This window comes from Bartonella numerosa (assembly GCF_037070845.1).
Classification (GTDB): Bacteria; Pseudomonadota; Alphaproteobacteria; order Rhizobiales; family Rhizobiaceae; genus Bartonella.
On sequence record NZ_JAYMZI010000002.1, the window covers coordinates 115344 to 204282 of the forward strand.

The window sequence follows — 88939 nt, forward strand, 5'->3', positions numbered from 1 at the left end:
AAGTTATTGACCACGTCAGGCAGGTGGGCCGTCGTGCATTAACAGTTGGACGTAAAGGGCGATTTATCACGGTAAATCGTGTGGAGCACCAGCGTACTAAGCAATGTGTTGAATGTCGTATGGGAGGCAGTATTTACGCCTTTAATTTGCCTTTAGCTGGAGATTTTCAGGTTAGTAATGCGCTCATGGCTGCGGGATTGGCGATTGTGACGGGTGCGTCTCCTGATAAAGTTTTTCTCTTCCTTGAAAAATTGAAAGGAGCTCCTGGGCGATTAGAATTAGTTGGAAAAACAGAAAATAATGCCCCTGTTTATGTAGATTACGCGCATAAACCCGAAGCCTTAGAGCAGGTTCTACTTTCTGTTCGCCCTTTTACTCAAGGGCGTTTGATTCTTGTTTTTGGCTGCGGCGGCGATCGTGACAAAGGGAAAAGGCCTTTAATGGGAAAAATTGCTGTCGATAAGGCTGATGTTGTTATTGTAACTGATGATAATCCTCGGACCGAGATGCCGGAAAAAATTCGAAAAGATATTTTGCAGGCAGCTGAAGGTGCAATAGAGATAGCAGACCGGGGGGAGGCAATTTCTTATGCGGTGGGGCTTCTTGAAGCTGGAGATACATTGATTATAGCTGGAAAAGGGCATGAAGATGGTCAGATTATAGGGGAAAAGAATTACCCATTTTCAGATCGCTTGCATGCACTTTCCGCTTTAGAGGAAAGACATTCATGACTGTTTTGTGGGATAAACGGGAGCTTCTTGCTGCAGTGAATGGTTTTGCGATTGGACCTTTGCCGGAGGCATTTTCGGGGGTGTCTATCGACAGCCGAACACTCGCAAAAGGCGATATCTTTTTTTGTATAAAAGGCAATCGTTTTGATGGCCATGATTTTGCTACGAAAGCTCATACGCAAGGCGCTGGAGCTATTGTAATTGCACGAGAGCACCTGCCTGAAATGAAAAAATTGGCTCTTCCGTTAGTTGTTGTTCCTGACGTTTTACAGGCATTAGAAAATCTTGCGCAAGCGGCACGTAAGCGCTCAAAGGCTAAAATTATAGCTATAACGGGTTCTGTCGGGAAAACGACGACAAAAGAAATTTTGAAACAGGCTCTTGAGACTGTTGGAAAGGTCCATGCTAATCTCGCTTCTTTAAATAATTGTTGGGGGGTGCCTCTGACTTTGGCGCGGATGTCCGCAGATAGTGATTATGGTATCTTTGAAATCGGCATGAATCACAAAGACGAGATACGTCCTTTAGTTAAATTAGTTCGTCCACATGTCGCTTTGATTACTTGCATTGCTGCTGTGCATATGGGTTTTTTTAAAAATCTTGAGGAAATTTCAGATGCAAAGGCCGAAATTTTTGAGGGACTGGATGAGGATGGTACTGCTATTTTAAACGCAGATGATGACTTTTTCTCTCATTTGGTTCACAAAGCAAAACGATGCGGTGTGAAGAAAATTTTAAGCTTTGGTAAAAAACAACATGCCGATTATAGAGCTAAAGAACTTTTCCTTTCAAAAGATTCTTCTCATTTTGTTGCATGTGTTTCTGACCGCGACGTAACGATTAAAATTTGTGCGCCAGGAAAACATATAGCACAAAATAGTTTGGGAGTTTTTGCTGTTTGTGGGGCAATTAATGCTGATTTAACGCGCATTATACCTGCTTTAAGCCAATTTTCTTTGCAAGAAGGTCGCGGTATTTGCTATCGACTGTCTTTACCAAGTGGCGGTGTATTTCATTTGATCGACGAAAGTTATAACGCCAATCCTGCTTCTATGCGGGCTGCCCTCGATCTTTTGGCCGCGGGACCAGTGGGAGAAAAAGGGCGACGGATTGCCGTTTTGGGTGATATGCTTGAATTGGGAGCTTACAGTGAAAGACTTCATCGTGATTTAGTAGAGCCGGTATGTGCCTCCGGTGCCGATCCGGTTTTTTTGTTTGGTAAGGAAATGGGGTTTTTAGCGGCTGACTTGTCCGCGCATGTTAGGACCCGTTATGCTGAAAATATTAAGGAAATTTTGTCACTTATTTTTTCAGAAATTTCAGATGGAGATCTGATAATGGTCAAATCATCCCGTAGTATTTATTCGTCAAATATTGTAGTTGCGCTTTTGGACCGTTATAAAGTGGCATCCCAATAATTTTGTTTAGGTTTTTACACTATGATGCTGTTTCTTTATTCACTTAATGATTGGCTCCCGGGTGTTAATGTTTTCCATTATATCACTTTTCGTACCGTGGCAGCTACACTTACATCAGGTCTCATTGTGTTTTTATTTGGTCCCAGCATTATTGCTGCTCTTAAGCTTCGGCAGGGAAAAGGACAGCCAATCAGAGCTGATGGTCCTCAGACGCATTTTAAAAAGGCTGGAACACCTACTATGGGTGGATTCATGATTTTAATTGGCGTTGTGGTATCGGCGCTTTTGTGGTGTAATTTGTCCAATATCTACTTTTGGATATCGTTGTCTGTTATGCTTCTTTTTGGAGCAATTGGTTTTTATGATGACTATCTTAAGGTAACGAAGCAAACGGAAAAAGGATTTTCCGGTAAAGCGCGATTAAGTTTGGAGTTTGTAATTGCAGCTGTCGCTGCTTTTTTTATTTCACAAATTCAACCACCTGGGTTAGCATTGCCTTTTGTGAAAGATTATTTCATAAATTTGGGTTGGTTTTTCCTTCCTTTTTCTGCTGTTGTCGTTGTGGCTACAGGAAATGCTGTCAATGTAACCGATGGTCTTGATGGGCTTGCTATCGTTCCTGTAATGGTTGCTGCTTTTTCTTTTGCTTTAATTGCTTATCTTTCTGGCAATATAAATTTTTCTGATTATTTACAGATCCGCTATGTGCCAGGAACGGGCGAATTGACCGTTTTGCTGGGAGCTGTCGTCGGTGCTGGTCTTGGTTTTTTGTGGTTTAATGCGCCCCCAGCGGCTATTTTTATGGGGGATACTGGTTCACTAGCACTTGGAGGGCTTTTGGGTGTTGTTGCCGTTGCCACTAAGCACGAAATTGTTTCGGTTTTTATCTGTGGGATCTTTGTTTTAGAGGCGTTTTCGGTTGTTATTCAGGTTGGTTACTTCAAACTAACAAAAAAACGTGTATTTCTTATGGCGCCAATTCATCATCACTTTGAGAAAAAAGGTTGGACTGAAAGCCAAATTGTGGTACGTTTCTGGATCATTTCGATCGTTTTGGCTTTGATTGGTCTTTCGACACTTAAGTTACGGTGAGATTTGATTTCTGTTCCTTGTTATGAAAACAAAAAGGTTGCTCTATTTGGGTTGGGGCAGTCGGGGTTGGCGGCGGCTCAGGCGTTGATGAGTGGTCACGCGGATGTTTTTGCGTGGGATGACGATTCTTCGCGCGTCGAGATGGCCCGTGAGGAAAATATTCCAACAAGAGATCTCCGGTCCGAGGATTGGTCGGAGTTTTCTGCGCTAGTTTTAGCACCCGGGGTTCCTTTGATTTATCCTAAGCCTCATTGGGTTGTCGATAAAGCACGTCAAGCAAATATAGAAATTATCGGCGACATCGAATTATTTATCCGCGCGCGCAATCACTTTCTGCAGCACCACGGGTTCCACGAAAAGGACGTCCCGTTCGTTGCTATCACAGGCACAAATGGGAAGTCAACGACGACAGCTTTGCTCACCCACCTACTGGAAAAAATGGGCTACGATGTACAAATGGGGGGCAATATTGGAGTCCCGATATTGACTCTAAAGCCGTTTACTAAGAAGTGTATTTATGTGGTAGAATGTTCATCGTTTCAGATTGATCTTACACCATCTCTTCGTCCAACTATTGGTCTCTTACTGAATTTGACTTTCGATCACATCGATCGTCATGGCAGCTTTTCCCGTTATGTCCAAGCGAAGAAGAGTCTGGTTTCTAGAGCAGCTCGCGCCTTTATTTCAATTGATGATGCAGTTTGTCGGGATTTGTACCAACAGTTGGTCCAAGACGGTTGTCAAGTTGAGGCAATTTCTAAGGAAAATTTTGTTGAAAACGGTTTTTACGCAGAAGGAACAAAGCTTTTTTCTGTTCGCCATGGACAGCGACACATGCTTGCAGATATTGCTTATATGAATGCGTTGCGAGGCGATCATAACGTACAAAATACTCTCATGGTACTGGCAGCGTTGCGGGCTTTAGAAATTACTGATTTGCGCGTAGAAGAGCATTTAGCGAGTTATAAAGGGTTGGCGCATCGCATGCAGCAGGTGCGTAAAATTGGGTCAGTTTTGTTTGTTAACGACAGCAAAGCCACGAATGCAGATGCGTCAGCTTCTGCGCTTTCTGCGTTCGATGACATTTTTTGGATTGTTGGGGGACAAGAAAAGAGAGGTGGAATTGAGGCTCTTAGGAGATTTTTTCACAAAATTCGCAAGGTTTATTTAATTGGAAGTTCGGCGAAAGGATTTTCTGACGTCATTGGGTCCGCTTGTCCTTTTTCCATGAGTTTAACTTTAGAGAATGCGGTGCACGAAGCAGCCATTGATGCAGCTCGCTGCGGTGCAAAAGAGGCAGTCGTCCTTCTTTCACCAGCTTGCGCGAGTTATGATCAGTTCAAAAATTATGAAATGCGCGGAGATGCATTCATTTCTTTTGTCATGCAGTTAAAAGAAGCCCAGATCGTAAAATTATAAAAAAATGATTTTATGTTAACATTCCAGAATCTTTTTTCATATAACTCAATTTTTGAGATGTTTGCTAAAATCAAGTGAGCCACACTACTTTTAGTAATTTTTGGCAAAAGTGTGAAAAGGGTAGAATAAATATGATGGTTACTCGTGCAGACCGAGATCCGGTTGCCAATTGGTGGTGGACAATTGACCGTTCTATTTTTGCTGCTTGTTTGATGTTAATAGGGATTGGGATTATGTTGTCCTTTGCAGCTAGCCCTACCGTTGCAAAAAAAATTGGGATTGACGATGGTTTTTACTTTGTACGTTGGCATATTACTTTCAGCGTTTTGGCATTCTTTGTTCTGACCACTATTTCTTTTTTTTCACCTCGCAATATTCGCCGTTTATGCGTCTTGTTGTTGGTTGTAGCACTCGTTCTTATGGTTGCGACTTTATTTTGGGGTCCAGAATTAAAAGGAGCGAGGCGATGGATTCCCGTATTTGGTGTTTCTGTGCAAGCCTCTGAGTTTATGAAGCCAGCTTTTGTCATTACATCAGCTTGGATTTTTTCGGAACAGGTGCGGAAGAAAGGAATGTTCAATTACGTCCTTGCTATCGCACTTTACGCCATTTTTTGTGTACTTCTCGTGTTACAGCCGGACATCGGTCAAACGCTCTTAGTGAGCGCAGCGTGGGGTGGCCTGTTTTTTGTTACGGGCGTGCCCTTGATTGTTATTTTGTTATTTCTCATTCTTGGTCTCGTAGGAGGAATTTCTGCGTATATCTCTCTTTACCATGTCCGCGAACGTATCGACGGTTTTTTCACAGGTAAAGGTGACACCTTCCAAGTGGATGTAGGGCGTGAAGCTATTTTGAATGGTGGTTGGTTTGGGCAGGGGCCGGGTGAGGGAGTGGTTAAACGCATCATTCCCGATAGCCATACGGATTTTGTATTTTCTGTTGCTGCCGAAGAATACGGTATTATCCTCTGCTTGTTAATTCTGATGCTTTTTGGCTTTATCGTTATGCGCTCGCTTTATATAGCGATGAACACGCGTGACATGTTTACACGCTTTGGTATTACCGGCATAGCAATGATGATTGGTTTTCAATCAAGTATTAACATGGCTGTCAATTTGCATTTGATGCCTCCAAAAGGCATGACGCTGCCGTTTATTTCTTATGGTGGCTCGTCTATGATAGCGATCGCTATTTCAATGGGAATTTTGCTTAGTTTGACGCGCCGCTGGCCAGAAGCACGTCTTTCAGCTTTTTCTTCACCTGTTGTTTCGGATTTTGCTTATGACAAATAAAAAAGTCATCGTTTTGGTTGCTGGTGGTACCGGTGGACATCTTTTTCCCGCGGAAGCGCTTGCGGTTGAATTGAAGCAGCGTGGATATGATGTTCATTTGGCAACGGATGAAAGAGCAAAGGGCTTCGTGCGCTGCTTTGAGGAAGATCATGTTCACATAATTTCATCGGCGACATTTGCACGACGTCATCCTCTTACATTTATAAAAACATTTTGGTATTTGTTGAAGGGTGTGGGGCAGTCATTAGCCCTTTTTTATAAATTGCGTCCTGTTCTCGTAGGTGGGTTTGGTGGTTATCCCACCGTTCCTCCTCTTTTTGCCGCCTTTTTAACGAGGCGCTTGACGTTTATTCACGAACAAAATGCTGTTATGGGACGTGCCAATCGGGTATTAGCAACCATGGTTCAGGCGATAGCGGGTGGTTTGTTGTCTCTAAAAAGTGTCTATGCTCACAAAATTTTCTTGACTGGTAATCCCGTGCGTGAGACCGTTCTTCGGGCGGCAGAGGTTCCTTATTGTCGCTCTGCCGATAAAGAGCCATTTTCGTTTTTAATTTTTGGTGGGAGTCAGGGAGCTTCTTTTTTTTCACGAGTTGTGCCAGGTGCAATCGTCTTGCTTGACGATGAGATACGTAAGCGTTTACGGATTACTCAGCAGGTTCGGGGTGAGGTTGCAGAGTTAGAAAAGGTTTACAACGATATGGGCGTACCGGCAGAAATTGCCTTGTTTTTTGATGATATAGCTGAGCGGATGGCGCGATCTCATTTCATTCTATCACGTGCTGGCGCATCGTCCGTTTGTGAAATAGCCGTAATTGGTAGACCTGCTTTACTTGTTCCATATCCTCATGCTTTAGATCATGATCAGGCTGCAAATGCGGCATTACTCGCTGCATCCGGGGGAGCCCATATTGTATCGGAAAATGATCTAAGTGCAAAAAAGCTTGCTTCTTTTTTAACGCAGGCTTGTCGTGAACCACATTTGTTAGAAAAACGAGCATTAGCCGCAAAAAAGGCTGGGAAGCCCTATGCAACTGGTCGTCTCGCGGATATGGCGGAAGCATTGATTGCAAAGCGGCCGCTTTCAGATATTAGAGAGGAGTTTTTTGATGAAAATGCCGCTTAATGTCGGACTTATCTATTTTATTGGAATTGGTGGGATTGGCATGAGTGGAATTGCTGAGGTCTTACATGGTCTTGGCTATAAAGTTCAAGGATCCGACCAAGCTGATAATGCAAATGTCAAACGCCTGCGGGAGAAGGGGATCGGCGTTCACATAGGTCATGATGCCAAAAACTTGAAGGATGCGGAGGTTGTTGTTATTTCTACTGCTGTAAAGAAAACAAATCCTGAATACATCGCTGCGAAAGAAAGGCATTTGCCAATTGTGAGGCGTGCTGAAATGCTTGCTGAGCTGATGCGGTTTCGTCGGGCAATTGCTGTTGGTGGTACGCATGGTAAGACAACGACTACATCAATGGTTGCTGCGCTTCTTGATGCTGGACATTTTGACCCCATGGTGATTAATGGTGGTATTATCAATGCTTATGGTACCAATGCCCGTATGGGGGAGGGTGATTGGATGGTGGTTGAAGCTGACGAAAGTGATGGCACATTTTTAAAACTTCCCGCTGATATCGTTGTTGTTACAAATATTGATTCTGAACATTTAGATCATTACGGTAGCTTCAATGCTGTTCGTGATGCTTTTCGTCAATTTGTACAGAACGTTCCTTTTTACGGTTTCGCCGTTTTATGCCTTGATCATCCAGAAGTTCAAACATTGGCTAGCCGCATTGATGATCGTTGGATAATCACTTATGGTGCGAATCCACAAGCAGATGTTCGTTTTCTTAATCTTACCGTAGATGGTAAAAAGACACACTTTGATGTTTTTATCCGCTCGAAAAAGACGGGGAAAGAGACTGAATTGAAAGACATCGTTCTACCGATGTCTGGGCAACACAATGTTGCCAACGCGACTGCCGCGATTGCTATTGCTCATGAACTTGGCGTTTCGAGTGAAACTATAAAAAGGGGGTTAGCGGAATTTGGTGGGGTAAGACGGCGTTTTACGCAAACAGGGAGTTGGCGTAGTGTTGAAATATTTGATGATTATGGGCATCATCCCGTCGAAATAAAAGCTGTTTTACGTGCAGCTCGTGAGAGTGCAAAAGGGCGGGTTATAGCGGTTGTACAGCCGCATCGTTATTCACGCTTGCATAATCTATTTGACGATTTTTCCACTTGTTTTAATGATGCAGATACAGTGGTAATTGCACCAGTTTACGCTGCTGGTGAAGAACCGATCGCTGGTTTTGGTGTTGAAGAATTGGCAGAGCATGTTAAAACGGCCGGCCATCGCGATGTACGTCTAATTAAAACTCTGGAAGACGTTGTTTCGATTGTATATACGTGTGCTAAGTCCGGTGATTATGTTATTTTTCTCGGTGCTGGCAATATCACACAATGGGCTTGTGCGTTGCCTCAATTGTTGGCAGCACTTGATGATGGCGATGAGTTTTCAAATCATTAATGGTGAGGCGCTGTTGGCACGGTTAGGGCCTGCGTTGAGCGGCATAAGAGGGAAGCTCGTGCCCAACGCTGATATGCGGAAGGTTACGTGGTTTCGCACTGGTGGAGTGGCTGAGCTTTTTTATCAGCCTGTTGATGAAGCAGATTTAGCTCTTTTTCTCAAAGTCTTACCTAAGTGCATTCCTGTGAAAATTGTTGGAATTGGTTCTAATCTTTTGATTCGTGACGGAGGTATTCCCGGAGTTGTTATTCGTCTTTCAGCAAAGGGTTTCGGACAAGTGCAGAAAGTTTCTCTGACACGTCTCCTCGTTGGCGCTGCGGCGGCAGATAAGCATTTAGCTTCTGCTGCCCTGGAGGCTGAAATTGCAGGCTTTCACTTTTTTCACGGTATCCCTGGTAGTCTCGGTGGAGCATTAAAAATGAATGCAGGGGCTAATGGTATTGAAACAGCTGAGCGCGTCGTTGAGGTTTATGCGCTTGATCGTGAAGGGCGGCGCCACGTCTTGAGTTTGGCAGACATGCATTATTCTTATCGCCATTGTAGTATCCCTGAAGGTATTATTTTTATTGCTGCTTTATTAGAAGGGCAGCGGGGGAGTAGAGATAGTATTCGTTCTGCCATGAACGCAGTTTCTCTTCACCGAGAAACAGTGCAGCCTATTCGTGAAAAAACAGGTGGTTCAACTTTCCGCAATCCTGAAGGTGCATCTGCGTGGCGCGTTATTGATGAGGCGGGGTGTCGTGGCTTGCAGATTGGTGGCGCTCAAATGAGTGAAATGCACTGTAATTTTATGATTAATATAGGGCATGCTACGGGCTATGATTTAGAAGCATTGGGCGAAGTAGTGCGCGCTCGCGTATTCGCTCATTCATCTCACTTATTAGAGTGGGAAATACAGCGCATTGGTCAATTCGAACAGGGTCGTACAGTTCTTTCTTTTGAACGACTTTGTTGATTAAAATTTGTTGATTAAAAAAATAGCGAAAAAAAACTGAGTCATTTCAAAGAGATAATAAAAAAATCCATTAAGAATCAATAAATTAACAGAGAAACTCTTGCGTCATCTGCTTGAGTCTGATTCATTAGAGGAAATGCTAGATTGTTGATTCGCAAAGATAAATCTTAGTCTTTCCTGTATATGGTGTTGGTGATTTCTATGTGGTCTATATGTAGTGTGCGAGGAGGGGGAAGTGGTCATGAAAGGTAGGCATATAGCTGTATTGATGGGGGGGCTTTCCTCTGAACGGTCTGTAAGTTTGTCTTCAGGTGCTGCTTGTGCCGATGTCCTTGAAGCACAGGGATATCGTGTGAGTCGCGTGGATGTTGATGGTCGTGTTGCATCCGTTCTTGAGCGGTTACAACCCGATGTCGCTTTTAATGCATTGCATGGATCATTTGGTGAGGATGGTCGTATCCAAGGTGTTCTTGAGTACTTGAAAATCCCTTATACACATTCTGGAGTGATGGCATCTGCATTAGCGATGGACAAGGCGCGCGCAAAAATTATTGCTTCCAGCGTTGGTGTCCCTGTCGCTCCTTCTCATGTAATGAGTCGCTTTGCTATTGGACAGTCGCATCCTATGGAGCCTCCTTACGTAATTAAGCCTGTGCGTGAAGGGTCTAGTGTCGGTGTTGTAATTGTTGGGGAACATGAAATTTCACCTCCGCACAACATTGTGGGAGCTGAGTGGGATTACTCGGACGAAGTAATGGTTGAAAAATATATTCCCGGGCGTGAACTTACCTGTGCTGTTTTGGGAAATGAAGTTTTAGATGTTTGTGAGATTTTGCTCGATCAGTGTTCTAAATTTTATGATTACGAATCAAAATACGAGCTTGGTGGTTCCCTTCATATTTGTCCTGCACAACTTTCACCAAATATTTACCAAAAGGTGCAACAAATATCCTTGGCGGCACACCAGGCAATAGGTTGTCGGGGTGTTAGTCGTTCTGATTTTCGTTTTAATGAGGAAGCAGAAGAGTTGGTTTGGCTTGAGATTAATACGCAGCCCGGTATGACGTCGACGTCTCTTTTACCTGATATTGCGAAGGCAAGTGATCGTACTTACAGTGACGTCGTTCAATGGATGGTGGGGGACGCGTCATGTGTGCGCTGAGTGTTGATCAAACGAATGCTCGGGTGGAGTCGTCTGTATTCGCCTTCCCGCGTCTCTATCGTCGTTTTTTTCGGTTGTTTGCATTTGTATTTTTTAACGTTCATGTGCCTCGCCATCTTGGCTCTTTTGCTGTTGTGTTTTTTTTCTTTATAACTGCACTTTATGGAGTTTTATCGAGTGGTCGTGCGGAAACAATTGTGGCGGCCGCAATATCGAACGTCGGTTTTGCAGTTACCAGTGTTGATGTACGTGGCAATAAGCGTGTCGCAAGGCAGGAAATTTTGGAACTTTTGGAACTCGATGTTTCTCAGTCAATGTTTACCTTTGATGTTGGTAAAGCGCGTTCTGCTTTGGAGCAGCACGTTTGGGTTGAATCTGCTAATGTTCAGAAGGTTTATCCTAATCGCCTATGCGTTACGATTGTGGAACGTAAACCGTACGCAATTTGGCAGCATGATGGTGTGCTGGATGTCATTGATAGTACGGGACGCGTGATTGTTCCTTTTCAGGGGGGGCGGATTCGAGATTTGCCTCTTGTGGTTGGTCAGGGTGCGCAAATCTCTGCCAAGGCGTTTATTCAGGCGCTTTCGGTGTATCCAGAGGTATATGATCGTGTTCGCGCTTATGTGCGTATAGGTGATCGGCGTTGGGATCTCATTTTGAATAATGGAGTACGGGTTATGTTGCCCGAAGATGATGTACTTGGAGGGCTTACATCTCTCATTAAGACGGGGCGGGCGCAGTACCTTTTTTCACGTGATGTTTTGAGTGTTGATTTGCGCCTTCTTGATAGGATTACAGTTTCCTTGTCAGATGATGCGTTGGCGCGCCGTGATGCTGCTGTGGCAGAAGAAGAGCGCGTTTTAAAGGCTTATAAAGCAGGGGATCTGTAATGTTTCTAGGATCACATCATGTAAGGGGGCGTAAAGCGCGTTTCTTGACGGTTCTCGATGTAGGATCAAGTAAGGTCGTTTGTCTTATTGCTTGTTTGCGTCCTTTAAAGCATGCGCAGCATTTACACGGTCGTACGCACTCCATGGAAGTCCTCGGTTTTGGAGTGCAGCGTTCGCGTGGTATTAAATCTGGCATCGTGATGGATATGTCTGCAGCGGAGCAGTCAATACGGTTGGCTGTTGATGCAGCCGAAAAAATGGCTGGCTTAGTCGTGGATTCAGTGATTGTAAGTTTTTCTTCCAGTCGGCTGAAAAGTGCTCTGGTTAATGGAATGATCAGTTTAAATGGCCGTGAGGTGACGACACGTGATGTACGTATGGCATTGGCAGATGTTTCGCGCAAAGTTTTTGATGCTGAGCGCCATGTTGTGCATTCGGTTCCAATGTCCTATGTGCTGGATGGTGATAAAGGAATCTCTAGTCCTATTGGGATGGTTGGGGAATTGTTTGGCGTTGATGTGCATGTCGTGACAGCTGAGACAGCGTCTTTGCGTAATTTGGAGGCCTGTATTAATCGCGCGCATTTGAGTGTTGAGGCGATGGTTGCAACTCCTTTAGCGAGCGGTCTTTCTGTTTTAATCAATGATGAGGCACGTTTAGGGGCAGCTTGCATTGATTTTGGTGGTGGAACGACAACATTTTCAGTGTTTTCTGAAGGAAAATTTGTTCATGCGGATGCGCTGGCAGTTGGTGGGCGTCATGTGACTCTTGACGTAGCGCGTGGCTTCTCTACGTCTATTGAGGAGGCAGAGCGTTTGAAGGTTGTGTATGGCTCTGCGCTTTTGGCGAGTGCTGATGATCGGCATATGATTGATGTAGCGGAGCTTGGGAGCGAATATCGTGAGACTCAGTATCCGCGCGCTGTTCTTTGCCGTATTATTCGTGTGCGTGTCGAAGAAATATTGGAAATGGTGCGTGATTGTCTTAATCGGTCTGGTTTCGGTCACATAGTTGGGAAACGTGTTATTTTGACTGGGGGGGCAAGCCAGTTAATAGGGTTGCCAGAGATGGCGCGTACTATATTGGGAAGAAATGTTCGTATAGGGCGGCCTTTAGGTGTTTCGAGGCTTCCTTCTTTTGCAAAAGGGGCGGCGTTCTCGTCTGCTGTCGGGCTGTTGATTTATCCGCAGTTAGTGGGTTTTGAGGAAAAAACGGTACAGGCTACGGTAAATCGTCTATCGGTGGGCACGCGTGGGTATTTTCGGCGTGTCGGTCAGTGGTTGCGTGAGAGTTTTTGAGTAAGTTTATTCAGGTAAGTTAATGTTCATCGCTTTGGCTTGCGATGTCTTATGAAAAGGAAAAGGAAATGACGATTAATCTGCATCGGCCAGATATCGCGGAATTGAAGCCACGTATCACTGTTTTCGGTGTTGGCGGTGGTGGCGGGAATGCCGTGAACAATATGATTAATGCTGGTCTTCAAGGAGTTGATTTTGTTGTTGCTAATACGGATGCACAGGCTTTAGCGATGTCAAAAGCCGAGCGTGTGATCCAGCTTGGCGCAGCAGTGACAGAAGGTTTAGGCGCTGGTGCTTTACCAGAAGTTGGGCGAGCAGCTGCAGAAGAATGTATTGATGAGATTATCGATCATCTTGCAGATTCTCATATGGTTTTTATTACCGCAGGTATGGGAGGGGGTACCGGGACGGGAGCGGCGCCTGTTGTGGCTCTTGCGGCGCGCGAGAAAGGAATTTTGACCGTTGGTGTTGTGACGAAACCATTTCAGTTTGAAGGTGCTCGCCGTATGAAAACAGCAGAAGCTGGAATTGAGGAGTTGCAAAAATCTGTTGATACATTGATTGTAATTCCCAATCAGAATCTTTTTCGTATTGCAGATGAGAAGACGACGTTTTCTGATGCCTTTGCAATGGCCGACCAGGTGCTTTACTCTGGTGTTGCTTCCATTACAGATTTGATGATCAAAGAAGGGCTTATCAACCTTGATTTTGCCGATGTCCGCTCTGTCATGCACGAAATGGGTCGTGCAATGATGGGAACTGGTGAGGCATCTGGTGAGGGGCGTGCTTTAGCCGCTGCCGAGGCTGCTATCGCAAATCCGCTTTTAGATGATACTTCTATGCGTGGTGCTCGTGGTCTTTTGATTTCTATCACTGGCGGTCGCGATATGACTTTATTTGAAGTAGATGAGGCTGCTAATCGTATTCGCGAAGAGGTCGATGCTGATGCGAATGTTATTTTTGGTGCTATTGATGATGAGTCGCTGGAAGGTGTCATTCGTGTATCTGTTGTTGCGACCGGTATCGACCGTGAGTCTAACGAAGTGGTTCAACCCCCCCATCCCAAAATGCAGAGACCTGCAGCTCCAGTTCGCAGAGGCGATCCTGGAATGGCACAGGCTTCTCTTCATATTCACGCTTCCCCTCAATCGTGTTCTGAGTCGATGGAAGAGGTTATGGAAACGCTTGAAACAGAGACAGGCAGGTCGACAGAAGAAAAATTTCAGCCGAAAAGTCAGATTTTTGCGCAGCCTGCGGATACGGGCCCTGCACGAAATGTAAATGCTTCACCTTATGGATCAGGTGTTGTACAAGGGAAAATATCGAATGCGCAGCGTGCGCAAATTTATCGTGCTTCTCATCAGCCGATGGCTGCAGCAGTGAGTGTAGAAGCAACGGCGCATGCTCTAGATGAGATGAGAGGCACTGTGAGGAAAAGTGAAAGGCAAGTTCAGCCTCGTCCAGTACCAGTGCGTATGCCTGAGTTGAAGGATTTTCCTCCTGTTGCTAATAGTCAAAATGACAGATCATCTGTTACTGAGCATGGTCCTCGCAATCTTTGGCAACGTTTAAAGCAGAGCATAACATCTCGCGAAGAAGCTGAACCAGAAGCTCGGTTAGAGCCTGCTGTGAGATCTCAGCAAAAAGAGGCTCATGCTTACGGTAAAAATTCTCAGGCTTTTTCTCAGGATTCTTCTGTTTATGTTCCACGTCGCTCTGGGGAATTGCATCCGCATGCACTGCAGGAGCAGCGTACTATGAGTGAAGAGGATCAACTGGAAATACCGGCGTTCTTACGCCGCCAAGTCCACTAATCGAAAAAAGGAAGAAGAAAAAATTTTTTTACTTCTTCCATAGTGGTAAAAAGCTTTGTATTGTGCCCTAGTATTTTTTAGACCCGCTTATGAAAAAGTAAGGGGGTTTATTGTGGGTTGTCGTTTTTTACGAATTTTTAATATCAAAAAAAGTCGTGAAAAATTGGCGGGTTAGCGCTGTTAAAATTGATGCAAAAATATCAGGTAACTCTCAAAAAAGCCGTAACGTTTCGAGGGCATGGTGTCCATAGCGGGCGTTCGTCTACGATAAAAATTCTCCCGGCAGATGTTGGGTGTGGTATTGTTTTCAAACGTCGTGGGATGGATGGGGAAGAGCGAGTATTTCGAGCGCATGCATCACAAGTAGGGGCCGTTAAACTGTCAACAACTCTCGGGTTTGGGGATACGAGAATCGACACAATCGAACACCTTATGGCTGCAGTTTCCGCTTATGACTTGGATAATCTCGTCATTGAAGTATCGGGTAGTGAGATTCCTATTTTGGATGGCTCTTCATGGCAATATTGTAGAGGTTTTGAGGAAGTTGGCTTTGTGCAGCAAGGCGCGTTGCGTTCCTATTTTGTTATAAAAAAATCTTTGCGCGTTGAAATGAACAAGAGCAGCGCGGAATTTTTGCCGTTTGATGGTCGTCGATTTGATGTAGAGATTTCTTTTTCTTCTCCCGCTATAGGTAAGCAAGGTTTAATTTTCGACCTTACTTCACGGGGATTTCGGGATGAGTTATCACGTGCACGTACTTTTGGTTTCGTTAAAGATGCAGAACAATTACAAGCTTCTGAAAAAGGATTAGGCACCTCTTTGGATAATTCCATCGTTATTGGTCTTGACGATAAAGTTATGAACCCGAATGGTCTTTATTGGAAGAATGAATATGTCCGCCACAAAATGCTTGATTCAATTGGTGATACTGCTCTGCTTGGAGCGCCTTTCATTGGATTATTTCGTTCTCGTTGTGGCGGACATAAAATAAATTTACAACTGGTTAAAGCTGTGTTGGAAGATGAATCGTATTATGAAAAAATTCACTTATAGCTAAGATGAAAAATTTGAAAAAGCTTAATCAAACTTCATCTGGCTTTTAGGAAGGATGATTGATCTAACTCTATAAATGAGTTAGGGGGTTTTGAAGTGGTGTGGTATAAACTCTTTTACCAAATGATTTTTGCTGCAAGATAATGTTCTTTGGAGGCCGAAAAAGGTTATGATAAAATCTCACATACATATTGAGAATGTGGCGCATGAAAAATTTAGTGTTGTACGTAAAGTGTTGAGTGGGGTTCTTTTGGGGGGGGCTTTCTTATTGGCGGGTTGTTTACTTAAGAATAAGGACACCCTTCCTTCATCTGCGTACGTTTTAAAAATCGATCCACCAGATGTTTTGTACAGTCAAGCAATGGCTAATCTTAACAGTAAACGGTTTGATGAGGCAGCAAAAAAGTTTCTCGCAATTGAAAAACAGTACGCCTACACGGAGTGGGGTCGTAAGTCCTTAGTGATGGGCGCTTTCACAAATTATAGGCTTGCCAAGTATGATGATGCAGTTGGTATGGCTCAACGTTATATTACCCTTTATCCGGGAGCTAACGATGCGGATTATGCTTATTATATAATCGGTCTTTCTTCATTTCATCGGATCCCCGATGTTACGCGCGATCAACGAGATACCAAACGTGCTATTGCTGCTATGCAGCTTCTCATAGAGCGTTATCCAAATTCTAAGTATGTTAAGGATGCCAGAGCAAGAATACGTTTTGGGCGTGAACAGCTCGCTGCTAAGGAGATGCAGATTGGCCGCTACTACGAAGAGGGCCGACAGTACCTCGCTGCAAGCAGAAGATTTCGTACTGTAGTTGAAGAATATCCAGATACAAATCAAATTGAAGAGGCACTTTTCCGCTTGACAGAGGTTAACCTCTCCCTTGGTTTGACTATGGAAGCTCAGACCGCTGCGGCCATCTTGGGGCGTAATTATCCAAAAAGCCAGTGGTATAAATTGTCCTATAATTTACTACAAAAAAATAGTGTATTGCCGCAGGAGCATAAATCTTCTTGGATATCGCACGCTTTGAGTGGTGATAAAGATAGGATACGTTGAATTTATATGCTGGTACAGCTTTCGATTCACAATATTGTTTTGATCGAAACGCTCGATATTCATTTTACGGCGGGTTTGTCGGTTTTTACCGGGGAAACGGGCGCGGGAAAGTCTATTCTGCTTGATGCTTTGTCGCTAGCGCTTGGTGGGCGTGGGGATGCCTCGCTCGTGCGTCATGGTGCGACACAGGGGCAAGTGACAGCCGTTTTTGATGTACCCGCCGAGCATCCTGCACGAAAAATTGTCCGTGAAAGCGGATTCGATGATACTGGAGATATCATTTTGCGGCGTGTCCAATCAAGCGATGGTCGCAGTCGTGTATTTATTAATGACCATGTGGCCAGTGTTGCGTTGATGCGAAGCGTTGGGCGCATGTTGGTCGAGATTCATGGACAACACGATGATCGTGCGCTTGTTGATGTAGCTATACACCGTGAGTTACTAGATGCTTTTGGTGGACTTGAAGGCGAAACGGAAAATTTGCGTCGATGTTATCGAGTATGGCGTGAATTTGAAGAGCTGTTGCAACGACAGCGTATCAAGGTAGAAGATGCCGTACGTGAAGCTGATTATCTCCGTGCGTGTGTGGAAGAGCTTGATACACTTGGTTTTCAGGTTGGTGAAGAAGAGAAGTTATCTCTTCGTCGCGCGGACATGCTCAAATTTGAGAAAATAGCGACGGATATTAAGGAAGCTGATGATCTTTTAAGCAGTTCAAAATCGCCAATTCCTGTTCTTGCTAATTTAGTGAGACGTTTAGAACGAAAAAGTTCTGAGGCACAAACTATAATTGAACCTATCGTGAAATCTATTGATGATGCGTTGCACGCACTTGCAACAGCACAAGAGGGTATAGAAGCTGCGATACAGGAATTAGATTTCGATACTTATGAATTGGAGCGGGTAGAGGAGCGTCTTTTCACTCTTCGGGGGATTGCTCGTAAATATCACGTTCCTGCTGATGAATTGGCTGAGCTGCGTGATAAAATGGAGGCTAAGCTTGCTGACTTTGAAGAAGCTCAAACTACATTGATACATTTTGAAGAAGAAGTGCGGGAAGCTAAAAAAAACTATGATGTGTTGGCGCAATCGTTATCGATGAAGCGTCGAGAAGCAGCAAACCGTTTGTCTAAAAGTGTTATGGCTGAGCTGCCTGCATTGAAATTAGAAAAGGCAGAATTTATCGTTGAAATGCAAAGTGACGCTGAAAAGTGCACTTCAGAGGGTATAGATCGTGTTGAATATTGGGTGCGGACAAACCCTGGAACACGAGCTGGGCCGATGTTCAGTGTCGCTTCTGGTGGTGAGCTGTCTCGCTTTTTGTTGGCATTAAAGGTTGTTTTATCTGATCGTGCGTCAGCTCCTACATTGATTTTCGATGAAATTGATACGGGAGTTGGCGGAGCTGTAGCTGCTGCTATCGGACAAAGATTACAGTGTTTATCAAAAAATGTTCAGGTCTTTTCTGTAACGCATGCACCGCAGATAGCGTCCAAGGCACACAGCCATTTTCTTATTTCAAAAACTGAACGCGGTGTTAAAGGGCATTTTGCTACAGCCGTTTATAAAATGGAAGAGCATGAGCGTATAGAAGAAATTGCGCGCATGTTAGCAGGGGAGAATATTACTGAAGAAGCGCGCGCGGCAGCTCAAAAGCTGCTTGCTCAGGGATAATTGACAGGCAATTAATATTTAATGAAAACGCGTTTATTTTTGCTACGTTTATAATACAAAGTTGGTAGCTGTTGCTCATGACTGGGATAGATTTATGAAAAAGGATGCAATTAAAAAATTAACAGCTCTTGAAGCAGAACATGAGTTAGAATGGTTGGCAAAAGAGATTTCGCGTCATGACGTGCTTTATAATGATAAGAACTGCCCTGAAATTTCTGATGCGGAATACGACGCTCTTCGTCGCCGTAACACAGAGATTGAAGCTCTGTTTCCTGAGTTAATTCGTCCAGACTCTCCTTCGCATAAAATTGGGGCACCAGTTTCTGAAAAATTTGAAAAAGCTATTCATACACAAGCTATGCTCTCGCTTGATAATGCATTTAGTCCCGAAGATGTCAGTGACTTCATCGAGCGGATTCGTCGCTTTTTACGTCTTCCAGAAACTCAAGTTTTAGCAATGACGGCTGAGCCAAAGATCGACGGCTTATCTTTATCTTTGCGCTATGAAAAAGGAAAGCTCATACGTGCTGTAACCCGTGGTGATGGGCATGTCGGTGAAAATGTAACTGCGAATGCACGAAAAATTTTTGATATTCCACATACTTTGCAGGGCGAGTTTCCCGACGTCGTTGAAGTTCGGGGAGAAATTTACATGAATAAGGAGGATTTTCAGGCGCTCAACGTAAGTCAACGGGAGAATGGTAGACTAACTTTTTCTAATCCCAGAAATGCAGCGGCTGGTTCTTTACGTCAGCTTGATTCACGGGTAACTGCCAGTAGAAAGCTCAAATTTTTCGCCTATGCTTGTGGTGAAGTGAGTGAAGTATTTGCAGAAAGCCAAATGGGTATGATGGAAAAGTTTCAAAACTATGGCTTTGTCATTAATCCGTTAACAAAAGTTTTTAATACAGTAGAAGAGCTAATTTTGTACTATCATGATATCGAAACGCGTCGTCATTTTTTGAGCTACGATATTGACGGAATTGTCTATAAGGTTGACGATCTGAAGCTACAAATGCGCTTGGGGTCTGTATCCCGTTCACCTCGTTGGGCGATTGCGCACAAGTTTCCAGCAGAAAAAGCTACGACAATTTTAGAAGGAATTGATATTCAGGTTGGTCGAACCGGCGCATTAACGCCTGTCGCACGCCTTATGCCTATTACTGTTGGTGGTGTGGTAATCACTAATGCAAGTTTGCATAACGAGGATTATATCAAGGGAATCGGTCATAAAAATGAGAAAATTCGTGAAGGACGCGATATTCGTATCGGGGATACAGTCGTTGTGCAGCGTGCTGGAGATGTAATTCCTCAAATTGTTGATGTTGTTGCCGAAAATCGTCCGAAGAACGCTTCTGCTTTTGTCTTTCCCCACTTATGTCCAGTTTGTGGGAGTCGTACTGTTCGTGAAGACGGAGAGGCTGTGCGTCGGTGCACAGGTGGGCTTATTTGTTCAGCACAAGCGATTGAGCGCATTCGTCATTTTGTTTCGCGTGATGCTTTTGATATTGAGGGGCTCGGTAGAAAGCAGGTAGAATTCTTTTTTTACGCGCAAGATAAAACGTTGTGTATTCATACACCAGCCGATATTTTTACTTTGCAACGGCGTCAGGAAAGATCTCTGACGCGTTTGGAGAATATGGAAGGTTTCGGTACTGTTTCAGTTCGTAAGCTATATGATGCCATTAACGCTCGCCGAAAAATTCCTCTGAGCCGTTTCTTATTTGCATTGGGCATTCGCTACGTTGGAGAGGTCAATGCGCGGCGTCTTGCACATGCTTATCAAAATTACGCGGCATTTGAGGCTGTGGTAACAGCAGCCATTGCTCCACACGACGAAGTGGGGGAAGAGGGCAATGATGTCTGGAAGGAGTTAACCAATATCGAAGGAATTGGGCCGAGAGTAGGTAGAGCAATTGTTGATTTTTATCAAGAAACACATAATCGCGAAATTTTATCCACCTTGCTTGAGGAAGTATCGCCTCTCGACGAGGAATCCCCGGTAACATTTTATTCGCCAGTAGCAGGAAAAACAATCGTTTTTACGGGAACTTTAGAGTACATGTCACGCGATGAAGCAAAGGCATTGGCAGAGAGATTAGGAGCAAAGACATCAAATTCTGTTTCCAAGAAAACGGACTTTCTTGTTGTAGGATCAGAAGCAGGGTCAAAATTGGCTAAAGCAAAAGAATTAGATATTAAGGTCATGGACGAGGAGATGTGGCTGCAATTGATCAAGGGACAATATGCCTGAGATTTTCTTACGCAAGGATGGCGAAGAGCAGACCAGTAACGCCTAATTATTTACATTGATACTAGGCTAGAATACCATTATCCCCTTTATGTATAAGTTTCAAAAAAACATTGGCAAACTCCAACTCCAAGGAACTCTGTGTGTCACCAAATAATACGATCACACAGCCCATCATTGAAAAAGAAACGCTCCATAAAAAACATTGTTCGTTTATCTGCTTAAATTGGCATTGTCGCTTCTTTTATCCATTTTCTGTCTTCTTCATTTAAATAAGGTGCGTTGGTCCGATAAACATGGGTATGGTACTCATTGATCCATTCTCGTTCTTCCAATGTCAAAAGTTCTGGTAAAATTAGCCGTCGATCGATGGGGCAATTTGTAAGCGTTTCAAACGACAGCATTTCTACGTCTCCATCGTTAATTTTTTGTGCAGGTCTCACAATCATTAAATTTTCAATACGAATACCAAAAGCACCTTCACGGTAGTATCCAGGCTCGTTAGAAACAATCATTCCAGGGATCAGTTCTTGGCTCCCCCGGCGCGAAAGATTTTGTGGTCCTTCGTGAACAGAGAGGTACGATCCAACGCCATGACCAGTTCCATGGGCGTAATCAAAGCCGGCTTTCCACAATGCAATGCGCGCCAAAACATCAATATCTTGCCCACGTGTCCCTCTCGGAAATCGTGCAGTTGAAATAGCAATCATGCCCTTAAGAACAAGAGTAAAACAGTACTTTTCTCCTTCACCAATTTTGCCAATCGCTACCGTGCGTGTAACATCTGTAGTGCCATCACGATATTGTCCACCTGAATCGACAAGATAAAGCTCACCTGCATTTAGTTTCTTATTTGTTTCGGTCGTCACACGATAATGAATGATCGCACCGTTTGCACCTGCTCCTGAGATTGTATCAAAGGATAAATCCTCGAGTTTTTCTCCCATTTCGTTCCCTGTAATTACACGGAATTGCTCTAATTTTTTAGCAGAAGAAATCTCACTCACCGTACCCGGTGCCTGTCTATCTAGCCAAGAAAGAAAACGGGTTAATGCCACACCATCACGTAAATGCGCTTTGCGTGCACCATCCAGTTCCGTATCGTTTTTAATAGCACGCGGTAGGGCAGCAGGATCAGTGAGTGAAACGAAAGATTTTCCATATTTTGAAATAACAGTGCGCAATTTTTCACAAGTTAGTCGTGGGTCCAACGCAAAAACTGTTTCTTTTTGAAGATAATCTTGAATTTTTGAAATAAATTGCTCAGGTTGGTACAACTCTACATAATTTTCTAGATATTGCTTCTGCTTTACACCAAGTTTATTGCTATCAATGAATAAAGACGGCATTTCCTGGGTTGAAACAATAGCAAAACAAAGGGGCAAAGGTGTATTGGAAACATCGTTCCCACGTATGTTGAATGTCCACGCAATGGAAGAAGGATCCGTAAAAATAAAAGCGTTTGCATTAGCCTGTCGTATGTTTTTACGAATCAATTTTAGTTTCTCATCAGCATCACATCCCGCATATTTGAGGGGATGAATCGATAAATTAGACTGCGGTAATTGTGGCTGATCGTACCAAATAAGGTCGACGAGATTTTTTTGAACTGCAACGAGTCTTCCACCCGTTTCAGATTCTAATGTTTTTTTCAATAGTTCAGTAGCTGAAATTGTATGAAGCCAGGGATCGAAGCCAATGGATAAACTTTGCTTATTTTGCCTGAACCATTGCGACGGTGGGCAAGTTATCAGATCTTCATAATCAAAAAGGCATGGATCTGTTTGTTTACGAACTTGGAGTTTATAGCGCCCATCTGTGAATATTATAGCCTTATTTTTCAAAATGAGTGCGATTCCAGATGATCCGGTAAAGCCCGTTAACCAGCCAAGGCGTTGAGCATGTGGGGGAACATACTCTCCTTGATGTTCATCTGCACGTGGAACAAGAAAACCATCCAGCCCGAGACGAACGAGCTCTCTACGAAGTAAAGAAATACGTTCTGCAGTATTTGGATTTGTTGCCGTCTCGAAAGATTGATACATAAGGATCTCCCCTTTTTTATCTTAAATGTATAGTAACCCACCCTTGACGGCAGTATGTTTCAACATGCTCAAGCCCCTGCTTTTCATAAGCTTCTAAGACATGAGAGTGCTGTTCTTCAAGCACACCAGACAATATAATGGATCCACTTTTTTTAAGCGCTTGTACCATTTCTTGCGCAAGACCAATGAGAGGACGAGCAAGAATATTAGCAACGATGAGATCAAAAGGTGCGCGCGATGCAATATCGTTATGGTTGAAGCCAACAGCCGTAACGGCTGTGATATATTTTTTTACACCATTGAGTTCAATATTATGCTGTGCAACTTGAATGGCAACAGGGTCAATATCAGACGCAAGTACTTTGATGGGTTTGAGCATTGCTATGCCAATGGCAAGAACACCACTACCAGTACCAAGATCAAGGGCATTTTGTGGATTCTCATTGTTCATCACTTTAGCAATCATTTCCAAACAGCCAGCCGTCGTTCCATGATGTCCAGTACCAAAGGCTTGATTAGCTTCAATTTCAATGGGAAAAACACCGGGTGGAATCTGATCTCTGTTATGACTCCCATGCAAAAAGAACGGACCCGAACGCACAGGCGTCAACCCTTCTAGACTTCGTTGAACCCAATCAATGTCGGGTACAACTTCTATACTGATTTTACTAGGATCCACAGAAAGAATACTTGCAAACTGATTCAAAACATTCACGTGATGTTCCTTGTCCACATAAAGCGAAAGTTCGTAGATGGAATTTTTTTCGTCTATCTCTGTGAGTCCAAGAGGATATCCTTTTTCGTCAAAAGCTGTTTCCATGAAAGCATAAAACCTCTCCGCTTCGCTTTTGAAAGCGGCATAACATAAACGAACTTGCTGAGACATATCACACTTTCTTCTAATCCTGGTTAGAGACGAGTTTTCTCAATTGCTTAATAGCAATTTCGTCTTTTACATCATAATCAATATCCCCAGTTTCATAAGGAATGACACCAGACAGCTTCCCACCCTTTTTTAGCAGAAAAATCGCTGCTGTGTGGTTAAAAGTGTAGTTTCCGTTCATCCCAGGTACTTTCTCAGCGACGATATTAAAAGAGTCTACCATCGCATGGACCTTTTCAGGTTCTCCACTGATACCAGTAATTTTACTGGTAAAATTACTGAGATAATCATGGAGCACCTCTGGTGTATCACGTTCAGGATCAACAGTGACAAACCATACCCCTAATTTATCGGCTTTTTTACCAAGTTCTGTGAGCCAACGATCAAGATTGGCCAACGTAACGGGACAGCTTTCAGGACACATAGTAAATCCAAAGAAAATCGCCGAAGGTCTGCTACGAATGTCTGCTTGTGTTACGGTTCGCCCATCAGAATCTATAAGCACAAAATCACCGCCTAGAGGCTTATTTTTGAACGAATCGTAAACAAAAACTCCAACAAAGAAAACGACCGTTATTCCCAGTATATACATTACATTTTTCATAACTCGACTCTTAACAAAATAAAAAAATACGGCACCAATAAATCCACTCCGCATCCTCCCATAATCGGCTTCGTTCGTTTGACAGCTGCAGTTTCTCACATTATTCTCGAAAAAACAATCGACGTAAAGTTAATAAACATCCCAAAAATATCCGTTTTGTAAGGCAGAATCTTTGATCTCGAACGGCTCCCTACACTATGGGAGCGTTTATGTCGTATAAAGATAGAGGGAAAGCTAGATTTCGTTTTATGACATTTCGTTGCGCGTGCGTCAGTGCGCTTTAAAAAGGGCGGATCTTAATACACAGATACACCGTTACAGTGTGCGGCTGCTGTTGTGGGGGTGCGCGCCGTGTGCGGAGGTGTCGCGTGCACTCTCGTGAGGTGGATTCGGATACCGACGGCGCATTTCTTAGGTAACACAACGCACACACCACGATGCGGTTCTGTGAGGTTGCTGTTTCGGCGGAAACTACGATGCATAATCCAATACGAAGCACCACATCCTCGTGGAGAAAAATAATTTCCAAAATGGCCCCTTATCCCTTATTTATTTAGATTCTTATCCAGGAAATATCTCGGGAAGAAACCTCATTATATGTCCATTAGGTTTTGCTTACAAAATTATCCAATACACGCTTCTCGCCAGCCTTATCAAACATAATGGTTAGTTTATTGCCGTCCACTGCCGAGACACGTCCGTAACCGAATTTTATGTGGAAAATTCGATCATTAATCGCAAAATTTGGTTGTGCATCAGATATTGATTGATCAATTTCCTCTTTGACATCTTTCTGTGGAGTATGCCTCCATTTTTGTGTCGGGTACTTGTAAGGGGAATTCTTATGCCTAGAGCCTGATTTTCCATAACCCCCATAGGATATTTCTCTTTCCATGAATTCTACGTGTTCTTCCGGCAATTCATCAAGGAAACGAGAAGGGATTGCGGTCTGCCAAAGTCCATGAACTCTTCGATTAGATACGAACCATATATGCAGATACTTTTTTGCCCTCGTTAATCCCACATAAGCCAGCCGCCGCTCCTCTTCCAATCCCGAGCGTCCGCCGTCATCTAGTGAGCGCTGGTGAGGAAAGAGTCCTTCTTCCCAGCCAGGAAGGAAAACTGTTTCAAATTCAAGCCCCTTCGCGGAGTGAAGTGTCATAATATTAACCGCATCCACATTTTCATTATTTTCAGAGTCGATCACCAGTGCAACGTGCTCCAAAAAGCCGTGGAGGCTTTCGAATTGCTCCATGGAACGGACCATTTCTTTTAAGTTTTCTAGTCGTGTCGGTGCTTCTGGTGAGCGATCCTCTAGCCACATAGCTGTATATCCTGACTCATCGAGTATGATTTCGGTGAGTTCTCTATGAGGTGTATACCGCAGCATATTTTGCCAACGATGAAAATCTTCAACAACCTTTCGTAAAGCACTGCGTACTTTTGGTTTTAGTTCATCCGTTTCAATTATTTCGGCGGCTGCGGTGAATAAAGGAACGGCTCGTGTACGTGCGCTCTCGTAAAGATAGCGTAAGGTTGCGTCTCCCAATCCGCGTTTTGGTGTATTTATTATACGTTCAAAAGCCAAATCATCTGCTGGTTGAGTGACAACGCGCAGGTAAGCCATAGCATCACGAATTTCCATTCGTTCATAGAAGCGCGGACCACCAACAACTCGGTAATTAAGGCCGATCGTAACAAAGCGATCTTCAAATTCACGCATTTGGAATGATGCGCGCACCAGTATAGCCACACTATTTAATGGATGACCAGCTCGTTGTGCTCGTTCAATTTCCTCTCCAATTGCACGCGCTTCTTCTCCTGAATCCCACGCAGAATGAATTTTTACTTTTTCTTCTTCGGCATTTATTTTGTCGGAAAAAAGTGCCTTCCCAAATCTGCCTTGATTATGGGAAATCAAATGAGAAGCTGTTTTGAGAATATGCGGCGTCGAGCGATAATTACGTTCTAAACGAATGATTTTCGCGGAAGGAAAATCTTTTTCAAAGCGCAATATATTGTCAACTTTGGCGCCACGCCACCCATAAATAGATTGATCATCATCGCCAACACAACAAAGGTTGACATGTTCCCCCTTGGGTCGCTGTGCTAGAAGGCGAAGCCAAAGATATTGTGCTGTATTCGTATCTTGATATTCATCTACAAGAATATAATTAAATTTCGCGTGATATTCACGAAGAATGTCCGGATTATGCTGGAAGATAGAAATAGGATGAAGCAGAAGATCGCCAAAATCACAGGCATTGAGAACCTGCAGCCGATTTTGATAATTACGATAAAGCTTTCGTCCCATGCTATTTCCAAAGGAGTGAGCATCGCTCTCTGAAATACGCTCTGGCAGGAGGCCCTGATTTTTCCAAGAACTGATCATCATTGCAAAATTACGCGCTGGCCAGCGTTTATCGTCTAGTCCTTCAGCTTGAATCAGCTGTTTCACAAGGCGAACGACATCGTCACTATCAAGAATTGTGAAGTTATTCTTTAAATTAATGACTTCTGCGTGTCGGCGCAAAATTTTTGCACCGGTGGAATGGAATGTTCCAAGCCAGGGCATGCCTTCAACGATTTCACCAATGAGCTCACCAATACGTGTTTTCATTTCATTTGCTGCTTTGTTGGTGAAAGTGACAGCGAGTATCTGTTTAGGGGAGGCTAACTTATGGCGCAAAATATGAGAAATGCGGGTGGTCAAAACGCGTGTTTTCCCGGTTCCTGCACCGGCAAGAACTAAAAGAGGTCCCTCTGTATTCAGTACGGCTTGCCTTTGTTCAGGATTGAGTTTTTCTAAATAATCAGGGCCACGTTGCAATTTTTTTCTTTCTGCCACAGCGTGATGAATCACCCCAGAGCTACCCTCATCATCCTGAGAAGAGGATCCACCTTCGAAAAATGACATAGGATCGGGAAAATTATTCATCACACTCCGCTGTGTAATACTTTTTTTATCTGAGCGCTAGGTCTAAAAGAGCCTTTTCTTAAGAAAATTGAGGAGTATCTTTCCATTATTGAAGAAAAGGTAAAAATTGCAAAAAAATGAAAATAAATGCAAAATATCAAAGACGCTGCCTAAGGACGCTCTGGAGCGCATAAATGCGCAACGAGGCTGAAAGGTTTATCTGCGGTGGTCTTTTGCTGTCGATATCACTGATGACAAAAGCTAAAGTCTGTCCTTTTCCATCTGCTATGGCTTTGAGAATGTCTATAAATGGCTGTTCTAAAGACACACTGGTTGAGTGTCCATCAATGCGAACGGACACCTTTTTTGGAATCGCCTCGGACCAGTTAATAAGATCATTCGTGTGCATTTTCTACTCTCATTCATCATCACGCAAACGATTCCGGTCCAAAAAATTCTCAGTTTTAAGGGATTCTCTTCGGCAAAATAGCTTCTCAGCTTTTGTTCTTCCGAAACGATGACGGTTCTCTTCCGCGCGAATTTCCCCTTCTATACGCTTCTTTTGTTTTCTGAAGCGACGAAGATTAATCAGTTCGGTCATAAGAAAACTCGCTTACTTTTTTCGAAAAGAATCTAAGGAAACCACGTCAGCGCTTTGTTTAGAATCAGCGTTCTGTTTAGAATCACCGTCTGAAAGTTCTTTATTTACTTCAAAGCTTTGTTCTTTTACCGAAGCACTTTTCGGCTTTTGTTTGCTTGACGGAACAGCGGGAGTACTCGCGGAAGTCCTTGAATCCTCATCTGCTCTGGAAGCTGGGCTCGAAGGCAAATCAAATGCTGCTTCGAATGCGGCCACAGGATCATAAAATACCTGAATAGCGGCAAAAGGAATAACTAATTTTTCACTGATTTCTTTAAAAGAGAGGGTCACTTCAAAAGCAGTTTCCAATACACTCAGGTCTCTAAATTGGTGCTGCAGCACAATTGTCATCTGCTCAGGATAGCGATTTTTCAATCGACTAGAAATTCTCACTCCCGGCGCATTTGTCAAAAAGGTGATGAAAAAATGATGGTGGCCCGGAAGACCTGCTTTGGCGACTTCCAATAAAACTTTTCGTATAACCCCACGCAGTGCGTCCTGGACGAGAACATCGTAACGGATTTGATCTTGAACCATAGAAGTTTATCCCTTTTGTTTCACAAAACTACCGAGCACGAACAATAACTGCGCAACGAAATATTTCTCCGGGTTAGCAACATTTTACCCACTATGCACCCAATTAATCGACTAATCGACGAAAACGAAAAAAACGACAAACAATGTCTGAAAGACCAATCAATGACGTCGAAAAAGTGAAGGCTTCTGTTGCCAGGTGCCTCCGGACCCCGCTTAAATCTGCGACGATTTAAGGCTCAATTCGAAACATCCACACCGCATTAAGCAGCGAGGCGTGCTTCCGCATAGTTGTCATTTGCAACTACTAATTTAGTCCGATAACGGTGGTACCATGCCGAGTAAAAAAGCAATCTTTACGCCCTTGTCGATCCTATTTCGCCCCCGCAAAAACGCAATTTTTATGCATTACACTTTGGTGGAGGCGCCGGGTACCGCCCCCGGGTCCAACGAGTTTATTCCATTGTTCATTTATTACCATAGCCAGCAAGCCAGCACCTTAAATATAGATGAAGAGTGACCTTTGGAAAAGAGGGGAGTGTTAATATTTTAACTTTCCTGGTTAATTATCGACTGTATGATGCGGCTGAAACAGCAATTACCAATTTTTTAAGAGATTTTTTTAAGAGATTATAGAGTGTAGATAGCGGGGCGATAGACAATTTCGCGGACGTTAAATCATATGGCCCGGGGCCTATTAAGCCGCAATGACGATTCAGTCTCCATGCTGGCTTTTAATGCGAGAGATCGGAATATATCGAAACTTTCTGCATCGTACTTAAAAAATTTTGAGCTGTTGAAAAATAATTTCAAACACTCTAGATGCTGACGAGTAAAAGGTCAAATATTTCAAGGGTTGAAAAACATGATACCTAAAAACCAAGAAAAAGCTACGTAGTTTTCCTTATGGCACATAAATAGTCACCACAGCCCATAAATTACATGTGATACTCGCATTGTATTTTATGTAAAGATTACAAAAATACAAAATTTATAAGCTGTGATGATAAGATATTAACGTTAAATTTCAGTACATGTCGTCATCCGTAAGATACCCTTCTGTTTTGACGTTTGGTGCAAAAAGAAGTGCAGCAAATGCAACCAGCATCATACCGGTTATATAGTAGTAGAAGATGGGTTCATATCCAATATCTTTCAGTTTCAGTGCGACATACTCCGCAGAACCGCCAAGCAGTGCATTGCCGATGGCATGAGACATTCCAACGCCTATCGCTCTTACCGAAGAAGGAAACATTGCTGACTTTACGATTCCAGAGATAGATGTATAAAAACTCATAATGAAGAACAACCCAACAATCACCAACAGAGCAATCCACGCGCTGTCAGTGCTTCTGATGATCTTCATTCCAGGTAGTGTAAAAATAGCGGCTAATACACTCCAAATAAGAATTACAGTTTTTACTCCAATTTTGTCAGCCAGGGCACCACATACGGGCTGCATTAGCATGAAAATGAAGAGAGCAGCAGTCATTATCGTTGTAGCGGTGTGTTTATCAAATCCAGCCGTAGTAACCAGATATTTCTGCATATAAGTCGTGTATGTGTAAAATGCTAGTGATCCTCCAGCTGAAAACACAACTATCAGAAAGAAAGACTTTGTATGATTGCATAAAAGTTCTTTTATACTCCCTGAACGTTGTTTTGTGCGCTCTTCTTTAGTGGTTGTTTCATGAAGAGAACGGCGGAGATAAACTGCGACAATTGCTGCTAATCCACCAATCGCGAAAGGAATGCGCCATCCCCATGCCCTTAATTGATCTTCTGTCAGATACAGTGCTAGGATGAATATAACGAGACTAGCGAGAAGCTGACCGCCGATGAGCGTAGCAGATTGAAAAGAGGCAATAAAACCACGGCGGTTTTTAAGAGCGATTTCACTCATGTAAGTTGCGGCCGTACCATATTCTCCACCTGCTGAGAGCCCTTGGAGCATACGAAGTAGAAGGAGCAAAACTGCCGCGGCTGTTCCGATAGTTTCGTAAGTGGGAAGTATAGCAACTAAGAATGAACCGCTGCACATCATGGCAACGGAGATGAGCATCGAGCGTTTTCGTCCATAACGATCAGCAATAAACCCAAAGAGCCAACCACCGATTGGACGCATAAGAAAGCCGATAAAAAAGACAGCGGAGGCTTTCAAAAGCTCAACGACAACATCGCCGTCCGATGGAAAAAACTGTGATGAAAAATAAATAGATGCAAAAGCATAGACGTAGAAATCATACCATTCTACCAAATTCCCCGATGCGCTCGATACAACGGACAAAATACGCTTCTCCACGTCATGCGACACCGACACTGCTTGATTTTTCACAAGAATACCCCCCTTTGTGCACTTTTTCTTTACCGTTAGTTAAGTTCTTCATTTTATCTCAGAACTCTTATTATTATATTCTTTAGCGGTTGTTTACAGTATTTTATCTTTTGCGTCAAAACTTAATGACCATAATTCTTTATTCAGGCTATTTTAGCGAGAGAACTCGAGCTGTGTTTTTACGACTCTTGTTGTTTTTTCTGTACAATTGGTGAAACTGAATATCAAAAATACTTTTATATTTTACTAAGACGTTGATATTTTTAATAAAATATATTTGCGGCGCAATTATATCAGACTTATTTTATTAACAGGTTTGTTGCTCTTATCTGACGATAAATAACTTATTTTTTTCCTGATTGTTTTTTGTATTTTAGTTGATGTTCAGGGACGACATAAAGTTTCATATTATAAAAAAGGAAGGGCATTATTGATTAATGATGGGGAAAGAAGTGGAAGCCTTGAGTCTTATATAAGATTAGCGGTAATGCTCTCAGTTAGTTTTAGTTTGCGTCGCTACATTGACCAACTACTTTCCCTTTAATGACAATTACCTGTCAAAGAATCCTCCCCACCAATTTTTACAAACGATACGGTAAAAGCTTAATATCCTGGACGTTTTTATCTAAAATATGGGAAATTGGTGCATATTACCTCCTCAAAGATATCCTCTTTTCCGAGAATCTGGCATCAGGAAGATAGAGATAAACGCGATGATCATCATGCTGACTATGTAATAATAAAAAACGGATTCACGTCCAATGTCTTTTAATCCAAGCGCGATGTATTCAGCAGAACCGCCAAATAGTGCGTTGGCAATTGCGTAAGATAATCCAACACCTATTGCTCTTATTGAAGAAGGAAACATTTCTGCTTTTATAATACCAGAGATGGATGTGTAAAAACTCATAATGCAGAGCATTCCAATGATAATTGACAGAGCAACCCACGTGTTGTCAGTGCTGCCAATTACTCTGAGTCCCGGTATTGTGCAGATCATAGATAAGGCGCTCCAGATAAGTAATGACGATTTGGTCCCAATTTTATCAGCTAAAGAACCAAATACGGGTTGCAGCAACATAAAGACGAAAAGAGCGGCAGTCATTATCGTTGTGGCAGTATGCTTGTCGAATCCGGTCGTTGTTATCAAATATTTTTGCATATAAGTCGTGTATGTATAAAATGTGAGGGATCCCCCAGCCGTAAAACCGATGACAAGAAAAAAAGCTTTTTTATGATTGCGTAAGAGCTCCCTAATGCTTCCAGCTTGTTTTTTTGCACGCTCTTCTTCGGTGGTTGTTTCGTGAAGAGAACTGCGGAGATAAACTGCAACAATTGCTGCTAATCCACCAATCGCGAAAGGAATACGCCATCCCCAGGCCTTTAATTGGTCTTCTGTAAGATATAGTGCTAAAACAAACATAACGAGGCTAGCGAGAAGCTGACCACCGATGAGTGTAGCATATTGAAAAGAGCTAAAGAAACCTCGGTGATTTTTGAGAGCAATTTCGCTCATATAGGTTGCTGTTGTGCCATATTCACCACCAACTGAGAGTCCCTGGAGCATACGGAGTAAAAGGAGCAAAATTGCCGCAGCTGTTCCGATAGTTTCGTAAGTGGGAAGTATAGCAATCAAGAACGAACCGCTGCACATCATGGCAACGGAGATGAGCATCGAGCGTTTTCGTCCATAACGATCAGCAATAAACCCAAAGAGCCAACCACCGATTGGACGCATAAGAAAGCCGATAAAAAAGACAGCGGAGGCTTTCAAAAGCTCAACGACAACATCGCCGTCCGATGGAAAAAACTGTGACGAAAAATAAATAGATGTAAAAGCATAGACATAGAAATCATACCATTCTACCAGATTCCCCGATGCGCTCGATACGATAGACAAAATACGCTTTTTCGTATCATAGGGCTCCAACACCGCTTCATTTTTCATAAGGCCACCCCCCCTAACCGTTTACGGATTCTTATTTTCTCGGGCATCCTATATTAATTTATCCTTTGCGTCAAAAGTTTATTGAGGGGGATAATTTCTTGTACAAAAGACTTAGTAAGCGAGAAAGAGGGTTTAATTATCAAGAAAGAAGGTTTAATTAGGCTCTGGAATAATTTATATTTATAAGGTCCTGTACTCTAATAATCGGATGAATTGGTTGTGATATTTACATGAAAGCTTACCTAAATCTCTTATCGCATGTTTTAAATCAGGGGATTAATCGTGTGGATCGGACGGGTGTGGGAACACGATCGATTTTTGGACATCAAATGCGGTTTGATTTGCGAGTTGGGTTTCCTTTATTGACAACAAAGAGATTGCATTTGCGCTCGATCATTTATGAACTTTTATGGTTTCTTCGGGGTGATACGAATATTGCATGGTTGAAAGAAAACGGCGTATCAATTTGGGATGAGTGGGCGGACGAAGAGGGAAATCTCGGCCCTGTTTATGGTTATCAATGGCGTTCTTGGCCGACTCTTGATGGGCATTACATTGACCAGATTAGTAATCTCTTAGCCGCGATTAAAAGAACGCCAAGCTCCCGCCGTTTGATTGTATCTGCATGGAATCCTGCGCTGATAGAAGAAATGGCTTTACCGCCTTGTCATTGTCTTTTTCAGTTTTACGTTGCTGATGGTGAGTTATCTTGCCAACTTTATCAGCGTTCAGCAGATATTTTTTTGGGTCTTCCATTCAATATTGCTTCCTATGCGTTGCTAACAATGATGGTTGCACAAGTAAGTGGCCTCGTAGCAGGTGATTTTATTCATACTATTGGTGATGCCCATCTTTATTTCAACCATTTTGAACAGGCTAAGTGCCAATTGTTGCGTAAGCCAAACTCTTTACCGTTGATGCATATAAATCCAGCAGTGAGGGACCTTTTTTCTTTTAAATTTGAGGATTTTGAGTTGCTTAATTATGACGCTCAGCCACATATAAAAGCGCCGGTGGCAGTATGAATTTTCCGATTTATTTAATTGCTGCCGTTGCACAAAATGGCGTCATCGGTCGTGGGGGGGCGATGCCTTGGCGCTTGTCGACGGATTTGCAACGCTTTAAGGCTTTGACTTTCGGTAACCCCATAATCATGGGTCGAAAGACATGGGATTCTATTGGATGCCCTCTGCCGGGGCGAACGAATCTCGTGGTTACCCGCAATCGCCAATTCATTGCTGAGGGCGCTGTTGTTTCTCATTCTTTGTCTCAAGCTCTTTTTACTGCAAAAAAAGTAGCTTCTCAAAGCGGTGCTGATGCGATTTTTATTATCGGTGGGGGTGAGATTTTTCAGCAAGGATTGGACATTGCTGATAAGATATTTATCACAGAGGTTTTAGATTTCATTGAAGGGGATAGCTTTTTTCCAGTTTTTGACAAGGGGAAGTGGACTATAGTGCAGACACAGTATATTCCAAACGGAGATAAAGACAGCCATTCGACGCGCTTTGTTGTTTATGAGCGGAGATAGTCGTTTGTGATACAAGTGGAAAGAGCCGGCAAATCGTATTGTAATCAGATGAAAGGCATCCTATAAGGTTAGACGAGTGGTTGTGTGCAATTAGTGTTACTAAGTTAAAGAGGTGATGATGCCCTGGACAAATCAAAATGGTGGTGGGCCATGGAGTGGCGATAAAAGCAAGCTTGGTGGTGATAAAAAAACCCCAACTAAGAATCTCTTTGGTTCGGGTGGCGCTAATGGTGGGGATAAGAATCCCAATCTCGATGATATTTTACGTAAAGGACAAAATCAGCTTAAACAGTTTGGTGATGGTGGGCTTTTTGTTCTATTATTTTTGCTTGCTGTATTTTTTTGGTTGTACCAATCTATTTATATTGTTCAGCAAAATGAGCAGGCGGTGGAATTGCGTTTCGGAGTTCCTAAAGAAAAAGTTATCGGTGATGGTTTGCATTTTCACTTTTGGCCAATTGAGACTTATACGAAAGTACCTTTAACGGAAAAAACAATAGCGATCGGTAGTCAACCTGGTCAGGCGCAACAAAGCGAAGGTTTGATGCTTTCCAGCGATCAAAATATCGTCAATGTCAATTTTTCCGTTTATTATAGAATATCACATCCTAGTCAGTTTCTATTCAACGTGAATGATCAGGAAGGGACGGTTCGCCAGGTCGCTGAGAGTGCGATGCGTGAAGTCATTGGTTCTCGGCCAGTCGATGATGTTCTACGCGATAAAAAGGAAGAAGTTGCTGAGGACGTCAGAAAAATTATTCAGGTGACCGTAGATAAATATCAGCTCGGTGTTGAAATAGGTCGTGTGTCAATTAGCGAAGCTGCTCCCCCTACAAAGGTTGCTGCTGCATTTAATTCTGTTCAACAGGCAGAGCAAGAACGTGGGAGAATGATTGAGGAAGGGAACCGTGTACGTTTTACGAAGATCGGTTTGGCTAATGGTGAGGCTTCGCGTACGCGGGAAATTGCAAAAGGTGAGAGGGCTAGAATGGTTGAAGAAGCAACAGGGCGGGCCGAGCGTTTCCGAGCTATCGCTCGCGAAGCTGAAATTGCACCGGATGCGGTTCGTTATCGTCTCTATATGGAGATGATGGGACGTATCCTTTCTTCTCCGGGGAAATTAGTTTTAGATCAATCTCATTCTCCTGCGGTTCCTTATTTGCCGTTAAATGAGCTGCTGCGCAGTAACCAGCCAGAAAGAGTAAAGACAACATCAGCCTATTCCACCGCGTTACCCGATCTTGGAATTTCTAGAGGACACTAAATTATGCAGCAATCTCGTTTTTTGTTTATCTGTGGTGCCGTGGCGTTTGTTTTTGTGTCTTTATGGATGTCAATTTTTGTTGTCTATCCCCGTCAGCAAATAGCAATTAAGCGCTTCGGACAAATTGTAAAAGTAGAACCTGATCCTGGTATTTATTTCAAAATTCCTTTTTTGGATAAGGTGGTCATTATAGATAACCGATTGTTGCGCTACGATGTACCTACGCAATCTGTACAGGTTCGCGGTGGTGCTTATTATGAAGTGGACGCATTCTTTATCTACCGTATCACGGATCCAAAATTGTTTTTGCAGCGCATTGCATCAGGGCGACCGCAAGTCGCCGCGCGCGAAAATCTTGCACCGCGTTTTATTGATGCTCTTCGTGCTGTTTATGGTAGGCGAGAATTTAAAGCGGCTTTATCGGATGAACGGGGCGCTATGATGGCTGAGGTGCAGAGACAGTTTTCTGTAGATGCGGGTTCTTTGGGTATAACTATCGTTGATGTGCGTATTCGTAAAACCGATTTGACCGATGCTGTTTCGGAAGATGTTTACCGACAAATGGCAGCTGAGCGTGAGGCGGCAGCAGAAAATATTCGTGCTCGTGGTCAGCAAGAGCGAGATCGTATCGTGGCAGAAGCTAATCGTGAATATGAAGAAATTGTAGCAGCTGCTAAGCGTGATGCAGAAATTACTCGTGGTGAAGGGCAAGCTGAAAGTATTCGTATCTTATTGAATGTGCGGGGAATTAATCCGCCCTTTTACGATTTTTGGCTAGCGATGGAACAGTACAGGAACTTGGAGAGAACTCCGATGGTGATTTCGCCTGACGAGGCTTTCTTTTTTTATTTTCGTAACTTGTCACAGGCAAATAAAGCATCTTCTTCGAAAGTAAACGCTAGTCAGATGTCCGAAAAGAATAGATAAGGCGATTGATTGTTACAGCTGAGCTTTTCATGAGAGGTTTGCTTGGTGTTTTCTTTCTTTTACGGTCAGTATGATATAGTATTGCTGCGGGTTGCACTGATTTTGCATGAATGAATGCATTGGTGCTACGTGCAGCACTTGTTGAAGGTATGTTGTGGGTAAAAATATGTCTCTAAAGCACTTTGCCACAAAAATTATTGTTGTCTACGTTATTTTATTTTTATCAGGATTGATAAGTTTCCCTGGTTTTGCTTCTCCGCAAAGTACATCACTTTCTGTTCCTGATTTGGCTGCTGAGCTTTTAAAGACGGTTGTAAATATTTCTACAGTACAGACTGTTGAAGGGACTGAGCAGGATGAAAATACTTCTGTGCCTGTTATCCCGGAGGATTCTTTACTGCAGGAGTATTTCAGTGATTTTTTTACGTCTAAGGGTGGCCAGAACGGCAGCCAGTTCCAAAAGGTACGTTCTCTGGGCTCCGGTTTCGTGATTGATGCAGAAAAAGGGCTCATTGTCACCAATTACCACGTCATTGTTGAGGCTGACGATATCGAGGTTAATTTCACGGATGGTACGAAGCTAAAAGCAGAATTACTTGGAAAAGATAGCAAAACTGATTTAGCGTTGCTTCAAGTGAAAGCGGGGGAGAAAAAATTAGCAGCTGTGCGTTTTGGCGATTCGGAAAAGGTGCGTATCGGTGATTGGGTTATGGCTATCGGTAATCCTTATGGTTTTGGCGGGAGTGTGACAGTTGGCATCATTTCTGCACGCAATCGTGATCTCAACGCTGGTCCTTACGACAATTTTATTCAAACGGATGCGGCAATTAATAGGGGAAATTCAGGGGGGCCATTGTTTGATAGAAAGGGTGAGGTAATTGGGATTAATACGGCGATTATTTCGCCTTCTGGAGGGTCGATCGGTATTGGTTTTGCCATACCATCTGATATGGCACTTTCCGTAATTAATCAGTTGCGCGATTTTGGAGAAATAAGACGTGGTTGGTTGGCTGTTCGTATTCAACCAGTGACGGAGGATATTGCAAAGATTTTGAAATTAGATAGCGCGGCTGGGGCATTAATCGCGGGAAAAATGGAACACGCAGAAGTAGATAATAGCCAGCTGCATGTAGGAGATGTAATTATCCGCTTTGGAAATGCCGATATTAAGAACGCGCGTGATTTGCCACGTTTAGTGGCAGAGAGCCCCGCAGGAAAGGTGGTAGATGTTACGGTTCTCCGTGATGGAAGAACAAAAACAGTAGAGGTTAAGCTCGGCCGTTTAGTCGAGACAGATGCAGATGAAAACGCAGAAGAAGAATCTGATGATGCAAAGGGCGGAGCTGTATCAGAAAATATGACGATGCAGTTTATGGGCATGACGTTATCTGAACTGACAGCTGATTTACGCGAAAACTATTCAATCACTGATAAGCTTAGTGGGCTGGTTGTGACATCTGTTACACAAAATAGTGTAGCTGATAAAAGGAGTATTCGCATCGGTGAAGTGATTGTTGATATTAATCAAAGTGCGGTCACAACGATTGATGAAGCAAAAAAACGGCTTCACAAATTACGCGAAGCCGGACGTAAAAGTGCTTCTCTCGTTATCGCTCGTCCGAACGGGGAGCTAAGATTCGTGACGATCCAAATGGATTAATATTATCAGTTTTGGGAATAGTTTATTCGCACAGATACGGCTACGTATGATGATCAGCTGACTGCGGTTCGTGTGCCTTTTCCTTTTTTATTAATGGAAGAAGAGGTTTGCAAAGAAGGACAAAGTATCTTCGCAGGGTTCTCGCGTTTTTTGAACATTTTTTGATAAACAAGATATACGACTCTCGAATGCTGTTTTTTGTGATTAAAATAATTTACGTGGTATCGTGTGGGAGCATCCCCGGTCTTTGTGTTGAAGGAGTCATCTGACAGAGAGATGGTTTATGCTATCTATTGCGGACTGCGGTGAGGATTTTTATGGAAGATGTTTTCACAAAGATTCGGCATCAAGGAGAATTTTTTGACGATTTTGAAAAGTTTATATCGCGGCAGCTCTCCATTGCTGAGAAGGAGGGGGGCTTTCTTAGAATATCCTTCCTTGCTATTTAGGTGAATAAATGTTTCATCATCACTTTAAGGATTTATTTTTTTTGTTTATAGCAAAACGCTGAATTGAGAGTGAGCTGCAGGCGTTTCGCACTAGTTTGTAGGCATAAAAGTTTCCGATTTATGACAGAAAGAACGATTACTCTGATAGCGGGTCCCACTGCAAGCGGTAAGTCGGCTTTGGCGTTAAAAATAGCAAAAGAAAAGAATGCTGCTATTGTAAATGCTGATTCTATGCAGGTTTATGATGTTTTGAATATTTTGACGGCTCGACCGACAGAAGCAGATACTGCAATTGTTCCACATTACCTTTATGGTTATGTGAATCCCGCCCGTCACTATTCAGTAGGGCAGTGGTTGTGCGATGTGAAAAAGCTTTTAGATACATATGCGTCAAAATCGTTCATTTTTGTTGGTGGGACGGGGCTTTATTTTCGCGCTCTTTTGGATGGAATTTCAGAGGTACCCGATGTTCCAGATGTTGTACGAAAAAAATGGCGATCTCGTCTCAATGAAGAAGGGGCAGAAAGTCTTTATCGCCAATTATTGCGTGTTGATAATTTTCTCTGTGAAAAAATTTCCTCGCAAGATGGTCAACGTATTACACGCGCCCTAGAAGTATACGAAACAACCGGAAGAAGATTGAGTTGGTGGCAGGCGCAACAAACAGAGCCCTTAATTGCGTCAAATCGTTCAGAAAAGATCCTTCTCATTCCTCCACGCCAATTGCTTTATGAGCGCATTAATGAGAGATTTGATCACATGCTCGAGAAAGGAGCTTTAGAAGAAGTCATTATTATGAAAAACTTTATGCTTTCTCCTCTGTTACCAGCAATGAAAGCTATTGGTCTTCGTGAATTGATAGCTTATTTAGATGGATATGGAAGCTTTAACAGTGCTATTGAAGCAGCAAAGACACGAACAAGAAGGTATGCAAAGAGGCAGATGACATGGTTTCGCAATCAATTTGATGGAGAGTGGACCTCCATTTCTTCGTGCGATTAGCTGAAAAAGATTTCAGGATAGATAAAGTGGGTAATGCAAACAGGAAGTATTCGAAACTTTAATGAAGGTCTTTTAAAGGGAGTTTTTTGTTGACGAACAGAATTGATGTAATTAGGGTCCTCTCCTTACTGTAAGAGATGATTGTATTATGCTGCGTTGTACACCACGCGGTGTTGCGCACTCGAAATGGCAGGGGGGGGTGTGGTGTGCACTAAATGAGCTCCTTTGTGGGGCTTTTTTATTGCGCCACAAAATAAAATGGTGAAAAGAATAATGGGTTATCCAAGAATGAGAGAGAGCGCAGACGGGACGTTGATGTCAGGAGCTGAAATAGTGGTTCAAGCTCTTATTGATCAAGGGAGTAAGCATATATTTGGTTATCCTGGTGGGGCTGTTCTGCCTATTTTTGATGCTATTTACCAACAGGATTTACTCCAGAATATTTTGGTTCGTCATGAACAGGCTGCGGGGCATGCTGCTGAGGGTTATGCACGAAGCACAGGAAAGGTTGGTGTTATGCTTGTGACTTCCGGTCCGGGTGCCACTAATGCTGTGACACCTCTGCAAGATGCATTGATGGATTCTCTACCTATTGTTTGTTTATCTGGCCAAGTTCCAACAACAATTATTGGAACAAATGGTTTTCAAGAAGCTGATATAGTGGGTATTACAAAGCCATGTACGAAACATAATTGTCTCGTGAAGGATGTGAATGGTCTTGCTGCGGCTATACACGAGGCTTTTCACATTGCACAATCGGGACGTCCAGGTCCGGTTTTAGTCGATATTCCTAAAGATATTCAACTTTCTTCTGGTATTTATAGAGCGCCTGAAGTGCCGGCGTGTGCGCATTCTCATCCAAAGCTGATACGGGATATGGGGGCTGTTGAATCTGCTACTTCCCTACTTATGGAGGCAAAGCGCCCTGTTGTTTATTCTGGTGGCGGTGTTATTTTATCAGGTTTAAAAGCCGTGCAGCTTTTACGTGATTTGGTTCAATTGGGGAATTTTCCGATTACTTCGACGTTAATGGGGCTTGGCGCTTACCCTGCTTCTGGTAAAAACTGGCTTGGGATGCTGGGGATGCACGGAACATATGAAGCTAACATGGCGATGCATGACTGCGATGTCATGTTGGCTGTCGGTGCGCGGTTTGATGACCGTATCACTGGGCGGCTCGATGCGTTCGCACCTCACGCGCGTATTATCCATATTGATATTGATCCTTTTTCCATTAATAAAATAGTCAAAGTAGAAGTTCCTATTGTTGGAGATGTTGACTATGTTTTGGGAGACATTATACGGCGTTTACGCGCAAACCAGCCAATATTTAAGAGCGAAGATCGTGGAGCATGGTGGGATAAAATTAATCGCTGGAGAAGTTGTAATTCATTAGCGTATGCCAAGAAAAAAGATGTCATTATGCCACAATATGCCATTGAACGGCTTTATGCTCTTACCAAAGATGTGGACGCTTATGTGACAACTGACGTCGGACAGCACCAAATGTGGGCTGCACAGCGCTATCACTTTAATGAACCAAATCGCTGGATGACTTCTGGAGGACTTGGGACTATGGGGTATGGCCTCCCTGCTGCTATTGGTGCACAAATCGCACATCCTAACGCGCTTGTTTTATGTATTTCCGGCGATGCTTCAATTCAGATGAACATTCAAGAATTCGCAACTGCGGTTCAACACAAAGCACCTGTGAAAATTTTTGTTTTAAACAATCAGTATATGGGCATGGTCCGCCAGTGGCAGCAATTACTGCATGGAAATCGTCTTTCTCATTCTTACACAGAAACTTTGCCTGATTTTGTGAAATTGGCAGAATCTTACGGAGTTGTTGGTATTCGTTGTTCCAAACCAGATGAGCTTGATGGAAAAATACGGCAAATGGTTGATTGTGATAGGCCAGTTCTCTTTGATTGTCGTGTGGATGATTTAGAAAATTGTCTTCCAATGATCCCGTCTGGATGTGCACATAATCAGATGTTATTGCCTGATGAAGCCAGTGATGAATCTTTCGCGAATGCCGTTTCTACCGAAGGAAAAATATTTGTGTAAGGAGCTTATTCAGTGTATCGGGCTATTTGTATTTTTACTGTTGTAGAAATGGTACGCTATGTTTGATGAGAATGGAATTTGATCTGGGCAATCAGTATAAATTTTGTTCGGACACAATTTTTTGGTTATGATGGCATTTTGCGTAAAAATTGGTACAGAGGTTGAAAATAATTCTGTGAGAGAGTGGTTGGATAGCTTATAGGAGGCTTTAATGGAAAAGATTTTTTTTCGTGACTGTTCTATTTTAAAAATGTCCTCCCTTTTTATACACACCTCATTTTGACAGATTATGCAGTTTTCACCAGAACAGGATAATGCGCTGCGGGCCGTTTCTGAGTGGTTGAAGGGTGGGCGCTCTCCCATTTTTCGTCTTTTTGGCTACGCCGGAACGGGAAAAACGACACTCGCTCGTTATTTTGCGGACACAGTTGATGGCTCTGTCCAGTTCGCTGCTTTCACGGGGAAGGCAGCACAGGTTTTACGCTCTAAAGGTGCAAGCAACGCTTGTACCATTCATTCATTGATTTATCATCATCGTGGAGACGAAGAGATTTCCGATGAAGTTACGGGAAAAAAGTCTGTTACCCCGACATTTACGCTGAATCGTAGAAGTTTGGCTGCACAAGCTAAGCTTATTATTATCGATGAGTGTTCAATGGTGGATGAGCAATTGGCGCGTGATTTAATGAGCTTTGGAACTCCAATCCTTGTCCTCGGTGATCCGGGGCAGTTGCCTCCCATATCAGGTGGTGGTTTTTTTTCCAATGGCGCGCCAGATTTTCTTCTTTCAGAAATTCACAGACAAGCACGCGACAACCCTATTATTCGTTTAGCTATGGATGTACGCGAGGGACGGGGTATTTCTTACGGACACTATGGGACAGCTAATGTTATTCCACGCAAAGAGGTAAATCAACAGTTGGTGTTAGATGCTAACCAGCTTTTGGTGGGAATAAATCGTACACGCCACCTTTATAATAGACGTTTACGTGAATTAAAGGGATTTACCGCAGATTATCCACAAGCGGGGGATAAACTTGTATGCTTACGTAATGATCCTGCTAAAAGTGTGTTAAATGGTTCTTTGTGGAAAGTTCTGACTTCACAAAAACAAACGGTTAAGCCGGGCATTAATCTCCTCGTTAAGCCAGAGGAAAGCGACCGTGGTGTGGTGAAGATCAAGCTTTTAAAAGCAGTTTTTGAAAATCCTGATAATGATGTTTCTTGGCAATTAAGAAAAAGATACGATGATTTTGATTATGGTTATGCGTTGACTGTACATAAAGCACAAGGCTCTCAATGGGACAACGTGGTCTTATTTGATGAGAGCTTTGCCTTCCGTGATATGCATGCGCGTTGGCTTTATACTGGAATTACGCGTGCAGCAGAGCGTTTAACGATTGTTCGATAAAGAAAAAATGCTTTGTTATCTGGCGTTATGTTAGCAAGTGTGCTTTTTTATTTTAAAAATATTGAGTAGGGAATAAGGGCGTACGATGGCGATAAAACTTTCAGTTAATCTCAACGCTGTTGCTGTTTTGCGCAATCGGCGTAATCTCCCGTGGCCGGATATAAAAAATATTGGGCGTATAGCGCTTATGGCTGGTGCAGCGGGTTTGACGGTTCATCCTCGACCAGATGAACGACATATCCGTTTTTCTGATCTTCCGGAAATACATCATTTAATCAGTAGCACTTCGCCTGCTGCTGAGTTTAATATTGAGGGTTATCCAAGTGATGCATTTTTAAGTCTTGCGGAAAAATACGCCGACCAGATCACCCTCGTTCCTGATGATCCAGCCCAATCAACGTCTGATCATGGCTGGGATTTTTTTCACGATTCCGAGTTTTTGATTCCCATCGTTAAACGCCTAAAAGAGAAAAAAATCCGAGTATCCCTATTTGCTAATCCCGTCGTGGACGGTCTTGACATTGCTAAAGCTACTGGTGCTGACCGAGTCGAATTTTATACTGGGCCTTACGGTAGTACGCTCAATGATAGAACGAAGCAGCGTCAGGAATTGGATAAACTAGTTTTAGCAGCAAAGAAGGCTAAAGAGCTGCAATTAGGAGTCAATGCAGGCCATGATTTAACGATTGATAACCTCTCTGCCCTCGTCAATCGTATTCCTTGGATTAACGAAGTTTCCATTGGCCACGGGCTCATTGCGGATACGCTGGAGTATGGGATGTACGAAACCGTTCGGCGTTTCGTCCGATTATTGTCATAACCTCTTCATATTCTTGTATCCTGACAGTACAGCTATTGCACTTGTACGGGGTGAAAAGCAAAAAGACCCCAGGACGCCTATTTTCGGAAGCGTTATTATCCTGTCGTGCGGCATCTTTCGCAGAACAGAGGCTGAGCGTCCTTTTTCGAGAAGATCGATGAAATACGCGATTTTTGTGTACAATACGCGAATTTTAGATATTATTTGATCGCTATGTTATCGTTGAGCAGCGCCTTGGTGGCTTGTGGGGCATCCACATCCAGGGGCGGCTTTTGTTTTTTATTGAATAAGAAATTCTAAATTCGGTCTTTATTATAGTTTTAACGCAAATATAAGGAAATATTTTCATGCTTGTTTATTATGACGGTGACGCGAACGCTGATTTAATTAAAGGAAAAAAAGTAGCTGTTGTCGGTTATGGTTCGCAGGGGCGCGCGCATGCTCTGAATCTGAGAGACTTTGGCGTTCAAAATGTGAGGGTCGCTTTATACTCAGGGTCAGAGACAGCTAAAAAAGCTATCACAGACGGTTTTGATGTTGTCAGTGTTGCTGAAGCTGCGGGATGGGCTGATCTCATTATGATGGCGACACCCGATGAATTGCAGGCTGATATTTATAAAGAACATATTCATGATTATTTACGTGATGGGGCCGCGATTGCATTTGCTCACGGTTTGAATGTTCATTTTGGTTTGATCGAAGCTAAGAAAACAGTTGATGTTGTAATGATTGCTCCCAAAGGACCAGGCCACATAGTGCGCAACGAATATCAACATGGCGGTGGTGTGCCTTGTTTAATCGCTGTCGCGCAGGATGCTTCGGGGCATGCTCATGATATAGCATTATCTTATGCATGTGGTCTTGGTGGTGGGCGTGCTGGCATTCTTGGAACAACTTTTAAAGAAGAATGTGAGACAGATCTTTTTGGTGAGCAAGCTGTCCTTTGTGGTGGCCTTGTCGGGCTCATCCGTGCAGGTTTTGAGACATTGACGGAAGCAGGATATGCACCAGAAATGGCTTATTTTGAGTGTCTACATGAGGTTAAAATGGTTGTTGATCTCATTTATGAAGGTGGTATTGCGAACATGAATTATTCGATTTCCAATACAGCTGAATGGGGCGAATATATATCCGGTCCGCGCGTGGTTACTGATGAAACTAAGGCGGAAATGAAACGTATTTTAAAAGATATTCAAACTGGTAAATTTACATCAAACTGGTTTCAAGAATACAAAGGTGGTGCTGCTCATTTTAAAACTATGCGGCGCTTAAATGATTCTCACCGCATTGAAGAAGTTGGCAAGAAACTTCGCGCGATGATGCCTTGGATCAAGTCTAATGCTCTGGTCGATAAGAAGCGCAATTAAATTTTGTAAAACACTGCGCGTGAAATATATTTTTTTATACTTCGAACAAAAAAGGGCAACAAAAGTCGCCCTTTTTTGATGTATTATTTTATGTACAGATTCTATTTTTTGCTTTCTAAAAGACTATTCCTTCTAAATATAAAATACATGACTCCCAAGAAAATAAACCACAGTGGAGTATACTTTAGAGCCACTAATGTGTCAGGTTCTAGTGTCAACAAAAAGATAATGAAAGCAAAGAAAACCAAGAGAATCCAACACATTACAGAACCACCCGGCATCTTATATATGGATACAACGTGCTGCATAGGGCGATCACGGCGGTAAACAATATAACTAATCAAAATTATGGACCACACGAATATAAACAAGATTGCTGCGATGGTGGTCACGACCGTAAAAGCGTATATGACGTTCGGAGATAGAGATGAAATTGTGTATCCTAATAAGATGCATAAGCAAGAAAATAATAGTGCATTGGCCGGGACATGGTTAGCTGAGAGTTTTCCCAAAAAGCGAGGAGCTCCTCGCTTAGTTGCAAGCCCATATACCATGCGGCTGGTGGAAAAAATGCCGCTATTTGCGGAAGATGCTGCCGATGTTAGAACAACGAAATTTACTAAGCTAGCGGCTATAGGAACGCCGGCGAGCAAAAACATAGAAACAAACGGGCTTTTGTCCGGACTAATTTGATTCCAAGGTGTAACTGACATAATCACAACAAGAGAAAGTATGTAAAATAGTACAATGCGAATGGGTATTGAATTAATTACTTTTGGGAGGATTCTTTTAGGTTCTTTGACCTCAGCCGCAGCAGTTCCAGCAAGTTCGACACCGACAAAAGCAAAAATAGAAATTTGAAACCCAGCGAAAAAACCTGTTATACCTCGAGGGAAGAGGTTTCCATCATTCCAGACGTATTCAAAAGAAGCAACGGTTCCATTTGGAGAGGTAAAGCCGGTAAATATCATAGACAATCCAACGATAATTAGAGCTAAAATTGCTACAATTTTTATGAGGCCAAACCAGAATTCAAGCTCACCGAACAGCTTTACGGCGAGAAGATTAAACATCAAAAAGAAAATAATAAAAATGAAAGCGATGATCCAGGGATTAAATGAAGGCCACCAAAACTGTGTGTAATTGATGATGGCAATAATCTCTGCGGTTCCGGTTACAATCCAGCATAGCCAATAGGTCCAGCCTATACAAAATCCTATTCCTGGTCCCAGCAAATCAGAGGAAAAGTCAATGAATGATCGGTATTGCATGTCGGAGAGCAATAATTCGCCCATAGCACGCATAACAAAATAGAGGACGCAGCCAATAATAGCATAGACCAACAGGATCGACGGGCCAGCAACACTAATTACTTTTCCTGATCCCATGAAAAGACCCGTTCCGATAGCACCCCCAAGAGCTATGAGTTGCACGTGACGAGTTTCTAATCCGCGGTGTAATTTTTTGCGTCGGCGTTCATTTGATTTTTTTTTATAATCCATTCTTTGGAGGGTCCCTTTATTATTTTAAGACACAATTATGCTAAAAAATGCAATTCTGCACATGGAAGCATGAATAGGACTAGGTTGTAAAGGAGAAAAACATTTTTAACGGCGTTCGTGATCTTGCGTAAAATGCATAAAAGATGTCAAAAATGTGGTGAATCCTGCGGTAAGATAGCGATATTAACGGGGTAGATACGAGGAGATGTTGTTCGCATATTAGACTGTTCACGCGGTTTTCTCATCCAGTACAACAGACGTTAGAATGGAAGATTGATTCTGTGATCTGGAATCCAAGGGGGGGGTGATTCTTATATAAGGGAGTTCGCTACAGTTTTGCTAATTGTACAGCTCAGGTGTGAACTTTAGAAGATGTTTTGCGTGTGGGGGAAACAGAGCACAGAAGTATCTGATTTGGTATTTTGATTAGAAAATGGGAGAGTATGCTTAGGTAAGAGGCAAGTAAAGATATTACAGTTGAAATTGTTTGGACTTAGTGCAGAAACAGTGGTTGGGTTTGTAGTTGGTAAGATGACATGTGCTAATAATATCAGTTAGTTATTAAATAACTTTCATATAAACAATTAGGTTATCTTCTACCTTAAAGTATATTTTCAAATGTGGAACGAAAGAGCTGCATGATTGCCTTTTTAGATATGAAATGGATCATTACAAATTTCTTTTCAGACGTTAAGGGTTATGAAATTTAATTTAAAAAATGAGCTAAAAGCCAAATTTTTTGTAAGAAATTTTTTAAGATATATGTTTTTATTATAATATGTTATGTTAAATTGATCATGTTCTAAGTTAGATGCAGTCGTAAAGACTTTAATCGAAAAATACCCCTTCCAGAACACCCTAACCATCTTCATTGAAGCTGTTTTTAGATTTCTTGACAAAATCAGCACACAACCATTCATGAAAGATGTACCTAGCATCAAGATCAGCCTATATCGGTGCCAACGGCAAAGAAAAACTCACTATTAAACATTTCACTAATGCACAGTTACTGTTCCTCACTCAAATGCCGATCTGATTTAAAAATTATCTGCTGTCATTGCGAAAAAGACTCAAGTAGATAAGGCCTGATGAAGATTATAAATTAACACCAGGAGAACATTTCTTCTCAGCCGACACCGATGTTTCCACTTTTCCCGGCGCCTTATCTACACAAAAAAACAACGAACACATCACGTCGCATGGAATGTAAAAAAATTATCATCCTAAGAAATACAGAGCGACAGTTTCTGCTACAAAAATAATTTAAAGAAGGAAATAATTTTAGTTGCGTATCCTAAACCATCACTGGTTTCCTTCAGAAAATTTAAGACACTGTCTTTATACTTAAGACAATTTATCCACTCCGCTTGAATGATAGGATGAACAGATCTTTTGTTCTCTTCCGTTAACGTTTCTAAATCCGAAATTTTTTCACAGACAATTCTAGGGGGCATATTGTTGTTTATCTCATTGCGTACAGAAAACAAATTTTCGTATGCATCACTAATAAGATAAGGCGAATGAGTTGAATAAATTACCTTATTCTTCTCTGATTTTAACAAATCCTTTAAAGAACTTAAAACTTTTCTCTGTGAGTCAATGTGTAGATGACATGCTGGTTCATCTAGAAGAAAGACAATTCCATTTTTATTTCTGTTTGATTTAGCGCGAATCTCTGTGAGGAGTTTAAAACAGAAGAACCAACGGAATCCCTTACTTTTTTCATGTAAAGAAAAATATCTATCACTTGATAAAATGTGCAACTGAAAATCTACAGCCCAGTTACCGCCGTTACTGATCCGTTCTAAAGAATAAAAGTCAGATTGCCCCTTACCTCCATTAATATCCGACCAATTCTCCCCGATTACTGAATTTAAGTAAGAATTAATAGCACTCAAATTCTGACGAACAGCATCTTCATCGGCATAATCGATAACACTCTTCTGGAAATCTATATCACAATCCAATCCGTCACAAGATACACCATCATTGCTCCTATGGTAACATCCTACAAAGATATCATTAATAATAGCTTGCCACCGACGATTTTTTTCTGATTTTAAAAATTCATCTTCTTGGATAGTCAAGCCAGAACTATCGAGAAAAGAGCTCCTTAAAAACCTAATTTTATCAGGTACTTCACAAATAAAGTCACCGTGATAGATAATCTCAGGTATAGATTCCTTTATCCATTCTAAAATCTCATTTTCTGGTTGCACTTTTCTACCATTAATTAATACAGAACACCCATAACATTTGCTATTGTTAAAATGATAAGCAAAGGAAACCTTAAACATCTCGTCATTATCTGAGTTATTTGTCCGAGAATTATCCTGTCTTTTCCGCTGTGCTTTTTTTTCGTTTTCGCTATAAGAAAGGTACGCTGTTAGAATGGTATCCTTGTTAAAATAAGGTGCCTTAGGGCGCATAGAAGTAATAGAATATTCGTCTAATTTTTCTCCAGAACAAAGACGGTATATTAAACGAATACCTTCAAGTATCGTTGTTTTTCCTGCTTCATTATCCCCAATAATGACAAAAGGGAGAGATGGATTCCCATCCGTCATATCTATCTTTACAGGATTTGAAATCCCTCTAAAATTTTCAAGCTCGAACGCAGTAAATTGCATGTTTACAATATTCCCAATGCATACACCATTAAATCTGTCCTAATTTCTATAAGCATTATCATTTTGGAAGCAAGATTTTTTCGTTTATTTTATATTTATTTTTCATATTTTGATAAAAATATATAAACTGATTTTTCATCAAAATTATAAATTTAAATGAAATAATAGTAACAATTTTCTCGTGATTTTTGGGGTCATAGACTCAGAAAAATGCCGGTTATGTCCTATAATAATACAGAAAATATTTTTATTGATGATATTCGTCGGTATGCCTAATTACTTAATGTAATCCTTAATAAACAGCCTAAAATAGTTAAACAATTGATTGCTATAATAATTATCATATACATTACGAAGGTTTTTATACTCATTTTTTTATTGCGCAATATAGATATGTCATCAGGTGCTGCCATGTCGTCAAATGTTTTAGTGGAACAAATGAATACAATAGAATCATGAGGGTATTCCTCCAATATAGATGTTAGAGAATGATGCGCGGGTGGGGCCTTATACTGGAATGAGCGATTACCAAGGAATTTTTAGCTTTTACAAAATCTGATTTTTCCAAAGACAAAATCACGCTCTATTCGTTGCATTTTTCATGCGGAATACTACTGCGAATATGTTTTTGAAAATGCTCTTCAGCGCATTCTGGGAAGCTCAAAGTTGCTGTTCTTGATTGTACATAGGAAAATTAAAAAGGCGCGTTACTCCATTATCCTGTGTTATTTCTTCGGTGTAAAAGATTAGAAACTATGAGTATAAGCATAGCATTTTGGTGATTCATGCTGGGGCTGGAATTGCTGGTTATTGATAACAAAAACGGTTGGTCGAATCTTTTTAAAAAATTATTAAAGGCGCCCCCTCATGAGATTGATGCGGAATCGTTTACCGGAATGCGGGGAGTTCTTAGAAAAGATTGGTACTGTCAGTTAGAATTACCGTTGATTGTTCTGGGCGGCATCGCAAATTTTTACAAGATTATCATCAATGTCGGCATTTAAGGATATATTAAAATTCTAAATCAGCAGCTGTCGGAGATTTGGGTATCTCTCTCTGTAAATATCTAGAGGCTTTATCTAAAATTGAGGGGGTGATTTTCAGTTTTGATATCTATAGCTGGTTTGAGTTTTAGAAGTGAGATGGTTGGATATATGCTGGAAGTGAAAATGAGCTGAGGCGTGTGGTTAATTCTTTTCTTGATCTTTTCGGAGCAGGAACGCCGTTGTTGCCCGTTTGCCGCTGCTCAATGGGTGCAAAATTGAAAATTTAGACTGTTAAAACTTTCATGTTGCTAAGAATTGCCGAGCATATTGTTCCATTTTGATTTGTTTTATTGGAGTATTGGGGATCGCTGCGATCACTATGAAGAAAATTTATAAAGCGGAAAGGCTGCAAGATAATGTTTTCGATTCTCGCAAATTCAAGGAGAGCCTCTTCTGTTTCTAGCTATAAATGATATGCCAGATATTTGAAAAATATTCAGTCGGCTTCACATAAAGGGGGCGGCTGTGTTGCATGCGTGCGGCTGTTTGGGTATAACTTCTGTTGATAGAAGAAGGGGTCGTTCGCCGCGTTGCCGCGATTTAGCGGAACAAAAAGCACCAACCAACGGGGACCGGAATCCCTCTGGATGGCTTCTTTGAAAAATACACCGATACGAATCCTAGTGTAAACCGAAATTAAAGCATGAGCAAACAATTTCAGAAACATCATTTTTATCCTCTTTCTGAGGCTTTATTCGAAATTCTTGATCCGGTTTTACGCAAGCGAGCAGGTCTTAACGTGATGCTCGTGAAGAATTGGCAGCAGATTGTAGGTCACGATGTCGGTAAGCATACAGTGCCGCTTAAAATTATTTGGAAAGGTTGCTCCAATCCAGACGAACCTTTTCAGCCGGCAACGCTCGTTGTGGCTTGCGAGGGGTTTGCAGCATTAAAGTTAATTCATGAAACAGACGAGCTTCTTCATAGAATTAATGCATTTTTTGGATATATTGCCATTGATCGTATCAAAATCAAGCAAAGGCACATATCTTCTACGATGGAGGATCTACCAGTGCACTTGGCTCCGAATGAAGGAGATAAAAAGCGCGTAGAAAAGATGATCAAAGAGATTACAGATAAAGACCTACGTCAATCACTTTATGAACTGGGCTGTTCTATCTTTGCGGAAAAAAACAACGAATAAAATAAATCCTCGTAAGGAAGATGTTTCAAGCATTGTCAAAAATCTCTGCAGAGGGTTATTCAAAAAATAAATTGACACAAACTTCAACACTAAATCGCGTAAGACTCGGCAGAAGGTTGCTTTCATAAAAAGGAAAAAAACACTAACCCACTAACTTCAATTGGTGGGTGATGAGGGAATCGAACCCACGACCCGCTGATTAAGAGTCAGCTGCTCTACCGACTGAGCTAATCACCCACAACTCCTAAGAGGGCAGGAAGAACGCCTCTATAACGTTCTTAGAGGAGGATGTCTAGATGGTTTCATCGTTTTTAATAAAAACAGTACGGTCATAGCTGACTAGATGCGCGGCTAAAAATGTCATACTACCTCTTGATATTATGCAAAAATAGAACCATTATGAGAGTCTCTATAAATGGACATTCCGGTCATTGAAGAGGGATTATAGTTGGAGGATTATCGAGCGTAATGCCCGAGCAAAATTCAGAAAGGCCTTCTTGTAAGTTCGGGGGGCACGGTTCATTGTTCTGCTTCCCAGCCATTAGTAGTGATCACGTGCGGTCAGGTGATGTCGCGCTGCTTTTCGCTTTTGGATGTGGTCTGTTTGCGTTTAGCGTTGCTATAAATTCTGAGAGTGAAGGTCCATGAATTTATTTTATCGATTACACGCATTTAAGTTTTTAAAGGGTGGGCTTTGATGGAGTGGATCATTGATCCCCATGCGTGGTTTGGCTTGGTTACGTTGATTTTTCTAGAAATTATTTTGGGAATAGACAACCTTGTCTTTATTGCAATTTTAGCCGAGAAATTACCGTCGCATTTGCGCGATCGCGCGCGGCTGGTGGGTCTGTCTTTGGCACTGGTCATGCGGCTTTTCCTTCTCACAGTTATCGGGTGGGTAATGAGTCTTGATACGACAATTCTCTCTATCTCATCCTTTATGTTTAGTTGGCATAGCTTCATCTTGATTGGTGGTGGGGCTTTTTTGTTGGCAAAAGGAACATTAGAGTTACACGAAAGGTTGGAAGGTGCAGCGCACGAAAGAGAAACAGGCCTTACTTACGCTGTTTTTTGGCAGGTAATCATTCAAATTGTTGTATTGGATGCGGTATTTTCCCTCGATAGTATCATTACTGCAACGGGTATGATTGCCAAAGAGCAGGCGGCGGTCATGTATATAGCGGTGGTTGTTGCTATGGGTGTGATGATGTATGGGTCCGGCGCACTTATGCGTTTTGTCAATCGTCATCCTACCATTGTGATTCTTTGTCTTGGTTTCTTGATGATGATCGGCTTCACCCTGATTGTTGAGGGGTTTGGCTTTCACATCCCGAAGGGATATTTGTACGCGGCTATCGGTTTTTCTGTTCTCATTGAGGCTTTTAATCAAATTGGGCGTCATAATCGTGAAAAAATGATTACAACAAATGATTTGCGCAGTCGAACGGCTGATGCTGTTTTGAAGCTTTTGGGAGGAGGAAAAAAAGACAGAAATCTCAGTGAAACCGTAGATGTGATCGCCGAACAAGCTGCTGCTTCGGAGATTTTTCGTCCGGAAGAAAAAGAGATGATTCGTGGTGTCCTTGATCTAGCGGATCGGCCTGTTCGATCCATTATGTCACCGCGTAATGAGATTGAATGGTTGGATTTAAATGGTGACGAAGATGAAATGCGTGAAGAATTACAACAAGTTAAACATAGTCGCTTGATCCTCGCTCGTGATAAAGTGGATGAATTTGTCGGCGTTGCTTTGACCAAAGATCTTCTTTTGAATTTGGCCGAGGGAAAAAAGATCAATTGGAAAAAGGCTATGCGTGAACCGCTCGTGGTTCATGAAAATACGAGCGTTTTACGGTTGATGGAGCAATTACGACGTTCTTCGATTCAACTTGCGATTATTGTTGATGAGCATGGGTCTTTTGAGGGTATTGCAACACCAACGGATATTCTTGAGGCTATCGCAGGTGATTTTCCTGATGATGATGAGGAACTCGTAGTAGCAGAACAGCTTGAAGATGGAAGCTTTCTCGTTGAAGGATACGCTGATATTCGTCGTTTAAGTGGCTTCCTTGAGCGTAACCTTGTCGACGAAGCAGATCGTTATACCACCCTAGCTGGATTCATGCTTTGGCGTTTTGGCTATTTGCCAAATGAAGGTGAAAGTTTTGAAGCTGATGGGTTGCGTTTTAAAGTCGTTGAAATGGATCGCAGGAATATATCTAAAATCCTGATTTCTCGACTCACCTAACGGGAAAATGCAAACCAGCTTGGTTAAGTAAGGAAGAGAAATCGCTGTCCTGTTGTATACAGATGAGGTTTACGAAAGCATCTTTCCAGTTGCGTTGCTAGTTTGTGGATTAAGCACGTAAAATGAGTTATAATCAAGAGAAGAAACTTTTGTAGTCGATTTGTTCTGAAGCTTCAGAAAAAAAAGACGGCACGTGGTTGTTTTATAAATGAGCCACCGGCTCTGGAAATAATGACTGTGATTTACGTTTTGTATGCAGGCTAGCAGCATTGGCTCTTTAAAAATTTTCTTTATTTCTTATACAATCTTTCGGCTAAGCCAACAGAAAAATTTATCAAAAAAAACAAAGCGCCGCATATTTCTCTGGTATTGTAACCCAACGGATTTGCACAGGAAAAAACTCACTGAATTACGAAAATTACGATATCAGCATTTTTATACTATCCTTCACATGAAGTAAAACCTCACCACAACACCGACATCATCCTCCATACAACACCGGCGAAAGACAGCGTATTCCTCTTTTTTATTCAAGCGGTGTTTGTTGTGTTCGTTTCCAATATTGACGAATTTCAAAAATTACCACAACAAATAATGAGATAATAAATGGTATAATTAAATAAAGCATCCTGAATACTATAAGTGCTACTATGACATCGGCCGGGTCTAAATTGGGCATGCCTGTTACAAACAAAGCTTCAAGAACGCCAATTCCTCCTGCTGGAGCATTAGAGAGGAGGGTTGCAGTGAAAGATGCAAGAAAAACGCCGAGCACAGAAATAAAAGAAACATCCACGTCGTTTGGAAGTACAGAATATATAATCCCCGCTGCTCCTAAGATTTCTAAGGGGCTGATCAGCAGTTGTTGAACAACTATTTTCAGCCGCGGATAAGAAAGCTGAATTTTTTTACCCAGGCGTAGAGGCTTTAACTGAAGCCAGCTCCCGAAACTGTAGAGTGCTACACAGCTAAGCAAGATTGCACCGACCATAGTCCCAAGCCATTCAGGAAGGTCGCTATAAATGATGGTTATAATTTGAGGTTGCAGAAGCAAAACGATACCAGAAAGTAAAACTGTGCCTATTATGAAGGTAAAAGAGCAAAATCCCACGAGTATTGCAATTTCCGCCCCATCTAACCCTTTCATTTTATAGGCGCGGTAGCGTACAACTGCGCCAGAAAAAACTGAAGCACCAATGTTGTGCGAGAGCGCGTAGGTGGTGAATGAGCATATGGCGATAAAAATCCAAGAAATTTTATGACCAAGATGTTGCAAAGCAATTCGATCATATCCAGCAAGGGCTGCATAAGCCAAGAGAGAACACAAAAAAGCTAACAGCCAGTGCTGTGCACTTAAACCGTTCAAGCGCGCTAATACATCGCTGAAAGAAATAGCAGACAACTTCAGATAGAGAATGCGGACAGATACCAGCATTGCTAAGATACCAATAAATGGCCATATAAAATTCCTTATTTTCATGCTTTTTTATCCACTTTCATCCTCGTCTACATTTTTTACAAATTGAATTCATTATTGTTTTTATTAAACGTAGATTTCTGTCCTGTTATATGTTCAATAATACCATTAGCGATTTCTTCATCGTCTTTCACTACAACAATATCTGTTCCTAAATCAATGAAATAAGCTGTTTCCAAATCAGATAATGCATGGGTAATGATTGGGGCATCTTTTTTGATACTACATATATTGATTATGCATCGTCCCACTTCGGTATTATTGTACATCGTGATGATTATTTTTCGTGCGTTACGCACATTGGCCGCGTCTATTACCTCTCTTGTAATGATGTTGCCAAAGATTGTTTCAACTCCATCCACGATTGCTTTATCAGAAAGGCTTTTCGATTCTTCTATCACCACTACAGGTTCACCCCTCTCCATTAAAGATAACGCAACACATCGACCAATATAGCCATAACCAATAACCACGATATGATTTGTTTTTGAGGTTGTTTGTAAAAATTCTTGTTCAATATCTTTTATGTTAATATCATCAAGTGTCTCTAGACGTTTTTGAAGTTTGTCACAGACGATAAAAATGAGGGGGTTGAGAAAAATAGAGAGAAGTGCACCTCCTAGGATTAATTCATGGGCGTTGTTATTAAGTAGTCCGAAGCTTGAACTTATCCCTGCAAGGATAAAAGAGAATTCTCCGATTTGAGCAAAGCCGGCCGAAAGGGTTAACGCTGTTCCGTTAGAATAGCGAAAAGCTTTAACGATGAAAAAAGTGGCAAGGGATTTGCCTATTGCAATAATTAACAGTGTTGCTAAGAGAGGAAAAAAATTGGTTAACATTTTTCCTGGCTCAAATAGCATCCCCACAGAAACAAAAAAGAGGACAGAGAATGCATCTCTTAGGGGTAGGGATTCCTCTGCTGCGCTGTGACTTAATTCTGATTCACTCATAATCAGACCGGCGAAAAACGCACCAAGAGAAAGAGAAACACCAAACAAATGGGCTGCTCCGAAAGCTGCTCCCAGTGCAATAGCAAAAACACTGAGACGGAATAATTCGCGTGATCCTGATTGTGCACTTATTTTTAATAACCACGGGATAACGCGTCGCCCGATGATAAGCATGAGAGCAATAAATATAACAATTTTTAGAATAGTGAGTGCAAAAACCCCCTCGATATTCAGATCTAACCATTGAACGAGAGGGTCAACTGCTTCTTTTTTTGCATCGCCGAAGATATTTGCTAATGGTGGTATGAGGACAAGTATAAAAATCATAGCGAGATCTTCGATAATCAACCAACCAACAGCGATGCGTCCTTTTTCTGTTTCAATGAGGTGGCGCTCTTGTAGGGTACGCAGTAAAATGACAGTACTTGCTGTCGATAATGCAAAACCAAAGATTAAGCTGGCGCTGGCCCCCCATCCCATGATCAGGCCGAGGAGAAAGCCAAGAAAAGTAGAAAATGCCATTTGCGCAATGGCTGCAGGGATGACAATAGCTTTGACCGATGAAAGATCTCTGATTGAAAAATTTAATCCAACACCAAACATCAGCAGAATTACACCAATTTCGGCTAGTTGATTAATGATAGCAGAATCTATTTTAAATCCGCCTGTGTTGGGTCCCACAATAACACCAGCCAACAAATATCCGATGAGCGGTGGGATACGCAAACGGTTAGAAATCATCCCCAGAAAAAATGCCAAGCACAAACCCGCGACGATCGTTGTAATAAGTGGCGTATCATGGAGCATGTTGTGCGAGACTCTCTCTTCAAAAATAAATTAGTCTGAATGAATGAAAGCCCGTATGACAAGTTAAGTAATGATATACCGCCACGCGAACTAATGCGATATTTTCATTTTTATTTAACGTTTATACGGTGATTTCGTTCATTCCACCAACTTTTGAGCAGCAGTAAAATAGGGGCTGCGATGAAAATAGAGGACGACGTTGCGACAACAATCCCAACAACCATAGGAAATGCAAAATTATGAACAGCGCTTCCGCCCCATACTGCCATGGGCAGCATGGCCAAAACCGTAGTGGCTGAAGTAAAAAGGCAACGAACAAGAACTTGATTAATTGAGGTATCTATCAACTGACGTAGTGGCATTTTCTTGTAGAGCCGCATATTTTCGCGCATCCGATCATAGACAACAACCTTGTCATTAATAGAATACCCGACGATTGTTAAAAGAGCAGCAATAGCAGTCAAATTAAAATCGAGTTTAAACAAAGCAAAAAAACCAACCATTTTTGTAGTATCTAGGATAAGTGTAACAATTGCTCCTACCGCAAAGAACCATTCAAAGCGCAACCATATGTAAAGCGACATAGCGATTGCTGCTAAAATAACAGCAGTAAATGCAGTTAGAGCGAGCTCACCTGAAACTTTAGGACCAACGACTTCTATTTGGTCAAATGCAGCATCCGGGTAGATATCTTGTATAGCTGTTTTAACTTTCTCAATTGCGTCTGTTTGTTGTAATTCGCCGCCATTTTGTCTTTGAACCCGGATTAAAGTTGTGTTTACATTATCGATATTTTGTAATGTAACTTCACCGACATCGAGCGTAGAAAGCTTTGAACGTAAGACTGCTAAATTTGTCGGCGTCTTGGTGGTGATAATCATTTGGCTACCGCCAATGAAATCAATTCCAAAGTTTAATCCAGGTTTAAAAAACAAAAAAACCGAAGCAAATGACAAAACAATTGATACACCAATACCGATAAATCGCGACTTCATAAATTGGAAGGCTGTATTTTTTGAAAAAACGTTGAAAACAGAATGAAAATGTAAAGTTTTTATTTTCCATTTGCGGATCACCCAAGTCATAATTATACGCACGATAGTGATATTGGTAAACATGGAGATGATGACACCAAGCAGCATTGTTACAGCAAAACCACGCACGGGACCAGTGCCAAACCAGAAAAGTAAAATGGTTGCAATAATTGCAGTAACATTTGCATCCATAATGGTTGAAAAGGCTTGCTTAAATCCATGATCTAAGGCAGCAAAAGCACTCATACCTTTTCTACTTTCTTCACGGATACGCTCATTAATTAAAATATTGGCATCAACTGAAATGCCGATACCCAAAATAATACCAGCTATACCGGGTAATGTGAGTGTAGCACCCAGAAGACTCAATGCAGCAAATGTCAAGATGGTGTGCAGCACTAATGCTATATTCGCAATAATTCCCCACGCGCCGTATAGAAGAAAAATAAAAACTGCGACAAGAACAAATCCCGTAATCCCCGTGTAAAGTCCCATCTGGATGGCATCCGCCCCAAGGTTTGGACCCACGGTTCTTTCCTCAATTACGGTTAGCGGCACAGGTAAGGCACCAGCTCGCAGGAGGGCAGCTAAAGTGGATGCTTCCTGAGAATCGAAGCTTCCCGTGATCTGGCCTTGACCATTTGGGATGATGCTATTGATAACAGGAGCCGTCAAAACTTTGTTATCAAGAACGATTGCAAAGGGGCGATTAATATTTTTCCGTGTTATATCAGCAAATATCTTTGAACCAGCAGAGTTCATAGTAAATGATATAATAGGACGTCCAGGAATTTGCGGATCGAAACCTGCGCGAGCATCCTTAAGAACATTTCCATCTAGAGCAATTTGGTCGTAAATTGCATAAAGTTGTCCTTCATCAGTGTATCCGGGAAGGATTGAAACACCCGCGGGCGGGTTTCTTATATCTACATTGGGGGGAACGAGATGGAAGGTCATCTTAGCAGTGGTTCCTAAAAGGTTGCGCAACTGCCTTGGGTCTTGCAAACCAGGCAATTGAACCATGATACGATTATCCCCTACCTTTTGGATAGCCGGTTCTGCGACACCAACTTGGTCTATTCTACGACGAATGATTTCTAGGCTCTGTTCAACAGCATTGTTGATGCGATCTTTTATGCTGGATTCAGTTAGCGATACGTGAACAGCTTCATTTTGTGTGCTGATGATAATATTGTTGGTCGCCGTGCCAAAACCAGCGTATACGGGGGCTATCAGAGTTTTTAAAGCAGAGATAGCTTTTTCATTTTGTGCCGGGTCAGAAATAACGGCAACTACACTGTCTTCTATGATACGAATGCTAGACGTGTGTATTCGTTTTTCACGTAGTGTATTGCGTACGTTGCTCAAAACGGTGCGTAATTGATCGCGCTTTAGGGCTTCAGTATCTATCTCAAGTAAAAGAGAAGACCCTCCTTGAAGATCAAGTCCGAGCGTCACACGAGTGTCTGGTAAAAAACTCGAAGTTTGAACTCGCTTTTGCGAAAATAAATTGGGTAAGGCAATGTATATGCTGCCTAAGAGAATGAAACAACAAAGGGCGGTCAGCCAACCAGGTGTACGCATGATATATTCCGCTAATATGCAATTTAATAATCGTTGAAGTTAAAGGTGAAAACAACATGGAATAATAGTCTTATAGTTCAAAAATTGTAGGGTGAGCAAGCTTAATTAAAAGGTATTGCGTTTGAATTACCACTGATAAGCAGAATATATTCCGTATGAAACCGGTGAGTGGGGTTTCTCACAAATATTGTAACACTTAGCTGTTATAATATTTTATTAGTTTAGTTGGCTGTGTTCAATTTTGGAGTCAAATGCAATATTTCTGCCCGCGATTGTTTTATCAAACAGTTTCGTTTTTTGTATCACTTGCCAAACAATGTGCTAAAATTTCAAAAAGAAGTCTAGATAAGTCCAATAATAAACCGGAGAAAAACTTCTCTGCGATATGAGGCGAAAAAAATATGCTAAATTGTCCTTCCCGTCTCATAGATTTCATTTCATTTTTATCGACATTATTGTATAAAAGAGAGCTTTTAAATATTACTCGCAAAAGTTGAAAATATTTTCTTCATGGCATATTTAGGAGAGTGAACTGTCGCATTTATATTTAAGGGTGAGTATGCATTCATTTTTTGGAAAAAAGTTACGTGTTCCTTTCTTTACTTTTTTAATTATCGTCGCGTTTTTTTCTTGCAAAGCGGAGACTTCTGTTCCGCAGGATGTGCCTGTTAGACAATCAACTACTGCACATTCGATTAATGAAATTATTCAGAAGCAATATTCCGTAATTAAGGTTCTTGAGCACGATAAGGAAGTTTTAAAAAAAGACTTCGAGAGTAAATCGGAAGATGAGGCTGCTTTGGCAGATCTTCGGTCACGGGCAAGAGGTATTAGTAAGCGCGCTATAGAGGGAGCATTTGTTCTACGAGCTCCCCTCAATGATATCAACTCACTTCTCGTACAGTTGGAAGAGCTTGGTGATGACTCAAAAAACTCGAAGATTCAGATCGAAAAGCGTAATAGCCTGCTGAGCCAAAAAGCTAAGATTAATAGCGTAGTTCTGCGTTTTGAGGAAATATTTCTGTCTACAAATAAGATAGCAGAACTCACTATCTCTCAATCTCGAGAACTTTTAAAGCGCACACTCACGTATAGGTCTGAATTTTCGATGGAGATGATCAGACAGTTTGTTGAAAAAAACAAAGAAGCTGTATTTGATTTTGTTTTGCTCTTTAGTTCTTGGTGGGAAGTCGTATTTTACTTTAAACCGCTGCAGTTGTTCTCCTCTGTTTTCATTCCAATTGTTTCTGCTTTTGGCCTTGCGTTCTTTTCTCGTAAGGCTCTTGCACGTATGCATCGGCGTGTTGCTGAGGATAACAAGGAAACATCCTATTTAAAGCGTCTACTGATTGCTTTTATTTCAATTCTTTTGCCTTCGCTTGTATGCGCTTTTTGCGTTTATTTCACATTTTTCTTGTTCCATAGTTTCGGCTTGGAGCGAGAAAAGCTGACAACGGTATTTCACACTGTCGGACATCAAATTATCTTAGTTTTCCTGATAAATCGCCTAGCTTCTGTCCTTTTGTCATCGAAGACGGAGGGTATGCGTCTTTTGGAGATTGCGCCATCAGCGGCGAGTCAGCTGGTGATGTTGCTTACTACCCTAGGTGTAATTTTAGCATTTGATGCTGTTCTTGATAGTGTTTATCAAGTAGTCTTCATATCTCCTTTTTTAACGATTTTTAAGGGTTTTATTACTGTTTTTCTCGTAGCAATGTTGTTGTTTGCGATCTCATTCGTGCCTCTGCGCTTTAGGCATGGGTACCAAGATGAAAAAAAAGAGCTGCTGTTTTGGCCATTTTATATACGCATTCCGGTTGTTGCGCTGGGGTTATTGCTCATCGTAACAGATATTTTGGGTTACATAGGCTTAGCGCACTTCATTATGCAGCAGATTGTTGTTGGTGGTGCATTCTTGGTCTTGATGTATTTGGGACTGAAGAGCACCAAGGCCATCGGATCTAAAGGTGAATTTGTAAAAACAAATATCGGCCACGCTTTGATGCAGCGGTTGCATCTAGAAAACAAAACCATGGATCAATTAGGGATAGTCATAAGCGTTTTTCTTAATTTGGTCGTCATCGTGTCTTGTACACTTCCGCTTCTTATGCAATTCGGGCTTTCGTATTCTGATTTAAGAGCAATATTGTGGCAGCTAATCGTTGGTTTTCAGATTGGAAATGTGTCTGTTTCTTTAATTTCTATCGCGACGGGAATTTGTGCGTTTGCTGTTTGCTTTTTCCTCATACGCAAATTCATCAGTTGGATAGATGACGTGGTGTTGGTGCGTGGAGAATTTGATTCTGGTGTCCGTAACTCTATTAAAACAGTCATAAATTATGGTGGTGTGGTTGTATCTGCTTTGATAGGGTTATCAACAGCAGGCCTGGATCTCAGGAATTTTGCGCTTATTGCCGGCGGGCTTTCGCTTGGTATAGGTTTTGGTTTGCAGAATATTGTCCAAAATTTTGTATCTGGGCTCATTATTTTGGTTGGTAGGCCTTTTAAACTGGGAGATTACGTAGAATCTGGGTCAGTAGGTGGTGTTGTCAAACGTATAAATGTGCGCGCGACTGAGCTTGAAACATTTCAACGCAAGACGGTCATTATTCCTAATTCAAGCCTTATCAACAATAATGTAATTAATTGGACTCGGCGCAGTAAAATGGGAAGAGTCGATATCCCTGTTACTGTTTCATCTAATATCTCTCCGGAGCGTGTTGTTGAGATTTTATTGGAAATCGCTTCTTCTACGGAGGGAATCCTAAAAAATCCTGCGCCGCAGGTAAATTTCACTGCATTTGACAGTAAGAAATTTTCATTTACTTTGGCTGTTTATGTGCCTAATATCACTTCTACTTCTACGGTGTCTAATGCTCTTCGCTTTGTACTACATAAACGTTTTGCTGAAGAAGGTATTTTGGAATGCTAAAATGTGCGTACACTTTTATTGCGGTTACGTTGTTGGATATCTTGACTACGACAACTTCTGCAGCAACCGTGAAAAATACTGACTCTAAGGTACAGCCGCTCATAATCGTTGAGGGAAGTACGATTTCAAATATTTCTCTAGGCAGTAATCAAATCATTATAATTTGCATGAATGGTTGTTTTATCACTTTCCCAAATAAAGATCGTTTTGCAATAATGGCGGAAGATAATATAGAAATCAGCGATGGCAAGGCACTTTTTAAATAAAATAGTATGATAATTCTGTCGTGCGCTGAGGTTTACGAGGGGTGTACAGTTTTGTACTTGCTCATTAACAGTATTGGGGGCGAGGGGGAGTTATGTGCTTTTTTGCAAAATTTAGCGTTGAAGTTGAATTATAAATAGGCACACTACTTTTCATTGGATTTGAAAATGTGTGTTTTTTCATAGAGCTGTTAGGTGCTTTTTTGGTAGACGATTCAATTTTCAGCATCTTTAATATGGGTTTTATTGCCTCAGTTAGAGTATATCATAGCGTCTGTAAGGCTAACGCATTTATGAGGATTTTTATTGAAAATTAAAAAATATCGCTTTTATTCTACTTCATTTTTCGCAACGCGCTTATGGCATGTTTGATAGATGACGGCGTGTGAAGGGGGCCCGTAGCGTTTTTTGAAGCTCTTTAATGTATTACAGATTAATTTTACCCCATTGCCTCACAATAAATTAAATAAAAACGCTCGATGACATGGTGTTTTGAAAAGAGGACACGATGGCTCCTATTGATGGACCTAGTTTCAAATTTTTTGATAAATTTTAGTCGCTTTTATCCTAGAAATGACAAAAATTATTTGAAATATCGGACTCCAATGTATCTTCGTATACGCCAGGGGAGTACGCGCGCAATTTTTCCGTGTTTTGTGTATTTTCCATAATTTTAAGAGCACTAGCATAGAGGTATAATTTTATGAATACAAAGCATCTGATTACAGCACTTATTTCTGCTCTCATACCAGCATTTCCTGCGCAGGCAGCAGACATAAAAACCCCCAGTCAACCGGAGCAGATTGTTCCACCAGTCGTCACCACCACCTCCTTCTCTTGGACAGGTTTTTATTTAGGAGCACAGCTTGGAAGGCTTTCTGGTAAAGTTTCCGCTACCGGACGCAACCTTGGCGCTCCCCTGCCGCTCAACGAAGACAACCGGCGCTCAGACTGGACCCCAGTCGAGGAAAAATACCTTCCTAACCTATCCGGTTTCATAGGCGGAATTTATGCGGGTGTCAATGTTGATCTTGGTATGAATTTTATCTTTGGGGTTGATACCGATATACTTTTATCCGAACGAAAAGGGACAAAAACCGTTGCATTAGTGGATGAGAGCGATCGTGTAGCTTTTGGTCACACTCTAAAGCAAAAATGGTCCGGTGCGACGCGGGCGCGTATTGCTCATTCCACTGGTTGTATTATGCCTTATCTCGCCGGAGGTATTACTTATGGGCATTTTCAGGACACTTTTTCTGGAGCGCTTTTAGGCATTGCGGATGGAGACGCTCTGGATATCAAATTAGATGAGACAAAGACGATGGTAGGTTACACTTTAGGTGTTGGTGTTGATTTTGCGGTAACGAGCAATGCCGTCTTGCGTGCAGAGTATCGTTACTCGGATTTTGGAAAAAAGAAGTTTCATGACATCATCGATATTGATTACAAAACGAATGACTTTCGCGTTGGTCTAGCTTACAAATTTTAGCTCTCACATAATCGAATCGCCAAAAGGTCCCACTTGGAGTGGGACCTTTGTTTTTTTACGTTATAAACGTTTCTTTTACAGCAGGAGGGGTATCTGTTACCAATCCCGGAGTTTGTAGTGAGCTATGAGGGTTAGTTTTTGGAATTTTCTCGTATGCTGAATACGAGTTGTTCCTTCGGGGGGGTGGGCGGTTTTCAGCCAAAAATTTTGATTTCTTATCCATCTATGTCGAGATTTCTATATTTAAATTTTTCAATAAATTCTGTGTACAAGTTGTAGAGCGGTTTTATTGCTATATATTGTTACATAATGGCATACATATTTTATTAATTTATGTAATATTATTGAGTTGTGTTTCGACATAGTATGAGTGATTTTATATAAAAATAATTTTATTATTTTGTTGATATCCTCAATTGCAATAAAACTTATTAGTGTAGAATGTTGTTTAGATCTATTGTACTATAAAAAAGAAAATTTAGCATCATTATTTGAAATAAAGTAACAAATTATTTAAAAAAATTACCATTGTATGAAGTATTTTTTATGAATGATTTCTTATGAGTTGTCAAAAATTGTTTGCTAATATTAAATTTTTATATATCATGAATTATATGTGCGATTTTGCAGCATAAAATTTGCAGTGTTTTGTGTAATATTTTTACTATGTTTAAACAATAGCATTGAGGTATAATTTTATGAATACAAAATATTTAATAGCAGTGTCCGCCTTCACTATCGTTTCAGTTTCTGTAGCACAGGCATCAGATATGCTGATTCCCAATAAGTCCGAACAGATTATCTCGTCAATCATTGACGCTCCTACTTTTTCTTGGGAAGGTTTTTATTTTGGAGGACAAATTAACGGCTTTTCAAGTAAACTTTCAGCAATTGGTCGTGATATTGATGTCCCCGTCCTGCTGGATGAAAATAGTCGGAACAAAAAGTGGGAACCGGTTGAGAAGAAGTATTTGCCTAAGCTTTCCGGTATTTCAGGTGGTTTTTATGCAGGCGCTAATGTTGACCTTGGCTATGGTTTCATTTTGGGGGTTGATACCGATATACTTTTTCTTGAAAGAAAAGGTAGGAAAACTGTCATCATGACCGACCAATCCGGAGGAGATGCGGGTCCAAGCGAAGCTGAAAATGGCGAGGAGAGTGAAAAACTCGATGATATAGCAAGAGATATCATTAAAAAGTCAATGATAGGCGAGGGGAGTAGAGATTCCCAGTCTGCTGTGGGATATTACAGAAGAGTTGGTGAGAGTCGTATAACTTTTAATCATACTTTAAAGCAAAAATGGACTGGTGCTACGCGGGTGCGTGTTGGTTATCCTTTTGGTTATATTATGCCTTATGTTTCTGGTGGTATTGCTTATGGGAGTTTCCAAGACGTTTTATCAGTATCGATTACAGGTCCAGATCCACTGAATAGTGAGATAGAAGATACAAAAACAATGATTGGCTATACTCTGGGCGGCGGTGTTGATTTTGCTTTGACGGATCACGTTGTTTTACAAGCAGAATATCGTTATTCGGACTTCAGAAAAAAGAAGTTTAAAGATGTAGTTGAGCTCGATTATAAGACTAATGATTTTCGTGTTGGTGTAGCCTATAAATTTTAGTTTTTATAGAGTTAAATTTTAAAAAAGGTTCCATCTTTCTGGTGGGGCCTTTGTTTTTATCGCTACAAACGCTGTTTTTATGCTTCAGGGAGAGGAATTGTTTATCTTGTAAAACCCTTAAGAGGGAAATTATCGAATTTGTGAAGGTACTTCTTAGGAAATTATAGGACTATGCAATCTTTATAACTTTATGATAAAGAGCTTATGGTATTAGTTTTAGCTATCGGATATGAAAAACATCTATAAAGACCAAGATAAAATATGCTTAGCCTTTATTTTAGATGGTTTAAAAAATCGTATTTAATGACACTACTGTGCTAATTTTGTTGTGTCCAAAATTCAAAAAATATCCCTGAAAATTCGGCAAAATGCGAGCCTTAAACTTTGTTGGAGAGCTTGGTTTTCTTGGGAAGATTGGCTGTTTCTTTTTTCAAAGAGAAAAATCCAATAACTGACGAATCGTGTCATTAACTTTGTCATCAAATATTTCATCAAAAGGGGTGATTATGAAAGTAGAAACCACCAAACTAATGTGCATTTCGTAGTTTACATGATATTTGGAACGAAAGAGTCCTGCCGTCAACAAAGATTGCGGAAAAAGGCTTGGAATGCTTGAGGGAAGAGATTCATGGGGGTGTGCAACGAACAACAGTATCGATGCTTTGTGCGGTTTGTGGATTACGCTGTGATTTAATAACAGACTTTACATCCTTTCGTCATCATATGCGGGGGGAAATTAATTTGAAACACGATTTAGCTCTGCTTGTGCGGGGCTTTTTTATGGAGGAAAGAAAATATGCAGAAAATGTCTAAGGGAAAGCTTGTATTAATCAAGCAGCGGGAAGGTCTGCGTTTAAATGGCTGTCGAGATGCCATTGGTGCATGGACAATTTGGTATGGTTATGTCAGCGCTGCCGGAGAACCTTTGGCAAGGGATGAGTATTGCTGAAAAGGAGACAAAAGATATTCCTCTTCGAGGACTAAAGCTATTTGAAAATGCTGTTGAAGAATCTGTCTTAAGTTAGTTTAACCCGTGCGCTTATATCTTTTTATTACAACGTAAGGACGACCGCATTTTGCAATTCGATGTTGCTCAGAAAGCTTAATACAGGCGATTATGAATCTGTACTGACCGAATTACAGAAGTAGACTAAGGCTGGTGGAAATCGTTTCCAAGGGCTTGTCAGTTGGTCGAAAAGCGGAGTTGGTTTATGGGCCAGAGCTCGTACGTTTGGTTAAACTATCAGGCTGTTGAAAAAAAGAGCCAACAGGAGCTTTCAAAGCAGAGGTTTTTGCACCGGTCATTGGTGCGTTTTCAGATTTTGAGTGCTTATTGACAGGAAAAGGCCCGGCTCATGGTCTTTTTCTGCTATTACGGTGGTGGTCGCATGTGTTAGTATTGTATTTGTATGAAAACGTTTCCGTGAGCAGCATTTACGATTTGATCTGTGAAGAAGGATTTTTGCCGATCATGGCGGCTTTTGCTGCTTTTTTATGGCCTTAGCGAAGGCGTTTTTCTTTGGAAAAAGTGCTGAGCAACGAAAAAAGACGAAAAAAACCTTAGCAGCTGCCACAACAAGAATTGAGATAGAAAATGAAATTAACAGAAAAAGCGATGCTAGTGTGCGTGTTGAGCTTGATAAGTAGTGCGCAACAAATGAACGTTTGTCTTGCGTTGGTTGGATGTCAATTTACCTGGAGGAGAGGGATGTCCCTTCTATTAGCTCTAATCTGGCGAAAGATATTTTAAAACATAATAATCGGGTAAGAGTTTTGATGGAAGCATGGTTAGAATACTAAATAAAAAAAATAAAGAGTCCACTGAAGAAGAAAAGCAATTGTTTTATGAGGTAGTAAGTGCATATCAGGATGCGAAAATAATGCATCGTTTGTGAAGCGGATGCTTCCCACCATATTTGGGATTGTTATTCATGTTTCTGGTATAGTAGAGGCATTAGACAAGACCTTACGTATTTGAAGAAGTAGTTTTTAAATAATTAAAAACTGCGTTGTACTGTTTGCATTAGAAAACAGGTGAATTCAAATGAGCACTCTGTACTTGCAACATTTATTAATTATGCGCAATTTGTTTCGGATATGAAAACTTTAGAACCGTCATTACTAGAAATAATTAATGCATTCGTTGAAGAAAGTGCACGAAAAAAAACGCAGTGCAGAACAATTAAATTATTCCATAATTTTCTGTTCAAAATAATGTAAAAAAAATCATAATTTGACTCTGTTTTTACGCTAGGCGCGCGCGCCGTGTTGTTCCGTGTTTGTTCATCATTAAGATGTCCGGGCGAGAAGGTTTTTTACTACGGAAAGATGAAGAAACTATTTTAACGAAACAGCTTAAATGGTTGTCCTTATGGAGAGCCATTTTCTGGTGGGTATGGGTCTTGCTTGAGAACTTCTTTTAAATAATGACATTCAAGACATCTAAATAAACGATATTGATTCCATTTATTTGGAGTTTTTAGCATCGCATTTTACATAAAACATAATAATTAATAGAAACAATTATTACGACACCAATCACCTTAGAAAAATGGTGTGAACAAAAGAGGCTTATTTCTGAACAAGATGTTGATGTATTTAGTCGTGGGTCTTCTGTGCTCTTTTAAAATAGCATAAATAGGTCAGGATTTATTGAAAATGCCGGTTATTGGCAGAAGAAATCAGAGTGGATGCTATGAAATAGACTGCCGATTTAACAAAGAGTCTATAAAGCAATTAAGTAAAGAAATTGCGTAAGCGAGCAGAGGAAACAGGATACATCTAACTGAGTTAGATGTAGAGAAATTTTTGAAGCGTTGTGGGACCTGCGCGGGCGAAAAGGTCTTCTTTGCATAGAACCTCTGTATTTTAAGAAAGGGAAGGGGTTGTACACATTGTTTTATGTGGTTGAGGATCCTAAGATTTAAAGAATGTTGCTTCTCAGTATGTTAGCGTGCTCTTGCTAATCACTTATAATGATGTAGAAAAATTAGGTCACTGTACGCTCAAATATCCTAAGGCGGAGCCCAATGATACTCTCCACAAGGTGAGAGAAAAGCTGCAAAGCTAATAGTTTTTTACCTGGAATCAAATATCTAAACTAGCAATAATATCTTGTCACCACGATATCGTCTGAAAGCACCGCAATATTGTAACCAAAGGTGGTTTCCCATTCTAAGGGTTTTTTAAAAACTATCTGAAAAATAAAAGAAAGACGTCATATTCATGGTGCGGACGGCGGGACTTGAACCCGCAAGGCCTCAGGCCGGCAGATTTTAAGTCTGCTATGTTTACCAATTTCATCACGCCCGCGATAAAAGCACCTTCATAAGCTATATTTTTTATTGAATCAAGAATTAATAATAGGTTACTCTTAAACTACAATTTTTTGGCTGACAATGTGTGGTTTTATCACCAAGAAGAGTGTGTGCAGCATTAATGGAGTGCGAAATGATCGGTGTAAATGAATATGTTCATCCAAGACGTAGCTGAAGCTACGGCGGCTCTGCGTGGTGTGTTTGCCGAAACACCGCTTCAAAGAAATAGTTTCCTTAGTCAGAAGTATGGCGCAGGGATTTATTTGAAACGTGAAGATTTAACGCCGGTGCGGTCGTATAAAATTCGTGGTGCTTTCAATTTTATTTCGAGCGTACTCGATCAGATACCGAGAAATGCTGTCCTCGTTTGCGCGTCAGCAGGGAATCACGCGCAAGGTGTTTCCTTTGTTTGTCGCCATTTTAAGCGTAAGGGCGTGGTTTTTATGCCTGTGACAACTCCACAGCAGAAAATTGATAAAACACGTGTTTTTGGCGGAGGCTTTGTTGATATTCGTTTGGTTGGCAATACATTTGATCAATGTTATGCTTCTGCTCAGTCTTTTGTCGCTAGCAGCGGCGGCGTGATGGTACCGCCTTTTGATGATGTGCGCATTATTACAGGCCAGGCAACCGTTTTATGCGAGGCCGTTTTACAGTGGAAGGAGTTAAATAGGGAAAATGAGCCAGACTTTATAATCATTCCTGTAGGTGGAGGCGGTCTTGCTAGTGGCGTCAGTAAATTTTTACGCGAATATGGTTGGAAAACAAAACTTCGTTTTGTCGAGCCTCAGGGGGCTGCGAGTTTATCCGCTTGTCTTAAAAATGAAAAACGTGTCAAGCTTAACAATATTGATACATTCGTGGATGGTGCTGCTGTGGCTGAAATTGGCGCGTTAAATTATGAAATTTTGAAAGAATTCCCCCCAGATTCTGTTATTACAGTTCCTGAAAATCGAATTTGTTCTACGATGATTGAAATGCTCAATCTTGAAGGTATGGTTCTTGAACCAGCAGGTGCTTTGCCGATAGATGCTCTGAACAGTATTCCTTTTCATCAATTGAAAGGTAAAAAAATTCTCCTCATTATCTCAGGTGGTAATTTCGATTTTGAGCGCTTACAAGACGTGAAAGAGCGTTCTCTGCGTTTTCAGGGACTGAGGAAGTATTTTATTTTTAGTTTTCCACAACATCCCGGTGCATTGCGTGATTTTCTTTCCCAATTATCTCCAGGTGACGATATAGTACGCTTTGAATATCTCAAAAAATCGGCTAGGGATTTTGGTTCTGTGTTAGTTGCAATCGAAACAAAAGGGTGTGATAATTTTTCTCTTTTAAAACAAAGATTCCAGAAATTAGGTTGGCATTATCGTGATATCACCGATGATCAGGTGTTATTTGATTTTGTCGTGTGAAAAATTTGAATTTCTATTGAAACAAGAGTGTAAAAATGAAGTCTGTTTTTTATTTTGTTCTGTGTTTATTTTTGTTTTTTAATCTTAATAAACAAAGTTCCGCATCCAGTCTAACAAAAGTGCAAAGGTCTGAATTATCAAGTTTAGTCGTTGGCGCGAATGAGGCTATAAAAAATAAAAACTTTGAGATTATTTCTACTTATATGCCTGGTAGGATTTATAAAGAAATGGCCCGCCGGTTGAATACGACAGAAGATAATTTGCGTCATGGTTTACTTAAGCGGCTGCGCGCTCAGTTTGGGAATTTACCTGCCGGCGCATATCATTTAGACGAAAAAAACATAGATTATCTGGAAACTGGCAATGGCACTTTTTACGCTTTGATCCCTACTACGCTTGAGACAAAGGATCTTATCATCCAATACAAAACTTTAGCGATTTTTGATAAAAAGCAGTGGTATTTGATCTATGGGGGTCAGAAAACTTTGCAAAATCCGGTTTTTCTTGAAATCTATCCTGATTTTAGTAAGGTGCACTTGCCTAAGGAAACAATAATAAAGAAATAGACCGCTCAAGTGTTGCTTTCTTTATTTGCGGTGAATATTTTTTTCGAAGTGCTTGCTTTTTTGTCTCAACCCGATGATAGTGCGAACAAAGGTGTTTGAGCGAGGTCGTTGGTTCTTCGTAGGGTAGGGGGTGTTCGCCTTTTCCTCTGTTGTAGGTTTCTTTGTTGTGGTGTTTCGAAACACTGTTTTAAGTGCTGCTTCACAAATCTAAATTGCCGAGTCTTTATCATCCTGATTGTTGGGCGGCGGAGTTTTTCTCGTCGCTCATTTAGTTATTGTTGAACTGAGGAGAAAGTTTATTTTGAGTGTAAATAAAGACAATATTTTCATAAAATTGGGCTTGCCTGAACTTTTGATCAAAAATTTGCTAATTTCTGGTATTTGCGAACCCAAGCCTATTCAGGAGCAAGCTATTCCAATGATGCTGAGTGGGCGCGATATTTTGGGCATTGCACAAACAGGCTCCGGGAAAACTTTGGCTTTTAGCTTACCTATTTTGAGTAAAATTTTGACTTTAGGCAATAAGCGCTCTCCTCGAACTGCTCGAGTTTTAATTTTGGTCCCTACACGCGAACTGGCTGCTCAAATCAATGAAACGATTCGTTCTGTTACAAAAGAAACGCATCTTTCAACTTGTCTTGTTTTTGGAGGAGTGTCGCGTCTTCAACAAATTAAGCGCATGAAAGCGGGCGTAGATATTTTGATAGCAACGCCAGGACGCTTGATAGACCTTGTCCACGAAAAGTGTGTTGATCTTTCCCAATCTCGCTTTTTGGTTTTGGATGAAGCTGATCGGATGTTGGATATGGGATTTGTCAACGACGTACAGCGGATCGTAAAATCTCTTCATGAGGAGCGTCAGACAGCGCTTTTTTCTGCGACAATGCCGAAAGCAGTTGCACTGTTTGCAAGAAGTCTACTCAGTGATCCTGTAAAAATAGAGGTTAGCTCTCAGGGTATCCCTGCCACTGAAATTACCCAGAAACTGTATTATGTTCCCACGAGAGAGAAAAAAAATGTTTTGGGTCAACTCTTGACAAACCCGAGTTTCACTTCAGTTATTGTTTTTACCCGGACAAAACATGGCGCTGATTCTGTTACACGTAAATTAAAAAAGATGGGGTATTCTGTCGCGACGATACATGGAAATAAATCACAAGGTGCTAGGCAATGCGCGTTAAAAGCCTTCCGTGAAGGGTCGGTGCGAATCCTCGTGGCAACCGACATTGCGGCGCGTGGTATTGATATACCTCAAATAAGTCACGTCATTAATTACGATTTGCCAGATGAAGCTGAGAGCTATGTGCATCGTATCGGTCGCACAGGACGTAATGGGAAATCCGGTGACGCTATCACGTTTTTTGATGAAGAAGTAGAGCGGGTAAGATTGCGTGCTGTAGAACGTTTGATTGGTATGAAGTTAGTGCGCGAGGACATTCCTGCACAATTTGCAGAATTTCCAGAAAGCCCGTTTATGCTCGAAGGTAGAGAAAAAGAAAGGAACGATGGGTCCCATTCTAGAAAATTTAAGCGCCGAAAGCAATTTTTAAGCTGTAAAGATGATGACGAGCAGCCGCAGGGGAAGAACTTTTCGTCTTTAAATGAGAAAAACAAAAAAGAGAAAGTAATAGAAAAGCGTACAAAATCCCCCCATTTCCGCAAATCAGTGAAGAAGGTAGCATGAGCGTAATGCTATACGCGAAAGGTGGGTCTTCTTTAGCAAATACAAATATTTGCTAACAAGAGAATGCACTTTTTTGAAGAAGAGGTGTATTCTCGATTCGTGAGTGTGCTATGATCACTGCGAAGACACCAGATGTTGTGGGATTAACTAGAAAGTAACGACATTTCAAAGAGCCGCCGAGCGTTGTTACTTGAATATCAGTAGGGGAAAAATTAGCTTCATTAAACCAGTTGTGTTATCCAGTGGCCATATCTTAGGTATTAATTCTTCCTATTTTCTTTAAGGTCGAAGCTGTAGGATGCACCGTTTAGATAAGACAAGAAACGTATCCTCCTTCATTGGATGATTCGGATAAAAGATTAAAGCAGATATATCCTATGTATAACCGATTATTTCGCCATAATTTTGTGACTCTTTTGCTGAAAGGGTTATGTAGATCTAACCGATTGGTTCAATAAAAGCGCGATCTTTTAACGTCGCGTAACGTTATAGCTCTCACTAAATATGAGACAGCGCTCTTTGGGGCACGTCTCGAAGAAAAGGCAACCCTGTCATCGGTGAAAAAGGCCCTAATTTGTGCATTTCTAGGCGTAAATAACTTTTCTCACAGGCGATAAGCACTTCCCATTTAGAAGGGAGTTCAACGTAACCATCAGAAACGCTCACCTGATCCAACTAGGGACGGTATATTGACGCGATAATGGAAGATATACAAAAAAATCCGGTTCTGAATTGAACTGATAATGTAATGCGCTGAAGCACTCCTTATTACCGATAAATCCACACCGCCTGCTGCAGAATTAAGAACAAAAAATCAGCGCCCTGATTTTTAAGAGCATAGTGAATGCACCTATGCCATCTAAATGATCCCAAAAAACAACGCCCCTTTGCTTTCAGCACAAACCCACACCGCTGAAAGAACACCTTCCATGAGGAAAACTTGAACTCACATACAACACGTTCGCCCAAGACTCACCCACTTACACCAAAACCCACTTAGCTACAAAGATCGCTGGTATATCCAGAACACCTGATGAGGAAACTCACAACACAAAACGACCTTTCGATAACGAAAGCACCAATAAAACATTAATAAGGAAAAAAACATCACCCGCAAGTCGATGGCTCCCCGGGCCGGATTCGAACCAGCGACCAACCGGTTAACAGCCGGTTGCTCTACCACTGAGCTACCGAGGAATAATTCGCCCTCCGACTGCGCAAGCTATAGCAAAGCAATACCAATTTGCAAAGGGGAAAATTGTTTTTTTGAAAAAAATGCCAAAAAATGCCAAAAATTGTGTAATTTGCGTAAGAAGAGGAAAAAGGGTAAGAAGGGGTTTCCTGTACCTTGACGGACGTGCTTCCTTCCCTTATGGAGGGTGCTATGCTTTTTTATGAGGCCTCGTGGCAGAATGGTTACGCAGAGGACTGCAAATCCTTGTATCCCGGTTCGATTCCGGGCGAGGCCTCCGGTTATTCCAAATCAGGGTAGCTCATAGAGTGGCCGGTGCGCTTGAGTAAACAGCTTCTCCCTGGTGAAAGCTCTTTCATCTAAAAATAGCGCAGCGTGGCCAGAATTTAGTATTGATTGTAGCGTGCTTTTTTGCGACACTCGCAGTAGAGTGTCTTTTATTTTTGTATTGTTCGTTTTTTCGCACTTTTTATTGTTTATGAGGGAAAAAATTGGCCATGGTTGCAGATTTTGCAGAGCTTCGCCGCAAAATGGTTGACAATCAAATTCGTACAGTGGACGTGACGGATTTATCGGTGCTTGAGTCTTTTTCTGCGGTTCCGCGTGAGAAATTTGTGCCGGAAAATATTAAGGCTTTGAGCTATCTTGATGCCGATCTCGTCGTGTTTCCAGCTCAAGGTGAGTTGCCAGCGCGTTATTTGATGGGACCCGCGTCTTTAGCGAGATTGTTGCAGCTTGCAGCCGTCAAACCGTCTGATGTTGTTCTGGATGTTGGTGCTAATAGTGGGTATTGCGCGGCGTTGCTGTCAAAGCTTGCAAGGCTTGTGATTGCATTAGAAGATAACATAGTGCTTTCAGAACAAGCGACCAAGGTCTTAGAGCGTGATCAGTATGATAACGTCATTGTAGTTCATGGGCAATTAGAGATGGGATACGTTGGTAATGGTCCGTATGACGTAATTTTTATTGAAGGTGCTGTCGATTTTATTCCCGAAAATATTTTTGACCAAATGAAAGATGGTGGGCGTCTTGTTGCAGTTGAAGGGCTTGGAAATGCCGGTGTTGCGCGCGTTTACGTTAAAGAAGGTGGGATTGTTTCAGTTCGTCGTGCTTTTAATCTTTCTGTAAAGCGTCTCCATAATTTTTCAAAAACGTTTGATTTTACCTTTTAGTGCTTGTTTTATTTTATAGAATTAAGGTAGTTGTAATACGCAATAATTGTTTAGGGGTTACGGTGGTGTTTGGAATAAACAAAAGGCTTCAAGTTTATTCGCTATTGATGCTGAATATTTTCGTGTCAAATTCGGTTCATGCTGAGACGTTAATGGATGCTTTTGCTGAAGCTTATATGCATAATGCTAAGCTAAATAGCGAGCGTGCGGCTGTGCGCATATCTGGTGATGATGTTGATATCGCTCGTTCCGGGCTGCTTCCACAAATTGAGGGGGTTGGAAATTATGGGCGGAATAAGCCTTTTGCGGGTCCCTATAGTACTTCTGGATCCGTGGGGATAAAATTTAGTCAGAGGCTGTTCGATGGTTTTGTTGCACTGAATGTTTTTTCTTCAGCTCAAATTAAACTGAAAGCGCAGCGCGAATATCTCCGGAATGCTGAGCAAAATATGTTTCTGGAGGCCGTGACAGCATATGCTAACGTCTATCAAGCTCGTCGCGTTGCTGATCTTCGTAGGGAAAATTTGGCTGCTCTCGAAGAACAGGTGCGTTCAAATAAAGCAAAGCTTGATGTAGGAGAGGGAGGACGTGTCGATCTATCCCAAGCAGAGGCCGCGCGTTCTGTAGCTGTTTCAGAATTAAGTCTAGCACGTGCAGATGTGAAATCAGCGGAAGCGATTTATCGGCAAGTTATTGGCTCTGATCCTAAGAGGTTACGACATCCGCTGGAAGCGAGGGGGTTACCGACAACCCTCGATGCGGCCCATAAAATTAGTGTCGTTACGCATCCAGCAATTCTTTATGCGAGACATTTGGTTGATGCCAGTTCTTATAATTTAAAAGCAAAAGAGGGAGCGCTGCTTCCTAAGGTAGATTTTTTTGCAAGTGCATCCTACAATCGGGTTCATGGTGCTCTTGAAGAAGATGGCGTGGCCAAGTCAGTGGGATTGTCGTTCAATGTCCCTATTTTCGAAGGTGGCCGTACGTCTGCACAGATTCGCCAGTCAAGGGAGCAGCTTGGTCAGGCCCATTTACAGCTTGATTTGGCCCGCAGTAATACGGAGCAGGCACTTGCTTCTGCTTGGTTCCAGCTGGAAGGAGCGCGTGCATCTGTGATTGCTTATCGTGATAGTGTTCGTGCTGCTGAGATTGCCCTTAAGGGCCGCATTCAAGAAAATCGCGTTGGGCAGGCAACGACGTTAGACGTTTTAAATTCGCGAACTCAGTTAATCAACGCCCAGATGGCACTTGCTATGGCGGAGCGCAATGTCGTTGTCGCAAGTTACAGCGTTCAATCTTCCATCGGTAGACTGACTGCGGATCACTTAGGTTTAAAGGTTATTCAATATATCCGATAGGGATACAAATTAGCCCTTTTTTCATAGATATTCTTTGTTTTCAAGAAGGTGATACGTCAATAGGTGGGCATATGGGGAGTTGTGGTAGCCGGATACGATAAAAAAGTGAAGAAAGTTGTGCAGCATCATTTTCATGACAAAGAGGTGTGTTGATATCGCAGCCGTTTTGCTTACATTTGAGTATAGCGGGTGAATATAGCGGTTTTGTTTGTTGTTGCGTCTTTGAAAGGTTTTAAGTATGGTACAGAGTTCGAGCGTGTTACGTGAGCCAAGTATGGATGAGATTTTGACGTCCATACGTGAAATAATCGAGGAAAATGCGGTGCATCCCGATTACCTTTCAAATGAAGGTATTGCGGCAAATGCTCCTGCGGATCGTTCGGTGGCGTCTTCGGGGGGAGGGGATGATGCGACCTTGTCGGTTGATGACGCGATGAGGGCTTTAGCTGATCGTATCGGCCTCTCTTCTGAAAATCAGGATTTCTCTTCAGTGCAAGATAATACAGAAACAGAAAATGGTACGGTTATGGGTAAGCAGAATATGAAAATTTCTTCTGAAGAGCAACGTTCTGTTCATAAACAGAGCGGATACAGTAGTGGTGAGGCGTTAGCGCCGCGGTCAGAGAATGTAGCTTCTGACCATGTTGAATTGTCCGCGTATTGTGTTTCGTCTGCGGAAAAAATTGCGAAGGACGTTTTACGCCCAGCTATAGCGGAATGGCTACAGTCTAGGTTGCCTGTATTGCTTGAAGATATTTTGCGCGAGGAGATTGTGAAGGCGATTAAAAAAGCGCCTTAGTTATTTTTTGTTCACTATTTTTGTATTTTCTGTTTTCTTGGTAGTGTGGCTTCGTAGGGCCCATAGGGCTTGCGGGGAGGTGCTGGTTAAGTCTCAGGTGGTGTATTGCGTTTGTTAGCAGTGTTCTGGGCGAGTGGGTAAAATGTTAGAAAAAAACTATGACGCAGCTTCTGTAGAAAAGCGGATTATGGAGAAGTGGGAGGCACGCGGCGCCTTCAAGGCGGGTGCGGGTTCGAAAGTAGGTGCTGGGCATTTTTGTGTTATGCTTCCGCCTCCCAATGTTACGGGATCGCTCCATATGGGGCACGCATTGAATACGACGATTCAGGATATAGTGGTTCGGTTTCAGCGAATGCGTGGGGAGAATGTATTATGGCAACCCGGCATGGACCATGCGGGTATTGCGACGCAAATGGTCGTTGAACGGCAGCTTGCGGAGCGTAAAGAGCCGACGCGTCAAGAAATGGGGAGAGAAAAGTTTGTTGAGCGCGTTTGGGAATGGCGTCGTGAGGCTGGCGGGGTTATTGCTAATCAGCTGCGTCGGCTGGGTGTTTCGTGTGATTGGTCGCGTGAGCGATTTACGATGGATGAAGGTTTGTCTCAAGCTGTCCTGGAGGTTTTCGTCACACTTTATAAGCAAGGATTGATATATAAGGATAAGCGTCTGGTTAATTGGGATCCAAAATTATTGACAGCTATTTCTGATCTTGAAGTTGAACAAAAAGAAGTTAAAGGGCACTTGTGGCACTTTAGGTATCCGCTCGAAGGTAAAGTTTTCAATCCTGATGACCCTACAACTTTTATAACGATAGCGACAACACGGCCAGAAACGATGCTTGGTGATACGGCTATCGCTGTTAATCCCGAAGATGATCGTTATAAAAAACTTATAGGAAAAAATGCTATTTTGCCGCTTGTTGGTCGTAAGTTGTTGATCGTTGGCGACGTTCATGCTAACCCTGAAGAAGGGAGTGGTGCTGTAAAAATTACGCCAGCTCATGACTTCAATGATTTTGAAGTAGCGCAACGCAACAGTTTGCGTTTGATCAATGTCTTTACGCGAAGAGCTGAGATTTTTTTACGTGATAATGAGCCTTTTTTTGATGGTCTGGCTTTGTCGGATGAATTAAGAGGGTTAGTAGAAAAATTGGATCAGTCCGATCGATTCGTTGCGCGCAATCAGATAGTTTCTTTGATGGAGGAGGGAGGGTATCTGGTAACTGTTGATGATCATACACATACCGTTCCTCACGGAGATCGGAGTGGGGTTCCTGTTGAACCATTTTTAACGAGTCAATGGTACGTCCACGCTGCAAAATTGGCTGAGCCCGCGATAGAGGCTGTGCGCCAAGAAAGAACGCGGTTCATCCCAGATAGCTGGAAAAAAACCTATTTTAATTGGATGGAAAATATCCAGCCTTGGTGTATTTCTCGCCAATTATGGTGGGGGCACCAGATTCCGGCTTGGTACGGTCCCGATGGTAAGATTTTTGTTGAGAAAAGCGAAGGAGAGGCCGCGGCTTCTGCGTTGTCCCATTATGGCGAAGCAGTCAAGCTGACCCGTGATCAGGATGTTTTGGATACGTGGTTTTCATCAGCCCTTTGGCCTTTTTCAACGCTTGGATGGCCAGAAAAGACATCTGCACTGACAACCTTTTATCCGACATCTTTGTCTGTAACCGGATTTGATATCATTTTTTTCTGGGTTGCTCGCATGATGATGATGGGGCTCCATTTTATGGGTAAGGTTCCTTTTCCGATAGTCTACGTACACGCCCTCGTAAGAGATCAAAAAGGCGCGAAAATGTCAAAGTCGAAAGGGAATGTTATCGATCCGTTAGAACTTATTGATCAATATAGCGCGGATTCGCTTCGTTTCACTTTAGCCATAATGGCTGCACAGGGCCGTGACGTAAAGCTTGATCCTTCTCGTATTGCTGGTTATCGTAATTTTGCTACTAAATTGTGGAACGCTACTCGGTTCGCAAAGATGAATGGTGTGGAGCACAGCCCAACTTTTAAGCCTGAAAAAGCAAAAGTCACGCTTAATCGCTGGATTCTAACGGAGTTATATAAAACTGTTTCGGAAGTGACGGATGGCATTGAAAATTATAAATTTAATGATGCTGCTAGTACGCTTTATCGTTTTATTTGGAATACATTATGTGATTGGTATCTGGAACTTCTCAAACCCATATTTCAGGGTTCAGATGAGACTGCCAAATGCGAGGTCCGAGCATGTGCTTCTTGGGTTTTGGACGAGGTTTATAAGCTTCTTCATCCTTTCATGCCTCATATAACGGAGGAGCTGTGGCTTCTCACAGAAACGCCGGACATGAAACGTCAGGACATGTTAGCATTGACAAGGTGGCCGGAAGTGACGTTTTCGGATGAAGAAGCTGCGTCTGATATTAATTGGCTCATCGATGTCATAACGGAAATTCGTTCTGTGCGCTTTGAGATGAACATTCCGGTGGCCACGCTGGCACCTCTCGTTATCGTTGAAGGAGGAGAAATAACACGTGAACGTCTACAGCGTTACGATGCTGTTCTCAAAAAATTAGCGCGTATCGAAACGATCAGTTTCTCTGAAAAAGTTCCAGCCACATCGGCGCAGTTGATCTTTGGAGAGGCGACCTTTTGTTTGCCATTGGGGCAGCTGATCGATTTAGAAGCTGAACGTGCTCGTTTGATAAAAGACATAAAGAAAATCGAGCAAGATATTGAAAAAACGTCTGTCAAATTGAATAATCCAAAATTCGTAGCAAACGCGAGAAACGAAATTGTTGACGCTGAGAAAAATAGAATTGTGGCACTGCGCGCTGCTAAGAAAAAAGTGTCTGTCGCTTTAGAACGATTGATATAATGTGTGTTTTTGTTACTTTCGTAAATATTAATAATACTGAAGTCATTAACAGGGCGCATGGAGTGACGTGTTCCAAACGGAAAGGTCTCCCCTTCTGGTTAGCGCGTTAATGCCTCCTTGAAATTCATTTTATACGATCCGATACCGGTATTTTTGTAACGAAGCGGGCATCTTGCTTCATCGTAGATGGAAGAAATGTAATCGTCGTACTACGTCTTGATGTTTTATACTTCGGTGCCCTTTATTTATCCGCCTTTTTAGTAATTTCGTAACCTGGGACCTTTCTCCTCCTGTGAGAGGATTGAGAGTGGGGTGCTCGCCTGCTTCCACTTTCAGAAAGCGGGACTGTTGTTATTCGTACAACGGGTATAAATGCAACGTATTTTATTCCAAATAAAAATAGGATCAACGAATGAGTTATTATGGCCTTTTTTTGTATCTTCAATATGGAAAACGCATACGAAAGTCAAAAACACAGTGCGCAAGTGGCTGCGACAAATAAATTATGAAAAATAAAACTCTACAGATACACTATCGAAAAATATGTTAATAATCTTAATCCAAAAAGTAAAAACCACGACCTTAGTCTATTAAGTGGATTTTCAAATTACACAAAAAATTTTTATCAATCATCTAAAAATTCGATTTTCATTGTCTCTCTTTTGCATAAATCATAACGGAAAATACGATGCACTCAGGAGTACTGCTTAAACAGCGATACCACTCATCGTTTCAGGTGTTAATAATTTAAGTGTACAAAAATACGCAACTTTTACCATTCATGACAAACTACCAGAACTAACGACGACGTTGTAGATAGATTATACATCAAAAAATTTCTAGGCACTTCGCAGTAACATTCTCAGTATGTTAAGTTCAAACAAAACCGACTGTGTTGTTCATAATGTCCAGGACAATTAGTGACTGAGTATTTTAGACAGGAATTCTTGTGCGCGTGGCGTTCTCGCTTGCGGGTCAGAAAAAAAATCCTCGGACGAACAGTCTTCAAGGATTTTTCCTTGATCCATAAAAATAACACGCTCCGATACTTTTTGAGCAAATCCCATTTCATGAGTTACACAAATCATTGTCATGCCTTCTTCAGCTAAACTTACCATGACGTCTAGCACTTCACCTACCATTTCAGGATCTAGAGCGGATGTAGGCTCGTCAAAGAGCATGACAAGTGGATCCATAGTTAAGGCACGTGCAATAGCAACACGTTGTTGTTGACCTCCAGAAAGCTGGCCCGGATACTTATCTTTATGTTCGAGAATCCCGACGCGTTCAAGATACAATAAGCCACGTTCTAACGCTTCTTTTTTGCTACGTTTTAAAACTTTTATTTGCGCAATCGTTAGATTTTCTGTAACAGATAAGTGTGGAAAGAGCTCAAAATGCTGAAAGACCATTCCCACGCGACTCCGCAATTTGGATAAATTAGTCTGCTTTGAGTGAATTGGTGTTCCATCAACCCAAATTTCACCTTTTTGAAAAGGTACCAAAGCATTGATGGTTTTAATGAGCGTTGATTTACCCGATCCTGATGGCCCACAGACTACAACGACTTCTCCTTTATTGATGCTGGTTGTACAGTTTTTTAAAACGTTAGTTTTTCCATACCAGTTGGAGACGTTTTTTATTTCGATCATTTGAGTAGACATTTTTTTTCCTGTTAGCGAATAATAGATATTTTTTTCTGCAGATGTATAACCACCTGCGATAATGTAAAACAGATGACAAAGTAGAAAACAGCCGCTAAGACGTAGGCTTCCTGCTTTGCACCAAAATTGTTGGCGACAATATCAAAGCCGTTTAATAGGCTGTTGCCACTGATTGCATAGACAAGAGTCGTATCTTGGAAGAGGATGATAACTTGCGTTAAAAAGACCGGGAGCATATCTCTAAAAGCTTGAGGAAGGATCACGGTGTACATATTTTGCCAGTATGTCATTCCGAGAGCTTGCCCGGCGTATTTTTGCCCTTGCGGAACTGAGTTTATTCCAGCACGCATAATTTCGGCAAAATAGGCAGTTTCAAATGCAGTAAAAGTAATTAACGCAGATTTATTCGCACCAATTGATATGCCAGTTAAAAAGGGTAAAAGCACAAAAAACCACAAAATAACCATAACAAGTGGTATTGAGCGCATGGCAGTTATGTAAACTATTGCAAACCAAGAAAACAATTTAATAGAAGAAAGCCGCATCATCGCCAACAATGTGCCGAAAATTAGCCCAAATATTGTAGCGAAAACAGTTAAAAAAATACTGAAGAGCAGTCCTGGAAGAATATAAGAATAGAATATATCAAAAGTGAAGAACGAAAAATCGAAGTCTGAAAAATTAAAAGGAAAGTAAAATTCAAACTGAGAGCCCATGAAATCTATCATATTTAACGTCCCCGTATTTGAAAACTAGGAATTTTAAGCATTTGCTCAATTAGCGTCATAATTATGAATACGAACAAAGCGATCAAGATATAGAGGACAGTGATGAGGAGGTAATTTTCATAAACATGACTTATTTCCTCGATCGTCTGATATTGGAATTGCATGAGTTCATTTATTGAAACGGCAAATGCTATAGATGAATTCTTTACTACGCCCATCGCTTCTGAGGTGAGTGGGGGGATGATCGTACGTACAGCGCGTGGTAATATGACGTAGCGGTAACTTTGATAAGTCGTAAAGCCCAGTGCCATAGCTGCGTAGCGTTGCCCCGAAGGGATGGATTCAATTCCCGAACGGACTTGTTCTGCAATGCGTGCGGATGTGAAGAACCCCAAGGCGCATGTCGTCAACAAAATGGGCGGCAGATTCATCGCTGGCGGGTAAATTTTAGGAACGACAAAATACCAAAAAAACACCTGAACAAGTAGAGGGATGTTTCGCATGATTTCTACCCAAATACCTGCTACAGTGCGAAATAAACAACGGGTCACAGATGTATTTGGCAAAGTACGCATCGTTCCTATCACGACGCCCAGAACTACGGCCAAGATCAGTGAAGAAATAGATAATATAACTGTATTTTTGAGTCCGTCGATGAGTGTATCTAGATAAGTATGACTTACACCAGGGATTCCAAAGCATCCAGCTACTGGCATCTGGCTGAGATCATCTGTGCAAAGGAAGGAAAAGTCCATCAATTAATGTTTCCTCAAATAGTTACTTGCGTACAGGACGAGAAAAATCTGCGCTCACGCATGCTAAAATTTATTTAAAACCATACAAAAACACAACCACCCCCAATTCTCAAAGAGAATGGCTATGTTTCTAAATTTTACAAATTATTTTCTGCGTAATTTTCGCGAGGTTCGTTATTTGGGTGTTCCCAAGCGTATTTTGTTAATTTTGATAAGGGAAGATTGATAACGACATTTGCGGGTGGAATCGGCTTCATAAACCACTTATTATAAAGTTCTTCAAGCGATCCATCCTGAATTTGGCGCGTAATGCTTTGATTGATCATTTCCTCCAAACCTTCATCATTCAACCGAAGCATACAAGCGATAGGTTCTACCGAAAGTGAAGCATCAAGAATGACATAATCGGATGGATTCTTTGATTTAGCAATGTGTCCCGCAAGAATTGAAGCGTCCATGACAAATGCATCTGCGCGGCCAGATTCTAGCAACAAAAAACTATCTCCGTGATCTTTTCCTTTCACAACATTGAAATTAACGCCTTTTGCACGTTGATTTCTACGAAGAAGCCTGACGGATGTTGTCCCTGTAGTTGTCGCGATTGTTTTTCCATTTAAATCATTAAGAGATTTAATATTGGAGTCTTTTTTTACTGCGATTCTAACTTCCTCAACGTAAGTGGTATGCGCGAATGCTGCTTCTTTGCTACGAGCAATATCATTTGTCGTTGAACCGCACTCAAAGTCATAAGTACTGTTTTGAAGTAGAGGTATCCTATTTTGCGACGTTATGGGCTGATAACTAATTTTAATTGGTTTGCCGATTTTTTTTGCAATATCATCAATGATACGCTTTGCCATCTCTGTGTGGAACCCTACATACTGCCCATTACCGAGAGTATAGGCTAATCCCGATGATTCACGAACGCCCAAAGTTACTCTTCCTGTTGCTTTTATTCTTTCAAGGGTGTCATTCCCAGCTTGCGCAACGCTCGTTAGCCCCATGGTCGTTGCCGCAACAAACATCAACAGCGATTTTTTCATTTTCTCCTCCATTCATTTACGATCTTTTATTATTCTTATTAAAGGTATAACGCCATTTTAAAGTATAATGCTGTTTGCATTGTGTAACACATTTATTACCCTAAGTGGCATATTTTTTGATTCCTTAAAAATAGTCCGAAGGTTATCATCAATTAACCAAGGTCAAGATGAACCCAGACGGGAGCGTGGTCTGATGGTTTTTGATATCCCCTTACTTCGGTTTGGCTATAAGCATGTACAAGCTTGTCGGTGGCTTCCGGCGATAACAGCAGATGATCTATGCGGATACCGTTATTTTTAGGCCACGCTCCGGCTTGAAAATCCCAAAAGCTGAATGATGGTTCATCTGTAACGCTGCGGATGGCATCGTAGTAGCCCAAGTGGATGATGCGCTGAAATGCGTGTCTCGTTTGTAAAAGAAACAAAGCGTTATCATTCCATTCCTGAGGATTTTTTGCATCCAACGGGGTAGGGATAACATTATAATCTCCAGCTAACACGAGGGGCTCTTCGTATGCGAGTAATGACTTTGCATGCGTATAAAATCTCTTCATCCACTCCGCTTTGTAGATGTACTTTTCACCATCGATCGGGTTACCATTTGGAAGGTAAAGAGACGCTATACGAACAGCCATTTTATTTACCGAATAAACGGCTTCGATGTAACGTGCCTGTTCATCGTTATCATCTCCTGGTAATCGGCGAATAACTTCATCTGGTGTTTTTTTTGAAAGAATCGCAACACCGTTAAAACTTTTTTGTCCGTGTACTGCTATATGGTAACCTAAACCTTCAATTGCATCGCGTGGTAAATTTTCATCAGTGCTTTTAATTTCTTGTAGACAGACCACATCTGGCTGATTTTGCTGCAACCACTTGTATAACGTTTCGTGCCGTGCTTTTATGCCTGCGATGTTCCACGTCGCTATTTTCATGATGTTCGCCTCAGATATCTCGCTATAATTTGGTAAGTCACCGCGTCGAACTGCCATAAAAGCGCCCCCTTGTACCACTGTCCTTTACACCCCTCACCATTAATACTACGGCGATTAGAATTATCAAGGGCCCCTAAAAGTCGAATTCTAAATGCCATGATTGCATATTATAGTCACAATGTTAATCTATTTTTTGCAGACCTTATGATGTTTAGTTCTTGACGAATGTACGTGTTCTCGCTAAAAGTCAGAGTGACTGATTCCAGGGTGATCGGAATTTTTATCTTTATTTCTGTGGTCGATCTGGTGGGGTTTGAAAAATAAAAGTAAATGCCGGTGCAAGAGGCTGTTGCCTTCTCTGCTTATGTTCGGGTAAACTGTCAATGACAGTCGTGCCCGGTTCCGTATATCGGGTTGGGTATTTTTTGCTAATTTGCGTCGGAATAGTGGGAGAAATAGCCCAGTGAGTAATGAGACGAATGTAAAAAGAAGGAAGGTTGCATGCCTACCGTAAACCAGTTGATCCGTAAGCCACGTGCAGTGCCTGTTAAGCGTAATAAGGTTCCCGCTCTTCAGGCAAATCCTCAGAAGCGGGGCGTTTGTACGCGTGTCTATACAACAACGCCAAAGAAACCGAACTCTGCTCTTCGTAAGGTTGCTAAGATTCGTTTAACAAATGGGTTTGAGGTGATTGGTTATATCCCTGGGGAGGGGCATAATCTCCAAGAGCACTCTGTTGTGATGATTCGTGGCGGTCGTGTGAAAGATTTGCCGGGAGTTCGTTACCACATTATTCGTGGGTTACTTGATACACAAGGTGTGAAAAATCGTAAGCAGCGTCGTTCGAAATATGGCGCTAAGCGTCCAAAATGATATTGAAAGACAAAGCTAATGTCCCGTCGCCATAGAGCAGAAAAACGTGAAATTAATCCAGATCCTAAATTTGGTGATTTGGTTATTACAAAATTTATGAATGCCATCATGTTTGATGGAAAGAAGTCGGTTGCAGAGCGTATTGTTTATGGTGCGCTTGATGTTGTAGAGGGTAAGGTTAAATCAGATCCTGTGGCTTTATTCCATAAGGCATTGGAGAATGTTGCTCCTCATATTGAGGTTCGTTCGCGTCGTGTTGGTGGTGCAACTTATCAGGTTCCGATTGATGTTCGTCCAGACCGCCGTCAGGCCCTCGCTATTCGTTGGTTGATTGCAGCGGCGCGTGGTCGTAGTGAGACGACTATGGTTGATCGTCTTTCTGGTGAGTTGGTGGATGCGGCTAATAATCGTGGCTCTGCAGTGAAAAAGCGTGAAGATGTTCATCGTATGGCAGAAGCCAATCGGGCGTTTTCTCATTATCGCTGGTAATTTTTAGACTAAGGCAAGTATGATGGCTCGTGAATATAAGATTGAAGACTATCGTAATTTTGGTATCATGGCGCACATTGATGCCGGCAAGACCACTATGACCGAGCGTATTTTGTTCTATACAGGGAAGAATCATAAAGTTGGTGAGACGCATGATGGTGCCTCTACCATGGATTGGATGGAACAAGAGCAAGAGCGTGGTATTACGATTACATCTGCAGCGACGACGACGTTTTGGGAAGGTCGCGATGGTCGGAGGCGACGTTTTAATATTATTGATACGCCAGGACACGTTGACTTTACAATTGAGGTTGAGCGTTCTCTACGTGTCCTCGATGGTGCGATAGCTTTGTTGGATGCTAATGCTGGTGTTGAGCCTCAGACGGAGACCGTTTGGCGTCAAGCTGAAAAATATCATGTGCCGCGTATGGTTTTTGTTAATAAGATGGATAAGATAGGAGCGGATTTTTATCGCAGTGTGGAGATGGTCGGCTCTCGTTTGGGGGCAAAAGCGCTTGTCGTTCAATTGCCAATTGGTTCTGAAAATGATTTTGAGGGTGTTGTTGACCTTGTAGAAATGCGGGCACTGAAATGGGATGGTGTTATTGGTTCTCCTGCAGTGGTAGGTGATATTCCATCTAATTTGAAAGAGAAGGCAGAGGAGTATCGCGAAAAATTAATCGAGATGGCTGTCGAGGTTGATGAAGCGGCGATGGAAGCTTATTTGGAAGGTGTGATGCCAACGAATGAAGAGCTTGTTGCTCTTATCCGTAAGGGGACGATAGAGGTTCAGTTTCATCCTGTTCTTTGTGGTACTGCTTTCAAGAATAAAGGTGTCCAACCGCTTTTAGATGCAGTTGTTTTTTATCTTCCTTCTCCGGTTGATATACCGGCGATTGCCGGCATTGATGTAAAGACTGGGTCTGAAACCGTGCGTGAGTCCTCGGATGATGCTCCGCTTTCTATGCTTGCTTTTAAAATTATGAATGACCCATTTGTTGGATCATTGACTTTTTGCCGTATTTATTCTGGTAAAGTTCAAAAGGGTGTTTCCCTCGGAAATACAGTGAAAGGGAAGAGAGAGCGTTTGGGCCGTATGCTTCAGATGCACTCAAATTCTCGTGAAGATATTGAAGAGGCGTTTGCGGGTGACATTGTTGCTCTTGCGGGGCTTAAAGAGACTACAACGGGTGATACTCTTTGTGACCCTTTGAAACCTGTTGTTTTGGAGCGAATGGAGTTTCCTGATCCCGTTATTGAAATTGCGATTGAGCCGAAAACAAAAGCTGATCAAGAGAAAATGGGTATTGCGCTTAATCGTTTGGCTGCTGAGGATCCTTCTTTTCGCGTTAAATCGGATGAAGAATCGGGTCAAACAATTATAGCTGGTATGGGCGAGCTTCATCTCGATATCATAGTTGATCGCATGCGGCGTGAGTTTAAGGTTGAGGCTAATATTGGACAGCCTCAGGTTGCTTATCGTGAGTCGATTACGAAAATTGCAGAAATTGATTATACCCATAAGAAACAGTCTGGTGGTGCTGGACAATTTGCGCGTGTGAAGATTATTTTTGAGCCTCATGATGGTGACGATTTTATATTTGAGTCAAAAATTGTGGGGGGGGCTGTTCCGAAAGAATATGTTCCTGGTGTTCAGAAAGGGATTGAGAGCGTTATGGGGTCGGGGCCTCTTGCGGGCTTTCCTATGCTTGGCGTGAAAGCCACTTTGGTTGATGGTGCTTATCACGATGTTGACTCTTCTGTTTTGGCTTTTGAAATTGCTGCTCGTGCGGCTTTTCGGGATGGTGCAAAAAAAGCTGGTGCGCAACTTCTTGAGCCTATCATGAAGGTGGAGGTTGTGACTCCGGAGGATTATGTGGGTGATATTATTGGGGATTTGAATTCTCGCCGAGGTCAGATTTCAGGAACCGAGGCTCGTGGTATAGCGACAGTGGTGAATGCGATGGTTCCTTTGGCGAATATGTTCGGTTATGTGAATAATCTTCGCTCAATGAGTCAGGGGCGTGCCCAGTATACAATGCAGTTCGATCACTATGAGCCTGTCCCTTCGGCTGTTGCTTTGGAGATTCAGAAGAAATATGCGTAATTTTGGTTACGCGGTTAATTTTTAACTTGGTCCTCAATTTGGACAAAATATGGAGAGCTCAAAATGGCGAAGAGCAAATTTGAACGTAAGAAGCCGCATGTTAACATTGGTACGATTGGTCACGTTGATCATGGGAAGACCTCTCTGACTGCGGCGATCACCAAGTATTTTGGTGAATTTAAGGCGTAT

General features: G+C 41.8%; 64 protein-coding genes, 4 tRNA genes, 1 other RNA gene and 1 pseudogene (1 of these 70 running past the window's edge). 47 read left to right on the forward strand and 23 right to left on the reverse strand.

The annotated features are described in order from the left end of the window. The 16 genes from WCP75_RS01700 to ligA all read left to right on the forward strand — a co-directional run. Window positions 1–731 carry the 3' portion of a UDP-N-acetylmuramoyl-L-alanyl-D-glutamate--2,6-diaminopimelate ligase gene (locus WCP75_RS01700; protein ID WP_336276527.1) on the forward strand. 721 nt of this gene lie to the left of the window's left edge, so 731 of the gene's 1452 nt are visible here — the last part of the coding sequence; its start codon lies beyond the left edge, outside the window; its stop codon occupies window positions 729–731. Then, window positions 728–2149, forward strand: a complete 1422-nt coding sequence (locus WCP75_RS01705) for a UDP-N-acetylmuramoyl-tripeptide--D-alanyl-D-alanine ligase (RefSeq protein ID WP_336276528.1) — start codon at window positions 728–730, stop codon at window positions 2147–2149. The genes WCP75_RS01700 and WCP75_RS01705 overlap by 4 nt, the downstream gene beginning before the upstream one ends. Before the next feature lie 21 nt (window positions 2150–2170). After that, entirely contained in the window at window positions 2171–3241 is a 1071-nt protein-coding gene (mraY, locus tag WCP75_RS01710) for a phospho-N-acetylmuramoyl-pentapeptide-transferase (RefSeq protein ID WP_336276529.1), read from the forward strand. 3 nt (window positions 3242–3244) lie between these two features. Further along, window positions 3245–4660, forward strand: a complete 1416-nt coding sequence (gene murD, locus WCP75_RS01715) for a UDP-N-acetylmuramoyl-L-alanine--D-glutamate ligase (RefSeq protein WP_336276530.1) — start codon at window positions 3245–3247, stop codon at window positions 4658–4660. A 134-nt stretch (window positions 4661–4794) separates the two neighbouring features. Beyond that, window positions 4795–5952 carry an FtsW/RodA/SpoVE family cell cycle protein gene (locus WCP75_RS01720; RefSeq protein WP_336276589.1) on the forward strand — a complete coding sequence of 386 codons (1158 nt, stop codon included), beginning with the start codon at window positions 4795–4797 and terminating at the stop codon, window positions 5950–5952. Next, a complete protein-coding gene (gene murG / locus WCP75_RS01725) occupies window positions 5942–7078 on the forward strand; it encodes an undecaprenyldiphospho-muramoylpentapeptide beta-N-acetylglucosaminyltransferase (protein ID WP_336276531.1) in 1137 nt (378 codons plus the stop codon). Before WCP75_RS01720 ends, murG begins: the two co-directional genes overlap by 11 nt. Next, window positions 7062–8489, forward strand: a complete 1428-nt coding sequence (gene murC / locus WCP75_RS01730; RefSeq protein ID WP_336276532.1) for a UDP-N-acetylmuramate--L-alanine ligase — start codon at window positions 7062–7064, stop codon at window positions 8487–8489. The genes murG and murC overlap by 17 nt, the downstream gene beginning before the upstream one ends. Then, entirely contained in the window at window positions 8470–9444 is a 975-nt protein-coding gene (gene murB, locus WCP75_RS01735) for a UDP-N-acetylmuramate dehydrogenase (protein ID WP_336276590.1), read from the forward strand. The genes murC and murB overlap by 20 nt, the downstream gene beginning before the upstream one ends. 241 nt (window positions 9445–9685) lie before the next feature. Further along, window positions 9686–10606 carry a D-alanine--D-alanine ligase gene (locus WCP75_RS01740; protein ID WP_336276533.1) on the forward strand — a complete coding sequence of 307 codons (921 nt, stop codon included), beginning with the start codon at window positions 9686–9688 and terminating at the stop codon, window positions 10604–10606. Then, complete coding sequence (locus WCP75_RS01745; protein WP_336276534.1) at window positions 10594–11499, forward strand: cell division protein FtsQ/DivIB; 906 nt, start codon at window positions 10594–10596, stop codon at window positions 11497–11499. Before WCP75_RS01740 ends, WCP75_RS01745 begins: the two co-directional genes overlap by 13 nt. Next, window positions 11499–12797, forward strand: coding sequence for a cell division protein FtsA (gene ftsA / locus WCP75_RS01750; protein WP_336276535.1), 1299 nt, complete (start codon window positions 11499–11501; stop codon window positions 12795–12797). Before WCP75_RS01745 ends, ftsA begins: the two co-directional genes overlap by 1 nt. Before the next feature lie 68 nt (window positions 12798–12865). Continuing rightward, on the forward strand, window positions 12866–14611 hold the full coding sequence (gene ftsZ, locus WCP75_RS01755; RefSeq protein WP_336276536.1) for a cell division protein FtsZ: 1746 nt from the start codon (window positions 12866–12868) through the stop codon (window positions 14609–14611). A 177-nt stretch (window positions 14612–14788) separates the two neighbouring features. Beyond that, window positions 14789–15664, forward strand: coding sequence for a UDP-3-O-acyl-N-acetylglucosamine deacetylase (gene lpxC, locus WCP75_RS01760; RefSeq protein ID WP_336276591.1), 876 nt, complete (start codon window positions 14789–14791; stop codon window positions 15662–15664). A 169-nt stretch (window positions 15665–15833) separates the two neighbouring features. Continuing rightward, the gene (locus WCP75_RS01765) at window positions 15834–16727 is read left to right on the forward strand and encodes an outer membrane protein assembly factor BamD (RefSeq protein ID WP_336276537.1); all 894 of its coding nucleotides are present in this window, start codon (window positions 15834–15836) and stop codon (window positions 16725–16727) included. A 6-nt stretch (window positions 16728–16733) separates the two neighbouring features. Continuing rightward, window positions 16734–18401 (forward strand): DNA repair protein RecN, encoded by a 1668-nt coding sequence (gene recN / locus WCP75_RS01770; RefSeq protein ID WP_336276538.1) that lies wholly within the window; start codon window positions 16734–16736, stop codon window positions 18399–18401. Window positions 18402–18495: 94 nt separating this feature from the next. Then, entirely contained in the window at window positions 18496–20655 is a 2160-nt protein-coding gene (gene ligA, locus WCP75_RS01775; RefSeq protein ID WP_336276539.1) for an NAD-dependent DNA ligase LigA, read from the forward strand. A 218-nt stretch (window positions 20656–20873) separates the two neighbouring features. Here ligA and WCP75_RS01780 read toward each other — a convergent pair whose 3' ends face one another. The 10 genes from WCP75_RS01780 to WCP75_RS01825 form a co-directional block, all read right to left on the reverse strand. Then, window positions 20874–22697 (reverse strand): aminopeptidase P family protein, encoded by a 1824-nt coding sequence (locus WCP75_RS01780; RefSeq protein ID WP_336276540.1) that lies wholly within the window; start codon window positions 22695–22697, stop codon window positions 20874–20876. 16 nt (window positions 22698–22713) lie between these two features. Next, on the reverse strand, window positions 22714–23583 hold the full coding sequence (locus WCP75_RS01785; protein WP_336276541.1) for a 50S ribosomal protein L11 methyltransferase: 870 nt from the start codon (window positions 23581–23583) through the stop codon (window positions 22714–22716). A gap of 13 nt (window positions 23584–23596) precedes the next feature. Continuing rightward, window positions 23597–24184, reverse strand: a complete 588-nt coding sequence (locus tag WCP75_RS01790) for an SCO family protein (protein ID WP_336276542.1) — start codon at window positions 24182–24184, stop codon at window positions 23597–23599. 604 nt (window positions 24185–24788) lie between these two features. Beyond that, window positions 24789–27122, reverse strand: coding sequence for an ATP-dependent helicase (locus WCP75_RS01795; protein ID WP_336276543.1), 2334 nt, complete (start codon window positions 27120–27122; stop codon window positions 24789–24791). A 136-nt stretch (window positions 27123–27258) separates the two neighbouring features. Next, on the reverse strand, window positions 27259–27510 hold the full coding sequence (locus WCP75_RS01800; protein WP_336276544.1) for a ribbon-helix-helix domain-containing protein: 252 nt from the start codon (window positions 27508–27510) through the stop codon (window positions 27259–27261). 9 nt (window positions 27511–27519) lie between these two features. Further along, window positions 27520–27702, reverse strand: coding sequence for a DUF4169 family protein (locus WCP75_RS01805; RefSeq protein WP_336276545.1), 183 nt, complete (start codon window positions 27700–27702; stop codon window positions 27520–27522). Window positions 27703–27714: 12 nt separating this feature from the next. Next, a complete protein-coding gene (locus WCP75_RS01810) occupies window positions 27715–28278 on the reverse strand; it encodes an SspB family protein (protein WP_336276546.1) in 564 nt (187 codons plus the stop codon). Window positions 28279–28453: 175 nt separating this feature from the next. Further along, window positions 28454–28810: a transfer-messenger RNA gene (gene ssrA / locus WCP75_RS01815) on the reverse strand. 492 nt (window positions 28811–29302) lie between these two features. Then, complete coding sequence (locus WCP75_RS01820) at window positions 29303–30610, reverse strand: MFS family transporter (protein ID WP_336276547.1); 1308 nt, start codon at window positions 30608–30610, stop codon at window positions 29303–29305. A 658-nt stretch (window positions 30611–31268) separates the two neighbouring features. Further along, window positions 31269–32558: an MFS family transporter gene (locus tag WCP75_RS01825; RefSeq protein WP_336276548.1), complete on the reverse strand. Its 1290-nt coding sequence runs from the start codon at window positions 32556–32558 to the stop codon at window positions 31269–31271. Window positions 32559–32788: 230 nt separating this feature from the next. On the opposite strand from WCP75_RS01825, the gene WCP75_RS01830 reads away from it, so the two are divergent. From WCP75_RS01830 to ilvC, 10 genes are all read left to right on the forward strand, one after another. Beyond that, entirely contained in the window at window positions 32789–33583 is a 795-nt protein-coding gene (locus WCP75_RS01830; RefSeq protein WP_336276549.1) for a thymidylate synthase, read from the forward strand. Next, window positions 33580–34089 (forward strand): dihydrofolate reductase, encoded by a 510-nt coding sequence (locus WCP75_RS01835; protein WP_336276550.1) that lies wholly within the window; start codon window positions 33580–33582, stop codon window positions 34087–34089. The genes WCP75_RS01830 and WCP75_RS01835 overlap by 4 nt, the downstream gene beginning before the upstream one ends. 118 nt (window positions 34090–34207) lie before the next feature. Next, window positions 34208–35353, forward strand: a complete 1146-nt coding sequence (hflK, locus tag WCP75_RS01840) for an FtsH protease activity modulator HflK (protein ID WP_336276592.1) — start codon at window positions 34208–34210, stop codon at window positions 35351–35353. Between the two features lie 3 nt (window positions 35354–35356). Next, a complete protein-coding gene (hflC, locus tag WCP75_RS01845; protein ID WP_336276551.1) occupies window positions 35357–36280 on the forward strand; it encodes a protease modulator HflC in 924 nt (307 codons plus the stop codon). 166 nt (window positions 36281–36446) lie between these two features. Continuing rightward, entirely contained in the window at window positions 36447–37940 is a 1494-nt protein-coding gene (locus WCP75_RS01850; RefSeq protein ID WP_336276552.1) for a Do family serine endopeptidase, read from the forward strand. A 569-nt stretch (window positions 37941–38509) separates the two neighbouring features. Continuing rightward, window positions 38510–39391 (forward strand): tRNA (adenosine(37)-N6)-dimethylallyltransferase MiaA, encoded by an 882-nt coding sequence (gene miaA, locus WCP75_RS01855; RefSeq protein ID WP_336276553.1) that lies wholly within the window; start codon window positions 38510–38512, stop codon window positions 39389–39391. Window positions 39392–39649: 258 nt separating this feature from the next. Further along, window positions 39650–41461, forward strand: coding sequence for an acetolactate synthase 3 large subunit (locus tag WCP75_RS01860; RefSeq protein WP_442894936.1), 1812 nt, complete (start codon window positions 39650–39652; stop codon window positions 41459–41461). Between the two features lie 289 nt (window positions 41462–41750). Beyond that, window positions 41751–42872: an ATP-dependent DNA helicase gene (locus WCP75_RS01865; protein ID WP_336276554.1), complete on the forward strand. Its 1122-nt coding sequence runs from the start codon at window positions 41751–41753 to the stop codon at window positions 42870–42872. Between the two features lie 85 nt (window positions 42873–42957). Beyond that, entirely contained in the window at window positions 42958–43692 is a 735-nt protein-coding gene (locus tag WCP75_RS01870) for a pyridoxine 5'-phosphate synthase (protein ID WP_336276555.1), read from the forward strand. Window positions 43693–44039: 347 nt separating this feature from the next. After that, on the forward strand, window positions 44040–45059 hold the full coding sequence (ilvC, locus tag WCP75_RS01875; protein ID WP_336276556.1) for a ketol-acid reductoisomerase: 1020 nt from the start codon (window positions 44040–44042) through the stop codon (window positions 45057–45059). Between the two features lie 101 nt (window positions 45060–45160). Here the strand turns inward: ilvC and WCP75_RS01880 are convergent, their stop codons facing one another. Next, window positions 45161–46561: an amino acid permease gene (locus tag WCP75_RS01880; RefSeq protein ID WP_336276557.1), complete on the reverse strand. Its 1401-nt coding sequence runs from the start codon at window positions 46559–46561 to the stop codon at window positions 45161–45163. A gap of 1250 nt (window positions 46562–47811) precedes the next feature. After that, the gene (locus WCP75_RS01885) at window positions 47812–49191 is read right to left on the reverse strand and encodes an AAA family ATPase (protein ID WP_336276558.1); all 1380 of its coding nucleotides are present in this window, start codon (window positions 49189–49191) and stop codon (window positions 47812–47814) included. 785 nt (window positions 49192–49976) lie between these two features. On the opposite strand from WCP75_RS01885, the gene WCP75_RS01890 reads away from it, so the two are divergent. Next, the gene (locus tag WCP75_RS01890; protein ID WP_336276559.1) at window positions 49977–50195 is read left to right on the forward strand and encodes a hypothetical protein; all 219 of its coding nucleotides are present in this window, start codon (window positions 49977–49979) and stop codon (window positions 50193–50195) included. Between the two features lie 685 nt (window positions 50196–50880). Further along, complete coding sequence (locus WCP75_RS01895) at window positions 50881–51381, forward strand: DUF721 domain-containing protein (protein ID WP_336276560.1); 501 nt, start codon at window positions 50881–50883, stop codon at window positions 51379–51381. Between the two features lie 161 nt (window positions 51382–51542). Here WCP75_RS01895 and WCP75_RS01900 read toward each other — a convergent pair. Next, window positions 51543–51618 (reverse strand) — tRNA-Lys (locus WCP75_RS01900). Window positions 51619–52078: 460 nt separating this feature from the next. Here WCP75_RS01900 and WCP75_RS01905 point away from each other — a divergent pair. Further along, a complete protein-coding gene (locus WCP75_RS01905) occupies window positions 52079–53629 on the forward strand; it encodes a TerC family protein (RefSeq protein WP_336276561.1) in 1551 nt (516 codons plus the stop codon). Between the two features lie 526 nt (window positions 53630–54155). Here WCP75_RS01905 and WCP75_RS01910 read toward each other — a convergent pair. From WCP75_RS01910 to secD, 3 genes are all read right to left on the reverse strand, one after another. Beyond that, entirely contained in the window at window positions 54156–55109 is a 954-nt protein-coding gene (locus WCP75_RS01910; protein ID WP_336276562.1) for a lysylphosphatidylglycerol synthase transmembrane domain-containing protein, read from the reverse strand. A 35-nt stretch (window positions 55110–55144) separates the two neighbouring features. Next, on the reverse strand, window positions 55145–56863 hold the full coding sequence (locus tag WCP75_RS01915; RefSeq protein ID WP_336276563.1) for a cation:proton antiporter domain-containing protein: 1719 nt from the start codon (window positions 56861–56863) through the stop codon (window positions 55145–55147). A 110-nt stretch (window positions 56864–56973) separates the two neighbouring features. Further along, window positions 56974–59481, reverse strand: coding sequence for a protein translocase subunit SecD (gene secD / locus WCP75_RS01920; protein ID WP_336276564.1), 2508 nt, complete (start codon window positions 59479–59481; stop codon window positions 56974–56976). Window positions 59482–60040: 559 nt separating this feature from the next. On the opposite strand from secD, the gene WCP75_RS01925 reads away from it, so the two are divergent. The 6 genes and pseudogenes from WCP75_RS01925 (at window position 60041) to WCP75_RS01950 (ending at window position 67437) form a co-directional block, all read left to right on the forward strand. Then, complete coding sequence (locus WCP75_RS01925; RefSeq protein ID WP_336276565.1) at window positions 60041–62413, forward strand: mechanosensitive ion channel family protein; 2373 nt, start codon at window positions 60041–60043, stop codon at window positions 62411–62413. Further along, complete coding sequence (locus tag WCP75_RS01930; RefSeq protein WP_336276566.1) at window positions 62407–62679, forward strand: hypothetical protein; 273 nt, start codon at window positions 62407–62409, stop codon at window positions 62677–62679. The genes WCP75_RS01925 and WCP75_RS01930 overlap by 7 nt, the downstream gene beginning before the upstream one ends. 700 nt (window positions 62680–63379) lie before the next feature. After that, window positions 63380–64165 (forward strand): outer membrane protein, encoded by a 786-nt coding sequence (locus tag WCP75_RS01935; RefSeq protein ID WP_336276567.1) that lies wholly within the window; start codon window positions 63380–63382, stop codon window positions 64163–64165. A gap of 698 nt (window positions 64166–64863) precedes the next feature. Beyond that, window positions 64864–65790: an outer membrane protein gene (locus tag WCP75_RS01940; protein WP_336276568.1), complete on the forward strand. Its 927-nt coding sequence runs from the start codon at window positions 64864–64866 to the stop codon at window positions 65788–65790. Window positions 65791–66586: 796 nt separating this feature from the next. Continuing rightward, window positions 66587–67203, forward strand: a pseudogene (locus tag WCP75_RS01945) (lysozyme). An 81-nt stretch (window positions 67204–67284) separates the two neighbouring features. Then, on the forward strand, window positions 67285–67437 hold the full coding sequence (locus WCP75_RS01950; protein ID WP_442894937.1) for a hypothetical protein: 153 nt from the start codon (window positions 67285–67287) through the stop codon (window positions 67435–67437). Between the two features lie 1579 nt (window positions 67438–69016). Here the strand turns inward: WCP75_RS01950 and WCP75_RS01955 are convergent. Further along, window positions 69017–69102, reverse strand: a tRNA-Leu gene (locus WCP75_RS01955). A gap of 151 nt (window positions 69103–69253) precedes the next feature. Between WCP75_RS01955 and ilvA the strand changes: the two genes are divergently transcribed. The 3 genes from ilvA (at window position 69254) to WCP75_RS01970 (ending at window position 72769) form a co-directional block, all read left to right on the forward strand. Continuing rightward, window positions 69254–70519, forward strand: coding sequence for a threonine ammonia-lyase IlvA (ilvA, locus tag WCP75_RS01960; RefSeq protein WP_336276569.1), 1266 nt, complete (start codon window positions 69254–69256; stop codon window positions 70517–70519). 35 nt (window positions 70520–70554) lie between these two features. Then, complete coding sequence (locus tag WCP75_RS01965) at window positions 70555–71085, forward strand: hypothetical protein (RefSeq protein WP_336276570.1); 531 nt, start codon at window positions 70555–70557, stop codon at window positions 71083–71085. Between the two features lie 301 nt (window positions 71086–71386). Continuing rightward, window positions 71387–72769, forward strand: coding sequence for a DEAD/DEAH box helicase (locus WCP75_RS01970; RefSeq protein ID WP_336276571.1), 1383 nt, complete (start codon window positions 71387–71389; stop codon window positions 72767–72769). A gap of 1122 nt (window positions 72770–73891) precedes the next feature. On the opposite strand, the gene WCP75_RS01975 is transcribed toward WCP75_RS01970, so the two are convergent. Beyond that, window positions 73892–73966: transfer RNA gene (locus WCP75_RS01975), tRNA-Asn, on the reverse strand. Window positions 73967–74167: 201 nt separating this feature from the next. Here WCP75_RS01975 and WCP75_RS01980 point away from each other — a divergent pair. From WCP75_RS01980 to WCP75_RS02000, 5 genes are all read left to right on the forward strand, one after another. After that, a tRNA-Cys gene (locus tag WCP75_RS01980) sits at window positions 74168–74238 on the forward strand. A 220-nt stretch (window positions 74239–74458) separates the two neighbouring features. Beyond that, window positions 74459–75133, forward strand: a complete 675-nt coding sequence (locus tag WCP75_RS01985) for a protein-L-isoaspartate O-methyltransferase family protein (RefSeq protein WP_336276572.1) — start codon at window positions 74459–74461, stop codon at window positions 75131–75133. Window positions 75134–75240: 107 nt separating this feature from the next. After that, window positions 75241–76491: a TolC family outer membrane protein gene (locus WCP75_RS01990; protein WP_336276595.1), complete on the forward strand. Its 1251-nt coding sequence runs from the start codon at window positions 75241–75243 to the stop codon at window positions 76489–76491. Window positions 76492–76729: 238 nt separating this feature from the next. Next, the gene (locus WCP75_RS01995) at window positions 76730–77290 is read left to right on the forward strand and encodes a DUF2497 domain-containing protein (RefSeq protein ID WP_336276573.1); all 561 of its coding nucleotides are present in this window, start codon (window positions 76730–76732) and stop codon (window positions 77288–77290) included. A gap of 142 nt (window positions 77291–77432) precedes the next feature. Continuing rightward, window positions 77433–80156, forward strand: coding sequence for a valine--tRNA ligase (locus WCP75_RS02000; RefSeq protein ID WP_336276596.1), 2724 nt, complete (start codon window positions 77433–77435; stop codon window positions 80154–80156). Between the two features lie 917 nt (window positions 80157–81073). On the opposite strand, the gene WCP75_RS02005 is transcribed toward WCP75_RS02000, so the two are convergent. The 5 genes from WCP75_RS02005 to xth form a co-directional block, all read right to left on the reverse strand. Then, complete coding sequence (locus tag WCP75_RS02005; RefSeq protein WP_336276574.1) at window positions 81074–81820, reverse strand: amino acid ABC transporter ATP-binding protein; 747 nt, start codon at window positions 81818–81820, stop codon at window positions 81074–81076. 11 nt (window positions 81821–81831) lie between these two features. Beyond that, complete coding sequence (locus WCP75_RS02010; protein ID WP_336276575.1) at window positions 81832–82548, reverse strand: amino acid ABC transporter permease; 717 nt, start codon at window positions 82546–82548, stop codon at window positions 81832–81834. Between the two features lie 2 nt (window positions 82549–82550). Then, complete coding sequence (locus tag WCP75_RS02015; RefSeq protein ID WP_336276576.1) at window positions 82551–83303, reverse strand: amino acid ABC transporter permease; 753 nt, start codon at window positions 83301–83303, stop codon at window positions 82551–82553. Window positions 83304–83440: 137 nt separating this feature from the next. Next, window positions 83441–84346 carry a transporter substrate-binding domain-containing protein gene (locus WCP75_RS02020; RefSeq protein WP_336276577.1) on the reverse strand — a complete coding sequence of 302 codons (906 nt, stop codon included), beginning with the start codon at window positions 84344–84346 and terminating at the stop codon, window positions 83441–83443. Between the two features lie 152 nt (window positions 84347–84498). Then, window positions 84499–85281, reverse strand: a complete 783-nt coding sequence (gene xth / locus WCP75_RS02025) for an exodeoxyribonuclease III (RefSeq protein WP_336276597.1) — start codon at window positions 85279–85281, stop codon at window positions 84499–84501. A 501-nt stretch (window positions 85282–85782) separates the two neighbouring features. On the opposite strand from xth, the gene rpsL reads away from it, so the two are divergent. The 4 genes from rpsL to WCP75_RS02045 form a co-directional block, all read left to right on the forward strand. Beyond that, the gene (gene rpsL / locus WCP75_RS02030) at window positions 85783–86154 is read left to right on the forward strand and encodes a 30S ribosomal protein S12 (RefSeq protein WP_336276578.1); all 372 of its coding nucleotides are present in this window, start codon (window positions 85783–85785) and stop codon (window positions 86152–86154) included. A gap of 18 nt (window positions 86155–86172) precedes the next feature. Next, on the forward strand, window positions 86173–86643 hold the full coding sequence (gene rpsG / locus WCP75_RS02035; RefSeq protein WP_336276579.1) for a 30S ribosomal protein S7: 471 nt from the start codon (window positions 86173–86175) through the stop codon (window positions 86641–86643). A 22-nt stretch (window positions 86644–86665) separates the two neighbouring features. Next, window positions 86666–88750, forward strand: a complete 2085-nt coding sequence (fusA, locus tag WCP75_RS02040; protein WP_336276598.1) for an elongation factor G — start codon at window positions 86666–86668, stop codon at window positions 88748–88750. Window positions 88751–88813: 63 nt separating this feature from the next. Then, a partial coding sequence (locus WCP75_RS02045) for a GTP-binding protein (RefSeq protein WP_336276431.1) occupies window positions 88814–88939 on the forward strand: 126 nt, incomplete at its 3' end.

Bases quoted from the DNA above. Each gene is read 5' to 3' on its own strand.
- fusA (WP_336276598.1), top strand. From the start codon at position 86,666: ATGGCTCGTGAATATAAGATTGAAGACTATCGTAATTTTGGTATCATG.
- WCP75_RS01915 (WP_336276563.1), bottom strand. From the start codon at position 56,863: ATGCTCCATGATACGCCACTTATTACAACGATCGTCGCGGGTTTGTGC.
- WCP75_RS01965 (WP_336276570.1), top strand. From the start codon at position 70,555: ATGAAGTCTGTTTTTTATTTTGTTCTGTGTTTATTTTTGTTTTTTAAT.
- WCP75_RS01790 (WP_336276542.1), bottom strand. From the start codon at position 24,184: ATGAAAAATGTAATGTATATACTGGGAATAACGGTCGTTTTCTTTGTT.
- recN (WP_336276538.1), top strand. From the start codon at position 16,734: ATGCTGGTACAGCTTTCGATTCACAATATTGTTTTGATCGAAACGCTC.
- WCP75_RS01800 (WP_336276544.1), bottom strand. From the start codon at position 27,510: ATGCACACGAATGATCTTATTAACTGGTCCGAGGCGATTCCAAAAAAG.
- WCP75_RS01870 (WP_336276555.1), top strand. From the start codon at position 42,958: ATGGCGATAAAACTTTCAGTTAATCTCAACGCTGTTGCTGTTTTGCGC.
- WCP75_RS01825 (WP_336276548.1), bottom strand. From the start codon at position 32,558: ATGAAAAATGAAGCGGTGTTGGAGCCCTATGATACGAAAAAGCGTATT.
- WCP75_RS01985 (WP_336276572.1), top strand. From the start codon at position 74,459: ATGGTTGCAGATTTTGCAGAGCTTCGCCGCAAAATGGTTGACAATCAA.
- ilvC (WP_336276556.1), top strand. From the start codon at position 44,040: ATGCTTGTTTATTATGACGGTGACGCGAACGCTGATTTAATTAAAGGA.
- murC (WP_336276532.1), top strand. From the start codon at position 7,062: ATGAAAATGCCGCTTAATGTCGGACTTATCTATTTTATTGGAATTGGT.
- ftsA (WP_336276535.1), top strand. From the start codon at position 11,499: ATGTTTCTAGGATCACATCATGTAAGGGGGCGTAAAGCGCGTTTCTTG.
- secD (WP_336276564.1), bottom strand. From the start codon at position 59,481: ATGCGTACACCTGGTTGGCTGACCGCCCTTTGTTGTTTCATTCTCTTA.
- rpsG (WP_336276579.1), top strand. From the start codon at position 86,173: ATGTCCCGTCGCCATAGAGCAGAAAAACGTGAAATTAATCCAGATCCT.
- WCP75_RS01950 (WP_442894937.1), top strand. From the start codon at position 67,285: ATGGCCTTAGCGAAGGCGTTTTTCTTTGGAAAAAGTGCTGAGCAACGA.
- ligA (WP_336276539.1), top strand. From the start codon at position 18,496: ATGAAAAAGGATGCAATTAAAAAATTAACAGCTCTTGAAGCAGAACAT.
- WCP75_RS01990 (WP_336276595.1), top strand. From the start codon at position 75,241: ATGCTGAATATTTTCGTGTCAAATTCGGTTCATGCTGAGACGTTAATG.
- hflC (WP_336276551.1), top strand. From the start codon at position 35,357: ATGCAGCAATCTCGTTTTTTGTTTATCTGTGGTGCCGTGGCGTTTGTT.
- WCP75_RS01720 (WP_336276589.1), top strand. From the start codon at position 4,795: ATGGTTACTCGTGCAGACCGAGATCCGGTTGCCAATTGGTGGTGGACA.
- WCP75_RS01780 (WP_336276540.1), bottom strand. From the start codon at position 22,697: ATGTATCAATCTTTCGAGACGGCAACAAATCCAAATACTGCAGAACGT.
- WCP75_RS01935 (WP_336276567.1), top strand. From the start codon at position 63,380: ATGAATACAAAGCATCTGATTACAGCACTTATTTCTGCTCTCATACCA.
- WCP75_RS01850 (WP_336276552.1), top strand. From the start codon at position 36,447: ATGTCTCTAAAGCACTTTGCCACAAAAATTATTGTTGTCTACGTTATT.
- rpsL (WP_336276578.1), top strand. From the start codon at position 85,783: ATGCCTACCGTAAACCAGTTGATCCGTAAGCCACGTGCAGTGCCTGTT.
- hflK (WP_336276592.1), top strand. From the start codon at position 34,208: ATGCCCTGGACAAATCAAAATGGTGGTGGGCCATGGAGTGGCGATAAA.
- xth (WP_336276597.1), bottom strand. From the start codon at position 85,281: ATGAAAATAGCGACGTGGAACATCGCAGGCATAAAAGCACGGCACGAA.
- WCP75_RS01925 (WP_336276565.1), top strand. From the start codon at position 60,041: ATGCATTCATTTTTTGGAAAAAAGTTACGTGTTCCTTTCTTTACTTTT.
- WCP75_RS01740 (WP_336276533.1), top strand. From the start codon at position 9,686: ATGAAAGGTAGGCATATAGCTGTATTGATGGGGGGGCTTTCCTCTGAA.
- WCP75_RS01890 (WP_336276559.1), top strand. From the start codon at position 49,977: ATGCTGGGGCTGGAATTGCTGGTTATTGATAACAAAAACGGTTGGTCG.
- WCP75_RS01885 (WP_336276558.1), bottom strand. From the start codon at position 49,191: ATGCAATTTACTGCGTTCGAGCTTGAAAATTTTAGAGGGATTTCAAAT.
- ftsZ (WP_336276536.1), top strand. From the start codon at position 12,866: ATGACGATTAATCTGCATCGGCCAGATATCGCGGAATTGAAGCCACGT.
- WCP75_RS02000 (WP_336276596.1), top strand. From the start codon at position 77,433: ATGTTAGAAAAAAACTATGACGCAGCTTCTGTAGAAAAGCGGATTATG.
- WCP75_RS01905 (WP_336276561.1), top strand. From the start codon at position 52,079: ATGGAGTGGATCATTGATCCCCATGCGTGGTTTGGCTTGGTTACGTTG.
- WCP75_RS02020 (WP_336276577.1), bottom strand. From the start codon at position 84,346: ATGAAAAAATCGCTGTTGATGTTTGTTGCGGCAACGACCATGGGGCTA.
- WCP75_RS02015 (WP_336276576.1), bottom strand. From the start codon at position 83,303: ATGGACTTTTCCTTCCTTTGCACAGATGATCTCAGCCAGATGCCAGTA.
- murB (WP_336276590.1), top strand. From the start codon at position 8,470: ATGAGTTTTCAAATCATTAATGGTGAGGCGCTGTTGGCACGGTTAGGG.
- WCP75_RS01910 (WP_336276562.1), bottom strand. From the start codon at position 55,109: ATGAAAATAAGGAATTTTATATGGCCATTTATTGGTATCTTAGCAATG.
- WCP75_RS01705 (WP_336276528.1), top strand. From the start codon at position 728: ATGACTGTTTTGTGGGATAAACGGGAGCTTCTTGCTGCAGTGAATGGT.
- WCP75_RS01785 (WP_336276541.1), bottom strand. From the start codon at position 23,583: ATGTCTCAGCAAGTTCGTTTATGTTATGCCGCTTTCAAAAGCGAAGCG.
- WCP75_RS01865 (WP_336276554.1), top strand. From the start codon at position 41,751: ATGCAGTTTTCACCAGAACAGGATAATGCGCTGCGGGCCGTTTCTGAG.
- ilvA (WP_336276569.1), top strand. From the start codon at position 69,254: ATGAATATGTTCATCCAAGACGTAGCTGAAGCTACGGCGGCTCTGCGT.
- WCP75_RS01895 (WP_336276560.1), top strand. From the start codon at position 50,881: ATGAGCAAACAATTTCAGAAACATCATTTTTATCCTCTTTCTGAGGCT.
- WCP75_RS01765 (WP_336276537.1), top strand. From the start codon at position 15,834: ATGATAAAATCTCACATACATATTGAGAATGTGGCGCATGAAAAATTT.
- WCP75_RS01745 (WP_336276534.1), top strand. From the start codon at position 10,594: ATGTGTGCGCTGAGTGTTGATCAAACGAATGCTCGGGTGGAGTCGTCT.
- WCP75_RS01810 (WP_336276546.1), bottom strand. From the start codon at position 28,278: ATGGTTCAAGATCAAATCCGTTACGATGTTCTCGTCCAGGACGCACTG.
- WCP75_RS02010 (WP_336276575.1), bottom strand. From the start codon at position 82,548: ATGATAGATTTCATGGGCTCTCAGTTTGAATTTTACTTTCCTTTTAAT.
- murG (WP_336276531.1), top strand. From the start codon at position 5,942: ATGACAAATAAAAAAGTCATCGTTTTGGTTGCTGGTGGTACCGGTGGA.
- WCP75_RS01930 (WP_336276566.1), top strand. From the start codon at position 62,407: ATGCTAAAATGTGCGTACACTTTTATTGCGGTTACGTTGTTGGATATC.
- WCP75_RS01940 (WP_336276568.1), top strand. From the start codon at position 64,864: ATGAATACAAAATATTTAATAGCAGTGTCCGCCTTCACTATCGTTTCA.
- WCP75_RS01995 (WP_336276573.1), top strand. From the start codon at position 76,730: ATGGTACAGAGTTCGAGCGTGTTACGTGAGCCAAGTATGGATGAGATT.
- WCP75_RS01795 (WP_336276543.1), bottom strand. From the start codon at position 27,122: ATGAATAATTTTCCCGATCCTATGTCATTTTTCGAAGGTGGATCCTCT.
- miaA (WP_336276553.1), top strand. From the start codon at position 38,510: ATGACAGAAAGAACGATTACTCTGATAGCGGGTCCCACTGCAAGCGGT.
- WCP75_RS01835 (WP_336276550.1), top strand. From the start codon at position 33,580: ATGAATTTTCCGATTTATTTAATTGCTGCCGTTGCACAAAATGGCGTC.
- mraY (WP_336276529.1), top strand. From the start codon at position 2,171: ATGATGCTGTTTCTTTATTCACTTAATGATTGGCTCCCGGGTGTTAAT.
- WCP75_RS02005 (WP_336276574.1), bottom strand. From the start codon at position 81,820: ATGTCTACTCAAATGATCGAAATAAAAAACGTCTCCAACTGGTATGGA.
- WCP75_RS01805 (WP_336276545.1), bottom strand. From the start codon at position 27,702: ATGACCGAACTGATTAATCTTCGTCGCTTCAGAAAACAAAAGAAGCGT.
- WCP75_RS01880 (WP_336276557.1), bottom strand. From the start codon at position 46,561: ATGGATTATAAAAAAAAATCAAATGAACGCCGACGCAAAAAATTACAC.
- WCP75_RS01830 (WP_336276549.1), top strand. From the start codon at position 32,789: ATGAAAGCTTACCTAAATCTCTTATCGCATGTTTTAAATCAGGGGATT.
- WCP75_RS01860 (WP_442894936.1), top strand. From the start codon at position 39,650: ATGGTGAAAAGAATAATGGGTTATCCAAGAATGAGAGAGAGCGCAGAC.